We start from the raw sequence: 115,343 nt of genomic DNA on the forward strand, positions 1-115,343 counted from the left end.
CGCTCTACGTCACGGACCGCCACTCCGGCGAGTCGCTAGACGATCACGATCCGTACACCACGTGCGTGGACTCCACTCCGCCGCTGTTGGCTTACGACACCACGATCAGCGTCGTGATCACAGCCCCCGACGTTGATGGCGGTATCACGATTCAGCAGACTGGAAATGCCAGATGACCAGCGCCGGCACACCGGCTCTGGCGACTCGTGCCGCTTCGGGCACTATGTCGTCCAGGCACCACGGCCAGCGCTCCCACGGTCCCACCGCTCCGAACGGGCCTTTCCGGTCGGCCGGCCCCGGCGGTTCCTTGGGTGGCGCGGAGGGTTCCTCGCAGCGACGCACGCGCAGTCCCACCGCCAGCGCAGCCCGCAGATAATCCCCGATCAGGTGGCGGTAGGCACTCAGATGTCCAGGTCGGCCATCCGCACCGCGGACGGAGGGAATCGAGCCCAGCGCCACTGTCGCAGGGTGCATGTCGGAGATCACCAGGTGACCGCCTGGACGCAGGACCCGGGCGAACTCCGCCATGACCGGCTTGAGCGTGCCGATGTGGGTCAGCGCCAGGGCGCACACGGCCAGGTCAACCCCGGCGTCGGCTATGGGGAGCTGATGCAGATCACCAAGCAGGAACTCGGCCTGCGGCACCCGAGTACGTGCGCGGGCGAGCATGTCGGGCGAGCGGTCCACGCCGATGACCCGGTGGCCACGCCCGGCCAGAAACTCGGTGTGGCGACCGGTCCCGCACGCGGCATCCAGAGCAACCCCCACGGGCAGCGAACCCGAGAGTGGCTTCGACTTGGCGGCGGTGTTCGCGGCCTGCGGTGACCCGCCCGACCGCGGCGATGCGGCGGGCCATGGCGAATGCCGAGGTCGGCGACGACGTGTACGGCGAGGACCCCGCGGTGCGCGAGCTCGAGGAGTACACCGCGGACCCGCTGGGGCACGAGTCGGCCCTGTTCGTGCCCCAGCGGCACGATGGGGAACTTCTGCGTGCTGCGCGCCAGCGCCCCGGTGGGCACCGAGATCCTCGCCGACGCCGACGCGCACATCGTCACCTACGAGCTCGGCGGGGTGCAGACCCGTACGCTCGCGGGCCTCGCCGACACAACATCCCTCGACGAGATCGCCGCGCAGCTGCGCGCGTTCCCGTCCGGGCAGACCTACCGCATGATCAGGACAAGCGTGCTCGCGATCGAGAACACCCGGGCGGGGCGGCCGGGTCTGGCCGATCGAGCGGCTGGAGCGGCTGCGTGCGCTCACCGACGCCGCCGGGGTCGTCCTGCACTGCGACGGCGCCCGGCTGTGGAATGCCGCGGTTGCGCTCGGTGTCCCGCCCCGCCGCCTCGGCGCGCTGTCCGGGAGCCTGTCGGTCTGCCTGTCCAAGGGGCTCGGTGCGCCCGTCGGCTCTCTCGTCGTCGGCTCCGCCGAGCATGTCGGACGGGCTCACGAATGGCCCAAGCGGCTCGGCGGCGGTATGCGGCAGGTCGGGATCGTGGCAGCCGGCGGGCTCCATGCCCTGCGGCATCACCTCGACCGACTCGCCGACGACCACCGCCGGGCCGCCGACCTCGCCGCCACGTTGGCTGCCGCGGCCCCGGGCCGGGTCGATCCGCAGGCCACCGAGTCCAACATGGTGCTCGTGCGCGTCCCCGACGGGCTGGAGTTCGCGACCCGCGCCGCCGCTGACGGGGTGCTGGCCAGCGCCGCCGGCCCGACGATGGTGCGGCTCGTCACCCACCTCGACGTCAACGACGCCGACATCCGCCGCGCCAGCGACGTCCTGACATGCCTGCTCGCCGCCCTGCTTTCCCCCGCCGGGCGAACCCTGCCTGACCCGGCACCACAACCCGGGCTGCGCGGACCAGCGCCGCGGCACCAGGACGCTCCCAGCAGGACGGTGGCCGACGCGGGTCGGCATCCCTCCCCGGCGGTCGCCAGGCTGCGGCAAGCCGGCCTATGTCGTTTTCGGGTCGGCTCCCGGCTGCGGGCTGTCGGGAGAGGGGTCGGGCTGTGCCGGTCGCGCCTCCGGGCGGTCCTGTCCGGAGCTGAGGTTCACCTCTGCGCCGCGGGCCGCGGCCAAGTCCGCATCCGTGGCGGTCCCGGTTCTCCCGGGTGACTCCTCCTCTCGGGAGGCGTTTTCGTCGCGCAGGGCGGACGCGATTCTCCCGCCGTCCTGCGACCGCCCGAAACCCGTCCGGCGGACCCAGGCTCTGCCCTCCGCGGCGATGCCCTCCAGCACGTGGATCGTGTGCTGAACACCGGCGGCATCCTGTGTCAGCCGGGCGACCGACTCCGTGCTCTCATCCACCCCGTGGGTCGTGTCCTCGTCCAGGCTCACCTCGGCCATCTGCATCCCGATCTTCGTGCCGTCCACCAGGACGAGTTCGAGCTTCTGCTCGTCACTGGCCGTCCGGTCGACCCGGATCGAAGCAACCACGTCAAAGCGGTAGTTCATCCGGTTCTGCTCCGTGAACACGCCGGTCTCGAAGTTCAGTCGGGAGACGAGGTTGCGAACTCCGTCGGCGGTGAGCAGAAAGACCGAGATCTGGTATTTGCGGAACCGCCACGGACCGCGAGGGACGCGGGCCGCCGTCTTGCCTTTCTCGGAGTTGGGGGGACCGCCTACCGGTGTCTCGATGAACGCGTGGGCGACGACGTCGCTGGCGGTGAGCCGATAGTGACGCAGTGCTCTGTCCAGGAGGAGTTTGCGATCGTGGTCAAGCCACTGGGCTAGCTCCGCGTCGCTGGGACGGTCGGCCAGCCGGGCCCGCCGCCGTTCGAATGCCGCCTGTCGTGCCGCGAGAACCTCGGCGTGCTGCGCCGTCTCGGCGGCCCGACGCCGGTGGTCGCCGTTCATGGCCAGCCAGGCACGTGCGTACCCGGTGGTGCCGGCCGACACGACGAGCACCGTTCCCACCGCCAGGAGGAGGTCGACGCCGGCCGCGGCGACCGTCGCCCACAGGCAGCCACCGACGACAGCGGTGATCCCGAGCGTTCCGCGGACGCTCACCCCGGGCGCGACCCGCAGCTCCCGGCGGAAGGAGACGCGTGCCTCGCCTCCCGACAGGCGCTTGAGATGGGTTGCCTCGTGACGCAGCAGCCAGGCGATCCGCTCGATACTGATGCGGGAGTAGGAGTACTGGCCGACGATCTCTCGGAGCAGGCTGAACCGGGCGTCGGCGGTCTGCCATAGCCACTGGTCGCTGGTCAGACCGTGAGGTCGATACGAGGCGACGTAGTACCGGAGCCTGCCTTCGACCTTGCGAGCAAACGCGCCGGGTGGGATCTCACTCCCGTCCTGCGTGTGATCGTAGGTCACGTTCCAGACGATTCCGCGCTGGAGGCCGAGCAGGCCGCCGACAAGGACGACGGCACACCCGAACAGCACCTCCAGGCGACCGTTGAGCGTGAGCTGTATCGCGAGATACACCGCCCAGGCCACGAGCGCCAGCCGCGAGATCTCGGCGCGCAGCCGGGTGTCGGCAGGAACTGTGGTCGGCCGTGCGCCGCGCGCCCGAGCCTCGATGGGCGGTGGTTCAAAGAACTTCCATACCCGGTCCTGACGCGCCCCGGCCTGCTGCCCACGGGCGGCGACGTCGATCGCGCGCCTCCACATCTGGTCCTCAAGGGGGCCCTCCAGGAACTGCTCCAGGTGACGGAGAATCATCCGGCGCTGGGTCCGGCCGAGTACGCTCCGGTCCAAGGCGTCGAGCTCCTTGAGCGCCAAGGCCATCTCGTCCTCGGTCGCCGTGACCGCGTTCAACAGCAGGAGCACAACGCGCAGCCCGTCGGTCCACGCGTCGTGGACGGCCGCGGGTGGGCCCGCCTGGAACTCCTTCAGCTGCCTGGTCTGCTCGGTTGTCAGCTCGTCCCGCGAACGCCCGCTCACCAGCGCCAACAGCCAGTGGAAGAGCATCCGGTCAGTTCTCGTCGGGCGCAGGACGGCCTCGTTCATGAGCTCCAGCGCTCGGGGCGGCATGTTGCCCTCCAGATGCAGGGCCCCGACCTCGAACCTCTCCTCCGGCGTCGCGCCGGGCGGGACCATGTACACCCGGACGTCACCGTGGACCGTCCCGGCCTGCGCGCCGACTGTGGAGGAGCCGCTGACCGAGTTGGTCGTCGACGACGGTGCGTCCCCGTCCCGAAACCCGGAGCCGTCGGTCACGACAGGCCTTGCGCGAGGGTGATGACAACGGCGATCCTCGCGGCGAGGTCGACTACGTCAATGACAAGGCCACGAACCTTCTTCAGCGACACCACCAGCGTGCGCCGGCTCTCCGGCGAGTTCGCCCGCAGGGCCTCGTCGGCGGCGGTGAGCTCGGCCTCGGCCGCCGCGAAGGTCGCCGCGTCCACGGCGCCGGCGGTGTGTGCCGTGGCCAACTGGGCGCGGAAACCGGCCAGCGCGGTCGGCAGGTCGACCGGTGTCCGCTCGGTGGGGGCGCCGACAGTGACGTCGCCGTGGACGACGCCGGCCTGCGCACCGACCCAGGTGTTGCTGCCCGACACGACGTTACGGATGTTGTGGGTCGGCTTCGGCATGGCGGATGTCCTCCCGGTGCTCGTCACGGCCTCGGCCCGTCCGAGGTCGGCGGACAGTTCCTCGGCCAGCGCGATGGCGAAGGAGGCCGCGTTCGCCACGGCCCGCGGCTGCCACTGCTGGCGGTCGGTCGACTCCTTGGTGCCGTCCGCGTGGTCGCTGATGCCGCGGACCACAACCACCGGCAGCGAGCTGTTCAGCTGGCCGGCCTGCGCGGCTCCGGCAGCCTCCATCTCGACGGCGAGCGCGTCGTTGTAGTGGACGTGCAGCCACCGGGCGAGCGCCGAGACGGTGGAGTTCAGCACCACCTCGCCGGCCGCGATCGGCCCGAAGTGCACCTGCGGGAGGGCCTCGGGCCCGGCCTGCTGCGGCACCCAGGACCGCGTCCGCTTCAGGTGATGGGCGATCTGCTCGGCACGGTGCGACATCGGCCAGGTGCGAGGCCGGCCCCAGTCGCCGTCGTCCTCGTTGGTGGCACCGTGAAAGGCATAGACCTGGCTGGCCACCACCACGTCGCCGAGCGCGATATGGCGATGCAGGGCGCCGGCCACGCCGACGAAAAGCAGCGCCGCCGGATCGAACTCGGCGATCGCGCGTTCGGCCAGCACCGCGGCTGACTGATTGCCCACGCCGACCAACGTCAGCGCCACCTGACACCGGCCGGCCGCGAGCCGGCCGACCTCGAACCGGGTGCCCTGCGGATGGCGGCGCAACCGCGGATTCACCAGGTGCTCGCGGACCGCCTGGTACTCGAGGTCGAGTGCGGTCAGGATGACGATCGGTCTGGTCCTTGCCATTGTCCTTACTCCCCGTTCCAGATGGACTTTTCTCCGGAAACTGCGGCTGCCCCTCAGCCCGGTCATGTGAGTCCGGACCTGCGACAGGGGCCGATGGATGGACGGCATCCGCGGACGGCGGCCTGACGGATACGGCGCACGGCCGCGGCCGCGGCGTCGTCAAGGTCAGTCGGCGGAAGAACTCCCAGCCTCGTTCGGCCGCCCGATCGGCGGTGACAGGACGGCGCTGGGGCCGGCTTTGAACAGGCGTGCCGGGCGCCCGACGAGGCTTCGTTGCTCTGCACCGGTGGGGACGAGGAATCCGTCCACCCTTTGGATCTTGCGATAGAAGTTCCTGGGGTCGAGCGGTATTCCCCATACCGCCTCGTAGACCGTCTGTAGCTCACCGATGGTGAATGTCGGGCCGCAGAACGCCGTGGCGAGCGAGGAGACCTCGAGTTTGCCTCGGGCCCGCTCGACCCCGTCGAGGACCAGCTGGCGATGATCGAAGGCCAGGTTCAGCTCGCCCGCGAGCACGCGGTCCGCCGGCAGCCAGGCCGCGTCGGCGGCGTCGGTGCCCGCGACCGGATCGGGCAGTCGAGGCGCGATGGCCAGGTATGCCACTGAGACGACCCGCCCGCGCGGATCCCGGCCGGGACGGCCGTACACCCCGAGCTGTTCCAGGTGCAGTTCCCCGGCGTCGAGGCCCGTCTCCTCCGCGAGCTCCCGGCGCGCCGCCGCGTCGAGATCCTCCTGGCTGTGCGCGAGAAATCCACCGGGGAGCGCGTGCGCCCCCCGGTATGGCTCTGTCCCACGCTCGATCAGGAGCACCCGCAGGCTCGCCGCCCGCAGCGTCAGAATCACCAGGTCGACGGCGATCGGGACAGCCGGCGGTTCCCAAGGAACATCGATCACGCTGCGAGACTAGCTTTTTGTCCGAATGACAGGAAAAATTGTCGGTTAGCCGACAGCTGCTCACACCTGCGCTACGACCCCTGATCGTCGGTGTCGGAGAAGGCTATGCTCCGCGATCTGTCCAATCGGGACGAGGATGCCTCACGGGGTAACCAGGGCTGCGGCGAGGTAGCACATCGGTCTTGATTGACTACGAAGCGTGGTGGCTCTGATAGCTTCCTCGCTGGGCTGGGGTCGGGTGTTGTGGTTTTGGCAATGCGTGGCCGGACACCGGCCGCATAGACCGGAGTAATCGTCCGCAAGTTCGTCGGCGGACGCCTGGCGCGATCGAGCTGGGGCTTGTGGCGTTCCTTCTGGTCCCGCTCGGCGGCGGTGGGGACGAGGGCCCACCAGGGGGCGTGCTCGGCGAGGATGCCGGCCTCGTCCCAGTCGGGGCGGACCCAGGGCGGGTTTCCGACCTGGAGGCCGAAGCCGCCGCGGGCGAAGACCTGGGGGAAGTCGAGCTCCCAGTGGAAGAAGCCCTGGCGGTCCGCGATCTCGGCGGCGACCCGCAGCCACGCGAAACGGCTGGTGGCCTCGGTGACCGGGGTCGCGTCCGCGAAACCGAGGTCGAGTGCCTCGGCGTCGTCGAGGCTGCGCCAGGAGAGGTCGTCGGCGAAGCTTCCCTGGCCAGCGCACGCTGATGCGGCGGTCGGAGCACAGCCTCAGATTGCTGCGCCCGCACCGTGAGGCATGTGCAACACGGGGACGGACTACAGGCCGGCGCGGATCTACCAGGAAGATCCTGGTCAGGAGCCTGAAGGCAATACAAGCACGATCGGGTCGTTGTCGACGTAGACCACCCGGGCGGCCGGGTCCACGCCCTGGACAACCTCGTGCAGATTCGGGCTGGTCGGAATACCCGTGCCGATGTCGAGGAACTGCCGGATGCCCGCCTCGGTGGCCAGGTGCCGCATCGCGCGGACCATGAACGCCCGGTTCTGGCGGGCGGCGTCCCGCAGGCTCGGAAAGACGGTGATGGCCTGCTCGGCGCCCTCCCGGTCGGCCGGGAAGTTGTCCTTTCCGCCGAGATAGTAGTCATACATGCGCGCGGAGTGCGGAACATCCGTCCGTAGCTGGACGGTCGGGATCTTCTCCACCAGCTTGTCCCAGCGGCGGATACCCGCCGGGTTGTCGCCCACTTCCCGTCCCTCCGCTCCGTCCGACCATCCACGGCGTTGCCCCCGCCGCCTTCGTGGAACGGCTGACCTGCGACGTCGGGGTCGTGCCGCGAGGATCGGTCCTATTGTGACCGAATTATGGTCGTTCGTCTGCGGAGCGTCTCGGTCGCGCGGCCGCCGCGCGCCGGCCGCGCGGGCGTCGGTTCCGCCGCAGCGGGCCGGGGGTACCGGCTTCCGCAGGTCGCGGGATCCGGTACCCCCGGGGGCGTGCCGGGAGCGGGAACCTAGAAGACGCGTCCGACGTCCTGGAGCACGATCTTGGCCATGCTGTGCTCGGCGAGGGCCGCGATCGTCATGGACGGGTTGCAGGCGCCGGTGGAGCCCGGGATCCGCGCGCCGTCGAGCACGTAGAGGCCCTTCTGGTCGATGACCCGGCCGTAGAGGTCGACCGCGGACCCCATGGGCACGCCGCCCAGGGCGTGCCAGGTCGAGTTCGCCTGGGCGTTCGTGTCGATCATGATGCCGCCGCCCACCTGGGCGATCTTCTGCATGCGCGCGGCGATCAGCGCCTGCAGCGCGGCGTCACCGCTGGACGGCCAGGTCAGGACGGCGTCGTCCTTCGCGGAGTCGTACGCCCAGGTGCCGGCGGGGTTCACGATCCCGAAGCCGACGACCGTCATCAGCTTGCCGGCGGTACTCGGAATGGGGGAGCCCGCGTGGATGATGGTGAGCGGGATCGAGCTGGTGGTGTCGCGACCGCCGACGCAGGCGGGACCACCCTGCTGGGTCCCGATGTCGCCGTTCATGCCGTTCCACAGGTAGATGCGGTCGCCGTTGTTTCCCCACTGGGTTCCGACGGCGTCCGGCAGGTTGGGGATCAGCCCCTTCGCCTTGGACTTCACCAGCAGGCGGGTCGTGCCGGCGGAACCCGCGTTGAGGAATACCGCGTCCGCGACGATGGTCTTCGTCTCCTGGACGATGCCGCCGGTGTTGATGCGGTCGACCGTCAGTACCCACTTCTTGTTCGCGTCGAGCGCGATGTCGCGGACGACGTGCAGCGTCTCGACGCGGACCCGGCCGGTCGCCTCCGCCGCCTTGAGGTAGGTGACGTCAATGGAGCGCTTACCGCCGTTGTTGACCCCGAAGGCGATGTCGCTGGTGGTGTAGGTCGGCTGGTACTGGCCGTTCAGCTCACCGCGCACGTACTGCCAGTCGATCGGCAGGGGAACCTGGAACGGCTCCAGGCCCGCGCCCGGAGCGACGTCCCGGAAGAGCCGGGAGGACTTGTACGGGTCGCTGTTCAGGATGTCGCTGGGAATCGTGGAGACTCCCAGCATGCTGGCCACCAGCGGATACGCCCACAGGTTCAGCTCGTCGTAGAGGTTCGCGGCCACCGGGATCGACGCGGCGAAGTTCGCCTTCGAGGGCTTCAGCGTCATGCCGTGGTACATGAGGGAGCCGCCGCCGACGGCCGCCCCGCAGTTCACCGTGATTCCGTTGCCGGGAATGCTCTCGATCACCCCGGTGTAGGGCTCCCACGTCTTCACGACGCCGCCGACCGTGGCGTGGTCGGTCAGCCAGGCGGAGCGGTTGTCGATGTTGGCGAAGCGGCAGAACGTCGTTGCGTTCGGCCCGGTGGGCCACCGTAGCCCGCGCTCCAGGACCAGCGTCGACACGCCGACCTGGGCCAGCCGCAGCGCGGTCACGCCGCCGCCGAAGCCGCTTCCGATGACAACGGCCCGCTCCCGCTGCACAGTGGCCGGCACGGGGGTGGCGGCCCGGGCCCGGGTGGCACCCGGTCCCGCGGTGAAACCGCCGACCGCGGCGGCGCCGATCGCCGCCGTGCCGATTAAGTGCCGGCGGTTGAGGCCGGGGGTGGATTCGACGGCGTCGGGCGTGTTTTCGGGCATGGTGGACTCCAGAGTTGAATCGCGGGCATGACGCGCATCCTTCGGTCGCGAGCGGGTGGACGAGGGTCCACTGGCCCGCGGGGGTGCGCCGACGTAAGTCACGAAATCCGGGCGGACGCAGGCAGGGTCAATTGCCGGGGGGTGCGTCCGCCGCAGGAGAGAATTCAGACGCTCTGGTGGCTTGTGCGGTCCTGCCTGGCGCGAGCGGGGAAATGTCCCGCTCTGGGCGTCACCCAGCATCGTTAGTAACGGCTCACGTGTCAATAGACAGATGTGTGCCCGTATGGTCGCCTCTTTTGAGAATAGGGCGCCTTGTTTCCCGCGGGGATTCCTGATCGGGGCGACCTGTTTGTCGTATGCGCAGTTCACGCTGCGCCGGCATCGCGGCCGCCGTGGCCTGGGGGCGCGCGAGAAGGGCCGCCTCATGCGCGAGCGCCGGACTGGAACAGTCCGGCGCTCGGTGGTTCGTATGAAGGTGGAGTGTGCGAAGGTGCCGTGCGAGGGCGCTGGGCTTGGGCTTGGTGGGCGGCCTCGGCCTATGCCTCGGGCAGCCGGCGCAGCACGTTGTGGTCGGTGTGGGCGACCGGCTCGGACACCCGCGCGTGGTCGATCGTGGTGGTGGAGTCGTAGGTGAAGCTGCCGTCCGGGGCGACGGAGATGGTCACCTCGTAGAGAGTGGTGTTCGCGGCGCGCGCGAGGTACGGGTTGGACAGGATGCCGTACACCGTCGAGCCGACCTCCGCGCGCAGCGTGTAGGTGGTCGCGTCCGGCGCGACGGTGCCGCCGGCGATCAACACCTGGCCGCGGGGAACCATGAAGCAGCGCATCACATGCCCGAGCTCGGCGTCCCACAGCCAGTAGCCGATCTCGGTGTGGAACGGGTTCTCCTCGCCGGCCCGCCAGGCGGCCATGTGGTAGTCCAGGCCGTAGAGATGCTGCGTGCCGTTGTCCACCGGGCCGAACGGCTTGAAGGTGACCCGCTCGCGGAAGGGGGTCGTGATCATCGAGCCCTCGGTGTTCCCGAAGGCGACGTCCACCCCCTGGTCGCCCTCCCACTCACCGGCCAGCGCCGCCAACGGACCGAACTCCGGGCCAACCTTTTCCGCCACCGCTGAGTCCTCCTCGACCGGCCATGATCTCGAGCCGGCCTGATACCGGATCGTCCCGAGATTACCTATTGACGCCGAGTGCCCCGTTTGCTGAACGTACGTCCCGGCGAGCGCCCGCGGCCCGCCGGCGGGACGTCCGTCCTGCTCATGAAGCCGGCCCCGGCCGGGTGGGACGGGGTGGATGACGGTGCGTCATCGCCTCCTTCCGTCCGGTTGGCCTCCGGTGGGGAGCCGCCGGCCCTCGAGGCGCCGGGCCATCGCCCGGCCGCCGGGAGACGAACGGCAGGCGCCCGCCGTCCCCGGAGGGGATGTCCGTACCGGGGAACTGCGTCACCCCGCCGCCCACACTGGAGATGAGGCAGTTCCCGCTCGACGCTCCGGTCACGAGCGCGTTTCGCGGCAGGGCACGACTGGCGGAGCGAGCGTCGTCCTGCACGTGCCGCCCTGGCTCGTCAGGCGGCGGCGACGGCCACCTCGGTCGACTTGACCAGGGCGGTCACGGCGGTGCCCGCGGCCAGGCCGAGCTCGGTCGCGGCAGCGAGGGTGATCGCCGCGGTGAGCTCGCCGCCCTGCTCGAGGGTGACATGTGCCACGGCCATGGCGCCGCCGGTCTCGATGCTCGAGACGGTGCCGCGCAGCTGGTTGCGGATGCTCAGGCCGTCCACGTTGCCGGTGGCCAGCGAGATCTCGGTGGACTTGATCAGGACGTCGACCCCCGAGCCCTCCTTGAGGCCGAGGTCGTCGACGGCGTCGAGTGTCACCGCCGCGGTCAGGCTCTGCCCGCCGGGCAGCGTGATCAGTACCGTGCTCATCACCGCCCCCCGGGTGATCTCGCTTACGGTTCCGGTCAGCTGGTTGCGGATGCTCAGGCTCACTGGCCACCTCGTCGTGTCGAAAGCATGACTGGCCGGGCGCCGAGCGGCACCCGAGAGCCCTTCCTACCCATTCACTCGCCGGAACGCACTCGTCGTGACCGCGGGTCACCTGTCTGCGGCAGATTCACGAATGTGAGCGGTGAGGTACTGGTACGTGCTACCGGCGGTGTGGATACAGGTGGGTGTACCCGCAGCCGCCTTTGCTGATTGGCACGCCTTGATCACCCCGCGAACACGGCTATCCGGCTCGGGTGACTCCGCTGTTGCGGCACGGGATCTTCCCCGTTCAAAGCGATACCGGCCGGCCGCGGGCCGGGATTCGGGCGCCGCGCCCGGTGTCCCGTGCGACGCCCGGCCGCCACCGACCGTGGTCGGCGCCCGACTCCGTGAGTCATCACGGCCCGCGGCTGGTGTGGGTCACGGCGACATTCCGTGGGCGGCGGTGGGTGCCGCCCCCGGCCGGCCCTGCCGGGCCACGGGCCCGTCCACCGCGGTGATCCGGTTGCCGGGACCGTCGCTCCGCCGCCAGATCGTTTCCCGTGCGGGTACGTCGGGAATGTGCATATGCTGCCCCTACCCGGGGGCTGTGCGCCTTCGGGCGACCCGCTGATCGCCGGCGCCCGGCGCACGATCCGCACGATGTGGAGGGCCGGATCCCGTTGCTCGTCCCTCGTCCCGGCCGTGCGCTGGTCCGCGGCCCACGCGATCGGCGGAACCCGGCCACCTGCGTTCGCGGAGTCCCGGGGCGAGGTGACACCGGTGCGGTCCGTCGAAGACGTCCGATGCCGAGCTGAGCGCCGTGGCCTCCGCCGGCCGACATCCGGATGATTTTCAGTGACCTGTCCGTGGCCGGTCACCATGCTAGGAGTGTTCTGATGGCACAGATTCCCTTTGCTCCCGACGTGTTCACCTGGCCCGCGGAGAAACCACAGTTGATCGGCGCCCGCTGCCGCAGCTGCGCGGCGGTCACGTTCCCCGCGCAGGATTCCTGCCCGCGCTGCGGCAAGCTCGAGATGGAGCAGCGCCTGCTGCCGCGCGAGGGCACCCTGTGGACGTGGACCACCCAGGAGTTCCTGCCCAAGGAGCCCTACGCCAGCGGTGAGACGCCCGAGACCTTCAAGCCGTTCGCGGTGGGCCTCGTGCAGCTCGGGGACGACGTCCGCGTCGAGGGCCGCCTGACCGTCAGCAAGCCCGACGAGATCAGGTTCGGGATGGGGCTCGAGCTGGTGATCTACCCGTTCCGCACCGACGAGGACGGTACCCAGGTCATGTCGTACGCGTTCGCGCCGTCCGAGGGAGGAAACTGACATGGAGGACGTCGCGATCATCGGGGTGGGTATCCACCCCTTCGGGCGCTTCGGCAACAAGTCCGCGATCCAGATGGGCGCCGAGGCCGTCCGCTCCGCGCTCACCGACGCCGGCCTGGAGTGGAAGCAGGTCCAGTTCGCCTTCGGCGGGAGCTGTGAGGTGGACAACCCCGATGCGGTCGTGGGCCTGCTCGGCCTCACCGGCATCCCGTTCATGGACGTCTACAACGGCTGCGCGACGGCCGCGACCGCGCTCGAGCTGACCGCCGACGCGATCCGGTACGGCAAGTACGACATCGGCCTCGCGGTCGGCATGGACAAGCACGCCTTCGGTGCCTTCACGGCCGATCCCGTCCACTACAGCGCCCCGCCGTGGTACGGCGACATCGGTCACTTCCTGACGACGAAGTTCTTCGGGATGAAGATCAACCGCTACATGCACGACCACGGGATCTCGCACCGCACGCTGGCCCGGGTGGCGGCGAAGAACTACCGCAACGGCGTGCTGAACCCCAACGCCTTCCGTCGCAAGGCGCTGACGGAGGACGAGATCCTCACCTCCCAGATGCTCAACTACCCGCTGACGAAGTACATGTTCTGCAGCCCGGACGAGGGCGCCGCGGCGATCATCCTGTGCCGCGCCGACATCGCCCGCCAGTACACGTCCAACCCCATCTACCTGCGGGCGAGCACGCTGCGGACCAGGACGTACGGCGCGCACGAGGTGCACAGCTCCTGGGCCGCGGTGGAGCATGCCGAGGCCCCCACGGTGTTCGCGTCGAAGGCGGCCTACGAGACCGCGGGCATCGGGCCGGAGGACGTCGACGTCATCCAGGTCCAGGACACCGACTCCGGTGCCGAGATCATGCACATGGCGGAGAACGGCTTCTGTGCCGACGGCGACCAGGAGAAGCTGCTCGCGGAGGGCGCCACCGAGATCGGCGGCCGGCTGCCGGTCAACACCGACGGCGGGCTGATCGCCAACGGCGAGCCCGTCGGCGCCTCGGGCCTGCGCCAGATCCACGAGCTGGTCCTGCAGCTGCGCGGGCAGGCCGGCGACCGGCAGGTCCCCGGCAACCCGCGGGTCGGCTACGCCCAGCTCTACGGCGCTCCCGGCACGGCCGGCGTCTCGATCGTGACCACCTGACCGCGCCCGTCTGACCGGCGCCCGCGGACGCCCGTCCGGCCCCGTGCCTCCCTGACCGGAGGCGCGGGGCCGTCCTCGTCCCGCCCCCGCGGGACCGCGGTCGGGCGGTTGCCGGCCGCCGGGATGCGCCTGGTCAGGCCGGGCGTCGCAGGCGCAGGGCGTTCTCGGCCCGGAAGCCCACCTGCCCGTTCGGTCGCGACATCGGCGCCTCGTACATCTCCCGCAGCTCCACCGCCCAGCCGCCGGTGGCCGCGCCCAGCTCGGCGAGGACGTCGTCGGGAGTGGCGAGCCTGGTGTGGGGCTTCTTCCTCGGCTCCCAGGACGGGGCGCCGGCGTGCCCGACCACCAGCAGCGTCCCGCCAGGGGCCACCCGGCCGGCGCTGGCGCGGAGCACCTCCGTGCGCGGCATGCCGACCGGCGAGTGCAGGAACAGGGCGAGGACGAGGTCGAAGGTCCCGTCGGGGACGCCGTCGGCCAGGTCCTCGCACCGCCAGGTGATGCGCTCGTCGACGCCGGCGGTCGCCGCGGCGCCGGCGGCCCGGGCCAGCGCGGTGGGGGAGACGTCGACCGCGGTGACCCGCCAGCCCCGGGCGGCGAGCCAGACGGCGTCACCGCCCTCGCCGCACCCCAGGTCCAGCGCCGTTCCCGGCGCCAGCGCGCCGACCTCCCGGACGAGCAGCTCGTTGGGGTCCCCGGTCCACATCCGGTCGGTGTGCCGGTAGCGGTTCTCCCAGAACCGGCCGCACCCGCCCGGAGAAGGTGTCGTGCCTGCTGTGCCGTCAGCCGTCGTTCCTGCCACGCCCCATGGTCACGGGTGCGGCGCGTGGGGCGGACCTGTCGCGAGTCCCACGCCGCCGTTCCCTTCGTCCTCCCGAGACCAGGTCAAGATGGTCAACAATCAAGACATCCGATGGGGTTACGGCGTCAAGTCGTTTGGTGTCGTGGGGTTCGAGGTGCGGTGGGCTGGTCGGGTCTCAGTCCCGGCGGGCGGCGAGGAAGAGGAAGCGTGGCTGGGTGGTGAGGAGCTTCCATGCCCGAGGATCTCGGTTGCGGACCTCGGGGAGGGGTTGGGGTTCGCTGAGTCGGGTGAGGGTGAACCCGGTGTTGGTCAGGGCGTCGAGGATCGCGTACAGGGGACGCCGCCAGAACCGCATCGTCACGGTCGTGTCGTCGAACGTCCACGGTTCGCTCCACTGCTCGTGCGCGAAGTAGTTCTCGCTGCCGGACAGGGTGTAGTCCAGGAACGGGTGGTGGGTCGACATGACGAACGTGCCCCCGGGGCGCAGCACCCGGTGGAACTCCCGCAACGTTGGTGTCCAGTCCTGGAGGTAGTGCATCACCAGGCTGGCGAGGACGACGTCGACATCCGCGTCGGATAGCGGCAGGGGATCACCGAGATCGGCCAGGTGCAGGGGCACGTCCGGTCCGAGCCGATGGTGGGCGATCTTCAGGAGGGCGGCGCTGTTGTCGAGTCCGATGACGCTGGCGCCACGGTTCAGTAGCTCGGCGGCATGGGCGCCCGAGCCGCACCCGGCGTCGAGTACCCGCTGCCCGGAGATCTCTGGCAGGAGCGCGAGGATCGCGGGCCGTTCGTAGCAGGCGTTCCACACGTTCGACTCGTTGTGAGCCGCGTACTCGGCGGCGGCCTCCTCGTAGGGATTCGGCGGTGGTGAGGTCTCCATGGGACTGGATGCTCCCAAACGGTGTCCTCGTGGACGGGGGGTCCACCCGTGTGATCAAGCGGCGTCCTCCATCCGCGGCGGCGGGAAGGCCCGCTGTTCGTCGTAGGGCTGGCCGGTGGCCAGGCAGTGGTGCAGGGCGCTGAGGAGCCGGTTGAACAGATGGCGGCTGGCGGGATTGTGTCGGTCGCCACCGGCACGACGGCGGTCGTAGTGGGCGCGAGCACCGGCGGAGCTGGTGAGGGCACCGAAGGCCCACAGATGCCCGGTGGCGGCCAGCCGCTGGTTCTTGACCCGACGGTGGACGACGGTGCGGCTGCGGCCGGAGGCGCGGGTGACGGGGGAAGAGCCGGCGTAGGCCTTGAGGTTGCGGGCGTCGGGGAAGCGGGTGCGGTCGTCGCCGATCTCGGCGAGGACCCGGGCGCCGAGGAGGTCCCCGAGGCCGGGGAAGCTGGTGATGACCTGGTGGTCGGGGTGGGCGGCGAACGCTTCGCGGGTGGCGTCGGCGAGGTCGTCGGCGGCGCGGCAGGCCGCGTCCAGGATGCCCAGCAGCGCGGACGCCTGGCTGCCGAAGGCCTCCTCCACCGCGGGCGGCTGGCGCAGCGCCGGGGCCCGCAGCCCGGTCCGGATGGTCTCCACCGAGGCGTCGATCCCGCGCTTGCGGCCGGCGCGGCGCAGGGCAGCGGCCAGCCGCGGTCGCGAGCAGCCGGCGGCCGCCGCCGGGGTCGGTGCGACGGCCAGGACCGCACGGGCCACGGGGTCGGCGACCCCGGAGGGCTTGCCGGCGAACAGGCTCAGGAAGGCTGGGTAGTACTCGCGCAGCAGGGAGCGCAGTTCGTTGGCGAGGCGGGTGCGGTGCCAGACCGCGTCCTGCTGGGCCCGGGCCAGCACCCCCACTGCCTGGGCCGTCTCGCTGTCGGCGGGCAGGGTCCGATGGGCGGCGGCGTCGGTGCGCAGGATGTTCGCGAGCATGACCGCGTCGGCGTGGTCGGACTTGGCCCGGGCCACGGAGTGGCGTTCGCGGTAGCGGGCCGCGGCCATCGGGTTGATCGCATACACCGGCCGTCCTGTCGCTCGCAGGGCTGCGACGAGCAGCCCGCGCGGCGTTTCCAGCGCCACCGGCATCGGGCTGTCGGGGTTGTCGCCGGCGGCGCCGAGCATCTCCAGGAGCCGGGCGAACCCGGCGGCGTCGTCGCTGATCCGCGCCCGTGAGACCAGCGTGCCGGTCTCGTCGACCAGGGCGACGTCGTGGTGGCGTTCAGACCAATCGATCCCGCAGAACACCTTCACCCCGTGCCTCTCCCTTCTCATTCGGCGGCCAGGCCCTGGCCCTGGGCAGGGCACGCGGCACTCTCATGGCAGCGCTCGGGGCGCGACATCCGATGAGCCGTTCGTGACCCCAGCGACCCGCACGGCCCCCGGTCTTCGACTTGAGAGCTCGATAGGGCTCTGATCTGCACGAACAGGGGGCAATCCGTACGGGCGGGCTCGGACCACGAGCACCAGACCACACCGCCCGACAGCCCCATACAGGCACCCTGGCGGTGGGAACGGGGACCGGCCCGGTAGGCACGGCGCGCGGTCTTGCTTGAGGCCTCGATCGGTCCTGATAGGCACAGGCGTCAGGCCGCCGGAACCGGTCCCCGTTCAGGACCCATGAGATAGTCAACAACGTTGACGCCGCTGGGTCGGCATTCACGATCATGAACTGGTGATTTCGAACCGGGGCGGACTCGGCGTCCGCTCAGGAGACGCACGAGGTTCTGAGCCGCGCCTCAGGTGTCGCGGATCCCGCCCAGGCTCGGGCCGCCGTCGACGGCGAGGGTCTGCCCGGTGATGTAGGACGCCGCGTCGCTGGCGAAGAAGAGGATCGCGTTCGCGACCTCCGCGGGCGTGCCCGGCCGGCCCAGCGGGGTGGCCGTGCTGAACTCGGACGTGTCGATGCCGGCGACGCGCCACGCCTCGACCGCGCGCTCGGAGGCTACCGGCCCGACGGCGAGGCAGTTGGCGCGCACCCCGTAGCGCCCCCACTCGGCCGCGGTGACCGTCGTGAACATCTGCAGCGCGGCCTTCGACGAGGCGTAGTGCGCACCGCCCCGGACCCCGTGCAGGCCGGCGTCCGAGGAGATGTTGACGATCGCGCCCGAGCGCTGCGCCACCAGGTGACGGCCGGCCTCCCGGGTGCAGAAGTAGGCCGCCCGCACGTTGAGGTCGAAGCTGGCGTCCCAGGCCCTGGTCGGCAGCGAGGAGAGCGGGCCCATGCGGGTGCCGCCGGCGTTGTTGACCAGCACGTCGATCCGGCCGAGCTCCTCGACGGTGCGCCGCACCAGCCGGATCACCTGTTGCTCGTCCTTGACGTCCGTCGGCACGGGCAGGCAGCGGCGGCCGGTGGCGGCCCGGATGTCCGCCGCGGTCCGCTCCAGGTCGTCGACGGTGCGCGCGGCGATCGCCACGTCGGCGCCGTGGGCGGCGAGCAACCGCGCCGCCGCCGCCCCGATGCCCGTCCCGCCGCCGGTGACAACGGCCACCCGGCCGGTCAGGTCCAGCAGGTCGGTCGTCGGTGTGGTCACGCGTTGTCGCCGGGGGTGCGCATCCGTCTGGTCTCCTTCACCGGTGGGCGGACGAGGCCGGATCGCCCGTGCCGCCCGCGCCGCCCGTGCTCCCGGGCTGTGCCGGGGGCCGCCGCGGCTCGTCGTGGGGGATCCCCGTGGGGTCGCGCAACTGGAGCGCGTTCACGAACAGCCTGGTGATCTGCGCTACGCCGACGTCGAAGTCGCACACGGGCTGGCCCTGCACGAGCCACTGCTCGGCGAAGCGCCACATCATCGCGCCGAGAGCGGCCGAGGCGACGGCCGGGTCGAGGTCGGGGTCGGCGAGCCGGTGGCGCTGGAGCTGCTCGATGGAGTGGGTGACGTCGTCCGAGTGGCGGCCGAACAGCTGGGTCCAGACGGTGTAGACCTGCTCGTCGTGCCGGGAGACCTGCTCGATCACGCTCATGATCCGCGCCTCGGCGCGGTACGCCTCGAAGTGGACCCGGATCGCCTCGGTCAGCCGCTCGTGCGGCGACATGCTCGAGTTGCGGGCGAGGATGATCGCCATCCCGGCGCTGAGGGCGGCGTCGATGACCGCCGCCACCTCCCGGAAGATCTGGTCCTTCGAGTCGAAGTAGTGGTAGAAGGACCCGTGCGACACGCTGGCGCGCTCGGCGATGTCCGCCACCCGCGTGTCGTGGTAGCCCTTCTCCTCGAAGACCGCCTTGGCGGCCTCGACGAGGCGCGCCCTGGTCTCGGCTCCGCGGCGCGAGCGGGGGCCGCCGCCACCGTCGGGACGGCTGTCGGCGGCGGCACCGGCGCCGGCCGTAGCGCCAGGACCGACGCCGGCTCCGCCACGGGCACCGGCTCCAGGACCGGCGCCGGCACCGGTCCTGGTCACGCCCGCGTCCCGGGTGGGCGGCGCGAGGTCATCGCCAGAACCCGGCGGTCGTCTCGTAGGCCCGGCGGGCGAACTCGGGGACGGGCAGCTCACGCAGCTCGGCGTTGAGCACCTCGACGCTGACCAGGCCCGACCAGCCCCGGTCGAGCAGGGTGGCGGCGAACCGCTCGAGGTCGAAGATCCCCTCGCCGGGCATGGCGCGGCGGTGCATCGTCTCCTTGATCCCGTTCGGCGAGATCGGCGGGAGCGCGTCGTCGAACTGGATGTAGGCGATGCGGTCCAGGGGCACCTGCTCGAGCTGCTCCCAGGTGCTCTCCCCGTTGAAGAAGTGCCACGTGTCGATCAGCACGCCCGCGCGGTCGGGGCCGGCGGCCTCCACGATGTCCACGGCGGTGGCGATCGACTTCGTGCCGCCCAGCGGGCTGAACTCCACCGCCATCCCGGCACCGGCGGCGGCGAACAGCGCGGCGCACCGGGCGATCAACGGGCCGCTCCGCTCGTCGAGCCCCACCCGGAAGCCGGTCAGGACCCACCGGGCGTTCACCGCGGCCGCGGCCTTCGCGACCCGGCGAGCCTGGTCGATCGTGGCCTGCTCGTCGTCGGTCACGATCAGGGCCAGGATCTCGTGGCAGCGCAGGCCCGCCGCGGCGAGGACGGCCGCTCCGGCCGCGTCGGCGTTGGCCTCGGCGAGCCCGACCGACCCGAACCCGGCGCCCGCGGCCGCCGCCACGAGGCCGGCTGTGTCGACGTCCCAGCGCGAGTCGGGTGTCAGCGCCAGCTCGACTCTCGGTTTCGATGTCATCGCCCGTCCCGTCCTGGTGCGCCGACGGCGCGACCGGGGGGCGGCGCCGCAGTGTGTCCGCCGGATGACGGCTCTTCCGAGCCGACGTTCAAAGTTGACGTCAGTGTAAACATGTGACGCGGGCAACCCGCAAGACCCCCTGCCCCCCGTGCCCGCCCGGCCCGTCCGCCGGAGCCCCTCGTTGGAGGTGGGACGAGTGCCGTCCGGCCTGACCTGACATCGGAGAGGAAACGCTCACTTTGAATGATGGGTGGAAGTTCGCGTGCCGAGTCGCGGGCCCTGTCGGGGCCGTGCGCGACGCCGGGCGGTGCGCTACGGGCGACGTCGACCACTATCGGCGGCTAACGGTCGACCGTCGCGCGCGAAATTGCTATAAGGGTTAGTCCGGGGCGCGGCGGTCGCGTATACGCGCGTTGACAGTCGCGCGGGCCGGTCCGTACAGTACAGTTCGTCGCGGGACGGGTAATCCGGAAAATCGTCGGCGAAAAATTGCGGGCGAAAATCGGGCAGACAGATCAGGCGGAGATGTGACGCGAATTCAGCAGCGCGGGCTTTATTTCGAGGAGCTGCAGACCGGCGCGATCTACGTGCACAGCCCGGGCCGTACCCTCGGCGAGGCGGACAACACTTTGTTCTCCACCCTCACGATGAACCCGCAGAGCCTGCATCTCGACGCCGCCGCGAGCGCGTCGACGGAATTCGGTGAGCGGCTCGTGAACAGCATGATGACCCTGTCGGTCATGGTCGGGCTGAGCGTCCCGCAGCTGACACAGGGCACGACGGTGGCGAACCTCGGCTTCGGTGCCATCAGCTTCCCGGCGCCCGTCCTCGCCGGCGACACCATCTACGCCGAGACCGAGGTCGTGTCGAAGCGGGATTCCCGCTCCCGGCCGGCGAACGGCATCGTCGTCCTCGTGCACCGGGCCCGCAACCAGCGCGGTGTGCTCGTGGCGCAGGCCGAGCGGACCGCGCTGATGCTGCGCCTGCCGGCCGGTGAGGGCGCCGGCGGGGAGCCTGCCGGCCCGGACGCCGGCTGACGTATCCGGTGGTCGAGGGTTCTGCCAGGAGTTTCAAGGTGGGAGACAGCGTGACCGACTGGGCACTGGGATCATCGCTTCTGTTCTGCCCGGCGGACCGGCCGGACCGGTACGAGAAGGCCCTGGCGGCCGCGGACACCGTGATCCTCGATCTCGAGGACGCGGTGGCGCCCGCGCGGCGCCCCGAGGCCCGCACGGCGCTCGTCGAGCACCCCGTGGACCCGGCGCGCGTGATCGTCCGGGTGAACCCGCGGTCGACCGCCGACTACGACGAGGACATCCGTGCCCTCGCCCGTACCGAGTACCGCACGATCATGCTGGCGAAGACCGAGGACGTCCGCGAGGTCGAGGAAGCGGACCCCTACCGGGTGGTCGCGCTGTGCGAGACGGCGCGCGGGGTTCTCGCCAGCGCCGAGGTGGTGCGCGCGCGGAACCTGGCGGGCGTGATGTGGGGCGCGGAGGATTTGATGGCGTCGCTCGGCGGCAGCTCGAGCCGGCTGCCCGACGGGCGGTACCGCGACGTCGCGCGGCACGCCAAGTCCACCGTCCTGCTGCACGCCGCCGCCTCCGGCGTGCCGGCGATCGACACGGTCTTCCTGGACGTCGCCGACGTCGCCGGCCTTGCCGCGGAGGCCGACGAGGCCGTCGCGTCCGGCTTCGTGGCCAAGGCGTGCATCCATCCCTCGCAGGCGGCCGTCGTCCGCCGGGCGTTCCAGCCGTCCGACGAGGACGTCGCCTGGGCCCGGCGGGTGGTGAAGGGCAGCGAGGGCAGTGCCGTCTTCCTGCTCGACGGCCAGATGATCGACGCGCCGCTGGTCGCGCAGGCCCGCCAGATCCTGCGCCGGGCGGACGCCTAGCCGGGCGGACGCCTGCCCGCCAGATTCTCCGCCCGCCGGATCGTGCGCGGGGCGGGCGTCTGACTGGTACGGCACTCCCCCGGCCGGGCGCCGGGGGAGGGGGCGCTGCGCGCCCCGCCCCCCGGCTGCCGGGGTGTCAGCGGTTCGCGGGGAAGACCAGGTCGACGGCGGTGGGGGTCGACTCGGGCCACCTCGAGGTGACGACCTTCGGCCGGGTGTAGAAGCGGATTCCCTCCGGGCCGTAGATCGGGGCGTCCCCGAAGATGGACGCCTTCCAGCCGCCGAACGAGTGCCAGGCGACCGGCACCGGGATCGGCACGTTGATCCCGATCATGCCGACGTCGACCTGGCGGGTGAAGCGGCGGGCGGCGCCGCCGTCCCGGGTGAACAGCGCCACGCCGTTGCCGTACTGGTTGCTGTTGATCAGCTCGATGGCCTCGTCGTAGCTGTCCACCCGCACCACGCTCAGGACCGGGCCGAAGATCTCGTCGTCGTAGACGCGCATGCCCGGCTTGACGCCGTCGAGCAGCGAGCAGCCGACGAAGTAGCCCTCGTCGCGGCCGGCGGAGCCGTCGACGACGACGCGGGCGCCCTCGTCGGTCGCGCCCTGGACGTAGGACCGGACCCGGTCGCGGTGCTCGGCGGTGATCAGCGGGCCCATCTGGGACGCCTCGTCGGAGGCCGGGCCGACGACCACGTCGGGGATGCGCGCCGCGATCGCGTCGACCAGCGGGTCGGCGACCGCGCCGACCGCGACCACGACCGAGATCGCCATGCAGCGCTCACCGGCGGACCCGTAACCGGCCGAGATGGCGGCGTTCGCGGCCGACTCGATGTCGGCGTCGGACAGCACGACCATGTGGTTCTTCGCGCCGCCGAGGGCCTGCACCCGCTTGCCGGCGGCGGTGCCCGTCTCGTAGATGGAGCGGGCCACCGGGGTGCTGCCGACGAACGAGATGGCGTCCACCCCGGGGTGGGTGAGCAGGGCGCGCACCGCCTCGGCGTCGCCCTGCAGGACGTTGAACACGCCGTCGGGGAAGCCGGCCCGGGTGACCAGGTCGGCCAGGATCAGCGAGGCCGACGGGTCCTTCTCCGACGGCTTCAGGATGAAGGTGTTACCGGTCGCCACCGCGTTGGCCAGCATCCACAGCGGCACCATGACCGGGAAGTTGAACGGGGTGATGCCCGCGACCACGCCGACCGGGTGCAGTTCGGTGTGGACGTCGACGCCCCGGGAGACCTCCGAGCTGTGTGAGCCCTTCAGCAGGTGGGGGATGCCGCAGGCGAACTCGACGCACTCGATGCCGCGGGCGACCTCGCCGAGCGCGTCGGAGTGCACCTTGCCGTGCTCGGCGGCGACGGCCGCGGCGAGCTCGTCACGGCTGGCGTCGAGCAGCTCGCGCAGCCGGAACAGCAGCGTCGCGCGGTTGCTGAGCGAGGACGCGCCCCAGCTCACGGCGGCCTCCCGGGCGACGCGCACGACGTCGTCGACCTCCGAGGTGGAGGCGAGGGTGACCTCCCCGGTCTGCACTGCGCGGGCCGGGTCGAAGACGCGGCCGACGCGACCGGAGGCCGAGGGGGCGGACTTGCCATTGATCCAGTGCCCGATCGTCTTCACGCGTTCCTACTCCTGACTCGCATCCTGCTCGGATGGCCGATTGTGGCGTGGACATGACGCACCGGGACGATCGGGGCAGGTCCCCCGGTCGCCCCGGACGGTGGATCAGAGGCGGTACAGCCTGCGGGCGTTCTCTCCCAGGATCTTCGCCCGGGCCTGCGGAGACAACGTGGCCAGCTTCGGCTCGACGGTGCCCAGCGGGTCAGGGTAGAGGCAGGTCGGGTGGGGGAAGTCCGTCTCGAAGAGGATGTTGTCCTCGCCGACCGCGTCGATCAGTGCCGGGAGCTTGTTCCGGTTCTTCTCGAACCAGAACGTGGCGTAGATGTTGCTCCGGAAGTACTCGGACGGCGGCTTGCGCATCCGGCCGAGCTCCTCGGGAGCGTTCTCGGACATCTCGTAGTCCAACGCCTCGAGGATGAACGGGATCCAGCCGACACCGCTCTCCACCGACACCGTCTTCAGGTCGGGGTGCCGGTCGAAGATCCCGGAGAGGATCAGATTCGTCACCACCCGTGCGTTCCCGATGAACAGCAGTGTGCCGCCGATGGCGAGCTTGGTGTTGTTGTCGTGTGACGGCCACGGGTACTTACCGTAGAACGTCATCGTGGTCACGCTGGCCCCGATGTGGAAGTGGACCGGCAGTTGCAGTTCGGTGCACACCTCCCAGAACGGGTCCCAGGCCGGGTTGGCGAGGTCGGGGGCGCCCAGGTCCTGCGGGTCCGAGGTCATGTTGACCCCGCGTGCGCCGAGGGCGTGGACCCGGCGGGCCTCGGCGACGCACAGGTCGACGTCCCAGGCCGGCATGAGGGGCAGGGGTAACAACCGGTTCCCCGAGTCGCTCTGGATCTCGGCCATGGCGTCGTTGTAGATCTCGACCGAGAGCCGGGTCAGCGCGGGGTCACTGGCCGCACCCAGGTCCTGGCCGCCGAGGCCGATCGTGCTCGGGAAGATGATCTGCGCGTCGATGCCGCACTCGTCGAGTACGCCCAGGCGGACGGCCGGGTCGTAGGCGCCGACGTGGACCTGGTCGATCGTCCAGTGGTGCAGCGCGGTGTCCGCGCTCTCCTTGTGGCCGTCGCGGCCGATGACACCGGCTGCGCTGAAACGCCCGACAGGCTTACCGTCGAAGACCCACATCGGGGTGCCGTCGACATCCTCTACGCGAGGCACCCGGTCACGGTATGCAGCCGGTGCGCGCTTGGTGAACAGATCCGGGGGCTCTGACCAGTGCGAATCCGCATCGACGATGAACAGGTTGCTCTCTTTCAAAGATATCGACATGGATGTCGATGTTAATATGTGACTCATGACACGAGCAACAGTTAACGGGTTATCGGTCGCCTACGAGTTGATCGGCGAGACGGGCCAGCCCTGGGCGATCACGCCAGGTGGTCGTTACAGCAAGGACACGCCGGGTATTCGTGAGCTCGCCCAGGAGATCGCGCGGACCGGCCGGCGGGCCCTGATCTGGGACCGGCCCAACACCGGTGAGTCCGACGTCAGCTTCGACGGGACGTCCGAGTCGGAGATGCAGGCGGACACGCTCGCCGCGCTGATCAGGCATCTCGACCTCGGGCCCACGGTCATCGCGGGTGGCTCGGGCGGCTCCAGGGTGTCGCTGCTCACGGCCGCGCGGCACCGGGACATCGCCTCCGGCCTGGCGATCTGGTGGCTCAGCGGTGGCGTCTACGGTCTGATGAGCATCGGCGTCCACTACGGCAGCGGCTCGTTCACCGCCGCCTGGAACGACGGAATGGAGGCGGTGGCCGCTCTCCCGGAATGGAACGAGCCCATCACCCGTAACCCGGGGAACCGTCAGCGCATTCTCGACCAGGACCGCCAGGAGTTCCTGGCCACCATGGAACGCTGGATGTCGGTCTACTGCCCGCGGGAAGGCGAGCTCGTGCCCGGCCTTCCCGATGACGACGCACGCAAGCTCGACATCCCGGCGCTTGTCCTGCGCAGCGGCGTCAGCGATATTCACCACCGGCGGGAGACCTCCGAGCAGATCGCGCAGCTGCTGCCCAGGGCGGAGCTCAAGGAGCCGCCGTGGAGCGACACTGAATGGAACGACCGGCACACTCCGGAGGCGGCGAAGGAAGGCCTGTTCTTCAACTGGCCGAAGCTCGCCCCCGTACTGCTGGAATGGGCTGACCGGAATCTGGCCTGATCGAGGTTCGCGGTACACGGCGGCGCTCCGCCGGGAGCGCCGCCGGCTCCCCGCCGCGGGCCGTGGGCTCCGGGCGGTTTGACGCGCGTCACGGGTGTGGTGAAGGTTGACATATCGCCATGCCCGTCGCGGGTCGGACCAGAGGAGTAGTTGCCGAATGAGTGATCTGGAGCCGGGATCCGCCGCGCCCGCCATCGAGCTCCGCGAGGCCATGCGTACCGCGCGCTCGCTGCGCCGCTTCCGGCCCGACCCGGTCTCCGACGAGGTGCTCGCCCGCTGCCTGGAGGCGGCGACCTGGGCGCCGTCGGGGTCCAACGCCCAGTCCTGGCGGTTCGTCGTGCTGCGCTCCCCGGAGGTCCGCGCCGTGCTCGGCCCGGCGTTCCGTGAGGGGTGGGACTGGGTCCGCACCATCTACGGCCAGGCCGACGAGCGGCCGGCGCCCGACGACGACTCGCGCGAGGCCCGGCTGACCCGCACGATGCTGCACCTCGTCGACAACTTCGAGAGCGTGCCCGTCTACGTGCTGTTCTGCTACCGGCTGACGGGCTTCGTGCCCGAGTTCATCGAGGGCGGCTCCATCTACCCGGCGATGCAGAACTTCCTGCTCGCCGCGCGCGCCGAGGGCCTGGGCACCGTCCCGAGCACGTGGTTCACCTTCGCTGAGGAGAAACTGCGTGCCGTCGTCGGTATCCCGGACGAATGGCGGATCGCCTCGCTGGTGTCCGTCGGCTGGCCGGTGGGCAAGCACGGACCGGTCCGCCGCCGTCCGCTGCACAAGGTCGCCGCCCTCGACACCTGGGACAATCCCCTGCTCAACGGGTGACGCCCGAGGTGTGTCCTCGCTGACGGCTCATCTCGCCCGACGTACGTGCCACCGCCTGGGGCCTCCGGCAAGCGAGGCCCCAGGCGCAGACCGAGGTCTGATGCGGCGTTGCCGGAGCCGATCCCAGATTTCCGGGATCGGCTCCAGGTCAGGCGGTGGTGCCCCCAGAGGTCTTCTTCGTCTCCCCGGCTGCGCCGCCGTCCACGTCGTCGCTCACGGTCGTCTCGACGGTGGGTGGGTCACCAGCGTCCGTGGCCTGCTCCGTGGTCGCTGTAGCCGTGGGAGGCTCGGTGCTCGCGGGCGCCGCGGTGCCACTCGGCGTCGCCGCGGTCTCGGCCGTGGCCGGGTCGTCGGTGGCCGGGGTTGGCACGGCGGCGGTCCCGGCCGCCACTGACTCGTCGGTGGTCGGCTTCGTCGAGGCCTCGGTCGCGGTCTGCTCACCGGCGGCCGATTCGACCGTCGGCGGGTCGACCGCCGCCTGGTCGTCCGCGGCCGCCGCCTCGTCGCCCGTGCTGGCAGGGGCCGTGGTGGCGGGTGCCGCGGCGGCCTTGGCGAGTGCAGGCTCGGCGGTCACCGACGTGGCGGGCGCGGGCTCGGCCACCACGGGCTCGGCGACCTTGGACTCGACAGCCGTGGGCTCCGCCGCCGTCGCGGTCGCCGGTTCGCCGGGCGTGAGCTTGGTGGCCGCGGGCTCGGCCGTCACCGACTTGGTGGCCGCGGGCTCGGCGACCGGGGGCTCTTCGGTGACCGGGGGCTCGGTGGCCTCGGGTGCGGTGGCTGTGAGCTCGCTCGCCGGGGGCTCGGTGGCGTCGGGCGTGGTCTCGGTCAGGGTGGCGGTGACCGGTGTGGCCACCTCCGTGGCCGCTGCCGCGGCCGCCGATTCGGCCAGCGGTGAGGTCAGCGGGAAGTGGCAGGCGACGTACTGGCCCGGGCGGACCTCGCGGATCTCCGGCTCCTCGGCGGCGCAGCGCTCCTCGGCCAACGGGCACCGGGTGCGGAAACGGCATCCCGTCGGCGGGGACAGCGGGGAGGGCAGGTCGCCCTCCAACGCGGGGCCGGTGAAGCCGCGCTCCGGGTCGGTCAGCGGGACGGAGTCCAGCAGCGCCCGGGTGTAGGGGTGGGCGGGCTGGTCGTACACCAGGTCGGAGTCGCCGAACTCGCACACCTTGCCGAGGTACATGACCAGGACGTCGTCGCTGACCGCCCGCACGACCCCGAGGTCGTGCGCGATGAACACGACGGTCAGGTCGAACTCGGCCTTCAGCTCCTCGATCAGGTTGAGGATCTGCGCCTGCACGGAGACGTCCAGCGCGGAGACCGGCTCGTCGCAGATCAGCAGCCGCGGGTGCAGCGCGAGCGCGCGGCCGATCGCCACCCGCTGTGCCTGGCCGCCGGAGAGCTGGCGGGGCAGCATGTCGGCGAAGCGGTCGCCGTCCAGCCCGACCTGTCCGAGGACGGACGCCGACACGGTGGCCCGTTCGGACGCCGGGGCACGGGCCACCGCCAGACCCTCGACGACGATGTCCTTGACGCTGCGGCGGGGGTTCAGCGACGCCACCGGGTCCTGGAAGATCATCTGGATGGAGCGGCGGAGCTCGCGCATCCGGCGTTCGCCGACTCCCTCGATGCGCTCGCCGGCGAACGTGATCTGGCCGGAGGTCAGCCTGTCCAGCCGGAGCACGGCGCGCCCGGTCGTGGACTTCCCACAGCCGGACTCGCCGACGATCCCGAGCGTCTCGCCGGGCAGGACGTCGAAGCTGACCTTGGAGACGGCCTGGACCACCCCGCCCTTGGTCGGATATTCGACCACCAGGTCGCGCACGCTGAGCAGCGCATCCTCGCCGCGCAGATGGGCGGTTCCGCTACCGGCCAACGAGCTCACCTCCAGGGACGACCGCGGCGCCGTCCTGCACCGGGCTGATGCAGGCGACATCGTGATCCGCGCCGACGGAGACCATCTGCGGCCCGGGGTCGGCGCACTTGGGGTCGACGTGCCCGCAGCGCGCGGCGAACCGGCATCCGGGGGGCGGGTCGATGGGGTTGGGCAGCGAGCCCTGGATGAGCCGCATCGGTGCGTGCCGCTCGTGGTCGATGGTCGGGGTCGCCTCGAGCAGCGCGTGGGTGTACCGGTGCCGGGGGGCCTCGAAGACCTGCCGGGTGGCCCCGGCCTCGGCCAGGCGCCCCGCGTACATCACCGCGACCCGGTCGGTGCGACCGGCGACGACCGCCAGGTCGTGGCTGATCAGAATCATGGACATTCCGTGATTGCGCTGGACCCGGCGTAACAGGTCGAGGATCTGGCGCTGGACGGTCACGTCCAGCGCCGTGGTCGGCTCGTCGGCGATGAGCAGTGTCGGCTCGCAGGCGAGCGCGGTGGCGATCATGACTCGCTGCCGCATGCCGCCGGAGAGCTCGTGCGGGTAGTTGCGCAGGCGCCGCTCGGGGTCGGGCACCCCGACCTCCCGGAGGAGGTCGAGGGCCCGACCGCGTGCTTCGGAGCGGCCGACGCCGAGGTGCTTGCGCATTCCCTCGGTGAGCTGCCGTTCCACCCGGACCACCGGGTTGAGCGATCGCCCCGGGTCCTGGAACACCATGGCGATCTGCTTGCCCCAGATCTCGGCGCGTTGCTTGCGGGGGAGGGTGAGCAGGTCCCGGCCCTGGAACACCACCTGGCCGGAGCACCCGGACCGCGCCGGCATCAGGCCCATGATCGCGCGGGCCATCACCGACTTGCCGGACCCGGACTCCCCGACCACGCCCATGGCCTGGGCGGAGTCGAGGTCGAGGGAGACGTCGTCGACGGCGCGCACGACTCCACGCGGGGTGCCGATGTAGGCGCGCAGGTTGCGCACCTGCAGGACAGGATCAGTACTCATGGGCGCAGGGACCTCTCATCCATCCTCCGGACCTACGGCTACTTCTTGATCCAGAGTTCCTCGACCAGCAGCGAGCCGCTGCCGTACTGGACGATCCCGCCGACCTTGGCGGTGCCGATGGCCGCGTTCGTCGTCCGCAGGTAGAACAGGACCGGGCTCAGCTCGGCCAGCCGGTCCTGCACCGTCGCGTAGGCGGCCTTGCGGTCCGCGTCCGTTGTCGCCGTCCGGCCCGCGAGCAGGGCGTCGGAGAGCTCCTTGTCCTTGACTCCGGACAGGTTCGCCACGGAGTCCTGGCTGAAGGCCGACCACAGCCGCGGCTCCGGGTCCTGGAAGGCGGCCGACGAGACGAGCAGGTCGAAGTCGAAGGTCGTGCGCAGCGCCGCGACCTGACCGATGTCGACGATCTTGACGGAGACCGTGACGTTCTTGTAGGCGCTCAGCTGGGCCTGGACGTTCTCCGCGATCGCCTTGTTCTCCGAGGACGGGAAGCTGGAGAAGGTGAACTTCACCGGCTTGCCGTCGGCGGCGAGCTCGTCGAAGAGCTTCTGGGCGAGTGCCTTGTCCGTCTTGTGCAGCGGTGTGTCCGAGAAGAAGGGCGAGCCCTTGTCGAACAGGGTGTCGGGCACGGCGCCGGTGCCGTTGTAGGCGGCGAGGTTGAGTGCGTCGAGGTCGATCGCCGCCGACACCGCCTGGCGGGCGCGGATGTCGTCGAACGGCGCCCGGCGCGAGTTGAACGTCATGAAGTTGCCGCCGCTGAGGGTGGTCACGACGGCGCTGAGATCGGACGTCTCAGCCTTGTCGATGTTGACCGTGTTCGTGTCGATCGCGATGTCGGCGCCACCGCTGATCACCGTGTTGAGGCGCTGGGTGGCGTCGGTCGCCGAGCGCATGGTGAGGCGGTCCAGGTAGGGCTTGGGCGCGTCCCAGTACTTGGGGTTCTTGACGAACTTGATGTCAGCCTGGCGGGTCCAGCTCTCCAGGGTGAACGGCCCGGCGCCGATCGGCTTCTTGTCGAAGGAGTCCCGGCCCGCCTTCAGGGCCGCGGGCGAGGCGATCCAGTTCATCGACGAGTTCAGGACGGCCTGGGCGTACGCCGGCACGGGGCTGACCATCGTGGCCTTCAGCGTGACGTCGTCGACCACCTCGGTCGACTCGATCATCCGCGCGTCCACGACGTAGGAGGAGCCGACGGTCGGGTCCTTGATGCGGTCCCAGTTGAACTTGACGGCCTCCGCGTTGAGCGGGGTGCCGTCCGAGAACACCAGGCCGGGCTTCAGCTTCAGGGTGAAGGTCTTGCCCTTGTCAGTCGTGTCGAACGACTCGGCCATCGTGTACTTGACCTTGCCGGCCTCGTCGGTGATCATCAGCGTGCCATACAGCGCGTTGCCGACGGGGGCGGTGATCGCGGCCTGGTTGCTCAGGACTGCCGGGTCCAGGCTGCGCGGGTCGCTCAGCAGCAGGATCCGGCCCTCGCCGCCGGCGACCGGCTGGCCCGCGGGGCCGCTCGTCGACGAGGCGGTGTCGTCACCGCCTCCACCACCACAGGCCCCCAGGGCGAGTGCCGCGCCGCACACGACAGCGGTGGCGACTAACCGGGACTTACGGAACATCGGTGACCTTTCGTCAGCATTTAAATGCAGAGAGTGTGGAGCGGATGGCCGTGTGAACGACAGGTGGGGGCAACGCCGTTCGTTCACGGCCGGAGCGGTGCGCGCTGGGAAGGGCCAGTGGAGTCGCGCACGCCCAATGGGACGCGCCAGGTCGCGCGTCCTGCACGGCGCGTCGTCAGTCGCGCATCGTGCGGTCGAAGCGGCTGCGCAGGTGGTCGCCCGCCTGGTTCAGCGCGAAGACGGTGAAGAAGATGATGAGCGCCGGCACCAGCACCATGTGCGGGGAGTCGGCGATGGCCTCCTTGCCGTCGGAGATCATGCCGCCCCAGCTGGGCTGGGGCGGCGGGATGCCCATCCCCAGGAAGCTCAGCGACCCTTCGGCGACGATCAGCGCGGCCATCACGACCGGCAGGAACGCGCCCAGCGGCGGCAGCAGGTTCGGCAGGATCTCCTTCACCAGGATCCGCGTGTGCCCCGCGCCCATGTTGCGGGCGGCGGTGACGAACTCGCGGGACGACCAGGCGAGGGTGTTCGCCAGCGCGAGCCGGACGAACGTCGGGATGATCAGCAGCGTCAGGCCGACCAGCAGCGTCCGCACGCTCGGCGTGAGGATGGACGACAGCGCCAGGAGCAGGATCAGCGGCGGGAACGCCAGCATCGCGTCGGTGATCAGCCGGATGATCCAGTCGACGGCCTTGCCGAGGTAGCCGGCGAGCATGCCCAGCAGGGTTCCGATGACGGCCCCGATGAGGCCCGCCACGGTTCCGACCAGGAGAGAGACCCGCGCTCCGTACACACTCCGTGACAGGATCGACCGGCCCTGCTGGTCGGTGCCCAGCCACAGGTCGAACGAGCTGAAATCCGGTCCCTGGCGCGGCTTCCCGATGGGAATGGAGTACGACGCCAGCGGCAGCACGTCCGCCAGCGCGGCGAGCGCGATCACCGCGATCAGCCAGGCGTAGGCCAGGTACACCAGGATCGAGCGGGGCTTTCGCACCGCCGGGACGATCGGCGTGTCCAGCGCCGGGGCCGGCGGTAAGTGGACCTCGCGGTCCACCACGTCGGGGGTGGTCATGCGTTGGCAGCCTTCCTGACGCGCGGGTCGAGCCAGCCGTAACTGAGATCCACGAGCATGTTGATGACCACGTAGACCACGGCGATGAACACGACGATGCCCTGAACGGTGATGATGTCGCGGGCAGTGATCGAGTAGACGACGAGCTGGCCCAGGCCCGGCAGCGAGAACAGGGACTCCACGATCACCGTGCCGCCGATCAGTCGGCCCAGGTTGATGCCCACGAGGGTGACCAGGGAGAACGACGACGGCCGCAGGGCGTGGCGGGACATCACGTAGGACGGGCTCATGCCCTTGGCGCGGGCCGCCCCGATGAAGTCCTCGCGCAGTGTGCCGACCAGGTCGGTGCGCAGCAGCCGGTGGAAGGACGCGATCTCGGTCAGGGAGATCGCGAGGACGGGCAGGATGGCGCTGCGGAGGTTGTCTCCGAGGCCCTCGCTGATGCGAGACCAGCCCGTCACCGGGAACCACCCGGCCTGCAACGCGAAGAAGTAGATCATGACCGGGCCCGCGATGAAGGCGGGTACGGAGAGGAACACCGAGGACAGTGCGGTGATCGCCCGGTCGATCGGAGTGCCCGGCCAGCTTGCGGACACCACCGCCAGCAGCACGGCGACGAGCAGCGCGAAGACCAGAGCCATCGCGGCGAGCTGCAGGGTGACCGGCAGCCGCTCGACGATCGCGTCCAAGACCGGCTGGTTGGTCACCGGGGAGGTGCCCAGGTCGCCGGTGACGGCGTTGCCGAGCCAGTGCGTGTACTGCGACCACAGGGGCCGGTCGAGTCCCAGCTTCGCGTTCAGCGCGGCTATGGCGTCCGGTGTCGCGTTCTCCCCCAGGATGACGGAGGCAGCCGACCCCGGAGCCAGGCTCAGTAGCGCCACGGCCCCCATGGTCACGAGTAAGACGACCAGCAGGCTACGGCCTACACGTCTCGCAACAGTGAGCAGCATGCAGCTCGCTTCCTTGATCCTTCGAAGGTCGGGCGGACAACGACTGAACCGGTCTGCGTTACGTCACCGACGGCGAATACGCCGATATCTCTCGGACAGAGTTATAGCTGGTGATCACGCCGTTGCCAACATTTCGGTGTCCCGGTGTCACCTCCGTCCGCACCGTCACTGACCAGCCCATCGTTGGCCAGAGTAGGGCGTGGTGGCGCCCCCCGGCGATGTTGATCTTGTGGATCCAGCCGCGGTCGCGACATATCGGACACGTCGTTCCGGTGGAGGGAACCCATATATCGTCGTTCTGAAAACGCCGTTCTGCGTATGTTTCCGGTCCTTGGGAGAATGCTTTTCCAGGTATTCTTTTGCGCGGTGTCGGGCGGTGTCGGCGACGGCTCGCGCATGTTGCTGTGAGGAAGCTCTCGTCGTTCGGGTGATGCGGGGGTAACAGTGACCCAGGCCACTGATCGTCGCGGTGGAAAGGGGCTGTGGAACTCTCCGGCCGGGTGCTGAAACGAAGATCCCGTGATTTCCATCACGGCCGGATGCGGCCGGGTCCGGGTGCGGCGGCGGTAGGGGTCGTGCGTGTCGCGAGGACGCCCGCGCCCGCGGCGCCGCGGGCGCGGGGTGGCCCGGCATGGCCGGGAGCGCATGGTCGGGCTGCCCCGTGGTGCCGGATCGGCACGACCGACACGATCGGCGGCGCCGGGGCGCCGCGTCGGCCGGCCCGGCGGCGGGCGGTGTCGGGCCGGCGGTACCCGCCGGGACTCGGCGGTACAGCGGTTTTGGGTGCGTGGGCGGCCGGGCTGGGGCCGTCCCGGTCCGGTCCCCGCCGAGCGGCACCGGCGGTGGTGGCCCCCGGTACCGGCCGTCCGCCAGGCCCGGCCGGCGGCCCTGCCGCGGCGCGGCGGCCGCGGCGGTTCGAGGTCGCCCGGCGCGGCGGGTCCGCGCCCGCGCACCCGCCGGGAACGGGACTCTGTCGAGCCGAGAACGGGGAGAATCGGGCAGATATATGCCCTGGTTCGGCCTGGTCGGGCGGCCTGAAACGATCATCGGGAAATAAGGCTCCGGTATTTATTGCAACACCGGTCGAGCCGCGGTGGCGCTTCTCGGGAACCCCGCATGAAGGCCGGATCCGGCCCGCTCGGGAAGCGGCTGACGGCCTCGGGGCCGCCAGAAGCTAATTGGTTGAATGATTCCGTCCCGGATCGCCGGGTAGTGCCGTGGCGGGGAGTCGGCCGGCGGCGGGTGAATACCGCCGGGCGCGATCCCACCCGGAACGCGCAATGCGGGCCGGTGGTCGGCTTTCGGTCGTCTCCGGCCGGGACCACCGACGGCGGGCCGGCCCGCCGCCTGGCTCCGGGTCGGGGGCCGCACCCGGGTGGCCGTTCCCGGGGACCGCCCCCGGCGACTGCCATCAGGGCGGGCCGCCCGTGGCGTCCGTCGCCTGATCGGAGAGCATAACGTCATTCGTGCCAGAAGTCTTGGCTGAAAGAAGGTCATCCGAACAAGCAACCGCCCACTGCTCGAGGAGTGGGGGCTTGCGGACCGGGGCACGCCACGTGGCCCGGCGTCCCGCGCGGGAGCTGGCAGACTGGCCATCCGGGGCAGCTGGGCCCCCAGGCCGAGGCAGGTGTCGCGATGCGCAACGACCGCACGCCCCACGGTCGTGGCTAGACCCGCACCCGATCCGGCGGAGTCACCCACGGCCGAGCCGTCGGCGTCATCCGAGGCCGCGCGGGCGGTGCCGTCCGGGGGCGCGTCGGCGGCACCGCCCGCGGGCGAGCGGCTGGAGCCGGGCCGCCGTTCCTACGACAGCCCGGTGCGCCGCCAGCAGGCCGAGCGGACCCGGGAGCGCATCGTCGCGGCCGGAACCGAGATGGTCCACGGCTTCCCGAGCTGGGACTGGCGTGAGCTGACCGTGCGCGCCGTCGCCCGGCGTGCCCAGGTCAACGAGAGCACGATCTACCGCTACTTCGGCAGCGAGCGGGGGCTGCGTGACGCGGTGATGCGCCACCTCGAGCAGGAGGCCGGCGTGGACGTGGACACCCTCCGCCTGGACGCCTTCGGCGACGTCATCGGCCGGGTCTACTCCTATCTCTCGTCGTTCCCCACGAGCGGCGGGCCGACCGGCGACCCGACGTTCGCGGCGCTCGACCGGCGCCGCCGCGACGCGCTCGTCGCCGCCGTGGCCGCCGCCGCGGACGACTGGTCGCCGGCCGAGTGCGAGCTCGCCGCCGCCGCTCTCGACGTCTTCTGGAGCGTGCCGTCGTTCGAGCGCCTGATCACCGTGTGGGAGCTGGACACCAGCCAGGCGAGCCGCGTCGCCGGCTGGGTGATCGAGCTGATTCGCGGCGCCGTCCGGGACGGCCACGGACCGCGCTGACCCGCGTCCGCCCGGCCAGCGGAGTGCGGACCGGGCGGACGCGGGCTGGTCCGGGCCGGGTCAGCCCTTCACACAGAGGACGGCGCGCAGCTCGGCGGCGACGTCCACGAGATCGCTCTGGTGGGCGATGACGGCGTCGATGTCCTTGTAGGCGGCGGGGATCTCGTCGAGGACTCCGGGGTCCTTGCGGCACTCGACGCCGGTGGTCTGGGCGACGAGGTCGTCGGTGGTGAACTCCTTGCGGGCACGGGTACGGCTCATCCGCCGCCCGGCGCCGTGCGCGGCCGAGTGGAACGACTCGGCGCTACCGAGGCCGCGGACGATGTACGAGCGGGTGCCCATGGAGCCGGGGATGATCCCGTACTCGCCGGCCCGGGCCGAGATCGCGCCCTTGCGGGTGATCAGGACGTCCGCTCCGTAGTGGTGCTCCTCGGCGACGTAGTTGTGGTGGCAGTTGACCGCGGCGAAGGCGGTGTCGGCGGCGTGCGGCCCGTGCGTGGGCGGGGTCGGCACGCGCAGCGTGGGCAGGTGGTCGCGCAGCGCGTCGACGTAGAGAGCGAGCATGGTGTCGCGGTTGCGGCGCGCGTAGGTCTGTGCCCAGGTGAGGTCGGCCCGGTAGGCGGCCATCTCGGGGGTGCCGGCGAGGAAGACGGAGAGGTCTCGGTCGCGCAGGCCGGTGTTGTGCGGGAGCTTCTTCGCGGCCGCGATGTGCAGCTCGGCGAGGGTCTTGCCGATGTTGCGCGAGCCCGAGTGCAGCATGAGCCAGACGGCGTCCTCGGTGTCCAGGCAGAGCTCGACGAAGTGGTTGCCCGAGCCCAGGCTGCCCATCTGCGCCATCACCCGGTCGATGCTGCCGCTGCGCCCGGTGACCTTGGGGTGCAGGTCGCCGAAGGCCCCCCACAGGTCGGCGTAGCCGCGGACCCGGCGGGAGATCTCGGTGTGCCCGCGATGGCCGACGGGGATGGCCGCCTCGACCGCGGCCCGTACCGGCCGGAGGTCATCGGGCAGGTCGGCTGCGGTCAGGTTGGTCCGCAGCGCGGCCATACCGCATCCGATGTCGACGCCGACGGCGGCCGGGGAGACGGCGTCACGCAGCGCGATCACCGAACCGACCGTCGCGCCCTTGCCGAGGTGGACGTCCGGCATGACGGCGACGTGGTGGTGGACGTAGGGGAGTTCGGCGATGGTGCGGAGCTGGTCGAGCGCGGCGCTTTCGACCTCCTGCGGAGGGGTCCACATCCAGATCGGCGCGGTTGCTCCCGCCAGCTCGTGGACGGGGGTCACGGGGCATCACTCCTCGGTCACGGCGCGAGGCCGGTGCCCCGCGTGCCGCCGAGATCAACGATGGCCGGTTTCCGTGCCGACGGCCATTCAATTTCCGTTGGCCCGCCGGGATCCCGCGTCAGAATCGCATGCCGGGGGCGCGGGTCTCGAACAGGTCCTGCGCGATCACCGCGCCGAGCTGGGTGGCGTCCCACCGCCGGCCGCCCGCGGTGATCACCTTCCGCTCCTTCCAGCCCTGCATCCAGATGATGCGGTCCTCGATGGAGCGCAGGACCTGGCCGGTGACGTGGCCGGCCTCGTCGGAGGCCAGCCAGGCGACCAGCGGCGAGCTGTTCGCGGGATCCATCGGCTCGAAGCCGTCCGGCGGCACGTCGTCGGGCTCGAACGCCGCGCCCATACCCGGGATGGAGGCCGTGATACGGGTCAGACCGGAGGGGCCGACCGCGTTGACGGTCACCCCGGTGCGCTGCAGTTCCAGCGCCAGGGTCTGGGTGATGCCCACGATGGCGGCCTTCGCCGCGGCGTAGTTGGTCTGGCCGAAGTTGCCGCCCAGGCCCGCTCCCGACGTCGTGTTGATGATCCGGCCGCGCACCGGGCCGCTGCCCCTGCTGATCGCCCGCCAGTACGCCGCGGCGTGGTGGCAGGTCGACCACGTTCCCTTGACGTGGACCCGGATGACGGCGTCGAAGTCCTGCTCGGTCATCTTCCAGATCACCGCGTCGCGGACGATCCCTGCGTTGTTCACCAGGATGTCGAAGTGGCCGAACGTCTCGACCGCGTGAGTGATCATCGCCTCGGCCTGGCGGTGGTCGGAGACGTCCCCGTAGTCGGGGACGGCCACCCCGCCGCGCTTCTCGATCAGCGCCACGGTCTGGTCAGCGGCCCGGCCGGCCCCCTCGCCGCGGACGTCGCCACCGAGGTCGTTCACGACGACCTTGGCGCCGTGCCTGGCGAGTTCGAGGGCGTGGCCCCGCCCGATGCCGTGACCGGCGCCGGTCACCAGCGCCACCTTGCCGTCGAGCAGGCTCATGTGTCTTCCCGTCCAGACTGTCGTGGGGATTGTCGTGAGGGGCCGTGCGGTGCCCGGTCGGATGAAATATCCATTCTCGGGCTCAGTCGAGTACTCCCTGTTCGCGCAGGGCGGCCACGCGCGCCGCGTCGTACCCGAGGACCTCCCGCAGCACCTGCTCGGCGTGCTCGCCCGGACGGGGCGCCGGCTCCGGCCGCCGGGGAACCGCGCCGTCGATGCGGGCCGGGAACGGCAGTTCGTCCGCACCCAGCTCGTCGACCCCGAGCCAGGGCATCCGCTCCCGGAACTGCGGGTCGGAGGTGATCGTCTCCGGCGTGTTCACCGGGCAGATGGGGGTGTCCACCTCGATGCCGAAGGCGACCCACTCCTGCGTCGTCCGGGTCCGGAACACCGAGCGGAGCTCCGCCCGGAGCTCGGTGTTGCCGCGCGCGTGGTCGGCGTACTCCGCACCCGGGTAGCGTTCGAACAGCTCCGGGCGCCCGATGCCGGCGCAGAAGTTCCGCCAGAACCTGCGCTCGGACGCCATGAAGAGCACGAAGCCGTCCGAGGACTCGTACGCCTGGTAGCGAACGGCGTCGCGCATTCCGCCGGTTCCCGGCGGGCGGCGTTCGTAGCCGTCGCTCGGGTTCCCGGTGACGATGTCCGCGGGGCGCCGGTAGGCGCGGTAGGTCTCGATGCGCATCCAGTCGAGCGCCGCGGCGGCGTCGGACTGCGCCACGTCCACATGGCTGCCGACCCCGGTGCTCCGGGCCGCCGTCACCGCCGCGAGCAGGGCCAGCGCCCCGTACAGCGGGCCGGCGTGGATGCCCACCGACACGTGCTCGGGCAGGTAGGCGAAGCCGTCGGCGTCGATCTCGGGTCTCACCAGCCCCGCCCAGACGTCGTAGGCGATGCCGTGGCTCGGCATCTCCCGGTAGGGGCCGGTGGCCCCGTAGCCCGACAGTGAGCACAGCACGATGCGCGGGTTCGCCTGCCGCAGCCGGTCGAGCCCGAGGCCGCGGCGTTCCAGCGCACCCGGGCGCATCGCCTCCACCACCGCGTCGGCGCGGGCCACCAGGTCGAGGAACACCGTCACGCCCTCGGGCCGGCGCAGGTCGAGCACGACGCTGCGCTTGCCGCGGGCGATGTGCAGATGTAACAGGGACACTCCGTCGATGATCGGCCAGACCATTCGGCGCACGTAGTCGCCGCCCGGCGGCTCCACCTTGATCACTTCCGCGCCGAGGTCGGCCAGGTGGGTCGTGAGGGCTCCCGGGCCCAGCATTGACACGTCGATGATGCGCAGCCCGGACAGTGGTGCCGGCTCGCCCATGGTCGGTCCCTCCTCGAGGGCTCGCGTCCTGATAACCAGGCTTGGATATGTTATACAATCTGCTCTCGCCTGGCCAGGGTTTCCGTTGACGGGCGCACAGCGACTGGTCGCAGGTGACACGGGTGGATCCGAGCCCGTCGGACCCGCAGGGCGAAAGCGGAGGGCGGCGTATGACCCCGGGCGGCGGAGCCAGCGGAGACCCGATCGGATCACCCGGACCAGGGGAGGTGCCCGGACCAGGGGAGTCCCACGCAACAGGGGAATCGCCGGGGGCGGTCCCGCCGACCATCCCGGCCGCGCTCGACCGGGCCGCGACCACCTGGCCACAGGACGAGGCGCTGGTGGACGGCCCCGTCCGGCTCACCTTCGGCCAGCTCGCGGCCGCGGCGGACGAGGTGGCCCGCGCGCTGGTGGCCAGTGGCGTCCAGCCGGGCGACCGGGTGTCGATCTGGGCGCCCAACAGCCACGAGTGGGTTCTCGCGGCGCTCGGCGTCTACCGGGCCGGTGCCGTGCTCGTCCCGGTGAACACGCGGTTCAAGGGGATCGAGGCCGCCCGCGTCCTGCGTGCCGCGGGGGCACGGCTGGTCCTCACGGTCACCGACTTCCTGGGCGCCGACTACGCGGCCCTCATCCGGGCCGAAGGGGACCTGCCCGAGTTACGGGAGATCGTCGCGCTGCGCGGCCCGGCGCGAGCGGGCGTGGTGGCCTGGCCGGACTTCCTCGCCCGCGCGGCGGCGACCCCCGCCGCCACGAGCCGCCTGCGGGCGCTGGCCGTCGAGCCGGACGGCCTGAGCGACGTCGTCTTCACCTCCGGCACGACGGGCGCGCCGAAGGGCGCGATGCTCACCCACCACGCGTCCACCCGCGTGTACGCCACCTGGTCGTCCGTCGTGGGCCTGCGGCACGGCGACCGGTACCTGCTGATCTACCCGCTCTTCCACTGCGCCGGGCTGAAGTCGGGGCTGCTCGCGTGCCTGCTCGTCGGCGCGGCCCTGGTGCCGCTGCCCGTCTTCGACGTGCCGGAGGTACTGCGCACGGTTGCCGCCGAGAAGATCACCATGTTGCCCGGCCCGCCGGCGATCTACCAGACGATCCTGAACGTCGACCTGTCCGGTCACGACCTCTCGAGCTGGCGGCTGGCTGTCACCGGGGCGGCGTCCGTCCCGGGCGAGCTGGTGCGGCGGCTGCGCGACGAGCTCCGGCTCGAAACGGTCCTCACCGCCTACGGGCTGACCGAGACGACCGGCACCGCGACGATGTGCCGGCGCGGCGACGACCCCGGCATCGTCACCCGCACCTCCGGACGGGCGATCCCCGGAGTCGAGGTGCGGGTCGTCAACGACGCCGGCGTGGAGCTCGGCGCCGGGAAACCCGGTGAGATCGAGGTCCGCGGCTACAACGTGATGCGGGGCTACTTCGACGATCCCGAGGCGACCGCGCAGGCCGTCGGCCCCGACGGCTGGCTGCGCACCGGCGACATCGGTGTGCTGGACGCCGCCGGGAACGTCCGCATCACCGACCGCAAGAAGGACATGTTCATCGTCGGCGGCTTCAATGCCTACCCGGCCGAGATCGAGGCGGCGATGCTGGCGCACCCGGCCATCGCCCACGTCGCCGTGGTCGGTGTGCCCGACGAGCGGCTCGGCGAGGTGGGCATGGCCTTCGTGGTGCCCCGCCTCGGCGGGTCGCTCGATCCCGGCGAGGTGATCGCCTGGTGCCGGGAGCGCATGGCCAACTTCAAGGCGCCGCGCTACGTCGAGGTGGTCGACGCGTTCCCGCTCAACGCCTCCGGCAAGGTGGTGAAGTTCGAGCTGCGGGCCCGGGCGGCGGACATCGTCGGCTGAGCCGAACCCGCCGGTGTGAGCGCACCCGGGCGGTGGGCTCACACCGGCGGCGGGAGCTCACACCGCCGGCAGGTCGAGTCCCAGCAGGCGGATGGCGTTGCCCCGCGCGATCTTCTCGATCGCGGCCGGGCCGAGGTGGCCGAACTGGCTGGCCGCCGCCTCCCGGGAGTGCGGCCAGGTGCTGTCCTGGTGCGGGTAGTCGGTCTCGAAGACCACGTTGTCCAGGCCGACCTGGTCGATCAGCCCGACCCCGACCGGGTCCTTGAAGAAGCAGCTGTAGACCTGCCGGCGGTAGTACGTCGACGGCAGCTCCGGGCAGTTGACCTGCCCGTGCGCCCAGCCACGGTGGGTGTGCCAGACGTCGTCCGCCCGGTCCAGCACGTAGGGGATCCAGCCGATCTGCGCCTCGGCGTACATGAGCTTCAGCCCCGGGAACCGATGCAGCACCCCGGAGAAGAGGTAGTCGGCGAGGCTCGCGGCGCTGTTTCCGAAGATGATCGTCGCGGCCACCGCCTCGGGCGCGTCGTCGGAGGTCTGCGGCGTCTTCGTGCCCGAGCCGATGTGCATGCAGACCACGGTGGACGTCTCCTCGCACGCGGCGAAGAACGGATCCCAGTAGCCCCCGTGGAGGCCGGGCAGCCCCAGGTATGCCGGGATCTCGGAGAACGCGACGGCCCGCACCCCCCGGGCCGCGTTGCGGCGCACCTCGGCCGCCGCCAGTTCGACGTCCCACAGCGGCACGATGCACAGCGGGATGAGCCGTGCACCCGACGGCCCGCACCACTCCTCGACCATCCAGTCGTTGTAGACCTGGACGGACAGCAGGGCGAGCTCACGGTCCGTGCCGCGTAGGAAGATCTGCCCGCAGAAACGTGGATAGTTCGGGAAGCAGAGCTGGGCCTGCACGCCGTTGAGGTCCATGTCGGCCAGGCGCTCGGCGGGCTGCCAGCATCCGGGGCGCATGTCCTCGAAGGTGATCGGTTTCATCGACACCTCGTCGGCGGGCACCCCGGCCGCGGCGACATAGCGCTTCAGCGAGGTCCACCTGTCCTCGTAGACCCACCAGGCTGCGTCCGGCCCCGTCGTGCCCGGCGACTCGACGTAGCCCGAGCCGACCAGCCTGACCTCGCCCGCCGGGGCGTGGACGATGCGCGGCCCCGCCTCCCGCAGGCGGGCCGGCAGCCGGCTCTCCCACAGGTGCGGCGGTTCGACGATGTGCGCGTCCAGGTCGACCAGCGGCGGGATCGCCGCGACGACCTCCGGTGCCACCGGGCTCTCCAGCACGTCCTCCACGATGTCCGCCTTCACTGGGCCCACCTCCGTCATCGGTCCCGGCCGGCACCGGGCTGGAACCTGCCCGCGAATCCGCAGTTAGCATAATATATACAAACGGAGGTGACGGAATGTTGCTGCATGACTCCGAGTCGGAGGCGCGGTTCCGTAAGGAGATTCGTGCCTGGGCCCGGGCGGCGGTGCCCCGGCTCGGCCCACCGCCGCCCGGGCGGGACTGGGCGGCCAGGCGGTCGTACGACAGCGCGTGGCAGCGCATGCCGGCCGACGCGTCGGGGGTCGTCGTCGACGAACCGGCCGGGACGGGCGACGGCCATCCCGGCGGGCCCGGCGCGGCCCGCGCGGTCGCCGACAGCCTGTGGAGCGCCTGATGACGATCTCGACACCCCGGCCCGAGAGCACCGCCGAGACCAGTGCCGAGGGCATACCCACCGCGGCGCCGGCCCCCGAGCCTGCCCCGGATGTCGCGGCGTATGTCGCGGCGGAGGTCGCGGCGGACGGCGAGGTGACGCTCGCGGTCACCGACGGCGTCGCCCGCGTCACGCTGAACCGCCCGGCCGCCGGTAACGCGCTGACGACCGGGCAGCGTGACGCCCTGCTCGGGTGGTTCGCCCGCTTCAACGCGGACCCGGCGGTGCGTGCCGTCGTCCTGGCCAGCACCGGCCGCTTCTTCTGCACCGGGGCGGACCTGCGCCAGCAGCGGTCGGGTCCGCCGCGTCCCGACGGCGCGCCGGAGAAGATCGTCGGTGACATCCGCCGGGCGATGTCCACCGGCGGGATCAACGTGGTGCACGCCATCCTCGACTGCGAGAAGCCGGTGATCGCTGCCGTGCAGGGCACCGCGGCCGGCATCGGGGCGCACCTGGCGCTCGCGTGCGACCTGGTCGTCGCGGCCCGGGAGGCGAAGTTCGTCGAGGTCTTCGCGCGCCGCGGGCTCGCGGTCGACGGCCTCGGCACGTGGCTGCTGCCGCGCCTGGTGGGGCTCGCCCGCGCCCGGGAGCTGGTCCTGCTCGCCGAGGACATCACCGCCGCGCGGGCGGTGGAGATCGGGCTCATCGCCCGCGCCGTGCCGGCCGAGGAGCTGGCCGCGACCGTCGACGAGCTCGCCGCGCGGATCGCCGCCGGGCCCACCCGCGCGCACGGCGCCAACAAGTGGCTGCTCAACAGATCCCTGGACACCGACCGGCGGACCCTGGCGCAGGAGGAGGCCTGGGTGGTGGAGGCACTGTCCTACAGCGTTGACGCCGACGAGGGCGTGCGGAGCTTCGTCGAGCGGCGGCCGACGAGGTTCCGCGGGTTCTGACCCGGCCGGGAAGCCGGGAAGCCGGGAAGCCGGAAATCGGGATGGCGGCGATGGCGGCGATGGCCGGGATGTCGGAGAAGGGACTCGTATGCGGATTCCGCACGATGCCAGCGGGCGGCCGTTGCGGCTGCGCACGATCGAGTGGGCCAGGCTGTTGCGCCCGCGGACCGTCGTCGTCGTCGGGGCCACCGACACCGAGGGCAGCCCGCAGCGCATGCAGTGGATCCAGGTCCGCGAGCGGCTGACCGCCCGCGGCGCCGAGGTGATCCCGGTCCATCCGCGCAAGGAGGAGATCCTCGGGGTCAGGGCGTACCCGTCGCTCGCCGCGGTCCCGGCCGACGTCGACGTCGCGGTCATCCTCGTCCGGGATCCCTTCCCCGCGCTCGAGGAGGCGGTGGCCCGCGGGGTCGGCTTCGCCATCGTGTTCTCGGCCGGCTTCGGCGAGCTGGGCACCGCGGAGGGCGACGCGGCCGAGGCGCGGCTGCGCGAGCTGGCCTCCGGGGCCATGCGGGTCATCGGGCCGAACACCAACCTGAACATCTTCGAGCCGTGGGCCACCGACAAGCCGGGCCGGCGCCTGGCGATCATCAGCCAGTCGGGGTACCAGGGACGCCCGATCACACAGGGCCAGGTGCTCGGCATCGGCATCCACACCTGGGCGACGCTGGGCAACGAGACCGACATGGAGTGGGGTGACTTCGCCGCCCACCTGGCGGCGCAGCCCGAGGTAGGGGCGATCGCCACCTACGTCGAGGGCTTCCAGGACGGCCGGACCTTCCAGCTCGCCGCGGACGCGGCCGCCCGGGCGGGCGTCCCGATCGTCTGCATCAAGGTCGGCCGCTCGGAGGCGGGGCGGGCGATGGCCGCCGCCCACACCGGGCACCTCACCGGTCCCGACGCCGTGCACGACGCGGTCTTCCGCCAGTACGGGCTGATCAGGGTGGACGACCTGGACGAGGCGATCGAGATCGCCGGGATGTTCTGCCACACCGAGAAGGTCCCCGGCGACGGCGGGGTGGCCGTCTACGCGATGTCCGGGGGGACGGCGTCCCACGTCGCCGACCTGTGTGGGGTCGCGGGGGTGCCGGTTCCCCGGTTCGACCAGGCCACCGTGGACGCGCTCGCCCCCTACGTGCCCTGGTACCTGCGCCGGGACAACCCCGTCGACTCCGGTGGGGTGATCACCGCCCGCCCCGAGAACCTGCACGTCCTGGAGATCATGCGGGCGGACCCGAACGTGGACGTCCTGTTCGCGCCGATCACCGGGGTCTTCCCGGGAATGAGCGACGCGCTCGCCGCCCAGCTCGTCGAGCTGCACCGCGCCGGCGGCAAACCGGTCGTGACCGCGTGGACGTCGCCGCTGCGCGAGGACGACGCCTACCGGGCCCTCTGCGCTGCGGGAGTCCCGCTGTTCCACTCGTTCACCGCCGCCGTGCGCGGCCTGGGCGAGCTGGGACGCTACTCGGCCTTCGCCCGGACCTACCGCAGCCCGTTCGACGCCGCCCCCACGACCGCGTCGCCGGTCGCCGTGCGGGCCCGCGCCCTGCTGCGGCCCGGGGCCGCGGTCAACGAGGTCGACGGCAAACGGCTGCTGGCGCTGTACGGCGTCCCGACGGTGCCCGAGCGCGTCGTGACCGGCGCGGCGGAGGCCGGACAGGCCGCCGGCGAGATCGGGTACCCGGTCGTGATGAAGATCCTCTCCGCCGACATCGCCCACAAGTCGGACCTGGGCCTGGTGCGGGTCGGGATCGCGGACGCGGCGGGCGCACGTGCGGCCTACGGCGAGCTGCTCGCCGCCGCGGCCGCCGCCGCCCCGGCCGCCGACCTCGAGGGGGTCGTCGTCCAACGCATGGTGGACAGTGCGGTCGCCGAGGTCATTCTCGGGCTGTCGCACCAGCGGCCGTTCGGCCCCACGATCACCTTCGGTCTGGGCGGTGTCCTCACCGAGGTCCTCTCCGACGTCGCGTTCGGAGTCCCGCCGTTCGACGAGGATGAGGCGCGCGCCATCGTCGGGCGCACGCGCGGCGCGCGGCTGCTCGCGGGGGTGCGCGGACGGCCGCCCGGTGACGTCGACGCCCTGGTGTCGACGATCATGAACATCCAGCGGCTCGCGGTGGACCTCGGTGACGCCATCAGTGAGCTGGACGTCAACCCGCTGCTCGTGCTGCCCGCCGGCCGGGGCGTCGTCGCCGTGGACGCGTTGGTCGTCGGCGCCTGACAGACTTCGTCGGCGACCCGGTCTCCCCGCGGCCCCGAGTGGTCCCGGCCCGACCCGGTCGCCCCACGCCCGACAACGAACGCCATCGTGAGAGGAGACCAGCATGTCCACTGCCCAGGACCGTGTCGCTGTAGTCACGGGGGCCGCTCGCGGCATCGGCGCCGCCACGGCGCGCCGGCTCGCCGCCGACGGAATGGCCGTGGCGGTGCTCGACCTGGAGGAGAGCGCGTCGAAGGACACCGTCGAGGCGATCATCTCCGCCGGCGGGACCGCGCTCGCCCTCGGCGTCGACGTGAGTGACGCCGAGCAGGTCACGGCCGCGGTGGAGCGGGTGGCCGCCGAGCTCGGCGGGCCCACCGTCCTGGTCAACAACGCCGGGATCACCCGTGACAACCTGCTGTTCAAGATGTCGGAGACCGACTGGGACCAGGTCATGGGGGTGCACCTGCGGGGCAGCTTCCTGATGACCCGCGCCGTGCAGAAGTACATGGTCGAGGCGGGCTTCGGGCGGATCGTGAACCTCTCGAGCACGTCGGCGCTGGGTAACCGCGGTCAGGCGAACTACTCGGCGGCGAAGGCCGGCCTGCAGGGATTCACCAAGACGGTGGCGATCGAGCTCGGGAAGTTCGGCGTCACCTGCAACGCCGTGGCACCCGGTCTGATCGCGACCGAGATGACCCGGGCGACGGCCGAGCGGCTCGGGCGGTCGTGGGACGAGTATGCCGCCGCCCGCGCGGCGCAGATCCCCGTGGCCAGGGTCGGTGAGCCCGAGGACATCGCCCATACCGTCTCGTTCCTGGCCAGCGAGGGCGCGGGATTCGTGTCCGGCCAGGTGATCTACGTCGCCGGTGGGCCGAAGGCGTGAACGATCCCAGGTGACCCGGCCCGCCTCGACGCGGAATGCGGGTCAGTTGTCGGGTCTTCCTCGTGGGGAACGCCCTGAATTCGGGTGCGGGAAAAAGGAATCCGGCTGGCCGCGGGCTTGACCATACATGTGTCTAACTATGTATGGTCTGCCCGGCCAGGTGGTGATCGAGACAGGCGTGGAGAAAACGGCGTAGGTCGCAGTCCTCACGTTGCCCGGTCGCCTCGTCCAGCAGGAGCGACTGAAGGAGCCGCACCATGTGTTCGGCCAACAGGGCGCGTTGCGTCACGTCGAGATGCCCGAGATCGACGGGCAGCCTGTTCAGCACGTCCAGGGTGAGTTCGGGCGCGTCCGGAGTGGTGATGAGAGCGTCGGCGCGCCCGGGCCGTGCGATGAACGAGAGCAGCGGATCCGTGGGCAGCATGCGCACGCAGTGCAGCATCGCCTCCACCAGCGCCTCGCGGGGATCGCTGAAATGGGTGAGGTGGGCGGCGAGCCGAGCGACGAGTGCCTCGGCTCGTTCGGCGGCCACCGCGGCGAACAGCGCGTCGCGCGAGGGGAAGTAACGGTAGACCGTCTGGCGGGTAATGCCGAGCCGGACAGCGACCTTTGCCAGATCGGCGCCGGCGTCGGGTGCCCGCAGGCATTCCACGGCGGCGGCGATGATCCGGGCGGTGGCTTCCGCGTCCGTCTCCGGAGGATCGCCACCCCAGCCGTGTGTGCGCATATCGCCCACTCTAACGGCAGCCGAATGTCGCCCGAGACCAGAGGCACGAGAAATCCGCTGTCGCCAGGAGGGCGATTTCGATGACCGAGCTGAAGATCCGCAGGCTGCCGTTCCAGTTCGACGAGACGGTGCCCTTCCAGTGGAACCCGTCGAACCCGGAGTTCGCGTTGGTGGCCAATGCGATCGGTGTGATCGCGGTGGCGTTCGAGAAGTACATCGTCTCGGTCGTCCGCCAGGCGCTGCCGAAACTGGGTGACCCCGAGGTCGCGGCCGAGGCCGAGGCCTTCCTCCGCCAGGAGGCGCAACACGCCCGCGCGCACCGGCTGCACCTCGATGCGCTCGTCGCCCGCCACCCGGGACTGCGCTCGACCATCAACGATGCGATCGCCAGCTACGACCGTCTGCTGGTACAGGAGTCGCTCGAGTTCCACGTCGCCTACATCGCCGACATCGAGGCCACCTTCACACCGCTGTTCAAGATGATGCTCGACAACCGGCAGGAGCTGTTCACGGCGGGTGACGCCCGGGTCGCGTCATTGTTCATGTGGCATTTCGTCGAGGAGATCGAGCACCGGGCTTCGGCGCTGATCGTCTATCACGGCATCGTCGACGACCCGCGCTACCGGCTGCGCGTCGTGCGCCGGGCGTTCGGCCACGTGCTCGGCGTCTACGGCGACATCATGGCCGGCTTCGAGGAGCACGTACCGGCCCAGGACCGACTGGTGGGGACCGCGGGCCTCGCTCCGCGGCGGATGTGGCTCCGCGAGGCCGGCGGACGGCTGCCGGCGGCCGGGCGGCGGAGAGCAGGACGGCGGGGGGCCGGGCGGCCCGCGGCTGGCGGTCCCCACCCGACAGCCTTCGCGGCGGTGTCCTCACGTGATCTTCTGACCACCCTGCGCGGCCTGCTGCGCTCGCAGCTCCCCAGCCACCAGCCGGCCCACGAGCCACTGCCGGCCTGGGCGGACACCTGGTTCGAGGCCTACGACGGGGGGGCGGACATGACCCGGTTCGTCGGCGCGGCGCCGGTGAGCGCGCCATGAGTGCTCCCTGCGACGACGCCTTCCGCGCGACCGCGGACACCCTGGGCGGCATCTCCTGCGAGCGGGCTGATCCGATCGGGACCCTGCGCTCGCCCGGTGGGCTGGAGAACTGGACCCTGCCCGTCGTCGAGACGGTCATGATCGGTGGTGCGCTGCTGGCCCTCGCGTTCGCGTTCCGGCTGTGGCGGCGGACCGGGAACCCGGCGTGGCTGGGTCTGTGGTGCGCGGCCGTCGTCTACGCGCTGGTCCTCGAACCGCCGCTGTACTTCCCGGAACAGTTCGGGTTCGGTGACCATCTCGACGTGATCTTCGTGCACAACGTGTTCACCGTGCAGTTCCTGTACGACCGGATGCCCCTCTACATCGTCGCCCTGTATCCAGCGATGATCTTCCTGTCCTGTGTCGTGGTCGCCGCGCTCGGGGTCTTCGAGCGGTCGGGCGCGCCGGTCGCCGCCCTCAGCGTCGGATTCGTCCACCACTGCTTCTACGAGGTCTTCGACCACCTGGGGCCGCAGCTGCGCTGGTGGGCGTGGAATCCGGAGGCCGCCACGAACCGGCCGGCGCTCGGCTCGGTGCCGCTCTCGAGCGTGATCCTGTTCGGGCTCGTCGGCCCGGCGCTGCTCGCACTGCTGTGGCGACTGCTCGTCGCCGAACCCGCGGGGAGCGGGCGCGCGCGGGGTGGGCGGACGGTGCTGCGCACCGTCGGGGTCGGCGTCCTCACGCCCGCTCTGCTGCCCGTCGCCGGGGTGCCGCTGTCCTACCTGACGCTGGTGGAGCACCCGAACCGGACTGTCATGGCGGCGGTGCTGTACGCCGCTGTCGCCGCCGCGGCGGTGGTCACCGTCCCCGTCCTCGCGGGCCGTGGCGCGCGGTCCGCTAGGTCCGACGGCCGCGTGTCGCCGGCCCGGTCGGCGGCCCCGTCCGAGGGCCCGGGTCGCGGTGAGGGCCTCCTCGGCGCCTACGCCGTCGGGCACGGCGTGGTGTACCTGGCGGTGTTCCTCGGCCTGTGGCTGGTGGCCCTGCCGGACGTGGTCACGGCGCGGGGCGGCATGACCGACGACGGCGCTCCGGTCGGCAACCCGGTCTATGCCGCGGTCTGTGCCGTGGTGTGCGGGTGGCTGCTGGTCCGCGTCGCCCGTCGCGGTGGGGGGCCGGTGCCCGACTGCGCCCTCAGGCGGGGATCAGCCGGACGGGCATGGCGGTGACACCGTTGACGAAGTTGGAACGCAGCCTGCTGGGCGGGCCGAGGGGCTCCACCCGGCGGACGCGGGCCGCCAGCGTCCGGTACATCAGCTCGATCTCGAGCATCGCGAGATGGCGGCCGAGGCAGAAGTGCGGGCCACCGCCGCCGAACCCGACCTGCGGGTTGGGGCTGCGCCCGATGTCGAAGGTGAACGGGTCGCCGAACACGGTCTCGTCGAAGTTGGCGGAGGCGTAGAACATCACGACCTTGTCGTTCTCGCGGATGAGCTGGCCGCCGAGCTCGACGTCCCGGGTGGCGGTGCGGCGGAAGCCGTTGACCGGGCTGACCCAGCGCACGATCTCGTCGGCGGCCGTCGTCGCGAGGTCGGGGTCGGCCCGGAGGCGTTCCCACTGCTCGGGATGGTCGATCATGGCCTGCATCCCACCCGCGATGGCGTTGCGCGTGGTCTCGTTGCCGGCGAACATCAGCAGCAGGAAGAACAGGTCGAACTCCAGCTCGGAGAGCTCGCCGCCGTGCTCGTCCGGGACGATCAACCGGCTGATGATGTCGTCGGCCGGGCACGCGCGCTTGCTGGCCCCGAGATCGTTGGCGTACTGGTAGGCCTCCATGGCGGCGATCGCCGGATCGCCGTCCTTGTCGAGCCGCAGGTCGGTCGCGGCGGCGAGCCGGTTCGACCAGTCGAAGAGCTTGTACCGGTCCTCGACCGGGACGCCCATCAGCTCGGCGATCACGATCAGCGGAAGATCGGCGGCACACAGCTCGACGAAGTCGCCGCTGCCGGCGGCGAGCGCCTCGGTCACGATGGTCTCGCAGGCGTCCTGCAGGTGTTCGCGCATGCGAGAGATCATTTTCGGTGTGAACCCGCGGTTGACGAGGCTGCGGAGCTGGTTGTGCTCCGGCGGGTCCATGTTGAGCATCATCAGTCGCTGCTGGGCGCGCTCCTCCTCGGGCATCTCGGCGAGGATGGCGGTGCACCGGCTCGAGGAGAAGACCTCCGGGGTGCGCGAGACGCGCACGACGTCGGCGTGCCGGGTGACGGCCCAGAACCCGTCCGGCTGCTGGTGGTCCGGGTGCCGGAAGACCGGCGCCTGGGCGCGCAGCACCCGGAAATCCTGGTGGGGGATGCCGGCCTGGTAACGGTCGGGGTCGTAGACATCGATCGTCGCGAGCGACATGCGGTCCTCCGAACGGCGAACAGTGCCGACTGGCTCCACCGACTCCGGCGCGCCCCGAGCGTGTGACGTCGGCGTGTCGAGCAAGGGCGATGGTGTGCGCCTCATCTTTACAGTTCTTTCATTAATTGACAAGAATGTATACCTCGGGACGTCCCGTTGTGGCGGGCCGCGGTGGTCGCGGCCGAGGGGCTGGCGACCGTTGCCTGCCGCCGATGAAGGGAATACTTTATGCACTATCTGATCTCGACGGCGGTCCGGGTCGCCGGTCACCGGGCCCGCGGCACGACCAGTGCCCACGGGCCGGCGAATGTCCACGGCACGGCCAGGTGTTCGGGAGGAACGTGGTGAGCGCGCGTGTGGGGCTGTTCATCGACGGGCGATGGCAACCGCCCGCTGGGCCGGACCTGATCGAGGTCATCTCGTCGGCGACCGAGCAGGTCGAGGGAGGTACGAGGTGACGGCGCGCAGGCAGGCCGACATGCTGACCGAGCTGGGTTTCTACGCTCTCGCGGGACACAGCTCCAACCCGCGCGACCTGGTCGACGAGGTGCGCGCCGCCGAGGACCTCGGTCTGGGCGCGACGTTCGTGTCCGAAAGGTTCAGCACCAAGGACGCGGCCACGCTCGTCGGGGCGGCCGGCGCGGTCAGTGAGTCGATCGGGATCGCCACCGGGGCGACGAACCACAACACCCGGCACCCCATCGTCACCGCCACCGTCGCCAGCACCGCGCACCGGCTGACCGGGGGCAGGTTCGCTCTCGGGCTCGGCCGCGGCTTCGACCGGCTGTTCACCGCGTTCGGCCTCGCCCCGGTCACCAGCGCGCAGCTCGAGGACTTCGTCGGGCTGATGCGCCGGCTGTGGCGCGGCGAGATGGTGCTCGGGCACGACGGGCCGGCCGGCACCTACCCGTACCTGCACCAGGACGCCGACTTCGACGAGGACATCCCGGTGATGCTCGCCGCGCTCGGGCCGCGCTCGCTGGAGCTGGCCGGTCGGTGCATGGACGGCGTCATCCTGCACACCTTCTACTCGGACGCCGCCGTCGCGGCCGCGCTGGAGGCCGTCGCACGCGGTGCGAAGGCGGCCGGTCGCGATCCGGCGAGTGTGCGGGTCTGGTCGGTGCTCGCCACCGTCTCGGACGAGGTTCCCGAGGACCTCCGGTTACTCAAGACCGTCGGGCGGCTCGGCTCCTACCTGCAGGGGTACGGCGACCTGCTGGTCCGGGTCAACGGCTGGGACCCGGCGGTGCTCGCCCGGTTCCGGGCCGACGAGGTGGTGGGGGCCGTCAGGGGCGGGATCGACGCCAAGGCGACGACGGCGCAGCTCGAGCACATCGCCACGCTCATCCCGCCCGAGTGGCTGGCGACCAGCGCGACCGGCAGCCCCGAGCGGTGCGCCGCCGCCGTCGCGGCCCAGTTCGACCTGGGGGTGACCGGAGTGATCATGCACGGGGCGACGCCCGCCGAGCTCGCCCCCGTGGTGGCGGCCTATCGGAAGATCAGACCGCCCGCGCTGCCCGCGCTGCCCGCGAACCCGGGCCGGTCGGCGTGAGCATCCCCGACCCGGGGAACCGGCGCGCTCCCGGCGAGGGTGCGGACATCCCGGCGATCGGCGACCCGGCGCACGTCGTCGACGCCGCGCTGACCTGCCGGTGGGAGAGCCGCTGCCAGTCGCCGTACTCGCTCGTCCACGGGGACTACCGGCTGGACAACCTGATGTTCCCGCCGGACGGCTCCGGGGTCTGCGCCGTCGACTGGCAGACGATCATCATCGGGCTGCCGGCGCGGGACCTCGCCTACTTCCTAGCCACGGCGCTGCCGCCAAGCCTGCGCCGGGCCGAGGAGGTCCCGATCGTCTCCGCCTACCACGGCCGGCTCGTCGAGCTGGGCGTGCGCGGCTACTCGGCGCGGGAGTGCTTCGCCGACTACCGGCGCGGCATGCTGCACGGACCGCTGATCACGGTGCTCGGCTGCATGTACGCCACCGCGTTGCGCTCGGCGGACTCGGACCGGATGTTCCTGTCGATGGCGCGGGGCTGCTGCGCCGCGATCCGCGACCTCGGGTCACTCGACCTGGTGGAGAACTCGTGACCGGCGGAGAAGTCGTGGCCGGCGGAGAAGTTCTGACCGGCGGCCCCGTCCCGGCGGCGCGGCCTCGTGGTGCGCCGGACGGGACGGGACGTGAGGTCAGCGTCGCTGGAACACCGCGGGGCGCTTCTGCGCGAAGGCCAGCGGGCCCTCCTTGGCGTCCTCGGACCGGAACACCGCCTCGGCGTACGGCTTCTCGTGCGCGAAGGCCTCGCTCTCCGACAGCCCCGCGGTCTCCCGGAGGGTCCGCAGGACGGCCTCCACGGCCAGCGGGCCGTTCTGGGCGATCACCCCCGCGATCTCGAGTGCCTTCGTGAGGGTCTCGCCGGCGGGGACGACGTGGCCGACCAGACCGGTGCGCAGCGCCTCGGGCGCGCTCATGTGCCGGCCGGTCAGGAGCAGGTCCGCGGCGACAGTGTAGGGAACCTGCCGGGGGAGCCGGACCACCCCGCCGCCGTTGGGGTAGAGCGACCAGCGCACCTCCGAGAGCCCGAACCTGGCGTCCTCGGCAGCGACCCTGATGTCGGTGGCCAGCAACAGCTCCGCGCCGCCGGCGATCGCGCTCCCCTCGACGGCCGCGACGACCGGCTTGCGTGGCCGGGAGGTCTTCAGCAGGCCCTTGTACGCGAGGTCGGGATCGGCGGCGAAGCGCCGCCCGGTCTCCGCCCGGTCCTCCTCACGCTCGTCGGAGTCGCCGGCCATCGCGCGCAGGTCCATGCCGGAGCAGAACGTCCCGCCGGCACCGGTCACGACGATCACGCGGACGTCGGGCTCCTCGTCCGCCCGGACCCAGGCGTCGGCGAGCAGCCGGAGCGAGGTGAGGGTGAGCGCGTTGCGCCGACGCGGTCGGTTGAGCGTGATCGTCAGGACGGGGCCGTCCTGCTCCACCAGAACCTGTTCTGCCAGAACCTGGGACATGGTTCGCTCCGAATCGGTGCGCGGGCCTTCGCCGCGGGAGGTGGGCTGGGCCGGCCGGAGGGGAGCTCGTCGGGCGATGCGGGACCTTCTCGCGCCGGCGAATTTAGGCTACCATCTGTTGCGGATTACCGGTCGGAGTCGTTACGGTCGCGGTGTCCCAGCGGTTTCCCGGCGGAGGCGTCGAGAGACCCGAGGCCTGGCGCGGCGCCTGAGGAAGCCCGCCCGCCTCCCGTGGCTCTCCGGCTTCTGGCGCACTTCCGCTGCCTCATGCCTTGCGCCTTTCCCGCGCCTTTCCCGCGCTGTTCCCCGCGCGGCGGTGCCGACTCAGGTCCCAGACGTTGGAGGTCCCGACGATGTATCCGGGTACGCACGCCGCCACGCATCCCGACAGGGCCGCCGTTGTCATGGCCGTCTCGGGTGAGCGGGTCAGCTATCGCGAGCTCGACGAGCGCTCCGTCCGCCTCGCCCGCCTGCTCGACGAACGCGGCGTCGGGCCGGGGGAGACGGTCGCGATCGTGGCGGAGAACCACCCGCGCTACTTCGAGGTCGTCTGGGCCGTGCTGCGGTCGGGGCGCTACCTGACGGCGGTGAACTGGCATCTCGCGCCGAGCGAGGCCGCCTACCTGGTGAACGACTCCGAGGCCGGGGCGCTGGTGACCACGAAGCGGTTCGCGGAGCTGGCGAAGGGGATCGTCGCCGAGCTGCCCGGTGCCGCCACGCGGCTGATGATGGACGGCGTCGAGGAGGGCTTCGAGCCCTACGAGAGCACCGTCGCCGGCCACAGCGCCGAGCCGCTCGCGCGCCAGCCGCGGGGCGAGATGATGCTGTACTCGTCGGGGACGACGGGCCGGCCGAAGGGCATCCGGCGCCGGCTGAGCGGCGACCCGGTCGACGCTCCGTCCGGCGGGGGCGTCTCCATGATGGAGCGGCTGCTGTTCCGGATGGACGCCGAGAGCGTCTATCTCTGCCCGACGCCGCTGTACCACGCGGCCGGCCTGCAGTGGTCGGCCGGCGTGCACGAGCTGGGTGGAACGCTGGTCATCATGGAGAAGTTCGACGCCGAGGGCATGCTGGCCGTCGTCGAGCGGCACCGGGTGACCCATGTGCAGGTTGTGCCGACCATGCTCGTCCGGCTCCTGAAGCTGCCTGCGGACGTCCGCGCGAAGTACGACCTCTCGACACTGCGGTGTGTGGTGCACGCCGCCGGGCCGTGCCCCGTGGAGGTCAAGCGGCGGATGATCGACTGGCTGGGCCCGATCGTCGACGAGTACTACGCCGGCACCGAGGGCTGCGGGCTGACCTACATCGGCGCCGCCGACTGGCTGGCGCACCCCGGATCGGTGGGCCGGCCCCTGGTCGGCATCCCGCACATCTGCGACGACGAGGGTCGGGAGCTGGGGCCGGGGGAGGCCGGGCTGCTCTATTTCGAGCGGGACGAGGCGCCGTTCGAGTACCACCGCGACCCGGAGAAGACCCGCGAGAGCCGGCACCCGCTCCACCCGAACTGGACGACCTGCGGCGACATGGGCTACCTCGACCCGGACGGCTACCTGTACCTGACCGACCGGAAGAGTTTCACGATCATCTCGGGGGGCGTCAACATCTACCCCGCGGAGATCGAGGCGGCGCTGGTCATGCACCCGCTCGTCGCGGACGTGGCGGTGTTCGGCCTGCCGGACCCGGAGATGGGCGAGTACGTGCACGCGGTGGTGCAGCCCGCCGACGGCGTGGACGGTTCGCCCGAGCTCGCCGAGGACCTGCGCTCACACCTGCGCGGGCAGCTCGCCGGCTACAAGGTGCCCCGGGTGGTCGTGTTCCGCGCCGAGCTGCCGCGGATGCCCACCGGGAAGCTCGCCAAGGGGGCGCTGCGATCGGAGTACCTGACAGCGGCAGACTGACCGCCGCCGCCCGATCCCCGGCGCTGGCGGGGATCGGGCGGCCAGGCGGGAGGTTCGTCAGACGACCTCGATGATCATTGCGGCTCCCATGCCGCCGCCGGCGCACATGGCGACGCAGCCGAGCGATCCGCCCCGGCGGCGCAGTTCGTTGACCATGGTGACGACCATCCTGGCGCCGGTGGCGGCGATCGGGTGGCCGAGACTGGCGCCACTGCCGTTGACGTTGACGATCCCGGGATCGATCCCCAGCGATCGGACGGCCGCGACCGGTACCGAGCAGAAGGCCTCGTTGATCTCGAAGAGGTCGACGTCGCCGATCGTGAGACCGGCCCGGTCCAGCGCCTTGGGGATGGCGCGGGTCGGTGCCAGGCCCGTCAGGGCCGGGTCGATGCCGGCCGTCGCCCAGGCCCGGACGCTGGCCAGTGCAGTGAGCCCGTGCGTGGCGGCATAGGCGTCGCTGGTCAGGGTCAGCGCGGCCGCGGCGTCGTTGAGGCCGGCCGAGTTGGCGGCGGTCACGGTCGCGCCCGGATGGTCGGGGCGCAGCAGGGGGAGCGCGGCGAGCTTCTCGAGGGTGGTGCCGCGGCGCGGGTGCTCGTCGGTGTCAAAGCGGATCTTCGTCCCGTCAGGACGGACGACGTCGAGCGGGACGATCTCCTCGACGAACGCGCCGGAGTCGATGGACGCCAGCGCCCGGTCCTGGGTGTAGACCGTCCACTCGTCGACGTCGTGCCGGGTCAGCCCCGCCGCGCGCGCGGTGTTCTCGCCGACGGTGATCGCCATGTCGAACGCGGGCGCCTGCGGGGTCTCCGGGTGCGGGGCCGACATCCATGTCCGGTAGGTGCCCTCGCCGTCCCGTTTCGAGCCCAGGATCTGGTTACTGAGGCTCTCGGTGCCGCCCGCGACGACCACGTGCTCCATACCCGCGCGGATGCCGGCGGCGGCGACAGCCACCGCTGACAGCCCGCCCGCGCAGTGCCGGTTCGCGGCCAGGCCGGAGACGTCGTGCAGCCCGAGGCGGACGGCGACGTTGCGGGCGATCACCCCGCCGCCCTGGTAGGCCTCGGCGAGGATCAGGTCGTCCACGTCGCCGGCGGGTACCCCGGCGCGTTCCAGCGCGGCGGGGACGACGGCCTCGGCGAGGTCGAAGGCGTCCAGCCCGACGAGGGTGCCCTTGCGGGCGCGTCCGATCGCGGTGCGCGCGGTCGAGACGATGACTGCGTCGATCATGACCATCTCCTGGCGACGGTGGCCCCACGCCGCGCGGCCCCGCGCCGCCGGGCGACCCGGGGCCGCGCGGCGCGCGGGCTGTTCGGGGTGGAAGCGGGTGCCGGCGTCGATCCGGATGACCTCCGCGCTCCGCGGCGGGCGGCTGATCTCCCCGCACGCTACCGCCGACCCGAGAATTTACGCAACAGATTGATGCATCTGGGTGTGCGTGCCTAGCTGGGTGGCCGGTTGTCCGCCCTGCCGTCCGTCGGGCGGGTGGTCTTCCCGGCAGCGGGTCCGACGCCGGCCGCGGCTCTGATCATGGTTGCCAGTCGGCGCATGAACTCCTCGTCGACCGGCTCGTTGATCACGCACACGCGGGTGATCAGGGTGGAGAGCATGCACTCGGCGAGCATGGAGACGTCGGCCCCGGGATCGATCTCGCCCCGCTCGACCGCGCGCCGGAACGGGGTGAGGACGAAGGTCATGTCGCGCCGGGCGGATTCCTGCAGGCCCGCGCGCAGCCGGTCGTCGTTCGCGGTCACCCGGGTCTTGAGCAGGGCCAGGGTGGTGGGGTGGTTGAAGACCTTGAGCAGGCCCTCGCAGAGCTTGTCGAGGTCCTGGTCCCAGCTGCCCTCGTCCGGGCGCGGCAGCGCCGCCGACTCCGCGGCGACGAGCACGTCCCGGACGAGGTCCGCCTTGCTGGCCCACTGCCGGTAGAGCGTGGTCTTGTGAACTCCCGCGGCCGTGGCGACGTCCTCGATGCGCAGCGCCTCGTAGCCGACGCTGCCGAGCTGGGAGCGGACAGCGGCGAAGACGTCCCGGCGGACGCGCTCGGTCAGGCCGCGAGGCCGGCCCCGGCCGCGCCGTGCCTCCGCGCGTCGGTCGCCTTCTGTGTCGAACCCCGTCTCCGCCATGTCCACTCCGCCTGCCCGGCACACCCGCGGCACGCCCGGCGCGCCCGCGCCGGGTGGGTGGGGTGATCGGCCGCCGTGGGGATCCTATCCGGGCGCCTGCCAGGTCGGAGCCGTCGACGGACCCGCGCCTGGGCGGGGGCGGAAGCTCGTCCGGTCGCCACCCCGACCGTTTATATGCTACAACAGGTTGCGTGAAGTCCGGAGGGCGCGCCGGATCCTCCTGGCGGCCCCCGTGATGTTTCCGGGCCGGCGCGTCCCCGCCCGCCCGGGCGTGAGCCGAAGTCCTGGCCGGCGGTGGGAATGACCGCAGGGCATCTCCCGCCGACGTCGAAGGGATCCGCGATGTCGTTCCCGCTGGGAACTCCCGTCATCGACACGATGATCTCGTTCCCCACGCCGGACTCGTCGCAGTACGACTTCATCCGCCGGCAGCTCAAGGACTCGTCGAAGTCCTTCGAGTTCCCGGCCGAGTACATGTTCAGAAGCGTTCCGCACGACCTCCCGACCGACGACCCGGTCAGCGTGACCCTGCACGAGATGGACCGGTTCAACATCGAGAAGGGTCTCGTCGGCTGCCGCGGCGGCGCGGCGCGGCTCGCCCTGCGGAAGTTCCCGGACAGGTTCGTCGCGAGCACGTCGATCGGTAACCCGTCCGACGTCATGGGCAGCGTCCGCGGTCTCGTCGAGGACTACGAGACCTACGGGGTGCGGGCGGCCGACGTCTTCCCGGCGGGTACCTTCCCGCAGGTCGCGATCGACGACGCGAAGATGTACCCGATCTATGCCAAGTGCGTGGAACTGGGGATTCCCATCTTCGTGTGCGCAGGCGTTCCCGGCCCGCGGCTGCCGTTCGCCCCGCAGAAGGTCGAGCTGATCGACCAGGTGATGTTCGACTTCCCCGACCTGGTCCTCGTCACCCGGCACGGCTGTGAGCCGTGGACCGACCTGGCGGTGAAGCTGCTGCTCAAGTGGCCCAACCTGTACTACTCGACGTCGGCGTTCGCGCCCCGGTACTACCCCCGCGAGATCGTCGAGTTCGCCAACACCCGCGGCGCGGACAAAGTCATCTACGGCGGCTACTTCCCGATGGGGCTCACCCTCGACCGGATCATGAAGGACATGCAGGACGTCCCGTTCCGGGACCACGTCTGGTCGAGGTTCCTGCACGAGAACGCCCGCCGCGTGCTGCGCCTCGACGAGTGAAGCGCCTGGACGAGTGAAGCACCCTGACGACGGGCCGCCCTGACGACCGGCAGACCTGAGCGATCCACGGCAGCGAGGAGACATCGACGTGTCCATCGGTCTCGACACCGACCATGCGGCGCTCGCCGACTCGGTCCGCGGGTTCGTGGCCCGGCACGCGCCGTCGGAGGCGGTGCGTGCCGGCATGCCTGACTGGGCCGCGGGCGCCGCGCCCGACTACTGGCAGAGGGTCGTGTGGCCGGGGATCGTCGAACAGGGCCTGACCTCCCTGCACCTGCCGGAGGAGTTCGGCGGCGGCGGCGCCGGACCGGTGGCGCTGTCTGTCGTGGTCGAGGAGGCCGCCCGCGGCCTGCTGCCGGGACCGCTGCTGCCCAGCGCGCTGACCAGCGCGGTGCTGGCCCGCTACGGCGACGACGGCACGCGCAAGCGGCACCTGCCGGGACTCGCCGCCGGGGCCACGGGCGCCACCGCGCTGACGGTGGCCGGGCTGGCGGCGACCCCGCTGGCCGACGGCGAGTACCTGGTCAGCGGCTCGACGCTGCCGGTCCTCGGCGCCCCCGGCGCGGCGCTGCTGCTCGTGGGCGCCACCACACCCGAGTCCGGCGACCTCTGGTTCGTCGTGGAGCCGGGGCCCGGCGTCGAGGTCGCGGTGGGCGCGCCCGTGGACCATACGCGCGCGGTCGGCGTCGTCACCCTCACCGACGTCGTCGCCCGTCCCGCCCAGGTCGTCGGAGTCGGGACGGACCAGGTACGGGCCGTGGCGGCGGTGCTGTTCGCCGCGGAGGCGGTGGGGCTCGCCCGGTGGTGCCTCGACACGGGCGTGGCCTACGTCAAGGTACGGGAGCAGTTCGGACGTCCGGTCGGATCGTTCCAGGCGATCAAGCACAAGTGCGCCCGGATGTTCATCGACATGGAGATGATGTCCGCGTCGGCGTGGGACGCCGCGCGGTCGCTGGAACAGGGTGAGGAGCAACTCGCCCTCGCCGCGGCCGGCGCGGCCGTGGCCTGCCTGCCGACGGCGACCGGGATCGGCCTGGCGACGATCACCCTGCTCGGCGGCATCGGGTACACCTGGGAGCACGACGCGCATCTGTACTGGCGGCGGGCGATGACGCTGGAGAACCTGCTCGGGCCGGTCAGCGACTGGGAGTACCGGGTGGGCGAGCTGGTCCGGGTCACCGCGCGCGACTTCGGCGTCGACCTCTCCGCCGCGGACCCGGCCTTCCGGGCGCGGGTCGCCGGTGTGCTCGACGAGGTGGCCGCGCTGCCGGCCGAGGGCCCGGCCCGCCGCGAGCGGCTCGCCGCCGAGGGGCTGGTGATGCCGCACTACCCGAAGCCGTACGGCATCGGGGCCACCCCGATCGAGCAGCTCGTGATCGCGCAGGAGTACGAGCGCTCGGGAGTGGAGCAGCCGCGGCTGATCGTGGGGGACTGGGCGCTGCCGACCATCCTCGCGTCCGGCTCCGAGGAGCAGAAGGAGTTCTTCGTCCCGGCCACCCTGCGCGGCGAGATCGTGTGGTGCCAGCTGTTCAGCGAACCGGGCGCGGGCTCGGACCTGGCGTCGCTGTCCACCCGGGCCCGCCGGGTCGCGGGCGGCTGGCTGCTGACCGGCCAGAAGGTGTGGACGTCGAGCGCGCACGAGGCGCAGTACGGCATCTGCCTGGCGCGCACCGACCCCGAGGCGCCCAAGCACCGGGGGATCTCGTACTTCCTCGTCGACATGGCCGCCCCCGGTGTGGACGTCCGCCCGCTGCGCGAGGCCAACGGCGGATACCTGTTCAACGAGGTCTTCCTCAACGAGGTCCTCGTGCCGGACGACCGGCTGGTCGGCGAGGTCAACCAGGGCTGGGCCCTCGCCCGCACCACGCTGGGCAACGAGCGGGTCAGCATCAGCGGGATGCGCCACATCCCGACGGACCTGATCGACCTGGTGGCCTCGGGGGCGCTCGCCGCGGCGGGACGGGACGTGCTGCGCGAGGTCGGGGCCACCTTCAGCACGGCGCACGCGCTGGCGGCGCTGGGGCTGCGCACGGTCCTGCGCAGCCTGTCCGGGCTGCGCCCCGGGGCGGAGTCCAGCGTCGCCAAGGTCGTCGCCTGCGGGCTCACGTCCGACATCGCGGCGCGGGCCATGGGGTGGTTCGGCCCGGCGGCGGCGGTCGCGGACGGCCCCGGCGGGCAGCGCGCCCAGGGTTACCTGACCGTGCCCCCGCAGCTGATCGGCGGCGGCACCGTGGAGATCCAGCTCAACGTCATCGCGGAGCGCATTCTCAACCTTCCCCGCGGATGAGGCCCCCGTGGATCACCCGCAGACTTGATGCTTTATCTAATTCCGTGATCTGCCTGGGAGTCTCATGGGCATCGACATTGACCTGAAGGGCCAGCGCATCCTGGTCGTCGGCGCGTCGTCCGGCATCGGGCGGGCGGCCGCGATCGCCGCCGCCGGCAGCGGCCGCCGGCCTGGTCACCGCGGACTTCATGCAGGTCGACGATGTCGGTGTGGCGCTGGCCGAGATCACCGCACTCGCGCTGGCGCATCCCGGTCTCGGGGTGGACGAGCTGACGCTGAACCCGGCCAGTGCCCCGCTCGACACCGCCGCCCTGCGCGCGCTCGCCACCGGTGCCGCCGCCGGAAGCCGCCCGGACGGCCCGCCCGGCCCGGACGCCGGTGCCGCCTGAGCAGGCCGCCGCGGTGACCGAGCCCCACCCTGCGCCGCCCGTCCCCGGACGGCAGCCCGCGGGGCTGGTGACCGTCGAACATGTGGACGGCTTCGCGGTCCTCACCCTGAACGATCCCGCGCGCCGCAACGCCCTGTCGTACGAGATGAGCCGCGCGCTCGCGGACGGCGTCGCGGTGGCGCTCGCCGCCGGCGCTGGCGCGCTCGTGCTGGCCGCGGCCCCGCCGGTGTTCTGCGCCGGCGGGAGCCTCGACGACCTGATCGAGCCGCGGGCGCCGCTGGCCGAGACCTACGCCGGCATGTTCGCGCTCGCGCGCGCGCCGGTGCCGACGATCGCGGCGGTCGGCGGGGCCGCGATCGGGGCCGGGGTGAACCTGCCACTGGCCTGCGACGTGATCCTCGCGTCCGGGTCGGCGTCGTTCGACCCGCGTTTCCTCGACGTCGGCATCCATCCCGGCGGCGGTCACCTCTGGCGGCTCGCCCAGCGGGTCGGCCGGCAGGGTGCCGCCGCGCTCGTCCTGTGCGGTGACCGGCTCAGCGGCGAGGAGGCGGCCCGGTGCGGGCTGGCCTGGCGCTGCGTGCCGGACGCCGACCTGCTGGAACGGGCCGGCGCGCTCGCGCGCCGCGCTGCCGGCCGGCAGCGCGACCTGGTGGCACGCACCAAGGAGACGCTCGCGGCGATTGGCGCCGGCACCGACGAGGGCACGGCGGTCGCCCTCGAGCTCGCCGCGCAGCAGTGGTCGGTCGACCGGCCCGGCTTCGCCGACCACGTGCGCGCCGTCCGGGACCGGCTGCGGGCGGCCCGCCCGGCCCGCCGTTAGCCGCCGGGCTTCTCCTGCTTGAAGCGGGCGGTGCGCTCGAGGAACTCGGGCGAGTTCATGATCCCGCTGACGATCAGCCGGTCGATGTGCCGCTGGGCGGTGCGGTCCGAGACGTCGGCGTACATGTCGATGGCCAGCTTGGCCACCCCGAGCACCTCGGCGGGGATGCTGACCAGGTCGCGGCAGAACGCGTGGACGTCGTCCAGGAAGGTCTCGGCCGGGAAGACGTCGTGCACCAGGCCGATCCGCCGGGCCTGCTCGGCGCCGACGCGCCGGCCGGCCATCGCCATCCACTTGCCCCAGACCGGGCCGACCAGGCGGGTGAGACGGCTGGTGCCGCCGCTGCCCGCGAGCACGCCGAGGTGGACTTCGGGGACGCCGAACTCGGCCTGCGGGGTGCAGAACCGGAAGTCGCAGGACACCGCCATCTCCACGCCGGCGCCCAGGCAGATGCCCTGGGCGGCGAGCACGATCGGCTTCTCGATCGACTCGAACTCGTCGTAGAGCAGATGATGGCTGCGGTAGTTGCGGCGGAAGTTCCAGCCGGGGTGGGTGTGCTCGGTCCGCGGGTCGCCGGGTCGGTCGCCGACCGGGGCGGAGAGGTCGATGCCGGCGGTGAAGTAGGGCCCGACCGCGGTGATCACCAGGCAGCGCAGGTCGTCGCGGTCGGCGAGGAGCGTGGCGGCCCGCCACAGCGTCTCGGTGATCCGCGGGCCGATGACGTTCCGTTTCGCCTGCCGGTCGATCGTCACGGTCAGGATGCCGTCCCGCTCCGAGAGGCGGGCGTGCTCCTCGCTCTCGGCCGGGTGCGGCCGGCCGTTGTGCTCACCCGTCGTCGTCATCGGTGTCTCCGTCCATGTTCGCCGGTGGGGCGGTTCGCTGGTCAGCCGGGGGGCGCCGGCGCGAACGCCTGGCGGACCATCTGCAGGAACTGGATGTCGGGCAGTCCGGGCTCACCGTCGGCCCGGGTCGCCTCGGCACCCCGGTACGCGCCGACCATGGCGGCCAGCAGCCGGGCCAGCCAGTCGGCGTTCCCGGACCGGATGGTGCCGTCGCGCTGCCCGCGCCGGATCAGCTCGGCCTCGAGCTGCATCGCCGCCGCGTAGCCGTGCGCGATGTCGTCGCCGAGCTGGGGCATGACGGGGCAGCCGTCGGAGAACAGTCGTCCGATGAGCCGGCCGAAGTCGGCGTAGGTCCGGTAGAACTCGACCTCGGCGCGGGTCAGCTCGATGAGCAGGTCGAGGCCCTGCCCCGGCGCCTCGACGAACGACCGGATCCGGGCCATCAGGACGATGGCCCGCCGGTCGATGACCCCGCGCAGCAGATCCTCCTTGTTCTGGAAGTGCAGGTACAGCGCGCCGACCGAGATCTCGCAGCGGTCCGCGACCTCGCGCAGGTTCGTCTCCCGGTATCCGTGCCGGCCGAACAGCTCCTCGGCGGTGTCGAGCATGCGTTCGCGGGTGAGCCGTGTCCTCGCGCCGCGCACCTGGCCGTGGGTCTGGCCGTGGGCCCGGCTGCGGGCTCCGTCGGGTTGGGTGCGCGCGGTCAACGCGGCGTCGCATCCTCGTGGGGTGCTACCGGATGGTCGCCGGCCGTGTCCCGCCGAGCCTGCGCGCCGCCCGTGCCGAAGCGTTCCTCGAGCGAGAGCTTGTGGACCTTGCCGGTGGCGCCGTAGGGGAGGGCGGCGACGAACCGCACATGCGCCGGGACCTTGAACGGGGCGAGACCGGCCGCGACCCAGCGCCGCACTCCGTCGGAGTCGACGGTGGCGCCGTCGGCCGTGGCGCCGTCACGCGGCACGATGACGGCCATCACCTCCTGGCCGAGTTCCCGGTGCGCCACCCCGATCACGGCCGCGTCGGCGATGTCGGGATGGTCGAGCAGCCGGTTCTCGATCTCGATCGGGTAGATGTTCTCCCCACCGCGAATGATCAGGTCGCGCAGGCGGCTCTCCACGTACAGCAGATCGTCCTTGATCCTGCCGAAGTCCCCGGTCCGGTACCAGCCGTCCGGGTCGAGCACGTCGCCGGAGGCCGCCTCGTCCCGCCAGTAGCCCAGGAAGGCGCTCGGTGAACGCAGCCAGATCTCGCCGGTCCCGCCGCCGGTGATCTCCGTGCCGTCCGGTTCACGGATCGTGAGCTCGGTGGTCGGCGTGGGCACCCCGGCCGCGCCCGGGTGGGCGGCGAGCAGCGGGCCGCTGACGGCCGTCCCGATACCGCAGGTCTCCGTCATCCCGTAGCCGCTGGTGACGACGGTGCCCGGCATCAGCCGCGCCACCGCCCGGGACAGCCCGGGTGGAGCCGCCGCGCCGCCGCAGCCGATGGTTCGGATGGCGCCCGCGCCGAGACCGCCGACGCTCGGATGGTCCAGCAGGCGCAGGATCTGGGTCGGCACCCCACTCCACTGGTTGACCCCGTGCCTGGCGGTCAGGTCCAGGTGGACGGCCGGGTCCCAGCGCCCTGGCGGGGACAGGACGAGCGTCATCCCGGACCGGGGCGCCGCGCTCAGCAGCAGCCCGAGTCCGGAGATGTGGAAGAAGGGCCCGACGAGCAGCGAGACCGGGGGGCCCTGCGCGGCCGGTGCCGCACCGGAGACCACCTCGACGGCGCCGCGCAGCGCGGTGTCCAGCCCGAAGTTGATGAGTCCGCGGTGGCTGATGAGCGCGCCCTTGGGCCGTCCGGTGGTCCCGCTGGTGAACAGGATCGCGACGGCGTCGTCCTCGTCGAGGTCGGCGGCGTCCGTCCCGAGGTCGGTGGCGCCCGTCCCGGGGCCGGTGGACCGGCCGGCCGGGAGGCCGTCGGCGGCCGCGAACAGCGCGGCGAACGACGTGGCCGGGATGTCGCCGGCCGAGGCCGCGGACGGCCCGTGACTCCCGGCGGGCTCGCGGGCCCCGGTGGGTTCCCGGGTCCCGGTGGGCTCGCGGGTCCCGGTGAGCCGGGCGAGCCTGGGTCCGTCCGCGACCAGCAGGTGGGGCTGGGTCAGTTCGAGCCCGTAGGCCAGCTCCGGCGCGGCCCACCAGGCGTTGAGGCCGACGACGACCGCGCCCAGCGTGATCACCGCCCACATCGTCAGCGCGTGTTCCGGGCTGTTCGCGCCGGCGAGGGCGACCCGGTCGCCCGGCCGCACGCCGTGCCGGCGGCGCAGCACCGCGGCCAGCGCCGGGACGCTCCGCGCGGCCTCGGCGTAGGTCAGCGTCCGGTCACCCTGCACGAGGTAGGGCCGGTCGGGGTGGTCCCGCGCCGCCTCGGCGAGGACCGCGACGAGGTCGCGGTGCCGCTGCGCGAAGACCGTCATCTCGACGCCGCGCACCTTCGCCCGGACCAGCTCGAAGGGGGCCCCCGGGCCGAGCAGCACCGGGCGCAGCGCCGGTGGGACGCGGTCGAGATCGGGCCAGCGCAGCATGTTCGCCCCCTGGGCGGCAGAGTGCATATTTAATACAATCTTACCTGGTGGCTCGGGCTCGCGTGTCTGACGGACCGGCGCGAGTCCGGTGATCCTCACGAGCGGAGACCGGCATGCAAGCGGAAGACCTCATCCTGATCAGCGTCGACGACCATCTGATCGAGCCCCCCGACCTGTTCGCGGGCCGGCTCCCCGCCCGGTTCGCCGACGCGGCCCCCCGCGTCGTCCGGCGGCCCGACGGTTCGGACGTGTGGACGTTCAACGGCGCGGTCATCCCCAACATCGGCCTGAACGCCGTGGCCGGGCGGCCGAAAGAGGAGTACGGCGTCGAGCCGACGGCCTTCGAGGAGATGCGGCCCGGCTGCTACGACATCCACGAGCGGGTCAGGGACATGAGCGCCGGTGGGGTGCTCGGGTCGATGTGCTTCCCGTCCTTCCCGGGCTTCAGCGCCCGGGTGTTCGCCGCCGCCGCGGACAAGGACCTCGCGCTGTCGGTCGTGCGCGCGTACAACGACTGGCACCTCGACGAGTGGTGCGGCAGCTACCCGGACCGCTTCATCCCGATGGCGCTGCCCGTCCTGTGGGACCCGGAACTGGCGGCGGCCGAGGTCCGGCGGGTGGCGGCCAAGGGGTGCCATTCGCTCACGTTCACCGAGAACCCGGCCGCCCTCGGCCTGCCCAGCTTCCACGACGAGCACTGGGATCCGCTGTGGCAGGCCCTCGTCGACGAGGACGTCGTCCTGTCGATCCACCTCGGCTCGTCCGGGAAGCTGTCGGTGACCGCCCCCGACGCCCCGGTCGACGTGATGATCACGCTACAGCCGATGAACATCTGCCAGGCGGCGGCCGACCTGCTCTGGTCGCGGGTCCTCAAGAAGTTCCCCGGAATCAGGATCGCGCTGTCGGAGGGCGGGACGGGCTGGATCCCCTATTTCCTGGACCGCGTCGACCGCACCTATGACATGCACCGGCGGTGGACCGGGCAGGACTTCGGCGGCCGGCTCCCGAGCGAGGTCTTCCGGGAGCACTTCCTGACCTGCTTCATCGCCGACCCGGTGGGGATCCAGCTGCGCGGCCTGATCGGCCTGGACAACATCGCCTGGGAGTGCGACTACCCGCACTCCGACTCGTCGTGGCCGTATGCGGCCGAGGAGCTCGCCGAGGCCGCCGCGGGCGTCCCGGACGCGGAGCTGAACAGGATGTCCTTCGAGAACGCCATGCGCTGGTACTCCTTCGACCCGTTCGCGTACCGGGCCAGGGAGCGCTCGACCGTCGGCGCGCTGCGGGCGGAGGAGGCGGGCCGGGACGTCTCGACCAGGTCGTACGACAGCGGCCGCTTCGTCCGCAGCGGCACGGGGGTGGAGCTGGGCTCCCTGGTGGAGCAGGTCACCGCCTGACGGACCGGACGTCGGACGCGTCCACGATCGGGTTGCGGATCGTGCCCACCCGCTCGATCCACACCTCGACGACGTCGCCCGGGACCAGGTAGCGGGGCGGCTTGCGGATGTAGCCGACTCCGGCGGGGGTGCCGGTGATCAGGACGTCGCCCGGGTTGAGGGGCACGGTGCGGCTCACGAACGACAGGATCCGGCCGATCGAGAAGATCATGTCGCTGGTGTCGCCGTCCTGCACGACCTCGCCGTTGACGCGGGTGACCAGCCGTAGGCCCGCCGCCGGGTCGCCGACCTCGTCGGCCGTCACGACCGGCCCCATCGGCCCGCTGCGGTCCGCGTTCTTGCCCAGCGTCCACTGCGCCGAGGCACCCTGGGCGCGGCGGGCACTGAGATCGTTGAACACCGCGTAGCCGAACACGCCGCGCATCGCCGTGTCCTCGTCGACGTCCGTCAGGCCGGAGCCGACGATGACGGCGAGCTCGCCCTCCCAGTCCAGGCCCCGCTCGCCCGGCGGGACGGGGACCGGGGTGCCGTCCACCGCCAGGGACGCGGTCCACCGGCCGAAGATCGGCGGCTTTCTGGGCGGTTCCAGCCCGGTCTCCGCGGCGTGCGCGTGGTAGTTCAGCCCCATGCCGAGGATCCGCGCCCCGGCCGGTACGGGCGGCACGAGCTCGACGTCGGCGAGGTCGTGCTCGCCGGTGGTGACCCGGCGTGCCTGGGTGGTCCAGCCGGCGAGGTCGGCGTAGAAGTCGTCGACCTCCGTGAGGCGGGCGACCCGCCGCGGCTCGTCCCCGGCCGGCTCGTCCCCGGCCGTGCCGGCCCCGCCGGCGCCGAGCACCAGGCCGACCATGACGCGCCGTCCGTCCCGCAAGCCCACGAACCGCATCGAACCCGCCTTCTACCCAGCTCGGACACCGGCCGCACCGGTTCGGCCACCGGCATTGTGCACCAGGGAGCGGGGCGGTCAGGCGCCGACGGCGGGGACCTTCGTCTCCAGGTACTCCTCGAAGCCGCCCAGGCCCATCTCCCGCCCGATCCCGCTCTGCCGGTCCCCGCCGAACGGCATGTCCGGGGCGTAGCACCGGCCGCCGTTGCCGTTGCCGTTGCCGTTGACGTTGACGGAGCCGGTGCGCACCCGGCGGGCGATCGTCATCGGTCAGTCGGCCGGCGACCAGAGGATGTTGCGCGCGTGCAGCAGCTCGACGACATGGTCACCGTGGTCGCGCAGCAGGTGGACGAACTCCGCCGAGGCCCGGGCCCCGTCGCCCGCGCTGATCGCGCTCTGCACGGCACCGATGCCGCGCTTCTGCACCTCGATCGTCCCGGGCACGAGGGCGAAGAAGTTGCCCGGGATGATGCCGGTCATCAGCCGGGAGAACGAGGACAGCCGGGGGGAGTGGGCCATGGCGAAGATCTGGCGCAGGTAGGCCTCGTTCGCGTGCAGGAGCTCGTCGGGCCGCGTCGCCGCCTGGAGCGCGCGTTCGGCGGCGGCCAGCACCGCCACGCCCGCCGCGTCACCGCGTTCGGTGCCGCGTTCGGCCGCCAGCCCGTACAGCTCGCCCAGCAGCGCGTAGTAGTCGATGACCGAGTTCCGGTCCAGGCCGTGCACGAACGCGCCGCGGTGCGGTTCGATCGCGATCCAGCCCTCGCTCTCCAGCGCGATCATCGCCTCGCGCACCGGGATGCGGCTGACGCCGAGCTCCTCGGCGATCTCGTCCTGGCGGACGTGGTCACCCTGCCGCAGGGCGCCAGCGAAGATCAGGCCGCGGATGTGGTCGGCGACCTGGCTGCCGCTGCTCCTGCGGTCGACGATCGGCCGCTTGGTGCCCGCGCGGTTGGGCTGCGAGCCGGCGGCGGTCGCCGTCCGACGGTTGGGAGAGATGTTCGCGCTCCTTCGTGGGCGGTCCCGGATTGTTCTCGGCGTGTAGAAAATATCCAATCTTTGGTTGGATGCTCGTCCGCACGCCGGGAGACCGTCCTCACGTCGAGGCCGACCGGGCTCGGCGCGTAGCAGCGCGGCCTGCTCCGGGAAGCGGGCCAGGGCCATCAGCCCGTTCGGGATGCCCTCGGCATTGGAATCCCCCCGCGTTCACGGGAGGGAGGATGTCAAAGGGATTGAAGCCGAGCATCGGGCCCCCTGCCTCGGTCTGGTGTGGTGTCCGGCCCCGGCCCCGGCCCCGGCCCCGGTGACCGGTCCGGGGCCGGGGCCGGTTCGGTCGGGGTGTCCGCGCCGGCGGTGATGCCGAGGTAGGCGGTGGCCAGGTGCTCCGAGTCGACGTCCGCGGCCGGCCCGTCCCAGGTGATGTGCCCGACGGTGAGGAAGGCGACCCGGTCGGCCAGGGCGAGCGCGTCGCGGGTCTTCTCCTCGGCGATGAGCAGCGCGGTGCCGCGGGCCCGGAGTTGGCGCAGCGTGTCGAAGATCTGGTCGATGACGAGCGGGGCCAGCCCGAGGGAGGGCTCGTCCGCCACGAGCAGGCGCGGCGGGCGGACGAGAGCCGGGGCGAGGGTGAGCATCTGCTGCTCTCCGCCCGAGAGCGAGCCGGCCGGCTGGTCGCGGCGCCGGGCCAGCGACGGGAAGGCGTCGTAGGCCCCGGCCCGCTCGTCGGCCTGGCGCAGCCAGAGGGTCAGGTTCTCCTCGACGGAGAGGTCGGGGAAGATCCCGCGGCCCTCCGGGGCCAGGTAGACGCCGTCGCGTTCCCGGTGCTGTGCCGGGGTGCGGGTGATGTCCTCGCCGGCCAGCTCCATGGTGCCGGCGGTGGGTGGGAGCAGACCCCCGACCACCGCGCACAGAGTGCTCTTGCCGGCTCCGTTGCTGCCCAGCAGCGCGACGGCCTCGCCAGGCGCGATCGTCAGGCCGATCCCGTGCAGTACTTCGATCTCGCCGTAGCCGGCGCGCAGACCCGCGGCGCGGAAGATCGGCGCGGCTGCCTCCGCCGCGGACTCGGGCGGAGTTCCGGCCCCGGCCGGGGCCGTGGTCGCTACAGGCTTCGTCACCGAACTCACCGCCGGCTCCGCCGCCGACTCCGTGACCGCCGGGCCCGGGGCGGTGGCGAGCCTCAGTGCCCGGCGCCGACGCTGCTCCCGGGTGGCGCGCCCGATCGCGGCCAGCGCGCCGTCCGGGTCGCGGGCAAGACCGATGGCACCGAGACCGAACAGGATCTGCATGAAGTAGGTCGACGCCGGCACGTTCTCGAGCGCCTGCGGCGCGAGCACCGTCACCAGTCCCGCGAGCACGGCTCCGGCCGGCCGCCGGACGCTGAACGTCACCGTCGTGGCCAGCCAGACGAGGCCGAGCAGGACGTCGTAGTCGGTGTTGGTGACCCGGCCGCGGCTGGCGGCCAGCAGCACGCCGCCGAAGCCGGCGATCCCGGCCGAGATGACGAAGACGAGGAGCTTCATCCGGCCGACCGCGATCCCGCTGGTACGGGCGCCGACGTCGGTCGACCGGACGGCCAGCATCGCGCGGCCGGTGCTCGACGAGCGCAGCGCGTGCACCAGCCAGATGGTGATCCCGACCAGGACCAGCAGGAAGGCGACCAGCCAGCGCGGGTTGGACGTGTCGACCAGGCCGAGATCAGGAGCCGGTACGGCCCAACCGCCGGAACCGTTCGAGATGTCGTGGATCTGGAACAGCAGGCTCTGGCCGACGAAGGCGAGCGCGAGCGTGGACAGCGCGAGCGGCAGCCCGCCCAGGCGCCGGGTCGGCAGCGCCACGACCGCGCCGGTGAGCGCGGCGACGGCGGTACCGGCGAGCAGCGCCACCCCGAAGGGGACGTCGTGGGCGAGCAGGAATCCGGCGGTGAACGCGCCGGAGAGGACGAACGCCGCCTGGGCCAGGCTCACCATCCCGCCGATGCCGGTGACGACGGTGAACGACATGAGCACGATCGCCGTCGCGAGACCCTGCGCGAGCAGCCCGGCCCAGAAGTCGGTGGCGCCCCAGGCGGTGTAGGCGAGCAGGCCGACCGTCGCCGCCACCCACAGCGTCCGGCGGCGCCACAGCGAGATCTCGGTCGGGTCCTGGGCCGGTGGTTTCTCCTCCAGCGTCGTCCCGGCCCGCCGGCCGCGCTCGGCGCCGAAGTAGATCAGCAGCAGGAACAGCAGGATGAACGGCACGGCCGTCGGGAAGCCGGTGATGTCCAGGTCGACGTAGCCGGCGACCAGGTTCTGCGCCACACCGAGCAGCAACCCGCCGGCCATCGCCACCGGGATCGAGGTCATCCGGGCGAGCACCACGGCCGGGATCGAGATGAACAGCAGAGTGTTGTAGGTGAAGCTGCCCAGCCCGAACATCGGTGCGAGCAGGACACCGACGAGGCCGGCCAGCCCGCACGAGGTGATCCAGGAGACCGCCGAGGCGCGGTCGGGGTCGACGCCGCGCAGCGCCGCGATGGTCGGCCGGCTCACCGCCGCCCGCATCTCCAGGCCGATCCTGGTGCGTCGCGTCAGATACCAGAGCAGGGCGGCGGCGAAGACCGTGGCCGCGGCCATGGCGATCTGGTCGGTGTCGATGATCAGGCCGTCGCCGATGGTGTAGATCGTCTTCGGGTTCGGGCCCAGCCCCGGGATGCGGAAGACGTCCTCGATGGTCGGCAGGTCCAGGTCGGCCTTCTCCCGCAGGACCGCGGTGATCCACAGGCCGAGCGCCGGCAGCGCGATGAGCAGGCCGAGGGTCGCCACCATCCGGGCGGCGATAGGCGCCTCGCGCAGCGGATTGAACAGCACCCGGTGCAGCAGCCAGCCGAGCAGCGGTGCGAACACGCAGACCGAGAGAATCGCACTGGGAACGACCGGCAGGCCCTGGCCGGTGTTGAGCTGGAAGAAAAGGTACGCGGTGGCGAAGGCCACCCCGCCCTGTCCGAAATTGAAAACGCCGGACGTCTGATAGGTCAGGGTCAGGCCGGAGGCGAGGATCGCGTACAAAGCGCCGGTGACCAGCCCCGCGACCACCAGGTTGAAGAACTCGGTCACGTGTTCCTCCTACGTGCCGCCCGGCGGGGAGGACCGGGCGCCGATGCCGGTGGGCCGGTGGGAGTCAGCTCCGCCGCGCGGAGTCCGCGATCGCCGCCCACCGGCCGGCCGGGCGACTACTTCCTGATGAGCGAACCGCAGGCGAGCTTGCTGGTGATGTCGTATTTCGTGCCGTTGAGCTGCACGATCGAGGCGCACGGCGCCGACACGGCGTGGTTGATCGGCCAGCGCGTCTCGGGAACCGCGTCCGGCACGTAGTACGAGTAGTCGGAGTTGAGGGTCTTCAGCAGGCTGTCGACCGTCAGGTCGGGGCCGGCCTCGGTGGCCGCGTTGACGAACATGTCCGCGGCCCAGTACCCGGCCATCGCCGGCAGGCTGACGACGGCGTCCGGTACGTACTTCGCGAAGTCGTCCACGAGCTGCTTCACCGCCGGGATGTCCGTGGCAGTGCCCGGCGCCCACTGGACGATCGTGTAGGACTTCTGCAGGCCCTCGAAACCGCTCGCCGCGAGCCGGGGGTCGTAGCCCACCGGGTTGAGGTTCTTTCCCTGGTAGCCGGCGGCGGTCATCGCCTCGGTGAGCTTGATGATGGAGTTGAAGTCCGCGACGTAGAGGACGACGTCCGGCGGGGCGCCGTGGTTCGAGGTCATGATGGCGTTCACGACCGCGGTGGTGTCGGTGAGTCCGGCGACCGGGATCGGGTTCTCCTCGTACACCGTGTCGATGTCGACCGAGCGGATCTGCTCGCCCAGTTCGCGCAGGCCGGCCCGGGCGGAGTCGTTGTCGACGCCGACCAGCGCCGTCGTCTTCCCGCTCGCGTCGCCGCCGAACATCGCCTGGATCATCAGGCCGTACGTCGTCGAGGAGACGCCATCACCGGGGAACTGGCATCCGGTGATGCCGAAACCGAGCGTCGTGTCGCAGAAGCCCTGGTTGAATCCCCAGCCGAAGAAGGGGACCGTCTCGGAGCAGAACGTGTCGAGGTAGTTGGCGCTGCTCGTCATCACCGGGATCGCGGCGAAGATCTTCTTCTGGTCGACGAGGGCCTTCGCCTGCGCGCTGTTGCGGGTCGGGTCGTTGCCGTCGTCGAGGGTGCCGACGTAGTTGATCCGGCGGCCGTTGACGCCGCCCTCCTCGTTCGCCCGGTCGAACCGGGCCTGCGCGCCGAGCTCGGTGCCGGCCATCGAGCTGCCGTTCGGGCTGGTGAGATAGGCCAGTCCGCCCACCGTGATCTCGGTGTCGGTGACGCCACGGGTCGGGTCGGACGCCGTCTGGCCGCACTTCAGCCTCGCCGGGTCCGGGGCGAAGCCGCCGTCACTCCAACCGGACGGCGGTCCGACCTTCACGTCCTCGGCGGCGATCGCGGGCGCGTCGTCGTTCGTGTCGTCGGACGAACACGCGGCCAGACCGACCGCGAGCGCGGTCGACGCCGCGAGGACGGCGACTAATCGTGGGGCTCGCATCCAGGCTCTCCTCTGCTGGGTTGCTGGGGTCACCGGCCGTCCGGCGCGGGGGCAGGGCGCGCTCGTCAGCCGAGGTAGGCGTCGCGCACGGCCTGGTCGGCCTGGATCTCCGCCGGAGTTCCCTCGGCGAGCACCGAGCCCAGGTCGAGCACGGCGATCCGGTCGCACATCCGCATCACGAAGCCGGCGTCGTGCTCGACCAGCACGACCGCGCAGCCCTCGCCGCGCAGCGAGGTGATCAGCTCGGCGAAGCGGGTCGACTCGGCGGCGTCCAGGCCCGAGGTCGGTTCGTCCAGCAGCAGCAGCCGGGGCCGGTCGACGACCGCGCGGGCCAGCTCGACCAGGCGCTGCGCGCCCAGCGGCAGCGACCCGGCGGCGGTGGACCGGTGCTCGACCAGCCCGCACCACGCCAGGACCTCCGCCACCCGGTCGCGGCGGCCGCGTTCGAGCGCCCGGCGGGTCGGCGCGGCGATCAGGTCCGCCAGCACGCCGCCGCCCCCGCCGCGCCACTCCAGTGCGGTGAGCACGTTGTCCTCGACCGAGAGCCAGCTGAACACCTGTGCCCGCTGGAACGTGCGGCGCATCCCGAGCCGGGCGCGACCGGTCGAGGACACCGAGGTGACGTCCGCCCCGCCGAACCGGACCGTCCCGTCGGAGGCGGAGGTGATGCCGGAGATGACGTCGAACAGCGTCGTCTTTCCGGCCCCGTTCGGACCGATCAGCCCGTGCACGGTCCCGGGCGCGACGTTCAGCGAGACGTCGGTGAGGGCCTGCACCCCGCCGAAGCGCTTGCTGATCGCGGTGAGGGCGAGCAGCGGGGTCGTCCCGGTGGCGGAGGGCACCGCGGCGGGCTCGGCGGTGGTCGTCGGCGTCGACATGGTGCCTCCAAGGCGGTGAACCCGGCGACGGCGGGAGATTGAATAATATATTCAAAACTAGGTGGCGAATGGTAATTGCGTCCCGGACGTTTCCGCAACATGCCGACCGGGAGCCGGTGGCGCTTTCGTGCCCCGCGGCTCACCCGACGCCCAGCAGAACCGTCGACGCCGAGGAGAACCACCCGCCGGTGGCGTTCACGCACGCCACCCGAGCGTTCGGCACCTGCCGCCCGGCGGCCTCGCCGCGGAGCTGCCGGACGGCCTCGACCAGCAGGAAGATTCCGCGCATCCCCGGATGGCAGGCCGACAGGCCGCCGCCGTCGGTGTTGGTCGGCATCGTCCCGCCGACCCGCATCGTCCCGCCCTCCAGGTAGCCACCGGCCTCGCCCCGGCCGCAGAAACCCAGCGCCTCGAACGTCAGCAGCACGGTCGAGGTGAACGAGTCGTAGAACTCGCAGACGTCCACGTCCGCGGGGGTGAGCCCGGCGCGGGCGAAGGCGAGCCGCCCGGACACCGCCGCCGGCGAGACGGTGAAGTCCGTCCACTCGGACATCGTCGTCACGTTCGTCGCCGTCCCGGTGCCCAGCACCCGCACCGGCCGGCCGGCGAGGTCGGCGGCCCGCTCGGTCGAGGTCAGCACCACGGCGCCGCCGCCGTCGCTGCGGATGCAGCAGTGCAGCCTGGTGAAGGGGGTCGCGACCGTCGGGGCGGCCAGCACGTCGTCGACGGTGAGCGGATCGCGGTACATCGCGTCGGGATTGAGACCCGCGTTGAAGCGGGTGTCGACCGCGATGTTCGCGAGCTGCTCGATCGTCGTCCCGAACTCGTGCATGTGCCGGCGGGCCGTCATCGCGTACTTGGCGATCAGCATGTGGCCCCAGGGGGCCTCGAACTGGCTCGGCCCGCGGGTCGACAGCGAGAGGTTCGCGGTGCGCAGCCGCTTCTTCAGGTCGGCCCGCGCCGTCGACCCGTAGACGAGCAGGACCGTCGTCGCGGTCCCGGCCCGGATCGCGTCGACGGCGTGCTCGAGCATGACCTCCCAGGCCGCGCCGCCCACGGTGGTGGAGTCGACCCAGGTGGGACGCAGCCCCAGGTACTCCGCGACCTCGATCGGCGCGAGGACGCCCAGCCCGGTGGACGCGAAGCCGTCCACGTCGGTGTGACTGAGGCCGGCGTCGGCGAGCGCCCTTGCCGCCGCCTGGTGGTGCAGGGCGAACGGGGTCGCCGAGTCGACCCGTCCACAGTCCGACAGCGCCGCGCCGACGATGGCGACCTGCCCCGTCATAGGTACTCCTCCGGTAGAGAGAACTTTGTATATATTATCGGATCAACGGTTGGGGTGCCCTCACCGGGGTCGGTGCCGCCGCAACACCGTCAGGAGGACCCATGGACGACGACGGAGTCTTCTTCGAGGATCTCGAGGAGGGTGAACTCGCCCCGGCGCGCAGCCATCGGCTCACCCGTACCGACCTGGTGCGGTACGCGGGCGCGTCGCACGACTTCAACCCGTTGCACCACGACGAGGTGCTGGCGAAGGCGGCCGGGCAGCGCGGCGTGTTCGCGCACGGAATGCTGTCGGCCGGCCTGCTGGCCGGTGCGCTCACCGATCTCGTCGGCGTCGGCAACCTGCGCGGCTACCGCGTCCGGTTCACCAACCAGGCCTGGCCGGACGACGTCCTGACCACCGAGATCGTCGTGCGGAGCAAGGACGACGCGACCCGGCTGGTCGAACTGGACTGCAAGGTGGTGACCGGGACGGGCGCCGTGGTGCTCGCCGGCTCGGCGGTCGCGGCGCCCCGGTGGCGCGCGTGAGCGGCCCCCGTTACGACCAGCCGACGATCGAGCCGGAGACCGCGCTCTGGTGGGACGCCGCCCGCCGGGGCGAACTGCTGGTGCGCCGGTGTGCCGGGTGCGGCCGGGCCCACCTCTATCCCCGGCCGTTCTGCCCGAGCTGCTGGAGCGAGGAGGTCAGCTGGGAGAGTGCCGCCGGTACGGCGACGCTCTACACCTGGTCAGAGGTGCACGCCAACGACCTGCCGCCGTTCGGGGACCGCGTGCCCTACCTCGCCGCGATCGTCGACCTCGACGAGGGACCGCGGCTGGAGACCACCATCGTCGACGCCACCGAGGCCGAGCTGTCCGTCGGGATGCGCCTCAAGGTCGACTTCGCCGACGCGGGCGACGTCCGCATTCCCGTCTTCCGGCTCGCGTGAGCGCCGGCGACCTCGCTTCTCCGGAGGCTGACACCATGAACGCCAGCGCGCTGATCGGCCGGAGCCTGCCGCCCGTGACCGTCGTGGTGGAGCGCGGCGCGGTGGCCGCGTTCGCGAGGGCGGTCCTCGACGACTCGCCGGTCTACCGGAACGCCGACGCCGCCGGGGAGGCCGGCTTCCCGGCCATCCCGGTGCCGCCCACGTTCACCTTCGCCGCCCCGCTGTTCGCCGCGTTCGAGGAGCTCCAGCCGCCCTGCCCCGACAACGCGGTCGAGCTCACCGAGCTCATCGCGTACCTGCGCGCCGAGGGCGGCCTGATCCTGCACGCCGAGCAGGAGTTCACCTATCACGGCCAGGTGTATGTCGGTGACGTCCTGAGGGTCGTCCGGGCCGTGGACGGCGTGCGGGTCACGACCGCTCGCGACGGGCGGCGGATGACCTTCGTCAGAGTGCGCTCGGACGTCCACAACCAGGCGGGCAGGTTGGTCGTCACCGAGGTGATGACCCTGATGCACCGCGCCTGAGGTGGTCCAGGGCGCTCGGCACCTCTTTACAGTCATGCCATGTGATGACCAATGTGTCAATCCACGGCGGGGGAATCCTTCAAGCAGTGCGGCGAGGAGTTGCGGGATGAGCGAGGAAGCTCCGAGGCGGTACGCGGAACGGCTCTTTCCGGCCCCGGTGGACCACGGTGTCGCCCGGCCGGACCGGGCCGTGTCGACGGTCGACCGGGGAACGGACGCGGTGACCTACAACGACCCGTCGGGGCGCTGGTACGAGGGCGGCGGCCAGGTCGGTGAGCGCGCGGTCGCCTCGATCGTCGTCTACCCGCCGACCGGGGGCCTGGTGACGCAGGGCGATCCGTTCGAACCGGTGAAGATCGGCGTCCTGGTGGACATGGATCTCGGGCAGTTACTGTCCGACTGGATCGATTCCACGATCCTCGCGGTCGAGGACGCGCTCAACGAGGGCGTCTACGACCGCCCGGTGGAGATCGTCACGGTGGACGCCCGCGGCCTGCCGCGGGAGAACTACCTGAAGGTCCGCCGGGGCTACCAGAAGCTCGTCGACGACGGCTGTGTGGTCGTCCTCGGCCCGATGATCTCCGACAACTCGCTGAACGTGCAGGACCTGGTGAACGCCACCGGGGTGCCGTGCATCGGATGGACGGGCAGCGTCAGGTTCGCCGGGGAGTACTGCTTCACCGTCGCGAACGGCGACATCCCGACCGAGGCGGTGATGGGCGCGAACTGGTGCGCCCAGCAGGGGCACACCAAGGTCGGCTTCTTCTGGGAGCGGGGCTCCTCCGGGGATCACTACTCGGACTACTTCCGGATCGCCGCACAGAACGCCGGCGTGGAGATCGTCAAGGAGGTCAGCCTCGGGCCCAACCCGAAGAACCTCCAGGAGCACCTGGAGACGATGCGCGCCCAGGGTGCCCAGGCGGTCGTCTACATGGGCTACGGCTACGCGACCTTCCACTTCGCGGCGGCGTTCAAGGCGCTGGACTGGGACCCGCCGCGGTTCATGGGCACCGCGTTCATGTTCTACTCCAACTCCAACGCCTGGGCGGAGGGGCTGGAGGGCTGGCACGGCGTCGACCAGCTCGGGGAGGACGGCGCGAACCCGAACTACGAGGCGATGGTCCGCCGGTTCGAGGCGCGGTTCGGCCGGGTCACCCGCAACGTCGTGGTGGCGCTCGGCTACGACACCGCGCGTGCCGGCATCCACGGCATCGCGAACGCCTCGATCGCCACCCCGGACCAGGTCCGCCTCGGCCTCGAGAAGATCAAGTGGATGCCCTGCACGAACGGCGGCCCGGGGGCCTACATCACCTTCGCCCCCTACGACCACCGCGGCTACAAGGGCGACTTCCTGACCATCCGCGAGCTGCGCGGCGGTCAGCTGCACTTCCGCGGCTACTACCGGCCGCAGTGGCCGTCGAACTCACGCTCGCCGCTGCTGGCCGAGCAGCCCAAGCCAGCCGACGAGGCGGCCGGCTGACCCGGCGCCGCGCCGGGCGGCGCCGCCCGGACCGCCGCTAACGCTTCTCGTAGCTGATGCCGGCGGCCTCGACGTCCCAGGTGGCGGGGGTGACACCCTCGGCGCGCAGGTCGCGCTTGAGTACCCGGCCGACCGGGCTGCGCGGCAGCTCGTCGCGGAACTCGATGTAGCGGGGGGAGCGCGAAGTACGGCAGCGCGTCAACGCACCAGCGGAACAGCTCCTCCTCGGAGAGCTCCGCGCCGGCGGCGAGGATCGCGGTGATCTTGACATTGTCCTCAGTCAGCCTGCTCGGGACGGCGTGGACCGCGACGTCGGCGAGCTGGCCGTGGCCCATGAGGATCCGCTCGACCTCGAAGCTCGCGATGTTCTCCCCGCGCCTGCGCAGGTAGTCCGCCTTGCGGTCGACGAAGTAGAGGTAGCCGTCGGCGTCCACGCGGCCGATGTCCCCAGTGTGGTACCACCAGTTCCGGCTGGCCTCGACGGTCGCCTCCGGCCGCCCCCAGTAGCCCTCGAACATGACGTGGGCGAGCTTCGGACGGATCACGATCTCGCCGTCGGTGCCGCGCGGGGCCTCGTTGTCCTCGTCGTCGAAGATCCGGACGTCGAAGTACTCGGTGTTGACGACGCCCGCGGCGCGCGGCCGGTTGGGCACCCCGGGTGGCTGCCAGGAGATGAGGCTGGCCTCGGTCACGCCGTAGGCCCCGGAAAAGGTGTCGATGCCGAACCGGGAGCGGATCGCGTCGTCCACCTCCGGTGGCAGCGGCGCCGCGCCCATCAGCCGCAGCGACCCGTTCGCCTCCGGCCGGCCGGACCGCGGCATCTCGGGGCGGTCGACGTCGTGCGCGAGCAGGTAGGCCATGGTGCCCAGGGTCGAGGTGATCGTCGCCCCGGTCCGGTTCATCTCGGGCCAGAAGTTCGAGACCGAGAACCGGCGGTGCACCGCCGAGCGGCCCCCGAAGACGAGCGCCCCGACGACCGCCGTGACCAGCGCGTTGTAGTGGAACATCGGCAGCGGCGTCCACAGCACGTCCTCGGGGGTCCGGCCCCAGCTGACGCCGATCTGCCGGGCGAGCACCTCGTGGTAGTTGTGGCTGAGCATGCAGCCCTTGGACAGGCCGGTGGTCCCGCCGGTGTAGATGAACGTCGCCAGGTCGGACGGCGAGCGGTCGACCGGCCCGCTCAGCGCGGTGGCGGTGAACAGATCGTCGAGCCGCTGGGTCCACGTGCCCGGCAGGGTCCGCTGGTCGGGGCCGGTCACGACGACGTGCCGCAGGTCGTCGACGTCGGCGGTCACCGCCGCCACGCGGTCGATCAGGTCGGCGGCGGCGACGAGCACCGTCGACCCCGAGTCGCGGAGCTGGTGGCGCAGGTAGTCGCCCTTGTACGCGGTGTTGATCGGGACGGCCACGGCGCCGGCCCACTGCGCCGCCCACCAGACCAGCAGCGCCTCGGGCGAGTTGTCGAGCAGGGTGGCGACCCGGTCTCCGGGTTCGACGCCGAGACCGTGCAGGGCGCCCGCCAGCGTCGCCGCCGACCCGGCGACCTGCGCCGCGGTCAGCTTCGTTCCGCACACGTCGAGGTACTCGGTGTCGGGCTCCTTCTCCGCGCGCCGTAACAACAACTCGGTCGTGGTGTGCCGGGGGGCGCTGCCCCAGACGCCGTCGATCACGTCGTTCTCCCCTCTCCTCGTGTCGTCACCGGCGGTGGGCCACCGGGTCCACAGGCGATGGCGGCCCGGCTTGTGGACCGCGCGACGGTCATGTTGAATGTCGGTTCAGTGATCGGCGCCGGCAAGCCAGGCCGCGCAGAGATTGTATATCTTATCCATCACCCCTTCACCCCTCGACTTCTGGCACCTCTCGACTTCTGACATCTCCCCGCGCCACTTCTCTGGGAGGCAGCACATGACGATCTCGGGCGAGACCAGGGCCGGCCGCGCCGGCCTGACCGGTGACTACGGGTCGACGGCCACCACCAGCGCGGCCGGCGCGGAGGGGGAGGGGGAGGAGGAACTGGTCGGCCTGCCGATGCCGCGCCGGCCGCACACCCTCACCGACCTCTCCCGGCGCACCCGCGTCCGCCGGGAGCGGACCCCGCGGTTCCCGTTCCCGATCCCCAACGGCTGGTTCATCGTCGCCGCGGCGAGCGAGCTCGAACCGGGCCGGACGAAGTCGCTGTTCTACTTCGGCAAGGACCTGGTGCTGTTCCGGGGCACCGACGGCACCCCCCACCTGCTGGACGCCTACTGCCCGCACCTGGGCGCCAACCTCGGCGTCGGTGGTCGCGTCGTCGACGGCTCGCTGCAGTGCCCCTTCCACGGCTGGCGCTTCGACGGCGGGAGCGGGGCCTGCGTCGAGGTGCCCTACGACGACATCGACTACATCCCGAAGACGGCCACCGCGCGGGCCTACCCGACGGTCGAGCGCAACCACATGATCTGGGCCTGGCACCACCTGGAACGTAAGGAGCCCACCTACGAGGTTCCCGACGTTCCCGAGTTCCACGACCCCGACTGGCTGCCGATCGTCGTCAAGGACTTCGAGGTCGCCACCTGCTGCCAGGAGATGGCCGAGAACAACGTCGACACCCCGCACTTCAAGTACGTGCACGGGACGCCGGCCATCCCGGAGGAGGAGTTCAGCACCGACGGCCATTACAAACGCGCCGTCGGGATGGACGGCAACTTCGTCCGGGAGGGCTTCGGCCTGGGCCTCGGTGTGCTGCGGGTGAAGGGCTACACCACGTTCGTCTCGTCCACCACGCCGATCGACGAGGAGAACGTGCACGTCCGGTGGATCTTCACCTCGCCGCGCTCGCTCGGCGAGCAGGCCGCCGAGCGGGCCTCGCGCAGTTTCACCGACGGCATCAGCCAGGACCTGCCGATCTGGGAGAACAAGATCTACAAGGACCCGCCGGTACTGCGGCCGTCGGAGAAGGCCGTCACCGAACAGCGCCGCTGGTGCCAGCAGTTCTACTCCTACCCGGACGGCACCGGGAGGCGCTGACCGCCCGGCGGCGGCGCGCGATCAGACGCTCGAACCCCAACCCCAACCCCACATCCCGAGAACCGTCAGCGAGGAGGGGTCCCCGATGGGGAACCGCTGGGTACGCACCATCGAGAAGCCGTCCCGGACCGGCGGCGCGGCCGGCGGCGACGCCGAGACCGCGTCGCCGGCGGAGACGGACATCGGCGCCGGGCTGCCGCCGATCCCGTCGCTGGAGGCCGTCTACCTGACCGATCCCGACGTGCTCGCGGCGGTGCTCCCGCCGCCTCTGGAGCCGCCGGCACAGCCCCGCGTCCACGTCCGCGTGACCGACATCGACCTGCGCTTCGGCGCGCACCGCTACAAGGAGCTGGTCGGCTACTTCGCCGTGGACGCCGTCTACGACGGGACGACCGGCGAGTACCCCCTGCTGATCCCGATCGACCTGGAGTCGGCGATCTCGATCAGCCGGGAGAGGCACGGGGAGCCGAAGAAGCTCGCCGAGCTGGAGCTCAGCCGGGACGGTGCCCACGTCGAGGGCCGGATCAGCCGCAACGGAGTCACCTTCGTCGAGATCGTCGGTGACGTGACGCAGACGCTGCCCGTGCCGGAGCCCTACCCGGCGACGCAATGGTGGTTCAAGTTCCTGCCCGCTGTCTCGGGCTCCGGCTTCGACGGCGACCCGCTGCTCGTCCGCCTCGACCAGGTCCGCACCCCGGTGACCATGGAGAAGGTGGAGGGCAAGCTCGTGCTGCGCGACGAGCCCACGGCCCCGGTGGTGGACCTGCCCGTCCTGGAGACGGTGTCGATCGTCTACACCACCCGGTCGTCGGTGAACCGGCCGAGCGTCGTCGGCCCGGTCGACCCCGTCGCCTTCGGGCCGTTCGCGTTCAGCCGCTACGACCACTGACGCTCCGCCCGGCATCCCACGACGCACCAGCCGCGGCGGACAGCAGGGCGACCGACACCGCAGCCAGCACGGACACCGCAGAGGAAAGGTCATGAGCGACAGGTACCTCCTCATCTCCACCGACACCCATGCCGGATTACCGCCCGAGCTGTACCGGGAGTACGTCGACCCGAAGTACCGGGAGGCGTTCGACGAGGCGCTGGCCGCCGACGTTCAGACCAGCGAGCTGGTGAACGCCGACGACCACCAGAAGTTCCTCGCCGAGTGGAACTCCGAGATCGGCGATCACGGCGGAATGGAAGGCGCCTGGGACGCCACCGTCCGCACGAAGGAGATGGACTCCGAGGGGGTCGCGGCCGAGGTCGTCTTCCCGGACGCGGACTCGGCCGGTGTGGGCGGGGTGTCGGCGTCGCCGTTCGGGTCCGGGCTGAACTCCTCCGGGGACAGTGACCCGGAGCTGGTCATGGCCGGTGCCAAGGCGCACAACCGGTGGGCGGCCGAGTTCTGCCAGAACGATCCGCGACGGCGCTACGGCATCGCGATCATCCCGGCGCTGCACGACGTCGCCGCCGCGGTGGCCGAGACCGAGTGGGCCGCCGCGAACGGGCTGCGCGGCGGCATCATGATCCCGACGAAGTGGGGAAGCTTCCCCGCCTACAACGATCCGGTCTACGACCCGCTGTGGTCGGTGTGCGCCGAGGCCGGCCTCGTGGTGCACACCCACTCCGGCGTCGGCCCGACCGACTACACCTGGGCACCGGGATTCCTCTCCATCTACGCGACGGAGGCGTACTGGTGGGCGGCGCGGCCGTTCTGGGCACTGCTGCTCGGCGGCGTGTTCGAGCGGCACCCGAAGCTCAGGTACGCGCTGGCCGAGAACGGAGCCTGGTGGGTGCCCGACATCCTCGCCCGGATGGACGCCAAGTGGGAGGGCGACCACTCGACGCGCAAGTTCGGGCCGAAGACCTTCCGCGACGGCATGACCCGCAGGCCGTCCGACTACTACCGCCGCAACGTGTGGATGGCGTCGTCGGTGATGGGCGACCTGGAGGTGTCACGCCGCCACGACATCGGCGTCGACCGGCTGATGTGGGGGCACGACTACCCCCACCCGGAGGGCACCTGGCCGCACACCCGCGAGTGGCTGCGTAACCGGTTCGGTGCCGTCCCGCAGGCCGACACCCGCCGGATCCTCGGTCTGAACGCCGCCGAGCTCTACGGCTTCGACCTGGACGCGCTCGCCCCGGTCGTCGCCCGGATCGGGCCCTCGGCCGAGGAGATCCACGGCGGTGCCGCGTGAGGGCGACCGTCACCGACTTCGCCGGGAAGATCGTCGTGATCACCGGCGGCGCGGCGGGCATCGGCCGGGCCCTGGCCGAGGCGTTCGCCCGCGCCGGCGCGGTCCTGGTGCTCTCCGACATCGAGAAGGACGCCCTCGACGCGACGGTCGAACGGTTGCGTGAGGTGACCGGCGCCGAGGTCGGCGGCGTCGTCGCGGACGTCTCCGACGCGGACTCGGTCGAGGCGCTCGCCGAGGAGGTGTTCCGCCGCCACGGGCGGACCAACGTCCTGGTGAACAACGCCGGGGTCGGGCCGCCGGCCGCCAGGGTGTGGGAGAGCACGCCGAATGACTGGCGGTGGACCTTCGGCGTGAACGTGTACGGCGTCGCGAACGGCATCCGCTCGTTCGTCCCGCGGATGATCGCCTCCGGCGAATCCGGGCATGTCGTGAACACCTCGTCGGGTGACGGCGCGGTGGCGCCGATGCCCGCCGCGTCGGTGTACGCGGCGAGCAAGGCGGCGGTGTCCGTGCTCACCGAGTGCCTGGGAGCCCAGCTCGCCCAGGAGGGCCACCCGATCGCGGTCTCGCTGTTCCTGCCGTCGGGCCGCGGCCTGCTCGACACCGGGCTGTGGACCGCGGACCGCAACCGGCCCGCCGGGCTGGCCCGGGAGAAGCCGCGCGCCACCCCGGCGACCACCGTGGCGGCGCTCGTCGCCGCGGCGGCGAAGTCCGGGCGGGAGATCCCGATCCAGCCGCTGGAGGAGCTTGCCGACGATGTCCTGCGCGGCATCAGAGCGGGGGAGTACTGCCTGATGCTGGGCCGGGAGGAGGCCGCCGAGAGCCTGCGCGTGCGCGCCGGGCGGTTCGGGGCCGGGGACAACCCGACCGCGCCCGGACACAGCCTCCTGCCGATCTGAGGTGCTGCCGGCGCTCGGGTCGTGACCCGCCGAGCGGTCGGCCGGCGGGCGGGCGGGCGGGGATAGGCTTGTCCGACCGGGTTGAGGACGGAGACGACGTCATTCGGTGCCCGTCGACCTGGAAGGAGACGGGTGGAACCCGCGAGCGAGGTCGAGCCGAAGGCACGCCGAGCCCCCTGGTCGGGCCGGGCCCCCGACTCCACCGCGCCCGACACGGTGCCTGCCCGCGAGAAGATCGTCGACGCGACCGTCGTGTGCATCCGGCGCCGCGGTATCGAGCGGACGTCGATCAGCGCGGTCGCGACGATCGCGGGCGTCTCCCGGCCGACGGTGTACGCCTACTTCGACACCCGTGAGGCGCTGGTCTCGGCCGCGTTGGGGAAGGCCGGCGCGCAGGTCGCGCAGCGGGTGACGGTCGCCGCCCGGCGGCGCGCCAAGACGGCGGGTGAGTTCGCGGTGGAGGCGCTGGTGGCGGTCCGCCGGGAGTTCCGGGCCGATCCGGCCCTCAAACCGATCATCGGCGTCGGGCCGGAGCACTGGGACAACCACGACGCGCTCTCCGCGGACGCGCTCGCCGTCGCCCGACCCATCATCGCGCCGATCGTCGACTACGACCCGTCGCTGGAGCCGCACCTCGACGAGATCGTCGAGACGACGGTGCGCTGGCTGCTGTCGCTGCTCATGTTCGACAGCAGTCGGACCTCGTCGGAGGCCCGCCTGCGTGCCTACCTGCGGCGCACGGTAGTTCCGGTCATCGAGGCCATGGCCGCGCCCGCCTCGGTCGAGGGCTGATCTGCCCAGGCGAGCCCGGTGGCCCCCTCGCCGGCGACGACGACACGGATCCGCAGGCTCGTCCGGGGCGAGAAGTCGTCAGATGACGTATGCGAACGAGGCCCGGTCTGGCCTACAGTTTCCCCCTGTGCGCCGGTGACGGAAACTCGCAGCTGTCACCGTCCGCTACCCGGTCGTTCTGGGGCCGGCGAACGATTACCTGTGGCGTTCCGTACCAGATTCGTGTAGCCAGCCTTTAAGGGGCCAGTAATGACGACACCGACTCCTGTAATCTTCATCCACGGGCTGTGGCTGCATGCCTCGTCCTGGAGTCCCTGGATGGATCTGTTTCGATCGGCCGGCTACGACCCGGTGGCGCCTGGCTGGCCAGGCGACCCGGACACGGTGGACGAGGCCCGGTCAAATCCGGAAGGCATTGCCGGCCACGGCATCGACGACGTCGTCGCCCATTACGCCCAGATCATTTCGAATCTCTCCGTCAAGCCGATTCTGGTCGGGCACTCGTTCGGTGGGATGATCGCGCAACGTCTTCTGGGTCAGGATCTTGCCCGCGCGGCCGTCGCGGTCGACGCCGCCCAGATCAAGGGCGTCCTTCCGTTGCCGCTCTCCGCGCTGCGCGCGACCCTGCCGGTCTTCAAGAATCCGACCAACAAGAACAAGGCGGTCTCGCTGACCGCGGAGCAGTTCCGTTATGCCTTCGGAAACGCCATTACCGAGGAGGAGTCTCGGAATCTGTACGATACCTGGGCCATCCCCGCGCCCGGAAAGCCCTTGTTCGAGGCTGCGGTCGCCAACTTCAACCCCCACTCGCCGGCTTCGGTCGACACCAAGAACGAGGGGCGCGGCCCGCTCCTGCTGATCGCGGGCGGGAAGGACCACACCGTCCCGGAGACGGTGACCCGGGCCACGCTGAAGCAGTACCGTCATTCCGAGGCGATCACCGATCTCCTTGACTTCCCCGACCGTGGACACTCCCTGACGATCGACCATGGCTGGCACGATGTCGCCACGGCGTCGCTTGACTGGCTGAAGAAGCACTCGCTGTAGCGCCCCTCGGCTTCCCTCGTCAACCTGGCTACCTCATCCGGGAGTCCTTGTGAACATGCACCTGTTCGGCAAGACCGCGGTCGTCACCGGGGCGAGCAAAGGCATCGGGCTGGCCATCACACAGGCCCTGATCGGCGAGGGCGTGAACGTCGTCGCGGGTTCTCGCAATGTCACCGCCGAGATCTCCGAGCTTGCCGCTCATGCCGCCGTTCGTGCCGTACAGGTGGACCTCACGACGCCCGGCGGGCCGGAAGTCCTGGTCGAAGAGGCGATATCGGCTTTCGGTGGCCTGGACATCCTGGTGAACAATGTCGGCGCGGTTCGGCCCCGTACCGGCGGATTCCTGTCCGTCACCGACGAGGACTGGATCGAGACGTTCGCCGTCAACTTTCTCGCCGCGGTACGCACCACCCGCGCCGCACTCCCGCATCTCCTCGACCGAGGCGCAGGAACGATCATCACGATAAGCTCGGTGAACGCCTCCCTGCCGGACCCGCTGGTCATCGACTACAGCGCCGCCAAGGGCGCTCTGGCCAACTTCTCCAAGTCCCTGTCCAAGGAAGTCGGCAGACACGGAATCCGGGTCAACACCATAAGCCCCGGGCCCGTGAGTACCGAGCTCTGGCTCGGTGACGACGGCGTCGCCGCCACCCTCGGCCGCGCCAACGGCCGTCCACCGGAAGAGATCGCATCCCGGGCCGCGGACGACTCGGTCACCGGCCGCTTCACCCGACCGCAGGAGGTAGCTGCGCTGGTTGTGTTCCTGGCGAGCGACCGAGCCGAGAACGTCACGGGGGCCGACATCACCGTCGATGGCGGGCTTGTCACGACCCTGTAGGACGATCCGCTCACGATCCTGGCGCCAACGGGTGTCGAGACCTGTCCGTGCGCGGTCGCGGCCGGGTGGCGACAGTGCGCGACGAGACGACGATGATGTAGTTGTGACGACGAGTGTCCCGGCGGCGCAGCTCATCGGACGTGAGGCCGAGACACGCGCTCTTGACAGTCTCGTCGCGCGGGTCCCCGGTCGTGGCGGCGCCATCGTCGTGCGCGGTGAGGCCGGGATCGGAAAGTCGGCGCTGCTGGCGGAGTTGGGCCGGCGAGCGGCCGAGACGGACATGCGCATCCTGACCACGGCCGGAGTGGAATCCGAAGCAACCGTGGCCTACGGCGGACTGCACCACCTGCTGCGGTCCCTGCTCGGGCGGATTCCCTACCTGCCCGGTCCGCAGCGCGACGCCATACTGTCCGCATTCGGGCAATCCGACGCCATCGTGCCCGACTTGTTCCTCATCGCGCTCGCGACGTTGACCCTGCTGGGTGAAGCGGCCGAGCGACAGCCGGTCCTGCTGATCGTCGAGGACGCACACTGGCTCGACCGCGCGAGTGCCGACGTGATGGCCTTCGTGGCGCGGCGCCTGGAATTCGAGCCGATCATCCTTGTCGTGGCAACCCGCGACGGGTTCCCCTGCGCCTTCGACCTCGCCCGGCTACCGGAGCTCGCGGTACGGCCGCTGGACCACGCCCAGGCGGTGGCACTTCTCGACGTGCACGCGCCGGGGCTCCGGGTCATCGCCCGGGCCCGGATTCTCGCCGAGGCGCTGGGAAACCCGCTCGCCCTGATCGAACTGGCCTCGGCGACAGTTGAGGACGACGAGCCGGGGCCGGTGGTGATGCCGCTGACCGCCCGCCTGGAGCGGGCGTTCTCCGCCCGGATGGACGGGCTGCCGGCGGCCACTCGCACCCTGCTGCTCGCGGCGGCGTTCAACGACGGTGACGCCCTGGCCGAGATCGTCGAGGCCGGCTCGGCGGTGAGTGGCCGCCCACTCACCGCCGATCACCTGGCCGTCGCATCGGACGTCCGCCTGATCAGCATCGATGATGCGCGTCTGCGATTCCGTCACCCTCTCGTGCGCTCGGCGATCCAGCAGCGTGCGACCTCGACCGAGCGGCAACGTGCGCACGCCTGCTTGGCGCAGGTCCTCACCGGACAGCCCGATCGACAGATATGGCATCGCGCGGCGGCGGCGACCGAGCCGACGGAGGAACTGGCGGCCGAGCTGGATCAGGCCGCCGGGCGCGCGCATCGCCGCGGCGGGATCGAGGCCGCCGCGACCGCGCTGGAGCGAGCAGCCCGGCTCACGCCTGACCCGGCTCGGCGAGCCGACCGGTTACTGAGAGCCGCGGAGCTCACCGGTGAAATGGGCAGATACGAGTCGGTGCTCGCCCTGTTGCGCCAGGCCGAGACCCTCGATCTGTCGACGCTGCAGCGGGCCCGGGTGGAATGGATCCGCGACGTGTTCGACGACGGAATCCGAGATGTGGCCACTGGCACGCACACGCTGGCCGAGGTGGCCGTCGGAGCGGCCGACGCAGGGGACCTGGACCTGGCGATGAAGGTCCTGTCCGGCGCGGCCCAACGGTGCTATCTCGGGGAGCCGGGGATCCAGGCGCGACGGCGAGTGGTCGCGGTGGCGGAGTCGGTCTGCCCCGACAGGGATGATCCTCGGCTACTCGGACTCCTCGGGTTCGTCGCACCCCTCGAGCGTGGCGCCTTCATCATCGAGCGACTGCCCCACGCGATAGGCCGTTTTCCCGGCGACCCGGTGGCGTCCAGGTTGCTTGGCAACGCGGCGCTCTCCGTCGGAGCCTTCGACGTCGCCGCATCGCTGTTCACCACCGCCATTTCCGGCTTTCGGGCGCAGGGCCGGCTCGCCCTGCTGGCCCGGTCGGTCGGCGCGCTCGCCTGGTGCGCGCTCAACCTGATCGACCTCGGTGTGGCCATCTCGTGCGCGGAGGAAAGCCTCCGGCTCGCGACTGAGACCTCGCAGCCGAACCTTCGGATTGTTGCCCGCGCGCACCAGGGCGTGATCGCCGCCGTTCGAGGTGATCACGACGAGGCCGAACGCATCGCCGTGGAAGTGGCGCGGAGCAGCCTGCCAGCCGGCATCAGCCTCGCGCTCGCCGGAGTGGCGCTGACCCGTGGGCTCTCCGCATTGGGCGAGGGGCGTTTCTCCGACGCCTACGAGCACCTGGTTCGCGTCTACGACCCGGCGGACCCCGCGTACCATCTGTCTCGCCGCTGCTCTCTGCTCGGCTATCTGGTCGAGGCGGCGCTGCGCAGCGGGCGACGGGAAGCGGTCCTCGACGTGGTGGCCGAGATGACAGCGATCGGTCAGCGGACACCGTCACCGTCTCTGCACGCCGGCCTGCGCTACGCTCGCGCGCTACTCGCCGACGACCAGAGCGCGGAGGCGCTCTACCGAGTGGCGTTGGAGACGGACAGCACCCACACTCCCTTCGCCCGCGCCCGTACCCTGCTCGCATACGGCGAATGGCTGCGCCGTCAGCGACGGAGCGCAGAGTCACGGGGCCCGCTGAGAGCCGCCCACGACGCGTTCGACGCGCTGGGTACCGCGCCGTGGAGCGGCCGAGCGCGCGCAGAGCTCAGAGCATCCGGGGAAACCAGCCGAATCCGGGCCCCGAGGGCCCGTGACCTGCTTACCTCGCAGGAACTTCAGATCGCGCAGATGGCGGCCGAGGGACTGACCAACCGCGAGATCGGCCAGAAGCTCTATCTGTCCCACCGAACGGTCAGTACCCACCTCTACCGGATCTTCCCCAAGCTGGGAGTCACCTCGCGGTCGGGTCTCGGCGCCGCCCTGGCCGGCGTCCTGGAAGGCTGACCGGGGGCCGGCCAGGGCGGCGCCGAGTATCTCCGGCGGAACCAGATCCCGGTCGCGGTTCTGCCCGCCGAGCCCGTCTGGACGACCGACCGCAACCTGTTCGCCGTCGTCGCGTCGCCGGATGCCTCGCCCGAGAACCCGAACCAGTGGTGCGGTAAGCGCATCTGAGCGGTTGGCCGCTTCGGTTGCGCCCATGACGCGATCATGATGAAATATATAATATTCATCAGTCGGTATGAGTGGGGGTTCAGATGACGACCGGTGTGAGCGCCGGGGCGGCCGGGGGCGGTGACACCCGGCAGGCACCTCGGTCGATCACCGACGGCGCTGTCGCCAGGCTGCGCTCCCGCATCGGCATCCCCGAACCCCATCCCGTGCGGGCGCACTACGGCCGGCCGGGGGCGGACGCCTTCCGGCACGTGGCCGCGGCCTACGGTGACGACAATCCCCTGTGGTGCGACGAGGAGTACGCCGCGGGGACCCGCTGGAAGGGCCTCGTCGCGCCCCCGCCGCTGGTCGGCGGCGACACCCTCGTCGGCGAGGACGAGATCGTCGAGGTCGCGCCCGAGCTGCGCGACCTCATGCGGGGCGACCCGCTGCGCGGGGTGCACGCCTTCTACTCGGCGAGTTCGAGGGAGTGGTGGGCGCCGCTGCGCCCGGACACGCGGATGTGGCGGCGCGGTGCCCTGGTCGGCGTGCACGACAAGGTCAGCGAGTTCGCCGGCCGGGCCGTGCACGAGTGGAGCGGGCAGGTGTTCGGTGACGCCGACGGCCGGCCGCTCGCGGGCCAGTACAAGCTCATGATCCGCACCGAGCGTTCCAAGGCGCGCGAACGCGGCAAGTACGCGGCGGTCGAGCCGCGGCCCTGTACCGACGACGAGATCCGTGACATCGAGGCGGCCTACGCCGCCGAACGGCCGCGCGGGCCGCGGCCGCGTCACTGGGAGGACGTTCAGGTCGGGGACGAGCTCGGTCCGCTGGTCAAGGGCCCGCTCACCGTCACCGACGTGATCTGCTGGCATGTCGGCATGGGCATGGGGCTCTACGGCGTCGCCGCGCTGCGGCTCGGCGCGCGTAACCGGGTCCGGATCCCGGGCTTTTACCACCGCGACGAGCTCAACGTCCCGGACGTCATGCAGCGGGTGCACTGGGACCCGGGTTTCGCCCGCCGTTCGGGTAACCCCACGACCTTCGACTACGGGCGCATGCGCGAGACCTGGCTGATCCACCTGTGCACCGACTGGATGGGCGACGACGCCTGGCTGTGGAAGCTGAGCTGCCAGTTCCGCGCGTTCAACTACATCGGTGACACACAGTGGATCAACGGCAGAGTGATCCGCCGTTACCTGGCCGATGGCGGCCGCCCGGCCGTCGACGTCGAGCTGACCGCCACCAACCAGCGCGGAGTCGTCACGACACCGGGCTCGGCGACGATCCTCCTGCCCAGCCGCGAGCACGGGCCGGTGGTCCTCCCCGACCCGCCGGGCGGGGCGAGCACCCTCGCCCAGGCTCTGGACGCCGTGGTCGAGCGGTTCGCCGAGTGATGACCGGCGGCTATCCCGCGCCGGCCGGGCTCGAGGTGACGCTCGGCGACGGCGTGCTCGGCCTGCGCCTGGACCGTCCGGCCAGGCGCAACGCGATCGACGACGAGATGATGCGCGGGCTCGCGGACGCGGTCGAACGGGCCGGCCAGGACGAGACCGTCCGGGTGATCGTGCTGTCCGGCACCGGGGACGACTTCTGCGGTGGCGCCGACATCGTCGCCCGCAACGCGGGCGCCCGCCGCCCGGCAACCGGCGCTCCCGAGCCGGCCGCCGACGGCCGCCCCGCCGACGGCCGGCCCCGGGCCGGCAGCATCCAGCGGCGGCTGCCGACGGCCGCGCACCGGCTGATACCGCTGGTCCTGTCGGTACAGACCCCGGTCGTGTGCGCGGTCCGGGGCTGGGCCGCCGGCATCGGCCTGGCCCTGTCCGTCGCCGCCGACGTCACGGTGGTCGCGGCCGACGCGACCCTGTGGGCGCCGTTCGCCGAGCGCGGGTTCACCCCGGACAGCGGCCTGACCTGGATGCTGCCCCGGCGGATCGGTGACGTGCGAGCCCGCCGGATGCTGCTGCTCGGCGAGCGGGTGGACGGGGCGACCGCGGCGGACTGGGGTCTGGTCCACCGGGCCGTCCCCGCCGCGGAGCTGGACGTGGCGGTGCGTGACGTCGTGGATGTCCTGCGGTGCTCGGCGACCGTCGGTGTCGGCCTCACCAAGTGGCTGCTGCACGCGGGAACGGTCGCGAGTCTGGACGGTCACCTGCGGGACGAGGCGTTCGCGCTCGAACTGTCCTCGCGCAGCGTGGACTTCCGTGAAGGGCTCGCCGCCTTCCAGCAGAAGCGGCGCCCGCGGTTCAGGGGACGGTGATCGATGTGACGCAGGTACGGCCGCCCGACAGCGCCGGCCGGGGCGGCGATGGCCGGGGCGGGGACGGCCGGCTGGCCCTGCCGACGGAGCCGAGCGTCGACGACGTGCGCGCGGCGGTGCGGGCGTGGGTGTCCGAACACGTGCCGGCCGCCTGGCGTGAGGCGGCCGCCCGCGGCGGCGCGCCGGCGATCCGCGAGGTGCGCACCCGGGCCGACTACGAGCGGTGGTACCCGGTGTTCGGCAGGTCGGGGCTGGTGGCCCCCACCTGGGAACCGGCCTACGGCGGGCTGGGCCTGTCCGCGGATCTCGCGCGGGCCGCCGAGGCGGAGCTCGCGCGGTTCAACCTCGGCCGGCTGAACCCGCTGGGCCTGGCCAACGCCGCACCGGCGCTGTTCGCCCACGGCGACGAGCGGCAACGGCTGCGGTACCTGCCACCGATCGTGCGCAACGAGGAGTTCTGGTGCCAGCTCTTCTCCGAGCCGGGCGCCGGTTCGGACCTGGCATCGCTGGCGACCAGGGCCGTCCGCGACGGCGACTCCTGGATCGTCACCGGGCAGAAGGTCTGGACCACCTGGGGATTCAAGGCCGACTTCGGCGTGCTGCTCGCGCGCACCGATCCCGACGCGCCCAAGCGCGCCGGCATCACCTACTTCCTGCTCGACATGCGTCAGCCCGGCGTGGACGTCCGGCCGCTGCGGCACATCACCGGCGAGGTGGACTTCTGCGAGGTCTTCCTGGACGACGCGGTGGTGCCCGACAGCCAGCGGGTCGGCCGGGTGGGGGACGGTTGGCGGGTGGCCGGCGTGACGCTGTCCGGTGAGCGGCAGATGGTCTCGGGCGCGGGTTCGGGGGGAGTCGACCGAATCGGCGGCTCGGGCATCGCGCACCTGATCCGGCTGGCCCGCCGGATCAGCGCCGAGGGCCGGCCCGGCGGGTGGGACGACCCGGTTGTCCGGCAGGAGATCGTCCGGCTCTACAGCGAGGAGCGCATCCGGGGCTGGACGAACGAACGGGTCCGTGACCGGCTGCGCGCCGGGCTGCCTCCGGGGCCGGAGAGCTCGATCGGCAAGGTGCACCAGGGCACCCTGAACCAGCGCATGCAGGCCCTCGCCGTCGACCTGCTCGGCCCGTTCGGTGCGGCCTGGGAGAGCGACGCCACCGAGTACGCGCGGTCGCTTCCGCACGAGGTGCGGGGGATGCTGCGCAGCCGCGCGAACACGATCGAGGGAGGCACCACCGAGGTGAACAAGAACATCCTCGCCGAGCGGGTGCTCGGGCTGCCCCGTGAGCCTGACGAGCACCGGGGCCGGCCCTGGCGCGACGTCCCCCGGAGCTGACGTGGCGGACAGGCTTCTCCTCGAGCGCCATGGCCCGGTCGGCTGGCTCATCTTCAACAGACCCGAGGTCGGAAATGCGATGGATTCCGAGATGCTCAGCGCACTCCCGCTCGCCTGGGCCCAGCTCGACGCCGATCCCGCGGTCCGGGTCATCGTCAACACCGGGGCGGGGGAACGGTTCCAGACCGGTCTCGACGTCGTCCAGCTCAGCCGGGATCCGGCGGCGCTGCGCGAGCACTCGCGGCAGACCAGGCGCGCCGCGCTGAAGCTGACCGCCTGGCAGGTCGGGGTCTCCAAGCCCGTGATCGCCGCGGTGAACGGGCTGTGCGCCGGTGGTGGGCTGCACTTCGTGGCCGACGCCGACATCGTCATCGCCGCCTCCGACGCGGAGTTCACCGACCCGCACGTCTCGGTCGGTCAGGCGACGGCGTTCGAGGGGATAGCCCTCAGCCGCCGGATGGCCGCCGAGACGGTGCTGCGGATGGCGCTGGCCGGCGGGCACGAACGGCTCGGCGCGGCCCGCGCCCACCAGCTCGGGATGCTCAGCGAGATCGTCGATCCGCCGGACCGGCTGCGTGAGCGGGCGCAGCGGCTCGCCGAGACGATCGCCACGAACTCGCCGGCGGCCATGGCGGCCACCAAACGGGCGCTGTGGGGCGCGCTGGAAGCCGGTCTCACCGACGCCTGCCGGGCCGGCGCGAACGAGCTGATGGGCATGTGGGGCCACCCCGACCAGATCGAGGGCCCCAACGCCTTCGCCGAGCGGCGTGAGCCGCGGTGGGCGCCGCCCCCGGCCGCGCCGACTGCCGGGACGCCGGATCAAGGCGGGCCCGTCGAGGTCGGCAGGGCAGGTCGCGCGACGAGTAACAGGAAGACAGCCCGGTGACCTATTCGGCCTTCGAGACGTTGATCGTCGAGCGGCGCGGGCCGGTCGGCTGGCTGATCAACAATCGGCCCCGGCAGCTCAACGCGATGAGCAGCCTGATGCGCGACGAGTTCGCCACCGCGTGGACCGAGCTGGACGCCGACCCGGAGGTGAAGGTGATCGTCCACACCGGGGAGGGGCGCGCCTTCCAGACCGGGGTGGACATGACCGAGCTCGCCACCGACGGCCTCGGTATGGAGCGTTACCGGGCCTCCGTGGAGGCGATGGACCTGCACTTCACCGCCTGGCACCAGAAGGTACGCAAGCCGGTGATCGCCGCGGTGAACGGTCTGTGCGCGGGCGGCGGCTTCCACTTCGTCGCGGACGCCGACATCGTCATCGCCGCCTCCGACGCGCAGTTCTTCGACCCGCACACCTCGGCCGGCCAGGTCGTCGCGTTCGAGGTGATCGCCCTGCTGCGCAAGATGCCGTTCGAGCCGGTGATGCGGATGGCCCTGGTCGGCCGGCACGAGCGGATGCCCGCCGCGCGTGCCTACGAGCTGGGGATGGTCAGCGAGGTCGTCGACCCGCCGGAGAAGCTGCGGGAACGTGCCGGCGAGCTCGCCGAGACGATCGCACGGAACTCGCCGACCGCGATGCGGGCGACGAAGCGGGCGCTGTGGGGCGCGCTGGAGAACGGCCTGACCGAGGCGTGCCGGGCCGGGGCGGACGAGCTCGTGTCCGTGTGGGGGCACCCCGACCAGCAGGAGGGCCCGCGGGCGTTCGTCGAGCGCCGTGACCCCGCCTGGGTGCCGCTCGCCGCCGAGGACGCACCGTCGCACGCCTCGGCCGGCGGCACCGAGGGGAAGGGACGGGCGTGAGGCTCACCGATCTGCTCGACGATCGCCCGGACGACACCACGACCGTCGCCGTGTACTGCGACGACCGGGAGGTCACCCGGGCGGGCCTGCGCGGTGGGGCGCGGGCGCTCGCGCGGGTGCTGATCGCGGCCGGGGTCCGGCCCGGGCAGGCCGTCGGCGTCATGCTGCCCAACGGGCCCGAGGTCGTCGCGGCGATGTTCGGCGTCTGGACGGCCGGCGCGGTCCACGTCCCGCTCAACCCGCGCCAGGGCCCGGACGAGCTCCGGCACGTCACCGAGTCCGTCCGGCCGGCGGCGCTGGTCGTCGCCGCCGGGTCGGCGGCCCGCGCCCGGGAGCTGCGTTCGCTCGGCCTGCCGACGATCACGAGCCACGGCGACCTGGGCTGGCGGGCCGACACGACGGCGGCACACCCGGCCGGGCGGGAACCCGCGTGTTATGACAGCGACATCGCTCTGGTCCAGTTCACCTCCGGCACCACCGGTCGGCCCCGGCCGGTGCTGCTGAGCCATTCCGGGTACCTCGCCCTGCTCGAGCCGGTCCTGCGCAAGCTGGTGGGCGGGTCCGCGCCGGGCATCGCCGCCCGCCGCGCGCCGATGCCGAACCTGATCCCGACCTCGATGGCACTGTCCGCGGGCATCTACAACGTGCTGTTCGCCTTCCGGGTCGGCGCGCCGGTGGTGATCCTCCCGCGGTTCACGACGGCGGGCTTCGCGGCCGCGGTGGCACGCCACCGGATCCGTTCCACGGTGCTGCCGCCGGCCGCGATGACCATGCTGACCGACGATCCGGCGATCGGGACGCTGGCGCCGCTGCGCTACGTGCGGGGCATCACCGCGCCCCTGTCGCCGTTCCAGGCGCGCCGTTTCCGGGACCGCTTCGACGTGACCGTCCTGAACTGCTACGGGCAGACCGAGATCGGCGGCGAGATCGTCGGCTGGAACGCGGCCGACGCGCGGGAGTACGGCGAGGGCAAGCTGGGGGCGGTCGGCCGACCGCACGAGGGGGTCGCGCTGCGGGTGGTGGGCCCGGACGGCACCGAGCTCGGCGCGGACGGGTCGGGCGAGCTGTACGTCCGGACCCCGGCGGTGTCGGCCGGCTACGCCGACGGGTCGGGCCTGGGTGACCGGGTCACTCCCGATGGCTGGTTCCGCACCGGCGACGTCGCCCGGATCGACGCCGACGGTTTCCTCTGGATCGAGGGCCGCGTCTCCGACATGATCAACAGAGGTGGTCTGAAGGTCTTCCCCGCGGAGGTCGAGGAGGTTCTCCGGCTCGCGGCCGGGGTCGCCGACTGCGCGGTCGTCGGAGTCCCGGACGACCGGCTGGGGGAGGTGCCCTGGGCCTTTGTGGTCCCCGCGGCCGGCGCCCAGCCCGTCCCCGACGCCCTCGCCGCGCTGATGCGCACACATCTCGCGCCGTACAAGGTGCCGGTCCGGTTCGTGCTGGTCGACGAGCTGCCCCGCACCGAGGTCGGCAAGGTCCGCGCGGTGGATCTCGTCGCGCTCGCGACGGCCCGGTGACCCCTCGGACCCGACCCGGTTGCTCGACGGACAGGAGAAATCATGCGTGAGGCGGTCATCTGTGAACCGGTGCGTACCGCGGTCGGACGCTACGGCGGCGCTCTCGCGGCGCTGAGCGCGCAGGCGCTCGGCACGGCCGTGCTGCGCGGGCTGCTGGACCGGACCGGCCTGCGGTCAGCGGACATCGATGACGTGATCTTCGGGTCGTGCTACCCGACGATGGAGGCACCCGCGCTGGGCCGGGTGGTCGCCCTGGACGCCGGCCTCGACGTCACCGTCGCGGGCCTGCAGCTCGACCGCCGCTGCGGATCGGGCGTGCAGGCGGTCGCGACGGCCGCGATGCAGGTACAGACCGGAGTGGCGGACGTCGTGATCGCCGGGGGAGCGGAGAGCATGAGCAACGCCCCCTTCTACTCGACCCGGATGCGCCGGGGGTCGGGCGGCGGGGACATCACGCTGCACGACGCCCTGGCCCGCGGCCGGGTGACCGCGGGCGGCGCGAACTTCCCCGTCCCGGGCGGGATGATCGAGACTGCCGAGAACCTGCGGCGGGAGTACGGGATCTCGCGCGCCGAGCAGGACGAGTTCGCGCTGCGGTCGCATGTCCACGCCGTGGAAGCGCAGACCGCCGGCCGGTTCGCGGACGAGATCGTGCCGGTGTCGGTGCCGAGCCGCACCGGCCCGGTCGTGGTGGACGTCGACGAGCATCCCCGCGCCGACGCCAGGCTCCGCACGCTCGCCGCGCTGCGCCCGATCATGGGCCGGACCGATCCGGAGGCCACGGTCACCGCGGGCAACTCCAGCGGGCAGAACGACGGGGCGTCGGCGTGTGTCGTCACCCATCCGGAGGCGGCGGAGCGGCTGGGCCTGCGTCCGCTCGCCCGGCTGGTGAGCTGGGCGGTCGCCGGTGTGGAACCGGCGAGAATGGGGATCGGGCCCGTGCCGGCCACGGCGAAGGCACTGGAGCGGGCGAGTCTGAAGCTCGCCGACATCGACCTGATCGAGCTCAACGAGGCCTTCGCGGCCCAGGTGCTCGCGTGCATCCGGGAGTGGGGCTTCGTGACCGCGGACCTGGACCGGTTCAACGTCAACGGCTCCGGGATCTCCCTCGGCCATCCCGTCGCCGCGACCGGTGGCCGGATCCTCGCGACCCTGCTGCACGAGATGGAGCGCCGGGACGCGCGCTACGGGCTGGAGACCCTGTGCATCGGCGGCGGCCAGGGAATCGCCGCGATCTTCGAACGGGTCGGCTGACCGGGGGCGGGGCCGCCCAGACCTGGGATGGCCCCGCCCGCCCCGCCCATTGGCCGTCACCGGACGCCGGCGTCGCGCAGGAGCTGACGGGCGATCACGATCTGCTGGATCTGGCTCGTGCCCTCGTAGATCCGGAACAGCCGGGCGTCACGGTAGAAGCGCTCGACCGGGACTCCGCGCATGTAGCCCGCCCCGCCGTGGATCTGCACCGCCCGGTCGGCGACCCGCCCGACCGCCTCGGAGGCGAAGTACTTCGCGCACGAGGGGCCGATCCGGGTGTCGCTGCCGTCGTCGAACCGGGCGGCCACGTCGACGACGAGCGCCCGCGCCGCGTAGAGGTCGGTGGCGGAGTCGGCGAGCAGTCCCTGCACGAGCTGGTGGGTACCGATCACGCCGCCGCCCTGCACCCTGGTCGCGGCATAGGACACGGACTCGTCGACCAGCCGCTGGGCCAGCCCGACGCACAGCGCGGCGATGTGGATCCGGCCGTGGGCCAGGCAGCGCATCGCGGTCGCGTAGCCGCGGCCCACCCCGTCCTCGCCGCCGATCACCGCCGACGCCGGGACCCGCACGTCGGCCAGCAGGACGTCCGCCGTCCACGCGCCCGCCTGGCCCATCTTGTGGTCCTTCGGGCCGACGCTCAGCCCCGGCGCGTCGCGTTCCACCATGAACGCCGTGATGCCGTGCCCGCCCTCGGCACCGGGGTCGGTGCGGGCGAAGACCATGAAGACGTCGGCCAGCGGCGCGTTGGTGATGAAGCGCTTGGCGCCGTTGACCACCCACTCGTCGCCGTCGCGGCGCGCGGATGTCGCCAGGCCCGCGGGGTCGGAGCCGGCGTTCTCCTCGGTGAGGGCGAACGCGGCCGTCCACTCGCCCGAGGCGATCAGCGGCAGGTAGGCCTTCTTCTGTTCCTGGGTCGCGCCCTCGAGCAGGACGTGGCCGGCGATGCCGTTGTTGGTCCCGAACATCGAGCGGAAGGCCGGTGTGGTGTAGCCCAGCTCGAAGACGAGCTGGACCTCGGCGCTCATGTCCAGCCCCAGGCCGCCGTACTCCTCGGGGACGGCGAACCCGAACAGGCCCATCGCCGCCGCCGCACGGCGCAGGTCGGGCGGGATCGCGTCGGTCCGCTCGATCTCCGCCTCCGCCGGGACCACGCGCTCGCGCACGAAACGCCGGGTCGAGGCGATGACCTGCCGCACATCATCATCGAGCACGAGATCTCCATCCAGGTCTGGTCCGCTCACGGTCCACGGCCCACGGCCCACGGTCGGCGGGCCGGATGAGCGTCCCGCCGCCCGCCACCCGTGTCCATCGACCGTGGGCCGTGGGCCGTGGGCCGTGGACCGTGGACCGTGTCGACACCGGCCCAATAACCGCATACTTTATCTAATCTGAGCATGCGGTCGCTCCCTCGGCGGTCGCGCCGGCCGAGGCGACCATGGGACGGGCAACGTATGGATCTTCCAGCCGTGGGACCGGCGCGGAGGGCGGCGAGACGACCGGCGTCATGGCCGGCGTACGGGTCGTCGAACTCGCCTCCTGGGTCTTCGTCCCCACCGCCGGGGCGGTGCTGGCGCAGTGGGGGGCCGACGTGATCAAAATCGAGCACCCCTGGCTCGTCGGCCAGGCGACACGCCCGGCCCCGGCGGGCGGTTCGCCCGACCCGCTGGATGAACTGCTGGAGCGGGCGAACCGTGGCAAGAGGAGCATCGCGCTCGACATCACCCAGGCCCCGGGGCGCCGGGTGCTCCGGGGTCTCGCCAGCCGCGCGGACGTCTTTCTCACGGACTGGCCGGACGAGGTCCGCCGGCGGGAACAGGTGGACGTCGCGGACCTGCGCGCCTGGAACGAGCAGGTCATCTACGCCCACGGGGCCGGTGTGCCGCTCGACGACGCCCCCGGGCGGTTTGAGCGCGCCGAGACCGCCCGGACCTCGCCGGTGGACCGGACGGCTCCCGTCGGGCCGCCTGCCGCCGGGGCCGCCGACGAGACGGTGGACGTCCCGCGCTCGCTCAGCTCGGTGGCCCGCCTGCTCGCGGTCGGGGACCGCACGGCCGGTGCGCTGCTGGCCGGTGGCATCGCCGGGGCGCTCTACGACCGGGAACGGAGCGGCCGTGCGCGGGTCGTGGAGGTCTCGCTGAAGGCGTGCGCGGCCTTCCTCGCACACTGAGCGAGCCGCCGCGGGGCCGACGTCTAGACCGGGAGGAGCCGCGCGACCCGTTCGCGGTGCTGCGCCGGGTCGCCGAACATCAGCCGGGCGCTGGACGCCCGCTTGAAGTACAGATGGGCCGGGTGCTCCCAGGTGAAGCCGATCCCGCCGTGGATCTGGATGTTCTCCGCCGCGGCATGCAGGTAGGCGTCGGAGCAGTAGGCCGCCGCGAGGCTGGCGACGAGTGGCAGCTCGGGGTCGCCCGCCGCGGCCGCCGCGGCCTCATACGCGGCGGACCGGGCGCACTCGACCTCGATCAGCACATCGGCGCACTTGTGCTTGACGGCCTGGAAGGACCCGATCGGGCGGCCGAACTGCATCCTCGACCGCGCGTACCCGACAGCCATCTCCAGCACTCGGGCGGCGCCCCCCGTCTGCTCCGCCGCGAGGGCGACGAGGGCACGCTGGAAGCCCTGCTCCACGGCGGCCCAGCCCGCGCCGTCCGAGCCGAGCAACCGGGCGTCCACCGCGTCGAGGTCCAACCGGGCCTGCCGGCGGGTCTGGTCCAGCGTCGCGAGCGGCGTGCGCCGCAGCCCGGCCGCCGTCGCGTCGACCGCGAACAGGCCTGTCCCGGCCGGCGTGCGGGCCGCGATCACGAGCAGGTCGGTGGAACACCCGTCGAGCACGAACATCTTGGTGCCGTCCAGGCGCCAGCTCTCGCCGGCCCGCGTCGCCCTGGTCCGCAGGACGTCCTCCTCCCAGCGGCCGTCCGCCTCGGTGACGGCGAGCGTGGCGATCCGCCGGCCGCCGGCGATGCCGGGGAGCAGATCGGCGCAGGCGGCGGTGTCACCCGTGGCGAGGATGGCCTGGCCTGCCGTCACTGTGGCGAGGAAGGGCCCGCAGAACAGGACGCGGCCCATCTCCTCGAAGACGACCGCCAGCTCCGCGAAGCCGAACCCGGCCCCGCCGTACTCCTCGGGAATGGCCAGACCCAGCAGGCCGAGCTGCTGCGCCAACACGGCCCACACCGCGGGGTCATAGCCGGAGGCGGTCTCCATCTGGGTGCGTACCGCGTGCTCCGACGACGAGTCCTCGAGGAAGGAGCGTACGGCCGCGCGCAGTTCCTCGCGCTCCTCGGTGAACGGCGAGCTCATCGAAACTCCCGAATGTTCGGATGGCGGTCCGCTGGGGCCTCCAGCGGGGTGAGAACATGATCCGTGGCGGCCGCTGCTTCCTCTGGGGTCGGCCCGGTGCGCACGACTGGCGGCGAATTCATGGTGTTGATCGGTTCCGCTCGATATGGTACTGCTGAAAACGGCGCCCACGCATCCGACATTGCCGAGGAGGCGCCGGAGGGTTGCCGGCCGTGAACACCAAGGTTTACACGCATGAGTTCATCGACATCAAAGGCGCGAACCGCGCGAACTACGTCCACCATATGACGGCGAACTGGAGTCCGATAGCACAGGAGGAGCGCAACCAGCTGTGCTACGGGGTGTGGGGCGTCGTGGGGACGACCGGCCGGTGGCCACAGGTCGTCAACCTCTGGGAGGAGGACGGTTTCGACGGGCTGGCCGCGGGTCTGCGGCACGAGACATCGAGCGCTTCGTTCCAGGATCCAAAGCTGGAGAAATGGTGGCAGGAGGCCGCCGAGTACCGCTCCGGCGGACTCGACCGTGTACTGATTCCCGCCCCGTGGTCCCGGACGATCTCGGAGCTTTGCGTGGCGGGTGTGTGGGGCGAGGTCTACGCCCATGAGATGGTCAGGGTACCGCGCGGTACGGCGGAAAGTTTTCTGTCGATCATCGCGGAGGAAACGGTTCCCGTCTATGCGGGGCATGGCTGGCAGCTCGTCGGCGCATTCAGGACGGCGTTGGCCGACGATTCGGAGTGTGTGCTCGTCTGGGCGATCCCGAACTGGGGGGCCTGGGCCGATCTGGAGAAGGCGCTGGACATGCCCGGGTCGGCCGCCAACCGGTGGCGGCGGCGGCTCTGGGAGGTCAGCGAGTCGTCGAGCCGTCTGCTCATGCGCGACGCTCCGCTCTCTCCGCTGCGTCTCGGCCGGCAGCCGGCGAGGGCCGACCGGCACGAGGGCTGGAGTGATCTCTGAGGCGGCCGTCCACGGGATCCGCCCTCCCTTCCGTGTCCGCGAGCCCCGGTGGCCGCCGGGATCGCGTGGCCGGCCGTCGCTGTGACAGCCACCGGTAGCGGTGGTCGACGGCCCGACATCAACCTTCTATGATTTTGTATAAATTATCCTAGCAGTATCGCGGGGAGTTGGAATGTCGCTGGGGGACCTGCTGCGACGCCTCGGCGTCGGGTACCTGCTCTGCCCACCCACCGGCCCGACGGCCGGCGACGTTCCCGGGATTCGGCTCCATGTGGCACCCGACCTCGCCAGCGCCCGGCTCGTCGCCGAGGCCGAGGGGACGATGGGCGGCGGGCTCGGCGCGGTTCTCGACCGGGACGTGCTCACCCTCGCCTCCCGGCCCGTCCCGGCCGCCAGGCGGGAGCCCGTGCCGGCAGGGGCTCCCGCCGAGCTGGAGACCCTGGTGAGGGACGCCCGCCGGCGCGGCCGGGGGACCCTGAGCGTCCGGCTCGGGTTCGACCCGGCCGCGCCGGCAGTGGCGAACGGGGCGGACGGGTCCGTCACGCCCGCCACTGCCGGGCGTGACCCGTCCCTGGCGGCCCTCCTGGCCACGTTCGACGGCGACACCGCGCCCCCGGCGCCCGGTGCCGGCCGATTCGACGTCGACCTCGTCCTGGCCGGCCGCGGCGTCGTCCGGGCAGGGGCGCAGGACGCGCTGCGCTCCTTCGCCGAAGCGACCGGCCTGGGGGTCCTCAACACCTTCACGGCCAAGGGGCTCTTCCGCTGGGACAGCCCGTTCCACCTGGGTACCGGATGCCTGCAGGAACGGGACCTGGACCTGGCCCTGGCCGGGGCTGGGGCTGGGGTCGGGGCTGGGGCTGGGGCTGGGGCGGGGCCGACGGGGCTCGTGGCCGCCGTCGGCGTGGACGCCGACGAGTGCCCCGAAGCCCTGCTGCGCGCGGCCGGCGTGCGCCCGGAACAACTGCTCCACCTGGGCCTGGACGACCTCGTCCGGGGGGCGGTCGGCGTTCGCTCCAGGACCGCGGTGGGCGGTGCGCGACCGCGGCTCTACCGCGAGCTCGCGGCGGTGGTCCAGCCGCTGTACGGGCGCGAGGACGCCCCGCTCAACCCGGCCCGCGCGGCGGCCGACGTCGCGGCGGTCCTCCCCGGGGAAGCGGCGGTCTGGACCGAGCCCGGGAGGGCCGCGATGTGGCTGGCGCGCGCGCTGCCGACGACGCGGCTCGGCAGCGCGCGGGTCCCCGCGGCCGGCAGCGCGGGCGTCGCGGTCGCCGGGGCGCTCGGCGCCGTCCTGCGCACGGGCGGCGTCGGGGTGGCCGTCGTCGACACCCCGCCCCGGGACGGGGCCGTCGCCGCCCTGGTCGAGTGGGCGTCGCGCCTCGCCGGCACCCTGGTGGTCGAGGTGTGGGGCGACGGCGGCGCCCCGCGGTCGGCCGCGCAGCACCGCGACCACCTTGCCGCCGCGCTGGCCCGGCCGGGTGTCCACGTGATCGAGGTGCCCGTGGACTTCGCCCCGACGGCCGCGCTGGTCGACGTGTGCGGTCCGCTCGTCGCCTGGCCGGGGGGGAGCGCCACGCGCGAGAATCGGTGACCGGGAACCAAGCCCATGGCCGGTTCGAGGCCGGTGGAAGGCCCGGGTCGGATGGAGGCACCCGGCGCCGGCGGCGCCCGGGCACGGCCCGCGACGCGCGACGGCACCGGCGCGACAGCACCGGGTCGAGCACACCGACGTGCGATGGACAGGATGGTTGCCATGGATATTTCCGGAGTTGGCATCTGGAGCCAGCAGCTGCGGTGGGGGGATCAGGCCGAGGTGGCCGACGCGGCGGCGGAGCTGGAGGAGCTGGGCTACCGCGCGCTGTGGATTCCCGACGTCGGGGGCCCGGTGTTCGAGGCCGTCGAGGCACTGCTGGCGGCGACCCGGTCGGTGACAGTGGCCACCGGCATCCTCAACCTGTGGATGCACAGCCCGGCGGACACGGCCGCGGGATACGCCACGCTCACGGCCGCCCACGGAGACCGCTTCCTGATGGGCGTCGGGGTGAGCCACGCACCGCTGGTCGACGCGTCGGAACCCGGTCGCTACCGCCGGCCGCTGGCGGCCATGACGGCGTTCCTCGACGGGCTGGACAAGGCCGACCAGCCGGTCCCACCCGAGCGCCGCGTGCTGGCCGCGCTCGGCCCCAGGATGCTCCAGCTGGCCGGAAGCCGGGCGCGCGGAGTACATCCGTATCTCGTGACGCCCGAGCACACCCGGCAGGCACGCGAGAGCCTGGGAGCCGGGCCCCTCGTGCTCCCCGAGCAGACGGTGATCCTCACCACCGACGCCGACGAGGCCCACGCGATCGGCCGGGACTGGTTGCGCGGGTACCTGGGGCTGCCGAACTACGCGAACAACATCCGCAGGCTCGGCTTCACCGACGACGACGTCGCGGACGCCAGCGACCGGCTCTTCGACGCCCTGATCGCCTGGGGGGACGAGGACGCGATCCGGCGCCGGGTCGACGAACACCGGGCCGCCGGTGCCGACCACGTCTGCCTCCAGGTGCTCACCGCCGACCCGAAGGCCTTTCCGCGCGAGCAGTGGCGCCGGCTCGCTCCCGCGCTCCGGTAGGCCGGCGGCCGCCCGGCTGCCCGACCCTTTCTCCCTGGTCCAGGCACTGGCCAGGCCACCCGGTTCGCCATGCGGGCCGGGTGGGCGGTTCGCCCGCGCCCCCGATCGATCGATACGATCGACGGGCTGCGGCCGCCTCGGCGCCGGGTGACGCGGTGGAGGTGTCTCCTTCAGCGGCGCCGCCGCGTCGAAGGAGCCCGCAATACCTCCCCAAGGTCGAGCCGCGCCGACCGCGACCGCGACGCAGCGGCGTGCCGCGATCGACCGGCGCAGCAGCGGCGCCCAGGTGGCGGACTACATCCGGAACCTGATCTTCTCCGGTGAGCTGCGTCAGGGCGACCATGTCCGGCAGGACGAGATCGCGGAGGATCTCGGGGTGAGCCGGATTCCCGTCCGCGAGGCCATCATCGTCCTCGACCAGGAGGGCTGGGTGACGAACGAGCTGCACCGCGGCGCGTTCGTCCACGGCCTGGACGAGAACTCCGTCCGCGACCACTACGGGCTCATCGGCCTGCTCTACGGCTACGCCGCGCAGCGCGCCACCGAACGCGGCGATGACGACGGGCTGGCCCGGCTGCAGACAGCCGAGCGCGCGTTGCGGGCCGCGACCGAGCCCACCGCCGTCCGGGACGCGAACGAGGTGTTCCTGCGCCAGATCTTCGCGCTCGCCCGGTCGTCGCGGCTGAAGGCGATGAGTCGGCAGATGAACGGCATCATCCCCGGCAACTTCTTCGAGCTGGTGCCGGGCACGATCGACCCGCAGAAGAAGGGGATCACGGCGGTCTCCCGCGCCGTCAGGGCGCGCGACGGGGAGCGCGCCAACGCCGCGTTCGTCGCGCTCCTCCGGCAGCATGGTGAGCGCGTCGTCGACCTGCTCCGGGCCCGCAACATCCTCTGGGTCCCCGACGAGGCCGCGACGTCCTGACTCCCGGCCCCGCCTGACTCCCGGCCCCGGCTCAGCCGAGAGCCTCGCGGGCCCAGTCCCGCAGTGCCGGGGCCAGCAGCGGCCAGCGGACGAACAGACCGCCGGCGCTCTCCCGTTCGGCCTGGCGGTCGAGGTACTCGCGGTCGCCCCAGGGGGGCTCGACCAGCCGGGCGTTCGGTAGCAGGCCGGCCAGCGCCTCCGACGTCGCCCGCGGGTGGAAGGGATCACTCGCGCCGCCGCGGAACACGAGGGCGGGGACGGTGATGGCGCGCGCGAGCTCGTCGGGCAGGCCCGGCACCTGCTCGCCGGGCCGCGGGCAGTAGGCGGCCATCCACCGCTGCATGGTGGCGAGGAAGGCCTCCCTGTCCTGATCAAGGACCTGGCGTCGGTTCCGCTCGTTCCGGTCGAGCAGCGGGGCCCAGTCGGGCAGCGCCGCCACCGCGTCCATGCCGGTCGTCCACGCGGCCGTGATGGCCGGTGTGTAGTAGACGTTCGCGAGGATCATGAGGCCCATCACGCCGCCACTGATCCACCACAGGGAGAGGCCGGAGACCACCTCCGGGTGATGCGCGGCGGTGAGTAGCGAGATGTGGGAGCCCACGGTCGCGCCGGCGAGCACCGCCGGGCCGAGGTCGAGCTCCGTCAGGAGCGCGGCGAGGGTGTCGGCCTGCATCCGCGGCTCGCTCGGACCCGTGAAGCGCAGATCGGACCCGCCGCTGTTCGGCCGGTCCCACAGCAGGACCCGATTGCCGTCAGCGGCGAGTGCCCGGGCGAGTTCCGGCAGGCCCGGGGTCTCCTTGGGGAAGCGACCACCCGGCGTCAGCACCCAGGTCCGCTCACCGTCGCCGATCAGGTCGTAGCCGATTCGAAGGCCGTCGACGTTCGCGTATGCCACCAACCGGACAGTAGCGGCGGCGCGCGGCCGGGGAAACCGTTCACCCCGGCGGACCGGATCCTCGTGGTCCGGCTGCCGGGGGCTGTTCCCGAACCCGCCAAGCGGCCGGCCCGGTGAAACCGGGTACGGGGGTGCAGTGGCTCGACCTCCGGAAACAGGGGTCGTAGGGGGTGCGATGCCGGGTGTACCGGGGCGGTCGGCGACGCAAGGATGATCATCCTGACGGCGCGTTTCGGAGAGAGCTCCGGGCGTAGGTGGAACAGCGCCACCCACAGGAAGAGGTCCCATGCCCGCACCGCCACCCCTGCACCTGGCCGTGGCGCTCGACGGCGCCGGCTGGCATCCCGCGGCGTGGCGGGCACCCGAGTCACAGGCGGCCAGCCTGTTCACCGCCGGGTACTGGATCGACCTCGTCCGTGAGGCCGAGCGAGGGCTGCTGGACCTCGTGACCTTCGAGGACGCCTTCGTCCTGCAGTCCACGCAGTTCCACAGCCACGATGACCGGACGGACCTGGTCCGCGGGCGGTTGGACGCGGTGCTGCTCGCCGCCCGGGTCGCCCCGCACACGCGCCACATCGGGCTCGCGCCGAGCACCGTGATCACCCACTCCGAGCCGTTCGCGGTCGCGAGCGCGATCGCGACGCTGGACCACATCACGTCGGGCCGAGCGGGCTGGCGCGCCCAGGGCGCCGGCCGCAACCACGAAGCCGGTCACTTCGGGCGCCGGGAGATCCCGCCGCTGTCCGTCGCCGACCTCGAGGCCCCCGAGGTCCTCGCGCTCATGAAGGACGTCTTCGACGAGGCCGCCGAGTTCGTGGAGGCCGCGCGGCGGCTGTGGGACAGCGTGGAGGACGACGCCGAGATCCGCACGGTCCCGGCCGGCCGCTGGTCCGACCCGGGTGGCGGCGGGACCCACCTCGACCGGCGCCACATCGACCGGAACAGGACGCACCCCGTCGACCTGGAAGGTTCGCACTGGCGGGTGCGGGGTCCGGCGACCGTCCCGCGCCCGCCGCAGGGCCAACCGGTGGTCGTCGGGCTCGCACACGTCACGATTCCCTACCGACTGGCGGCCCGTGCCTACGACGTGGTCTTCGTGACGCCGCACGAGGTCGAGCACATCCGACCGATCATCGACGAGATCCGGTTCGAGCAGGACGCCGCCGGCCGCGGTGACCAGACCCTGCACATCTTCGGGGATCTGATCGTCTTCCTCGACGCGGACGGGGCCCGCGCCGCCGACCGCAAGGCGCGCCTGGACGACCTGGCGGGCACCCCGCTGGTCTCCGACGCGCGGGTCTTCGCCGGCACGGCCGGCGAGCTCGCGGACCTCCTGCTCGCCTGGCGGGACGCGGGGCTGACCGGGTTCCGCCTGCGCCCGGGCGTCGCGGCCGCGGACGTCGAGGGCATCTCCCGCCTGCTCGTCCCCGAGCTGCGGCGGCGGGGGGCGTTCCGCCCGGCCTACGAGGCCGACACGCTGCGCGGGCTGCTCGGCCTGCCGCACCCGGCCAACCGGTTCGTCACCGCATGACCGAGGTCCGCCCGGCCTGACCCGCGAGGAGATCCCGATGACCCAGCCCCGCCCGCCGATACACCTCGCCGTCGCGTTCCCGGCCCTGGTACACGCGAGCGCCGACCTGAGCGCGGCCCCGCCGACCAGCTCCGGTGCGGGCGCCCCGACCGCCGCCCTGCGCGCGCGCGATCTCGTCGACTTCCGGACCTACGTCCAGTTCGCCCAGACCGCGCAACGGGGCGGGTTCGACTTCCTGCTGCTGGGGGAGGACCTGCGGCTGCCCGCCGCCGACGAGGTCGCCACGCCCGGCGACCCCGACACGGAGCAGGCCGGTGCCGCCGGCCGGCCGGACCCGCTCACGCTGCTGGCCGCGCTCGCCTCGGTCACCGACGGACTCGGCCTGGCAGCCACGGCCACCACGACGTTCGGCGAGCCCTACGCGGTGGCCCGCAGGCTGGCGACGCTCGACCATCTCTCCGGGGGCCGGGCCGCCTGGAACGTCGTCACCACCCTGGACGAGCGGGCCGGTGCGAACTTCCGGCACGGCCCCGGCCTTCTCGGTGTCGACCGGGCCGAGCGCACCCGCGAGTTCCTGGCGGCCGCCGCGAGCCTGTTCGGCTCCTGGGCCGACGAGGACCTGGTGGTGGATCCCGCCGCGGGCACGTTCCTCGCCGACCCACGGGCCGGATCCTTCACCTACCGCGGCCGGCACTTCGACATCGACGGTCGGTTCAACGTCCCGCGCTCGCCGCAGGGCCGCCCGCCGGTCCTGCTCGCCGCCGCCGCGGGGGACGGCGAGGACGCCCGCCGTCAGCGCGATCTCGCCGCCGCCGTCGCGGACGTCGTGATCACCCCGTACGCGGGCCTCGACGCCGGCATCGCCTTCCGCGCGGACCTGCACGAACGCCTCGCGCTGCACGGGCGGGTTCCCGGGGAGCTGCTCGTCCTGCCCGCGGTGTCCTTCGTGCTCGGCGCGGGTGCGGCCGGTGCCGCGGCCGCCGACGGATCGGCGGGCGGAACATTCGCGTTCGTCGGCGCCGCCGAGACCATCGCCCGCGACATCGCCGGGGATGTGTGGGCCGGCGCCGCCGACGGGTTCCTCCTGGTGCCGCCGGTGCGCCTGGCCGGCGCGGACGGCACGGGCGGCGGGGCGGCCGCGGGCCTCCTCGACGGCCTCACGCAGTTCGTCGACAGCGTCGCTCCCGCGCTGCGTGCCGCGGGCGCCCTGCGCGCAGACCCCGCCGGGACGACGCTGCGCGCGCGGCTGGGACTGCCCCCGGTGCCCTCGGGCGGCGCGCGCGGGCCCGCGGCGGCCCTCGCGAGAGAGGTCACGGCGGGCGCCGCCACCGCCTGAGTCACCCGGCCGTCACCCCGGCCACCCGGCCACCGCCGGTTCCCGTCGTCCGTCGCACGTCATCCAGCCGTTCGCGTTCTTTCGGAATTCCTCTCGGAGCACCTTCATGCGTTTTTTCGGACCGGTACGGATCCTCGCCGCGGGCGTGGCCTGCGGCGCGCTCCTGTTGACCGCCTGCGGTTCAGGCGGAGATACGGAGAGTAATGATTCGGCGACGCCCGTCGCGGGTGGAACCGTGACGTACGCCGTCGACACGTTCCCCGCCTGCTTCGACATCCACGTCAGCCCCCAGGACATCACCGGGGAGATCCAGCGCGCCGTCTTCGACTCGCTCGTGTTCGAGGACGTCGACGGCAAGTTCCACCCGTGGCTGGCCACGAAGTGGGAGGTCGCGGACGACCTGACCAGCTACACCTTCCACCTGCGCGAAGGCGTGACGTTCACCGACGGCACGCGGTTCGACGCCGAGGCGGTCAAGGCCAACTTCGACCACATCGTCTCCGCGGACACCAAGTCGCAGTTCGCCATCGCCCTGCTCGGCCCCTACAAGGGCGTCGAGGTGGTCGACCCGCTGACGGTGAAGATCTCCTTCTCGAAGCCCTTCGCTCCGTTCCTGCAGGCGGCGAGCACCGCGTACCTGGGCTTCTACTCGCCGAAGGCGCTTGCCGACAGCGCGGACAAGTTCTGCGGCGGCGGTCCGGCGCTGGTGGGCACCGGTCCGTTCAGCGTCCAGTCCATCACCCAGAACCAGGGCCTGACCCTGGTGAAGAACCCTGACTACGACTGGGCTCCGGAGACCGCGGCGCATCGCGGCCCCGCCTACCTGGACCGCCTGGAGATCCGGCTGCTGCCGGAGGCCTCCACCCGCCTCGGTGCCCTGACCAGTGGCCAGGTCGACGCGGCCCGCTCGATCGCGCCGACGAACGTCGCGGCCGTGCGCCGCACACCCGGGCTCGAGGTGATCAGCCAGCAGGCCGCCGGAGCCCCGTACTCGCTCTACCTCAACAGCCGGAAGGCCCCGTTCGACGACCTGCGCGTCCGCCAGGCGTTCCAGCTCGCGATCGACATCGAGACCGACGTCAAGACCGTCTACTTCGGGGAGTACGACCGGGCCTGGAGCCCGCTGTCGCCGACGACCCCCTCGTACAACGCCAAGCTGGAGAACTCCTGGCCGTTCGACCAGGAGAAGGCCAACTCCCTGCTGGACGAGGCCGGCTGGACCGGACGGGACGCCGACGGGTACCGGACCAAGGGCGGCCAGCGGCTCTCCGTGCTCTGGCCGGCGCTGCCCGCCCAGTACGTGCGCGAGCAGCGGGACGTGCTCGGTCAGGCCATCCAGGCTGACCTGAAGAAGGTCGGGATCGAGCTGGCGCACCCGGTCATCGAGGTCGGGGAGTCGCAGACCAAGTCGCTGGAAGGCGCGTACCACGTCCTCGACTTCCAGTGGGCCCGCTTCGAGCCCGACGTGCTGCGGCTGTTCTTCAACACCGCGAGCCTGCCCCCGGCCGGCCAGAACGCGTCGTTCATCTCCGACCCGCGGCTCGACGAGTGGACGAACACCGGGGCCACGACCCTCGACAAGGCCGTGCGCGACGACGTCTACGGGCAGGCCCAGCAGCGGGTGATCGACCTGGCGCTGACGGTCCCGCTGTACGTGTCGAGCACGCTGTTCGGGGTCGCCGACCGGATCAACGGTCTGGACTTCGACCCGAACACCTGGGTGAGCTGGTACGACGCCTGGCGGGACCGGGCGTGAGCATGCCGCGCCGGGTGGCCCGCGCGATCGTGGCGCGACTGCTCGCGGCCGTCGCGGTGATGCTCGGCGCGGCCACCCTCGCCTTCGCGGCCCTGCAGGCGCTGCCCGGAGACCCCGTGCAGCGCCTGCTCGGCCCGATGTCCCAGGCCCCGGAGGAGGTCCGGGCGCGCATCCGCGCGGACTACGGGTTCGACCGGCCTGTGATCGTGCAGTACCTGCGCTACATCGGCGGGCTGGCACGCGGGGACCTCGGCGAGTCCTACCAGTCGCAGCAGCCGGTCTCCCGGCTGATCGGCGACCAGCTCTGGCCGACGGTGCAGCTCGCGCTGGCCGCCCTCGGGATCGCCGTGGTCCTCGCGGTGGTCTCGGCGGTGGCGACAGCCGGGCGCTGGCCCTGGCTGCGGGCGCTGGCCTGGGCCGGTGAGCTCACCGCGGTCTCCACCCCGGGCTTCTGGGTCGGGATCGTGCTGCTCACCCTGTTCTCGTTCCAGCTCCAGATCTTCCCGGTCGCCGGGGCACAGGACCTGTCCTCGCTCGTCCTGCCGGCCCTCACCCTCGCGCTCGCCATCGCCGGGATGCTGGCCCAGGTGCTGCGCGAGGGCATGGAGGCCGCGCTCACCCAGCCGTTCGTGGTCACCGCCCGGGCCCGTGGCCTCAGCCAGACCGCGGTGCGGCTGCGCCACGTGCTGCGGCACGCGGCGGTGCCCGCGGTCACCCTCACCGGCTGGCTGCCGGGCACGCTGATCGGCGGCGTGGTGCCGATCGAGACGGTCTTCGGCCGGCCCGGCGTCGGTTCGCTGCTGCTGCGGGCGGTGAGCACGGCCGACATGCCCGTGGTGATGGCGGTCGTGGTCCTCTCCGCGTTCGTCTTCGTGATCATCTCCGCCGTGGTCGACCTGCTGTACCTGGTCATCGACCCCCGGCTCCGGACCGTGGAGGCCGTCGTATGACCGTGTCCGCCGCGTCGGGTGCGCCGTGACGGCGCTGGACGCCTCCGCCGCGGCGGGCGGGTTCGGCGTGCTCGCGCCGGCCCGCGCCCGGCGGCGCCGCGCCGGGCGTCCCGTGGTGCTCGCCGCGGCGGTCGTCGTGGCGGTGCTCGGCGCGGGCACCGGCAACGTGGCGTTGGCCGTGGCGATCGCCTCGGTGCCGCCCTACGCCAGGCTGGTGCGCGCGGAGGCGCTGGGCGTGCGGCGTTCCGGCTACGTCGAGGCGGCTCTCGGGCTCGGCCTGCCCCGCGCGACGCTGATCCGCCGGCACGTCGTGCCGAACACCCTGACCCCCCTGCTGGTGCTGGCCACCGTCGGCTTCGGTGCGGCGCTGGTCGCCTCGTCGGTGCTCAGCTTCCTCGGACTGGGCACCGAGCCGCCCGATCCGGAATGGGGCTCGATGCTCGCCGAAGGCCGTGACTTCCTCTCCACGGCATGGTGGATCGCCGTCTTCCCCGGCGCGACGCTGACGGTGGTGGTCTTCGCGGTCAACGTGCTCGGCGGCTACGCGCGCACCCGTTTCGCGGGCAGGTCCGGGTCATGAGCGCGGTCGAACCTCCGTCCGTGGCACCGGCCCCGGCGGCTCCGGCCGGTGCCACGCGGTCGCGGGAGAAGGACCCGGCCCCGCTGCTCGTCGTCGACGGCCTCGACGTCACCTTCACCGGCGAGGGTGAGCCGTTGCGCGCCGTGCGCGGCGCCTCGTTCACCCTGGCCGCCGGGCAGTGCCTGGCGATCGTCGGCGAGTCCGGGTCGGGTAAGAGCGTCACGGCCCGCACGCTCGTCGGCCTGACCGGGGCACGATCGCGGGTGACGGCCCGCACGCTGACCTTCGACGGCCTGGATCTCACCGCGTTGACCGAGAGCCGCTGGCGCGCGGTGCGCGGCGCCGGCATCGGACTGGTCCTACAGGACGCCCTGGTCTCGCTGGATCCGCTGCGCCGGGTGGGCGCCGAGATCGGGGAGGTGCTGCGGACCCACCGCACCGTCGAACCGTCCCGGCGGGCCGAGCGGGTGCTCTCGCTGCTGGCCGACGTGGGTGTGCCCGACCCCGGGCAGCGGGTGGGCCAGTACTCGCACCAGCTCTCCGGCGGCCTGCGTCAACGGGCGCTGATCGCCTCCGCGATCGCGGCCCGGCCGCGACTGCTGCTGGCCGACGAGCCGACCACGGCCCTCGACGCCACCGTCCAGCGGCAGATCCTCGCGCTGCTCGACCGGCTGCGTGGCGACGGCACGGCCATCCTGCTGATCAGTCACGACCTGGCCGTGGTGGCCGGCCTGGCCGATCACATCGTGGTGATGTACGCCGGTCTTGTCGTGGAAAGCGGCCCGGCGACGGCGGTGCTCGACCGGCCGCGTCACCCCTACACCCGGGCGCTGCTCGCGGCCGTGCCCGCGTTGCACCCCAGGGGGGCACGCCTGTCACCCGCTGTGGTCGGGCGCCCCGGCGCCGGGCCGCTCGGCTGCCCCTACGCCGCGTCGTGCGCGCGGGGCGACGACCGGTGCCGTGAACGGCTGCCCGTTCCCGAGGCTGATCTCGGCGGCCATCTCGCCTTGTGCTGGCATCCCTTCGACACCGCCGGGCCCGGCACGGCGGCGGGCGCCGCTGTGCCGGCGGCCGCGGTCGGCGCGGACAGGCCCGTCCCGGACGCCGTGCCCGGCTGGCAGGCCGTGGAGCCGGGGGAGCTGCTGCTGGACGTGGCCGGGGTCTCGAAGCGCTTCCGGCGGCCCGACGGGGGCTGGCGGGACGCCGTGCTGGCGGCGAGCCTGCAGCTGCGGGTGGGCGAGGCGGTCGGCGTGGTCGGTGAGTCCGGTTCGGGCAAGACCACGCTGGCGCGCATCGTGCTCGGTTTCCAGCAGCCGGACGAGGGCGTGGTGACGTTCGGCGGCCTGCCGTGGAGCGGCGTGCCCGAGCGGGAGCGGCGGGACCGGCGCCGCCAGATCCAGGCCGTCTACCAGGACCCGCTCGGGTCGTTCGATCCCCGGCACACCGTCGGGCGCATCCTGGGCGAGGCCGTGGAGGTCGCGGGGGTGCCCCGCGGCCGGGCGCGCCGCGCGCGCGTCGCCGAGCTGCTCGACCAGGTCGGTCTGCCCGCGGCGATGGTCGCCCGGCGTCCGCGCGAGCTTTCCGGTGGGCAGCGGCAACGGGTCGCGATCGCTCGTGCGCTCGCGCCGTCGCCGCGGGTGCTGGTCTGCGACGAGCCGGTCTCCGCGCTCGACGTCTCAATCCAGGCGCAGATCCTCGACCTGCTGACGACGCTGCGCCGGGATCTCGGCGTGGCCCTGATGTTCATTTCCCACGATCTCGGCGTCATCCACCATGTGAGTGATCGACTGTTGGTGATGAAGGACGGCCGGATCGTCGAGGCGGGTGACGCCGAAGCGATGTTCCGCGCTCCCGACCATCCCTATACCCGTGCGTTGCTCGCCGCCGTCCCCGGCCGCGGTTCGGTCTCCCTGCCCCCGGCCACGCTCCCGGAGGTCTGAGCCACCTCCGGCTGGCCGGCCACGCCTGCGGAGATGACGGTGGCCGTGGGACCGTTCGCCGCCGCGATGTCGAGCCGTCCCCGCCATTCGGCCAGGGCCGTGTTGATCTGGTGGGCGGGGAGGGGGATGGAGATCATGGTGCCGGTGCCGGCGAGGTGGCGTAGGGCTTGGGCGCGCAGGGTGACGATTTTGGCGGCGTCGGTGAGGGTGAGGGCGTCGGCGATGTGGGCGGCGGTGATTTCGCCCTGGCTGTGGCCGATGACGGCGTGGGGGTGGATGCCGTGGTGTT

At 71.9% G+C, this 115,343-nt stretch carries 95 protein-coding genes and 4 pseudogenes (1 of these 99 running past the window's edge); 54 read left to right on the forward strand and 45 right to left on the reverse strand.

The genetic code is table 11. The features are described 5' to 3' along the window. Window positions 1-144 precede the first annotated feature (144 nt). A pseudogene (locus MXD62_RS03590) lies at window positions 145-777 on the reverse strand (class I SAM-dependent methyltransferase); the annotation flags it as partial. A 65-nt stretch (window positions 778-842) separates the two neighbouring features. Here MXD62_RS03590 and MXD62_RS40035 point away from each other — a divergent pair. Further along, window positions 843-1,795 (forward strand): annotated as a pseudogene (locus MXD62_RS40035) (low specificity L-threonine aldolase); the annotation flags it as partial. Window positions 1,796-1,954: 159 nt separating this feature from the next. Here the strand turns inward: MXD62_RS40035 and MXD62_RS39615 are convergent. The 3 genes from MXD62_RS39615 to MXD62_RS03615 all read right to left on the reverse strand — a co-directional run bounded on the left by MXD62_RS39615 (window position 1,955) and on the right by MXD62_RS03615 (window position 6,228). Next, entirely contained in the window at window positions 1,955-4,165 is a 2,211-nt protein-coding gene (locus tag MXD62_RS39615; RefSeq protein ID WP_248827997.1) for a hypothetical protein, read from the reverse strand. Further along, on the reverse strand, window positions 4,162-5,334 hold the full coding sequence (locus tag MXD62_RS03610) for a 5'-methylthioadenosine/S-adenosylhomocysteine nucleosidase (RefSeq protein WP_248827998.1): 1,173 nt from the start codon (window positions 5,332-5,334) through the stop codon (window positions 4,162-4,164). The genes MXD62_RS39615 and MXD62_RS03610 overlap by 4 nt, the downstream gene beginning before the upstream one ends. Window positions 5,335-5,499: 165 nt before the next feature. After that, on the reverse strand, window positions 5,500-6,228 hold the full coding sequence (locus MXD62_RS03615) for an NUDIX domain-containing protein (RefSeq protein ID WP_248827999.1): 729 nt from the start codon (window positions 6,226-6,228) through the stop codon (window positions 5,500-5,502). Between the two features lie 341 nt (window positions 6,229-6,569). Between MXD62_RS03615 and MXD62_RS03620 the strand changes: the two genes are divergently transcribed. After that, on the forward strand, window positions 6,570-6,911 hold the full coding sequence (locus tag MXD62_RS03620) for a hypothetical protein (protein ID WP_248828000.1): 342 nt from the start codon (window positions 6,570-6,572) through the stop codon (window positions 6,909-6,911). 126 nt (window positions 6,912-7,037) lie between these two features. Here MXD62_RS03620 and MXD62_RS03625 read toward each other — a convergent pair. The 4 genes and pseudogenes from MXD62_RS03625 to MXD62_RS03640 form a co-directional block, all read right to left on the reverse strand. Then, window positions 7,038-7,388, reverse strand: a pseudogene (locus MXD62_RS03625) (SAM-dependent methyltransferase); the annotation flags it as partial. 284 nt (window positions 7,389-7,672) lie between these two features. Beyond that, entirely contained in the window at window positions 7,673-9,298 is a 1,626-nt protein-coding gene (locus MXD62_RS03630) for a GMC oxidoreductase (RefSeq protein ID WP_248828001.1), read from the reverse strand. Window positions 9,299-9,834: 536 nt separating this feature from the next. Further along, window positions 9,835-10,407: a heme-binding beta-barrel domain-containing protein gene (locus MXD62_RS03635; RefSeq protein WP_020461427.1), complete on the reverse strand. Its 573-nt coding sequence runs from the start codon at window positions 10,405-10,407 to the stop codon at window positions 9,835-9,837. A 452-nt stretch (window positions 10,408-10,859) separates the two neighbouring features. Beyond that, entirely contained in the window at window positions 10,860-11,282 is a 423-nt protein-coding gene (locus MXD62_RS03640; protein ID WP_020461430.1) for a molybdopterin-binding protein, read from the reverse strand. An 875-nt stretch (window positions 11,283-12,157) separates the two neighbouring features. Between MXD62_RS03640 and MXD62_RS03645 the strand changes: the two genes are divergently transcribed. Further along, window positions 12,158-12,589 (forward strand): Zn-ribbon domain-containing OB-fold protein, encoded by a 432-nt coding sequence (locus MXD62_RS03645; RefSeq protein ID WP_071063286.1) that lies wholly within the window; start codon window positions 12,158-12,160, stop codon window positions 12,587-12,589. A 1-nt stretch (window position 12,590) separates the two neighbouring features. Then, window positions 12,591-13,736: a thiolase family protein gene (locus tag MXD62_RS03650; protein WP_112106648.1), complete on the forward strand. Its 1,146-nt coding sequence runs from the start codon at window positions 12,591-12,593 to the stop codon at window positions 13,734-13,736. Window positions 13,737-13,869: 133 nt separating this feature from the next. Here the strand turns inward: MXD62_RS03650 and MXD62_RS03655 are convergent, their stop codons facing one another. From MXD62_RS03655 to MXD62_RS03680, 6 genes are all read right to left on the reverse strand, one after another. Next, window positions 13,870-14,535 carry a bifunctional 2-polyprenyl-6-hydroxyphenol methylase/3-demethylubiquinol 3-O-methyltransferase UbiG gene (locus MXD62_RS03655; RefSeq protein WP_248828002.1) on the reverse strand — a complete coding sequence of 222 codons (666 nt, stop codon included), beginning with the start codon at window positions 14,533-14,535 and terminating at the stop codon, window positions 13,870-13,872. A gap of 175 nt (window positions 14,536-14,710) precedes the next feature. Then, the gene (locus MXD62_RS03660; RefSeq protein ID WP_368862310.1) at window positions 14,711-15,418 is read right to left on the reverse strand and encodes a class I SAM-dependent methyltransferase; all 708 of its coding nucleotides are present in this window, start codon (window positions 15,416-15,418) and stop codon (window positions 14,711-14,713) included. Between the two features lie 54 nt (window positions 15,419-15,472). After that, window positions 15,473-16,705: an IS110 family transposase gene (locus tag MXD62_RS03665; RefSeq protein ID WP_248828004.1), complete on the reverse strand. Its 1,233-nt coding sequence runs from the start codon at window positions 16,703-16,705 to the stop codon at window positions 15,473-15,475. Window positions 16,706-17,190: 485 nt separating this feature from the next. After that, window positions 17,191-17,985 carry an SDR family NAD(P)-dependent oxidoreductase gene (locus MXD62_RS03670; protein WP_248828005.1) on the reverse strand — a complete coding sequence of 265 codons (795 nt, stop codon included), beginning with the start codon at window positions 17,983-17,985 and terminating at the stop codon, window positions 17,191-17,193. 37 nt (window positions 17,986-18,022) lie between these two features. Further along, complete coding sequence (locus tag MXD62_RS03675) at window positions 18,023-18,847, reverse strand: TetR/AcrR family transcriptional regulator (RefSeq protein WP_248828006.1); 825 nt, start codon at window positions 18,845-18,847, stop codon at window positions 18,023-18,025. Between the two features lie 28 nt (window positions 18,848-18,875). After that, window positions 18,876-19,649 (reverse strand): sugar phosphate isomerase/epimerase, encoded by a 774-nt coding sequence (locus tag MXD62_RS03680; RefSeq protein ID WP_248828007.1) that lies wholly within the window; start codon window positions 19,647-19,649, stop codon window positions 18,876-18,878. A 527-nt stretch (window positions 19,650-20,176) separates the two neighbouring features. Between MXD62_RS03680 and MXD62_RS03685 the strand changes: the two genes are divergently transcribed. Together MXD62_RS03685 and MXD62_RS03690 are read left to right on the forward strand one after the other, a co-directional pair. Continuing rightward, entirely contained in the window at window positions 20,177-20,686 is a 510-nt protein-coding gene (locus MXD62_RS03685; protein WP_248828008.1) for a MaoC family dehydratase, read from the forward strand. Window positions 20,687-20,736: 50 nt separating this feature from the next. Beyond that, window positions 20,737-21,543, forward strand: coding sequence for a CoA ester lyase (locus MXD62_RS03690; RefSeq protein ID WP_248828009.1), 807 nt, complete (start codon window positions 20,737-20,739; stop codon window positions 21,541-21,543). Window positions 21,544-21,679: 136 nt separating this feature from the next. Here MXD62_RS03690 and MXD62_RS03695 read toward each other — a convergent pair whose 3' ends face one another. After that, window positions 21,680-23,161 (reverse strand): CoA-acylating methylmalonate-semialdehyde dehydrogenase, encoded by a 1,482-nt coding sequence (locus tag MXD62_RS03695; protein ID WP_248828010.1) that lies wholly within the window; start codon window positions 23,159-23,161, stop codon window positions 21,680-21,682. A 105-nt stretch (window positions 23,162-23,266) separates the two neighbouring features. Continuing rightward, complete coding sequence (locus tag MXD62_RS03700) at window positions 23,267-24,442, reverse strand: amidohydrolase family protein (RefSeq protein WP_248828011.1); 1,176 nt, start codon at window positions 24,440-24,442, stop codon at window positions 23,267-23,269. Window positions 24,443-24,467: 25 nt separating this feature from the next. Here MXD62_RS03700 and MXD62_RS03705 point away from each other — a divergent pair, with 25 nt between their 5' ends. After that, a complete protein-coding gene (locus tag MXD62_RS03705; protein ID WP_248828012.1) occupies window positions 24,468-25,331 on the forward strand; it encodes an alpha/beta fold hydrolase in 864 nt (287 codons plus the stop codon). Between the two features lie 157 nt (window positions 25,332-25,488). Continuing rightward, entirely contained in the window at window positions 25,489-26,154 is a 666-nt protein-coding gene (locus tag MXD62_RS03710; RefSeq protein WP_071063271.1) for a nitroreductase family protein, read from the forward strand. Window positions 26,155-26,302: 148 nt separating this feature from the next. Here the strand turns inward: MXD62_RS03710 and MXD62_RS03715 are convergent, their stop codons facing one another. From MXD62_RS03715 to MXD62_RS03735, 5 genes are all read right to left on the reverse strand, one after another. Continuing rightward, a complete protein-coding gene (locus MXD62_RS03715) occupies window positions 26,303-28,027 on the reverse strand; it encodes an ABC transporter ATP-binding protein (protein ID WP_248828013.1) in 1,725 nt (574 codons plus the stop codon). Further along, complete coding sequence (locus MXD62_RS03720) at window positions 28,017-29,030, reverse strand: ABC transporter ATP-binding protein (RefSeq protein ID WP_248828014.1); 1,014 nt, start codon at window positions 29,028-29,030, stop codon at window positions 28,017-28,019. The genes MXD62_RS03715 and MXD62_RS03720 overlap by 11 nt, the downstream gene beginning before the upstream one ends. Window positions 29,031-29,068: 38 nt before the next feature. Further along, complete coding sequence (locus tag MXD62_RS03725; RefSeq protein WP_248828015.1) at window positions 29,069-30,640, reverse strand: ABC transporter substrate-binding protein; 1,572 nt, start codon at window positions 30,638-30,640, stop codon at window positions 29,069-29,071. A gap of 175 nt (window positions 30,641-30,815) precedes the next feature. Further along, window positions 30,816-31,715, reverse strand: a complete 900-nt coding sequence (locus tag MXD62_RS03730) for an ABC transporter permease (RefSeq protein WP_248828016.1) — start codon at window positions 31,713-31,715, stop codon at window positions 30,816-30,818. After that, a complete protein-coding gene (locus MXD62_RS03735; protein WP_020461447.1) occupies window positions 31,712-32,665 on the reverse strand; it encodes an ABC transporter permease in 954 nt (317 codons plus the stop codon). Before MXD62_RS03735 ends, MXD62_RS03730 begins: the two co-directional genes overlap by 4 nt. A 1,738-nt stretch (window positions 32,666-34,403) precedes the next feature. Between MXD62_RS03735 and MXD62_RS03740 the strand changes: the two genes are divergently transcribed. After that, the gene (locus MXD62_RS03740; protein WP_248828117.1) at window positions 34,404-35,045 is read left to right on the forward strand and encodes a TetR/AcrR family transcriptional regulator; all 642 of its coding nucleotides are present in this window, start codon (window positions 34,404-34,406) and stop codon (window positions 35,043-35,045) included. Between the two features lie 60 nt (window positions 35,046-35,105). On the opposite strand, the gene MXD62_RS03745 is transcribed toward MXD62_RS03740, so the two are convergent. From MXD62_RS03745 to MXD62_RS03755, 3 genes are all read right to left on the reverse strand, one after another. Continuing rightward, a complete protein-coding gene (locus MXD62_RS03745; RefSeq protein ID WP_308301188.1) occupies window positions 35,106-36,329 on the reverse strand; it encodes an RtcB family protein in 1,224 nt (407 codons plus the stop codon). A gap of 118 nt (window positions 36,330-36,447) precedes the next feature. Continuing rightward, window positions 36,448-37,359, reverse strand: coding sequence for an SDR family NAD(P)-dependent oxidoreductase (locus MXD62_RS03750; protein ID WP_248828017.1), 912 nt, complete (start codon window positions 37,357-37,359; stop codon window positions 36,448-36,450). 82 nt (window positions 37,360-37,441) lie between these two features. Continuing rightward, complete coding sequence (locus MXD62_RS03755) at window positions 37,442-38,671, reverse strand: CaiB/BaiF CoA-transferase family protein (protein WP_248828018.1); 1,230 nt, start codon at window positions 38,669-38,671, stop codon at window positions 37,442-37,444. Window positions 38,672-38,841: 170 nt separating this feature from the next. Between MXD62_RS03755 and MXD62_RS03760 the strand changes: the two genes are divergently transcribed. Then, window positions 38,842-40,515 carry a FadD3 family acyl-CoA ligase gene (locus tag MXD62_RS03760; RefSeq protein WP_248828019.1) on the forward strand — a complete coding sequence of 558 codons (1,674 nt, stop codon included), beginning with the start codon at window positions 38,842-38,844 and terminating at the stop codon, window positions 40,513-40,515. A gap of 57 nt (window positions 40,516-40,572) precedes the next feature. Here the strand turns inward: MXD62_RS03760 and MXD62_RS03765 are convergent, their stop codons facing one another. Further along, window positions 40,573-41,823 carry an amidohydrolase family protein gene (locus MXD62_RS03765; RefSeq protein WP_248828020.1) on the reverse strand — a complete coding sequence of 417 codons (1,251 nt, stop codon included), beginning with the start codon at window positions 41,821-41,823 and terminating at the stop codon, window positions 40,573-40,575. Window positions 41,824-41,918: 95 nt separating this feature from the next. On the opposite strand from MXD62_RS03765, the gene MXD62_RS03770 reads away from it, so the two are divergent. The 4 genes from MXD62_RS03770 to fabG all read left to right on the forward strand — a co-directional run bounded on the left by MXD62_RS03770 (window position 41,919) and on the right by fabG (window position 46,191). After that, complete coding sequence (locus MXD62_RS03770) at window positions 41,919-42,176, forward strand: hypothetical protein (protein WP_248828021.1); 258 nt, start codon at window positions 41,919-41,921, stop codon at window positions 42,174-42,176. Continuing rightward, entirely contained in the window at window positions 42,176-43,108 is a 933-nt protein-coding gene (locus MXD62_RS03775; protein ID WP_248828022.1) for an enoyl-CoA hydratase/isomerase family protein, read from the forward strand. The genes MXD62_RS03770 and MXD62_RS03775 overlap by 1 nt, the downstream gene beginning before the upstream one ends. Before the next feature lie 88 nt (window positions 43,109-43,196). Continuing rightward, window positions 43,197-45,326 (forward strand): acetate--CoA ligase family protein, encoded by a 2,130-nt coding sequence (locus tag MXD62_RS03780; RefSeq protein ID WP_248828023.1) that lies wholly within the window; start codon window positions 43,197-43,199, stop codon window positions 45,324-45,326. 103 nt (window positions 45,327-45,429) lie between these two features. Continuing rightward, window positions 45,430-46,191, forward strand: coding sequence for a 3-oxoacyl-ACP reductase FabG (fabG, locus tag MXD62_RS03785; protein WP_248828024.1), 762 nt, complete (start codon window positions 45,430-45,432; stop codon window positions 46,189-46,191). 133 nt (window positions 46,192-46,324) lie between these two features. Here the strand turns inward: fabG and MXD62_RS03790 are convergent, their stop codons facing one another. Next, window positions 46,325-46,918 carry a TetR/AcrR family transcriptional regulator gene (locus tag MXD62_RS03790; protein ID WP_248828025.1) on the reverse strand — a complete coding sequence of 198 codons (594 nt, stop codon included), beginning with the start codon at window positions 46,916-46,918 and terminating at the stop codon, window positions 46,325-46,327. An 80-nt stretch (window positions 46,919-46,998) separates the two neighbouring features. Here MXD62_RS03790 and MXD62_RS03795 point away from each other — a divergent pair, with 80 nt between their 5' ends. Continuing rightward, a complete protein-coding gene (locus tag MXD62_RS03795) occupies window positions 46,999-47,958 on the forward strand; it encodes a metal-dependent hydrolase (protein WP_248828026.1) in 960 nt (319 codons plus the stop codon). Next, a complete protein-coding gene (locus tag MXD62_RS03800) occupies window positions 47,955-49,163 on the forward strand; it encodes a hypothetical protein (protein WP_248828027.1) in 1,209 nt (402 codons plus the stop codon). The genes MXD62_RS03795 and MXD62_RS03800 overlap by 4 nt, the downstream gene beginning before the upstream one ends. On the opposite strand, the gene MXD62_RS03805 is transcribed toward MXD62_RS03800, so the two are convergent. Beyond that, complete coding sequence (locus MXD62_RS03805) at window positions 49,129-50,337, reverse strand: cytochrome P450 (protein WP_248828028.1); 1,209 nt, start codon at window positions 50,335-50,337, stop codon at window positions 49,129-49,131. The genes MXD62_RS03800 and MXD62_RS03805 overlap by 35 nt on opposite strands. Window positions 50,338-50,815: 478 nt before the next feature. On the opposite strand from MXD62_RS03805, the gene MXD62_RS03810 reads away from it, so the two are divergent. Beyond that, on the forward strand, window positions 50,816-51,889 hold the full coding sequence (locus tag MXD62_RS03810) for a TIGR03857 family LLM class F420-dependent oxidoreductase (RefSeq protein ID WP_248828119.1): 1,074 nt from the start codon (window positions 50,816-50,818) through the stop codon (window positions 51,887-51,889). Continuing rightward, window positions 51,886-52,428, forward strand: a complete 543-nt coding sequence (locus tag MXD62_RS03815) for an ecdysteroid 22-kinase family protein (protein ID WP_248828029.1) — start codon at window positions 51,886-51,888, stop codon at window positions 52,426-52,428. The genes MXD62_RS03810 and MXD62_RS03815 overlap by 4 nt, the downstream gene beginning before the upstream one ends. Window positions 52,429-52,524: 96 nt before the next feature. Here the strand turns inward: MXD62_RS03815 and MXD62_RS03820 are convergent, their stop codons facing one another. Next, window positions 52,525-53,343, reverse strand: coding sequence for a crotonase/enoyl-CoA hydratase family protein (locus MXD62_RS03820; RefSeq protein ID WP_248828030.1), 819 nt, complete (start codon window positions 53,341-53,343; stop codon window positions 52,525-52,527). Between the two features lie 353 nt (window positions 53,344-53,696). Here MXD62_RS03820 and MXD62_RS03825 point away from each other — a divergent pair, with 353 nt between their 5' ends. Then, window positions 53,697-55,241 carry an acyl-CoA synthetase gene (locus MXD62_RS03825; protein WP_248828031.1) on the forward strand — a complete coding sequence of 515 codons (1,545 nt, stop codon included), beginning with the start codon at window positions 53,697-53,699 and terminating at the stop codon, window positions 55,239-55,241. Between the two features lie 57 nt (window positions 55,242-55,298). On the opposite strand, the gene MXD62_RS03830 is transcribed toward MXD62_RS03825, so the two are convergent. Together MXD62_RS03830 and MXD62_RS03835 are read right to left on the reverse strand one after the other, a co-directional pair. Then, complete coding sequence (locus MXD62_RS03830; protein ID WP_248828032.1) at window positions 55,299-56,468, reverse strand: thiolase family protein; 1,170 nt, start codon at window positions 56,466-56,468, stop codon at window positions 55,299-55,301. A 212-nt stretch (window positions 56,469-56,680) separates the two neighbouring features. Further along, window positions 56,681-57,364, reverse strand: coding sequence for a TetR/AcrR family transcriptional regulator (locus MXD62_RS03835; protein ID WP_248828033.1), 684 nt, complete (start codon window positions 57,362-57,364; stop codon window positions 56,681-56,683). Between the two features lie 342 nt (window positions 57,365-57,706). Here MXD62_RS03835 and MXD62_RS03840 point away from each other — a divergent pair, with 342 nt between their 5' ends. From MXD62_RS03840 to MXD62_RS03855, 4 genes are all read left to right on the forward strand, one after another. Beyond that, window positions 57,707-58,567 (forward strand): amidohydrolase family protein, encoded by an 861-nt coding sequence (locus MXD62_RS03840; protein ID WP_248828034.1) that lies wholly within the window; start codon window positions 57,707-57,709, stop codon window positions 58,565-58,567. An 88-nt stretch (window positions 58,568-58,655) separates the two neighbouring features. Beyond that, a complete protein-coding gene (locus MXD62_RS03845) occupies window positions 58,656-60,854 on the forward strand; it encodes an acyl-CoA dehydrogenase (protein ID WP_248828035.1) in 2,199 nt (732 codons plus the stop codon). Window positions 60,855-61,042: 188 nt separating this feature from the next. Further along, the gene (locus tag MXD62_RS03850; protein ID WP_248828036.1) at window positions 61,043-61,243 is read left to right on the forward strand and encodes a hypothetical protein; all 201 of its coding nucleotides are present in this window, start codon (window positions 61,043-61,045) and stop codon (window positions 61,241-61,243) included. Between the two features lie 13 nt (window positions 61,244-61,256). Next, window positions 61,257-62,063 carry an enoyl-CoA hydratase-related protein gene (locus MXD62_RS03855; protein ID WP_248828037.1) on the forward strand — a complete coding sequence of 269 codons (807 nt, stop codon included), beginning with the start codon at window positions 61,257-61,259 and terminating at the stop codon, window positions 62,061-62,063. Here the strand turns inward: MXD62_RS03855 and MXD62_RS03860 are convergent. Genes MXD62_RS03860 through MXD62_RS03870 form a run of 3 tightly spaced genes read right to left on the reverse strand, consistent with a single transcriptional unit; the run spans window position 62,060 to window position 65,492 of the window. Then, the gene (locus MXD62_RS03860) at window positions 62,060-62,905 is read right to left on the reverse strand and encodes an enoyl-CoA hydratase/isomerase family protein (protein WP_248828038.1); all 846 of its coding nucleotides are present in this window, start codon (window positions 62,903-62,905) and stop codon (window positions 62,060-62,062) included. The two genes, MXD62_RS03855 and MXD62_RS03860, sit on opposite strands and share 4 nt — an antisense overlap. A 41-nt stretch (window positions 62,906-62,946) precedes the next feature. Continuing rightward, window positions 62,947-63,612: a TetR/AcrR family transcriptional regulator gene (locus tag MXD62_RS03865; RefSeq protein ID WP_248828039.1), complete on the reverse strand. Its 666-nt coding sequence runs from the start codon at window positions 63,610-63,612 to the stop codon at window positions 62,947-62,949. Continuing rightward, window positions 63,609-65,492: a class I adenylate-forming enzyme family protein gene (locus MXD62_RS03870; protein WP_248828040.1), complete on the reverse strand. Its 1,884-nt coding sequence runs from the start codon at window positions 65,490-65,492 to the stop codon at window positions 63,609-63,611. Before MXD62_RS03870 ends, MXD62_RS03865 begins: the two co-directional genes overlap by 4 nt. An 86-nt stretch (window positions 65,493-65,578) precedes the next feature. On the opposite strand from MXD62_RS03870, the gene MXD62_RS03875 reads away from it, so the two are divergent. Next, window positions 65,579-66,862: an amidohydrolase family protein gene (locus MXD62_RS03875; RefSeq protein WP_248828041.1), complete on the forward strand. Its 1,284-nt coding sequence runs from the start codon at window positions 65,579-65,581 to the stop codon at window positions 66,860-66,862. On the opposite strand, the gene MXD62_RS03880 is transcribed toward MXD62_RS03875, so the two are convergent. From MXD62_RS03880 to MXD62_RS03910, 7 genes and pseudogenes are all read right to left on the reverse strand, one after another. Further along, entirely contained in the window at window positions 66,852-67,745 is an 894-nt protein-coding gene (locus MXD62_RS03880; RefSeq protein ID WP_248828042.1) for a fumarylacetoacetate hydrolase family protein, read from the reverse strand. The genes MXD62_RS03875 and MXD62_RS03880 overlap by 11 nt on opposite strands. A 78-nt stretch (window positions 67,746-67,823) precedes the next feature. After that, window positions 67,824-68,006, reverse strand: a pseudogene (locus tag MXD62_RS03885) (aldehyde dehydrogenase family protein); the annotation flags it as partial. A 9-nt stretch (window positions 68,007-68,015) separates the two neighbouring features. Next, window positions 68,016-68,906, reverse strand: a complete 891-nt coding sequence (locus MXD62_RS03890; protein ID WP_248828043.1) for a GntR family transcriptional regulator — start codon at window positions 68,904-68,906, stop codon at window positions 68,016-68,018. Window positions 68,907-68,965: 59 nt separating this feature from the next. Beyond that, window positions 68,966-71,830 carry an ATP-binding cassette domain-containing protein gene (locus MXD62_RS03895; protein WP_248828044.1) on the reverse strand — a complete coding sequence of 955 codons (2,865 nt, stop codon included), beginning with the start codon at window positions 71,828-71,830 and terminating at the stop codon, window positions 68,966-68,968. 116 nt (window positions 71,831-71,946) lie between these two features. Beyond that, window positions 71,947-73,293 carry an ABC transporter substrate-binding protein gene (locus tag MXD62_RS03900; RefSeq protein ID WP_248828045.1) on the reverse strand — a complete coding sequence of 449 codons (1,347 nt, stop codon included), beginning with the start codon at window positions 73,291-73,293 and terminating at the stop codon, window positions 71,947-71,949. 65 nt (window positions 73,294-73,358) lie between these two features. Further along, window positions 73,359-74,171 carry an ABC transporter ATP-binding protein gene (locus MXD62_RS03905; RefSeq protein WP_248828046.1) on the reverse strand — a complete coding sequence of 271 codons (813 nt, stop codon included), beginning with the start codon at window positions 74,169-74,171 and terminating at the stop codon, window positions 73,359-73,361. 139 nt (window positions 74,172-74,310) lie between these two features. Next, a complete protein-coding gene (locus MXD62_RS03910) occupies window positions 74,311-75,456 on the reverse strand; it encodes an acetyl-CoA acetyltransferase (RefSeq protein ID WP_248828047.1) in 1,146 nt (381 codons plus the stop codon). A gap of 101 nt (window positions 75,457-75,557) precedes the next feature. On the opposite strand from MXD62_RS03910, the gene MXD62_RS03915 reads away from it, so the two are divergent. The 4 genes from MXD62_RS03915 to MXD62_RS03930 all read left to right on the forward strand — a co-directional run bounded on the left by MXD62_RS03915 (window position 75,558) and on the right by MXD62_RS03930 (window position 78,388). Next, window positions 75,558-75,983 (forward strand): MaoC/PaaZ C-terminal domain-containing protein, encoded by a 426-nt coding sequence (locus tag MXD62_RS03915; RefSeq protein WP_248828048.1) that lies wholly within the window; start codon window positions 75,558-75,560, stop codon window positions 75,981-75,983. Then, complete coding sequence (locus MXD62_RS03920) at window positions 75,980-76,384, forward strand: OB-fold domain-containing protein (protein WP_248828049.1); 405 nt, start codon at window positions 75,980-75,982, stop codon at window positions 76,382-76,384. The genes MXD62_RS03915 and MXD62_RS03920 overlap by 4 nt, the downstream gene beginning before the upstream one ends. A gap of 35 nt (window positions 76,385-76,419) precedes the next feature. Next, window positions 76,420-76,908: a MaoC family dehydratase N-terminal domain-containing protein gene (locus MXD62_RS03925; RefSeq protein WP_248828050.1), complete on the forward strand. Its 489-nt coding sequence runs from the start codon at window positions 76,420-76,422 to the stop codon at window positions 76,906-76,908. A gap of 106 nt (window positions 76,909-77,014) precedes the next feature. Further along, window positions 77,015-78,388 (forward strand): ABC transporter substrate-binding protein, encoded by a 1,374-nt coding sequence (locus MXD62_RS03930; protein WP_248828051.1) that lies wholly within the window; start codon window positions 77,015-77,017, stop codon window positions 78,386-78,388. On the opposite strand, the gene MXD62_RS03935 is transcribed toward MXD62_RS03930, so the two are convergent. Next, window positions 78,307-80,058 (reverse strand): AMP-binding protein, encoded by a 1,752-nt coding sequence (locus tag MXD62_RS03935; RefSeq protein ID WP_248828052.1) that lies wholly within the window; start codon window positions 80,056-80,058, stop codon window positions 78,307-78,309. The genes MXD62_RS03930 and MXD62_RS03935 overlap by 82 nt on opposite strands. 235 nt (window positions 80,059-80,293) lie before the next feature. Here MXD62_RS03935 and MXD62_RS03940 point away from each other — a divergent pair, with 235 nt between their 5' ends. From MXD62_RS03940 to MXD62_RS04010, 15 genes are all read left to right on the forward strand, one after another. Continuing rightward, window positions 80,294-81,394, forward strand: coding sequence for a Rieske 2Fe-2S domain-containing protein (locus MXD62_RS03940; protein WP_248828053.1), 1,101 nt, complete (start codon window positions 80,294-80,296; stop codon window positions 81,392-81,394). Window positions 81,395-81,479: 85 nt separating this feature from the next. Next, a complete protein-coding gene (locus MXD62_RS03945) occupies window positions 81,480-82,283 on the forward strand; it encodes an acetoacetate decarboxylase family protein (protein WP_248828054.1) in 804 nt (267 codons plus the stop codon). A gap of 91 nt (window positions 82,284-82,374) precedes the next feature. Continuing rightward, complete coding sequence (locus tag MXD62_RS03950) at window positions 82,375-83,583, forward strand: amidohydrolase family protein (protein WP_248828055.1); 1,209 nt, start codon at window positions 82,375-82,377, stop codon at window positions 83,581-83,583. Further along, window positions 83,580-84,482 (forward strand): SDR family NAD(P)-dependent oxidoreductase, encoded by a 903-nt coding sequence (locus MXD62_RS03955; RefSeq protein WP_248828056.1) that lies wholly within the window; start codon window positions 83,580-83,582, stop codon window positions 84,480-84,482. Before MXD62_RS03950 ends, MXD62_RS03955 begins: the two co-directional genes overlap by 4 nt. A gap of 132 nt (window positions 84,483-84,614) precedes the next feature. Continuing rightward, window positions 84,615-85,274 carry a TetR/AcrR family transcriptional regulator gene (locus MXD62_RS39075; protein WP_308301189.1) on the forward strand — a complete coding sequence of 220 codons (660 nt, stop codon included), beginning with the start codon at window positions 84,615-84,617 and terminating at the stop codon, window positions 85,272-85,274. Between the two features lie 249 nt (window positions 85,275-85,523). After that, the gene (locus MXD62_RS03965) at window positions 85,524-86,321 is read left to right on the forward strand and encodes an alpha/beta hydrolase (RefSeq protein ID WP_248828057.1); all 798 of its coding nucleotides are present in this window, start codon (window positions 85,524-85,526) and stop codon (window positions 86,319-86,321) included. Window positions 86,322-86,370: 49 nt separating this feature from the next. Beyond that, a complete protein-coding gene (locus tag MXD62_RS03970; protein ID WP_368862309.1) occupies window positions 86,371-87,159 on the forward strand; it encodes an SDR family NAD(P)-dependent oxidoreductase in 789 nt (262 codons plus the stop codon). A 103-nt stretch (window positions 87,160-87,262) separates the two neighbouring features. Then, window positions 87,263-90,007 carry an AAA family ATPase gene (locus tag MXD62_RS03975; RefSeq protein WP_248828058.1) on the forward strand — a complete coding sequence of 915 codons (2,745 nt, stop codon included), beginning with the start codon at window positions 87,263-87,265 and terminating at the stop codon, window positions 90,005-90,007. A 251-nt stretch (window positions 90,008-90,258) separates the two neighbouring features. Continuing rightward, window positions 90,259-91,551: a hypothetical protein gene (locus tag MXD62_RS03980; RefSeq protein ID WP_248828059.1), complete on the forward strand. Its 1,293-nt coding sequence runs from the start codon at window positions 90,259-90,261 to the stop codon at window positions 91,549-91,551. Beyond that, window positions 91,551-92,414, forward strand: coding sequence for an enoyl-CoA hydratase-related protein (locus tag MXD62_RS03985; protein ID WP_248828060.1), 864 nt, complete (start codon window positions 91,551-91,553; stop codon window positions 92,412-92,414). The genes MXD62_RS03980 and MXD62_RS03985 overlap by 1 nt, the downstream gene beginning before the upstream one ends. Before the next feature lie 71 nt (window positions 92,415-92,485). Continuing rightward, entirely contained in the window at window positions 92,486-93,751 is a 1,266-nt protein-coding gene (locus MXD62_RS03990) for an acyl-CoA dehydrogenase family protein (RefSeq protein ID WP_368862311.1), read from the forward strand. Window position 93,752: 1 nt separating this feature from the next. Next, on the forward strand, window positions 93,753-94,637 hold the full coding sequence (locus MXD62_RS03995; RefSeq protein WP_248828062.1) for an enoyl-CoA hydratase/isomerase family protein: 885 nt from the start codon (window positions 93,753-93,755) through the stop codon (window positions 94,635-94,637). After that, a complete protein-coding gene (locus MXD62_RS04000) occupies window positions 94,634-95,497 on the forward strand; it encodes an enoyl-CoA hydratase/isomerase family protein (protein WP_248828063.1) in 864 nt (287 codons plus the stop codon). The genes MXD62_RS03995 and MXD62_RS04000 overlap by 4 nt, the downstream gene beginning before the upstream one ends. Beyond that, a complete protein-coding gene (locus tag MXD62_RS04005; protein WP_248828064.1) occupies window positions 95,494-97,017 on the forward strand; it encodes a class I adenylate-forming enzyme family protein in 1,524 nt (507 codons plus the stop codon). The genes MXD62_RS04000 and MXD62_RS04005 overlap by 4 nt, the downstream gene beginning before the upstream one ends. A 42-nt stretch (window positions 97,018-97,059) precedes the next feature. Continuing rightward, window positions 97,060-98,271, forward strand: coding sequence for an acetyl-CoA C-acetyltransferase (locus MXD62_RS04010; RefSeq protein ID WP_248828065.1), 1,212 nt, complete (start codon window positions 97,060-97,062; stop codon window positions 98,269-98,271). 56 nt (window positions 98,272-98,327) lie between these two features. Here MXD62_RS04010 and MXD62_RS04015 read toward each other — a convergent pair whose 3' ends face one another. Beyond that, complete coding sequence (locus MXD62_RS04015; protein WP_248828066.1) at window positions 98,328-99,485, reverse strand: acyl-CoA dehydrogenase family protein; 1,158 nt, start codon at window positions 99,483-99,485, stop codon at window positions 98,328-98,330. Between the two features lie 224 nt (window positions 99,486-99,709). Between MXD62_RS04015 and MXD62_RS04020 the strand changes: the two genes are divergently transcribed. Next, window positions 99,710-100,441 (forward strand): CoA transferase, encoded by a 732-nt coding sequence (locus MXD62_RS04020; RefSeq protein ID WP_248828067.1) that lies wholly within the window; start codon window positions 99,710-99,712, stop codon window positions 100,439-100,441. A 23-nt stretch (window positions 100,442-100,464) separates the two neighbouring features. Here the strand turns inward: MXD62_RS04020 and MXD62_RS04025 are convergent, their stop codons facing one another. After that, window positions 100,465-101,574: an acyl-CoA dehydrogenase family protein gene (locus tag MXD62_RS04025; protein WP_248828068.1), complete on the reverse strand. Its 1,110-nt coding sequence runs from the start codon at window positions 101,572-101,574 to the stop codon at window positions 100,465-100,467. A gap of 212 nt (window positions 101,575-101,786) precedes the next feature. Between MXD62_RS04025 and MXD62_RS04030 the strand changes: the two genes are divergently transcribed. The 4 genes from MXD62_RS04030 to MXD62_RS04045 all read left to right on the forward strand — a co-directional run bounded on the left by MXD62_RS04030 (window position 101,787) and on the right by MXD62_RS04045 (window position 106,066). After that, a complete protein-coding gene (locus MXD62_RS04030; RefSeq protein ID WP_248828069.1) occupies window positions 101,787-102,530 on the forward strand; it encodes an NIPSNAP family containing protein in 744 nt (247 codons plus the stop codon). A 172-nt stretch (window positions 102,531-102,702) separates the two neighbouring features. Further along, complete coding sequence (locus tag MXD62_RS04035; protein ID WP_248828070.1) at window positions 102,703-104,118, forward strand: thiamine pyrophosphate-binding protein; 1,416 nt, start codon at window positions 102,703-102,705, stop codon at window positions 104,116-104,118. Window positions 104,119-104,280: 162 nt separating this feature from the next. Then, entirely contained in the window at window positions 104,281-105,141 is an 861-nt protein-coding gene (locus tag MXD62_RS04040) for an LLM class F420-dependent oxidoreductase (RefSeq protein WP_248828071.1), read from the forward strand. 286 nt (window positions 105,142-105,427) lie between these two features. Then, entirely contained in the window at window positions 105,428-106,066 is a 639-nt protein-coding gene (locus tag MXD62_RS04045) for a GntR family transcriptional regulator (RefSeq protein WP_248828072.1), read from the forward strand. A 31-nt stretch (window positions 106,067-106,097) separates the two neighbouring features. Here MXD62_RS04045 and MXD62_RS04050 read toward each other — a convergent pair whose 3' ends face one another. Next, window positions 106,098-106,961 carry an alpha/beta fold hydrolase gene (locus tag MXD62_RS04050; protein ID WP_248828073.1) on the reverse strand — a complete coding sequence of 288 codons (864 nt, stop codon included), beginning with the start codon at window positions 106,959-106,961 and terminating at the stop codon, window positions 106,098-106,100. A 286-nt stretch (window positions 106,962-107,247) separates the two neighbouring features. Between MXD62_RS04050 and MXD62_RS04055 the strand changes: the two genes are divergently transcribed. The 6 genes from MXD62_RS04055 to MXD62_RS04080 all read left to right on the forward strand — a co-directional run bounded on the left by MXD62_RS04055 (window position 107,248) and on the right by MXD62_RS04080 (window position 115,054). Further along, entirely contained in the window at window positions 107,248-108,492 is a 1,245-nt protein-coding gene (locus MXD62_RS04055; RefSeq protein ID WP_248828074.1) for an LLM class flavin-dependent oxidoreductase, read from the forward strand. A 37-nt stretch (window positions 108,493-108,529) separates the two neighbouring features. Beyond that, window positions 108,530-109,828: an LLM class flavin-dependent oxidoreductase gene (locus MXD62_RS04060; protein ID WP_248828075.1), complete on the forward strand. Its 1,299-nt coding sequence runs from the start codon at window positions 108,530-108,532 to the stop codon at window positions 109,826-109,828. 106 nt (window positions 109,829-109,934) lie between these two features. Continuing rightward, a complete protein-coding gene (locus tag MXD62_RS04065; RefSeq protein ID WP_248828076.1) occupies window positions 109,935-111,584 on the forward strand; it encodes an ABC transporter substrate-binding protein in 1,650 nt (549 codons plus the stop codon). Between the two features lie 2 nt (window positions 111,585-111,586). After that, on the forward strand, window positions 111,587-112,534 hold the full coding sequence (locus tag MXD62_RS04070) for an ABC transporter permease (RefSeq protein ID WP_248828121.1): 948 nt from the start codon (window positions 111,587-111,589) through the stop codon (window positions 112,532-112,534). A 25-nt stretch (window positions 112,535-112,559) separates the two neighbouring features. Next, a complete protein-coding gene (locus tag MXD62_RS04075; RefSeq protein ID WP_248828077.1) occupies window positions 112,560-113,114 on the forward strand; it encodes an ABC transporter permease in 555 nt (184 codons plus the stop codon). Beyond that, the gene (locus MXD62_RS04080; RefSeq protein WP_248828078.1) at window positions 113,111-115,054 is read left to right on the forward strand and encodes an ABC transporter ATP-binding protein; all 1,944 of its coding nucleotides are present in this window, start codon (window positions 113,111-113,113) and stop codon (window positions 115,052-115,054) included. The genes MXD62_RS04075 and MXD62_RS04080 overlap by 4 nt, the downstream gene beginning before the upstream one ends. On the opposite strand, the gene MXD62_RS04085 is transcribed toward MXD62_RS04080, so the two are convergent. Beyond that, on the reverse strand, window positions 114,976-115,343 hold the 3' end of the coding sequence (locus tag MXD62_RS04085) for a type I polyketide synthase (RefSeq protein WP_248828079.1). 1,888 nt of this gene lie beyond the right edge of the window; the window shows 368 of its 2,256 coding nt (coding positions 1,889-2,256); its start codon lies off the right edge, out of view; the stop codon is at window positions 114,976-114,978. The two genes, MXD62_RS04080 and MXD62_RS04085, sit on opposite strands and share 79 nt — an antisense overlap.

This window comes from Frankia sp. Mgl5 (assembly GCF_023242985.1).
In the GTDB taxonomy this organism is placed as follows: Bacteria; Actinomycetota; Actinomycetes; order Frankiales; family Frankiaceae; genus Parafrankia; species Parafrankia soli.

Bases quoted from the DNA above. Each gene is read 5' to 3' on its own strand.
- MXD62_RS03720 (WP_248828014.1), bottom strand. From the start codon at position 29,030: ATGAGTACTGATCCTGTCCTGCAGGTGCGCAACCTGCGCGCCTACATC.
- MXD62_RS03905 (WP_248828046.1), bottom strand. From the start codon at position 74,171: ATGTCGACGCCGACGACCACCGCCGAGCCCGCCGCGGTGCCCTCCGCC.
- MXD62_RS03795 (WP_248828026.1), top strand. From the start codon at position 46,999: ATGACCGAGCTGAAGATCCGCAGGCTGCCGTTCCAGTTCGACGAGACG.
- MXD62_RS03835 (WP_248828033.1), bottom strand. From the start codon at position 57,364: ATGGCGGAGACGGGGTTCGACACAGAAGGCGACCGACGCGCGGAGGCA.
- MXD62_RS03610 (WP_248827998.1), bottom strand. From the start codon at position 5,334: ATGGCAAGGACCAGACCGATCGTCATCCTGACCGCACTCGACCTCGAG.
- MXD62_RS03680 (WP_248828007.1), bottom strand. From the start codon at position 19,649: ATGACATCGAAACCGAGAGTCGAGCTGGCGCTGACACCCGACTCGCGC.
- MXD62_RS03805 (WP_248828028.1), bottom strand. From the start codon at position 50,337: ATGTCGCTCGCGACGATCGATGTCTACGACCCCGACCGTTACCAGGCC.
- MXD62_RS04040 (WP_248828071.1), top strand. From the start codon at position 104,281: ATGGATATTTCCGGAGTTGGCATCTGGAGCCAGCAGCTGCGGTGGGGG.
- MXD62_RS03900 (WP_248828045.1), bottom strand. From the start codon at position 73,293: ATGCGAGCCCCACGATTAGTCGCCGTCCTCGCGGCGTCGACCGCGCTC.
- MXD62_RS03710 (WP_071063271.1), top strand. From the start codon at position 25,489: ATGAGTGATCTGGAGCCGGGATCCGCCGCGCCCGCCATCGAGCTCCGC.
- MXD62_RS04010 (WP_248828065.1), top strand. From the start codon at position 97,060: ATGCGTGAGGCGGTCATCTGTGAACCGGTGCGTACCGCGGTCGGACGC.
- MXD62_RS03630 (WP_248828001.1), bottom strand. From the start codon at position 9,298: ATGCCCGAAAACACGCCCGACGCCGTCGAATCCACCCCCGGCCTCAAC.
- MXD62_RS03880 (WP_248828042.1), bottom strand. From the start codon at position 67,745: ATGCGGTTCGTGGGCTTGCGGGACGGACGGCGCGTCATGGTCGGCCTG.
- MXD62_RS03810 (WP_248828119.1), top strand. From the start codon at position 50,816: ATGCTGACCGAGCTGGGTTTCTACGCTCTCGCGGGACACAGCTCCAAC.
- MXD62_RS03780 (WP_248828023.1), top strand. From the start codon at position 43,197: ATGCGGATTCCGCACGATGCCAGCGGGCGGCCGTTGCGGCTGCGCACG.
- MXD62_RS03950 (WP_248828055.1), top strand. From the start codon at position 82,375: ATGAGCGACAGGTACCTCCTCATCTCCACCGACACCCATGCCGGATTA.
- MXD62_RS03750 (WP_248828017.1), bottom strand. From the start codon at position 37,359: ATGAGCCTGCTCGACGGCAAGGTGGCGCTGGTGACCGGCGCCGGTCAC.
- MXD62_RS03940 (WP_248828053.1), top strand. From the start codon at position 80,294: ATGACGATCTCGGGCGAGACCAGGGCCGGCCGCGCCGGCCTGACCGGT.
- MXD62_RS03730 (WP_248828016.1), bottom strand. From the start codon at position 31,715: ATGACCACCCCCGACGTGGTGGACCGCGAGGTCCACTTACCGCCGGCC.
- MXD62_RS04020 (WP_248828067.1), top strand. From the start codon at position 99,710: ATGGGACGGGCAACGTATGGATCTTCCAGCCGTGGGACCGGCGCGGAG.
- MXD62_RS03860 (WP_248828038.1), bottom strand. From the start codon at position 62,905: ATGACGACGACGGGTGAGCACAACGGCCGGCCGCACCCGGCCGAGAGC.
- MXD62_RS03725 (WP_248828015.1), bottom strand. From the start codon at position 30,640: ATGTTCCGTAAGTCCCGGTTAGTCGCCACCGCTGTCGTGTGCGGCGCG.
- MXD62_RS03770 (WP_248828021.1), top strand. From the start codon at position 41,919: ATGTTGCTGCATGACTCCGAGTCGGAGGCGCGGTTCCGTAAGGAGATT.
- MXD62_RS03930 (WP_248828051.1), top strand. From the start codon at position 77,015: ATGAGCGAGGAAGCTCCGAGGCGGTACGCGGAACGGCTCTTTCCGGCC.
- MXD62_RS03965 (WP_248828057.1), top strand. From the start codon at position 85,524: ATGACGACACCGACTCCTGTAATCTTCATCCACGGGCTGTGGCTGCAT.
- MXD62_RS03820 (WP_248828030.1), bottom strand. From the start codon at position 53,343: ATGTCCCAGGTTCTGGCAGAACAGGTTCTGGTGGAGCAGGACGGCCCC.
- MXD62_RS03830 (WP_248828032.1), bottom strand. From the start codon at position 56,468: ATGATCGACGCAGTCATCGTCTCGACCGCGCGCACCGCGATCGGACGC.
- MXD62_RS03645 (WP_071063286.1), top strand. From the start codon at position 12,158: ATGGCACAGATTCCCTTTGCTCCCGACGTGTTCACCTGGCCCGCGGAG.
- MXD62_RS03925 (WP_248828050.1), top strand. From the start codon at position 76,420: ATGAACGCCAGCGCGCTGATCGGCCGGAGCCTGCCGCCCGTGACCGTC.
- MXD62_RS03775 (WP_248828022.1), top strand. From the start codon at position 42,176: ATGACGATCTCGACACCCCGGCCCGAGAGCACCGCCGAGACCAGTGCC.
- MXD62_RS03985 (WP_248828060.1), top strand. From the start codon at position 91,551: ATGACCGGCGGCTATCCCGCGCCGGCCGGGCTCGAGGTGACGCTCGGC.
- MXD62_RS03735 (WP_020461447.1), bottom strand. From the start codon at position 32,665: ATGCTGCTCACTGTTGCGAGACGTGTAGGCCGTAGCCTGCTGGTCGTC.
- MXD62_RS03825 (WP_248828031.1), top strand. From the start codon at position 53,697: ATGTATCCGGGTACGCACGCCGCCACGCATCCCGACAGGGCCGCCGTT.
- MXD62_RS03875 (WP_248828041.1), top strand. From the start codon at position 65,579: ATGCAAGCGGAAGACCTCATCCTGATCAGCGTCGACGACCATCTGATC.
- MXD62_RS04060 (WP_248828075.1), top strand. From the start codon at position 108,530: ATGACCCAGCCCCGCCCGCCGATACACCTCGCCGTCGCGTTCCCGGCC.
- MXD62_RS04035 (WP_248828070.1), top strand. From the start codon at position 102,703: ATGTCGCTGGGGGACCTGCTGCGACGCCTCGGCGTCGGGTACCTGCTC.
- fabG (WP_248828024.1), top strand. From the start codon at position 45,430: ATGTCCACTGCCCAGGACCGTGTCGCTGTAGTCACGGGGGCCGCTCGC.
- MXD62_RS04080 (WP_248828078.1), top strand. From the start codon at position 113,111: ATGAGCGCGGTCGAACCTCCGTCCGTGGCACCGGCCCCGGCGGCTCCG.
- MXD62_RS03850 (WP_248828036.1), top strand. From the start codon at position 61,043: ATGCAGGTCGACGATGTCGGTGTGGCGCTGGCCGAGATCACCGCACTC.
- MXD62_RS03870 (WP_248828040.1), bottom strand. From the start codon at position 65,492: ATGCACTCTGCCGCCCAGGGGGCGAACATGCTGCGCTGGCCCGATCTC.
- MXD62_RS03980 (WP_248828059.1), top strand. From the start codon at position 90,259: ATGACGACCGGTGTGAGCGCCGGGGCGGCCGGGGGCGGTGACACCCGG.
- MXD62_RS03800 (WP_248828027.1), top strand. From the start codon at position 47,955: ATGAGTGCTCCCTGCGACGACGCCTTCCGCGCGACCGCGGACACCCTG.
- MXD62_RS04025 (WP_248828068.1), bottom strand. From the start codon at position 101,574: ATGAGCTCGCCGTTCACCGAGGAGCGCGAGGAACTGCGCGCGGCCGTA.
- MXD62_RS03790 (WP_248828025.1), bottom strand. From the start codon at position 46,918: ATGCGCACACACGGCTGGGGTGGCGATCCTCCGGAGACGGACGCGGAA.
- MXD62_RS04065 (WP_248828076.1), top strand. From the start codon at position 109,935: ATGCGTTTTTTCGGACCGGTACGGATCCTCGCCGCGGGCGTGGCCTGC.
- MXD62_RS03945 (WP_248828054.1), top strand. From the start codon at position 81,480: ATGGGGAACCGCTGGGTACGCACCATCGAGAAGCCGTCCCGGACCGGC.
- MXD62_RS03650 (WP_112106648.1), top strand. From the start codon at position 12,591: ATGGAGGACGTCGCGATCATCGGGGTGGGTATCCACCCCTTCGGGCGC.
- MXD62_RS03890 (WP_248828043.1), bottom strand. From the start codon at position 68,906: ATGGCCCTGGCCCGCTTCCCGGAGCAGGCCGCGCTGCTACGCGCCGAG.
- MXD62_RS03760 (WP_248828019.1), top strand. From the start codon at position 38,842: ATGACCCCGGGCGGCGGAGCCAGCGGAGACCCGATCGGATCACCCGGA.
- MXD62_RS03840 (WP_248828034.1), top strand. From the start codon at position 57,707: ATGTCGTTCCCGCTGGGAACTCCCGTCATCGACACGATGATCTCGTTC.
- MXD62_RS03755 (WP_248828018.1), bottom strand. From the start codon at position 38,671: ATGGGCGAGCCGGCACCACTGTCCGGGCTGCGCATCATCGACGTGTCA.
- MXD62_RS03705 (WP_248828012.1), top strand. From the start codon at position 24,468: ATGACACGAGCAACAGTTAACGGGTTATCGGTCGCCTACGAGTTGATC.
- MXD62_RS03700 (WP_248828011.1), bottom strand. From the start codon at position 24,442: ATGTCGATATCTTTGAAAGAGAGCAACCTGTTCATCGTCGATGCGGAT.
- MXD62_RS03660 (WP_368862310.1), bottom strand. From the start codon at position 15,418: ATGGAGACCTCACCACCGCCGAATCCCTACGAGGAGGCCGCCGCCGAG.
- MXD62_RS04055 (WP_248828074.1), top strand. From the start codon at position 107,248: ATGCCCGCACCGCCACCCCTGCACCTGGCCGTGGCGCTCGACGGCGCC.
- MXD62_RS03915 (WP_248828048.1), top strand. From the start codon at position 75,558: ATGGACGACGACGGAGTCTTCTTCGAGGATCTCGAGGAGGGTGAACTC.
- MXD62_RS03910 (WP_248828047.1), bottom strand. From the start codon at position 75,456: ATGACGGGGCAGGTCGCCATCGTCGGCGCGGCGCTGTCGGACTGTGGA.
- MXD62_RS04070 (WP_248828121.1), top strand. From the start codon at position 111,587: ATGCCGCGCCGGGTGGCCCGCGCGATCGTGGCGCGACTGCTCGCGGCC.